Annotated in this window: 101 protein-coding genes and 2 tRNA genes (2 of these 103 running past the window's edge); 57 read left to right on the top strand and 46 right to left on the bottom strand. The window is 53.0% G+C overall.

The window, feature by feature from the left end:
* Nucleotides 1-564, top strand: the 3' portion of a protein-coding gene (gene chlG, locus H6F94_RS23525) for a chlorophyll synthase ChlG (RefSeq protein ID WP_190804647.1). It extends 516 nt beyond the left edge of the window; only the last 564 of its 1,080 coding nucleotides appear in the window; its start codon lies off the left edge, out of view; it ends in the stop codon at nt 562-564.
* Here chlG and rsmI read toward each other — a convergent pair.
* Nucleotides 561-1,415, bottom strand: a complete 855-nt coding sequence (gene rsmI / locus H6F94_RS23520; protein WP_190804646.1) for a 16S rRNA (cytidine(1402)-2'-O)-methyltransferase — start codon at nt 1,413-1,415, stop codon at nt 561-563. The two genes, chlG and rsmI, sit on opposite strands and share 4 nt — an antisense overlap.
* Before the next feature lie 63 nt (nt 1,416-1,478).
* Nucleotides 1,479-1,922 (bottom strand): RrF2 family transcriptional regulator, encoded by a 444-nt coding sequence (locus H6F94_RS23515; RefSeq protein WP_190804645.1) that lies wholly within the window; start codon nt 1,920-1,922, stop codon nt 1,479-1,481.
* A gap of 40 nt (nt 1,923-1,962) precedes the next feature.
* Here H6F94_RS23515 and H6F94_RS23510 point away from each other — a divergent pair.
* From H6F94_RS23510 to H6F94_RS23495, 4 genes are all read left to right on the top strand, one after another.
* Nucleotides 1,963-2,036 (top strand) — tRNA-Pro (locus H6F94_RS23510).
* 6 nt (nt 2,037-2,042) lie between these two features.
* Nucleotides 2,043-2,726, top strand: a complete 684-nt coding sequence (locus tag H6F94_RS23505) for an urease accessory protein UreF (RefSeq protein WP_190804644.1) — start codon at nt 2,043-2,045, stop codon at nt 2,724-2,726.
* 98 nt (nt 2,727-2,824) lie between these two features.
* Entirely contained in the window at nt 2,825-3,295 is a 471-nt protein-coding gene (locus H6F94_RS23500) for a hypothetical protein (protein WP_190804643.1), read from the top strand.
* A 173-nt stretch (nt 3,296-3,468) separates the two neighbouring features.
* A complete protein-coding gene (locus H6F94_RS23495) occupies nt 3,469-5,382 on the top strand; it encodes a GAF domain-containing hybrid sensor histidine kinase/response regulator (protein WP_242041346.1) in 1,914 nt (637 codons plus the stop codon).
* 37 nt (nt 5,383-5,419) lie between these two features.
* Here the strand turns inward: H6F94_RS23495 and H6F94_RS23490 are convergent, their stop codons facing one another.
* Nucleotides 5,420-5,965, bottom strand: a complete 546-nt coding sequence (locus H6F94_RS23490) for a sll1618 family protein (RefSeq protein WP_190804642.1) — start codon at nt 5,963-5,965, stop codon at nt 5,420-5,422.
* Nucleotides 5,966-6,488: 523 nt separating this feature from the next.
* Here H6F94_RS23490 and H6F94_RS23485 point away from each other — a divergent pair.
* Nucleotides 6,489-6,860: an STAS domain-containing protein gene (locus H6F94_RS23485; RefSeq protein ID WP_199320589.1), complete on the top strand. Its 372-nt coding sequence runs from the start codon at nt 6,489-6,491 to the stop codon at nt 6,858-6,860.
* Nucleotides 6,861-6,904: 44 nt separating this feature from the next.
* Here H6F94_RS23485 and H6F94_RS23480 read toward each other — a convergent pair whose 3' ends face one another.
* From H6F94_RS23480 to rpsF, 5 genes are all read right to left on the bottom strand, one after another.
* A complete protein-coding gene (locus H6F94_RS23480) occupies nt 6,905-7,792 on the bottom strand; it encodes an alpha/beta fold hydrolase (protein WP_190804641.1) in 888 nt (295 codons plus the stop codon).
* Complete coding sequence (locus H6F94_RS23475) at nt 7,789-8,349, bottom strand: hypothetical protein (RefSeq protein WP_190804640.1); 561 nt, start codon at nt 8,347-8,349, stop codon at nt 7,789-7,791. The genes H6F94_RS23480 and H6F94_RS23475 overlap by 4 nt, the downstream gene beginning before the upstream one ends.
* Before the next feature lie 17 nt (nt 8,350-8,366).
* Entirely contained in the window at nt 8,367-8,915 is a 549-nt protein-coding gene (locus H6F94_RS23470) for an Npun_F5560 family protein (RefSeq protein WP_190804639.1), read from the bottom strand.
* A gap of 33 nt (nt 8,916-8,948) precedes the next feature.
* Nucleotides 8,949-9,968, bottom strand: a complete 1,020-nt coding sequence (locus tag H6F94_RS23465; RefSeq protein ID WP_190804638.1) for an NAD(P)/FAD-dependent oxidoreductase — start codon at nt 9,966-9,968, stop codon at nt 8,949-8,951.
* Between the two features lie 84 nt (nt 9,969-10,052).
* Nucleotides 10,053-10,448 (bottom strand): 30S ribosomal protein S6, encoded by a 396-nt coding sequence (gene rpsF, locus H6F94_RS23460; protein WP_190804637.1) that lies wholly within the window; start codon nt 10,446-10,448, stop codon nt 10,053-10,055.
* A 140-nt stretch (nt 10,449-10,588) separates the two neighbouring features.
* On the opposite strand from rpsF, the gene H6F94_RS23455 reads away from it, so the two are divergent.
* Nucleotides 10,589-11,374: a fumarylacetoacetate hydrolase family protein gene (locus H6F94_RS23455; protein WP_190804636.1), complete on the top strand. Its 786-nt coding sequence runs from the start codon at nt 10,589-10,591 to the stop codon at nt 11,372-11,374.
* Between the two features lie 78 nt (nt 11,375-11,452).
* On the opposite strand, the gene H6F94_RS23450 is transcribed toward H6F94_RS23455, so the two are convergent.
* Entirely contained in the window at nt 11,453-11,878 is a 426-nt protein-coding gene (locus H6F94_RS23450) for a hypothetical protein (RefSeq protein ID WP_190804635.1), read from the bottom strand.
* Between the two features lie 163 nt (nt 11,879-12,041).
* On the opposite strand from H6F94_RS23450, the gene H6F94_RS23445 reads away from it, so the two are divergent.
* From H6F94_RS23445 to H6F94_RS23435, 3 genes are all read left to right on the top strand, one after another.
* A complete protein-coding gene (locus tag H6F94_RS23445; protein WP_190804634.1) occupies nt 12,042-12,734 on the top strand; it encodes a peptidase in 693 nt (230 codons plus the stop codon).
* A gap of 214 nt (nt 12,735-12,948) precedes the next feature.
* Nucleotides 12,949-14,187, top strand: a complete 1,239-nt coding sequence (locus H6F94_RS23440; protein WP_190804633.1) for a glycosyltransferase family protein — start codon at nt 12,949-12,951, stop codon at nt 14,185-14,187.
* A gap of 119 nt (nt 14,188-14,306) precedes the next feature.
* Nucleotides 14,307-15,227 carry an HAD-IIB family hydrolase gene (locus H6F94_RS23435; protein ID WP_190804632.1) on the top strand — a complete coding sequence of 307 codons (921 nt, stop codon included), beginning with the start codon at nt 14,307-14,309 and terminating at the stop codon, nt 15,225-15,227.
* Here the strand turns inward: H6F94_RS23435 and H6F94_RS23430 are convergent.
* A complete protein-coding gene (locus tag H6F94_RS23430; protein WP_190804631.1) occupies nt 15,169-15,657 on the bottom strand; it encodes a hypothetical protein in 489 nt (162 codons plus the stop codon). The genes H6F94_RS23435 and H6F94_RS23430 overlap by 59 nt on opposite strands.
* Nucleotides 15,647-16,426: an HAD family hydrolase gene (locus H6F94_RS23425; RefSeq protein WP_190804630.1), complete on the bottom strand. Its 780-nt coding sequence runs from the start codon at nt 16,424-16,426 to the stop codon at nt 15,647-15,649. The genes H6F94_RS23430 and H6F94_RS23425 overlap by 11 nt, the downstream gene beginning before the upstream one ends.
* 290 nt (nt 16,427-16,716) lie before the next feature.
* On the opposite strand from H6F94_RS23425, the gene H6F94_RS23420 reads away from it, so the two are divergent.
* On the top strand, nt 16,717-17,817 hold the full coding sequence (locus H6F94_RS23420) for a LapA family protein (protein ID WP_190804629.1): 1,101 nt from the start codon (nt 16,717-16,719) through the stop codon (nt 17,815-17,817).
* On the opposite strand, the gene H6F94_RS23415 is transcribed toward H6F94_RS23420, so the two are convergent.
* Nucleotides 17,814-18,227: a Fur family transcriptional regulator gene (locus tag H6F94_RS23415; RefSeq protein WP_190804628.1), complete on the bottom strand. Its 414-nt coding sequence runs from the start codon at nt 18,225-18,227 to the stop codon at nt 17,814-17,816. The two genes, H6F94_RS23420 and H6F94_RS23415, sit on opposite strands and share 4 nt — an antisense overlap.
* Nucleotides 18,228-18,391: 164 nt before the next feature.
* Nucleotides 18,392-18,574: a hypothetical protein gene (locus H6F94_RS23410; RefSeq protein ID WP_190804627.1), complete on the bottom strand. Its 183-nt coding sequence runs from the start codon at nt 18,572-18,574 to the stop codon at nt 18,392-18,394.
* 340 nt (nt 18,575-18,914) lie between these two features.
* Here H6F94_RS23410 and H6F94_RS23405 point away from each other — a divergent pair, with 340 nt between their 5' ends.
* Entirely contained in the window at nt 18,915-20,198 is a 1,284-nt protein-coding gene (locus tag H6F94_RS23405) for a BaiN/RdsA family NAD(P)/FAD-dependent oxidoreductase (protein WP_190804626.1), read from the top strand.
* On the opposite strand, the gene H6F94_RS23400 is transcribed toward H6F94_RS23405, so the two are convergent.
* Nucleotides 20,164-20,916: a HEAT repeat domain-containing protein gene (locus H6F94_RS23400; RefSeq protein ID WP_190804625.1), complete on the bottom strand. Its 753-nt coding sequence runs from the start codon at nt 20,914-20,916 to the stop codon at nt 20,164-20,166. The two genes, H6F94_RS23405 and H6F94_RS23400, sit on opposite strands and share 35 nt — an antisense overlap.
* Nucleotides 20,917-20,941: 25 nt before the next feature.
* A complete protein-coding gene (locus tag H6F94_RS23395) occupies nt 20,942-21,802 on the bottom strand; it encodes a carbohydrate ABC transporter permease (RefSeq protein ID WP_190804624.1) in 861 nt (286 codons plus the stop codon).
* 223 nt (nt 21,803-22,025) lie between these two features.
* Here H6F94_RS23395 and H6F94_RS23390 point away from each other — a divergent pair, with 223 nt between their 5' ends.
* The 10 genes from H6F94_RS23390 (at nt 22,026) to H6F94_RS23345 (ending at nt 34,525) form a co-directional block, all read left to right on the top strand.
* The gene (locus H6F94_RS23390; RefSeq protein WP_190804623.1) at nt 22,026-22,727 is read left to right on the top strand and encodes an aldehyde oxygenase (deformylating); all 702 of its coding nucleotides are present in this window, start codon (nt 22,026-22,028) and stop codon (nt 22,725-22,727) included.
* Between the two features lie 96 nt (nt 22,728-22,823).
* Nucleotides 22,824-23,873 carry a long-chain acyl-[acyl-carrier-protein] reductase gene (locus H6F94_RS23385; RefSeq protein WP_190804622.1) on the top strand — a complete coding sequence of 350 codons (1,050 nt, stop codon included), beginning with the start codon at nt 22,824-22,826 and terminating at the stop codon, nt 23,871-23,873.
* 55 nt (nt 23,874-23,928) lie between these two features.
* Complete coding sequence (locus H6F94_RS23380) at nt 23,929-24,900, top strand: acetyl-CoA carboxylase carboxyltransferase subunit alpha (RefSeq protein WP_190804621.1); 972 nt, start codon at nt 23,929-23,931, stop codon at nt 24,898-24,900.
* A gap of 151 nt (nt 24,901-25,051) precedes the next feature.
* Nucleotides 25,052-25,780, top strand: coding sequence for an SDR family oxidoreductase (locus H6F94_RS23375; protein ID WP_190804620.1), 729 nt, complete (start codon nt 25,052-25,054; stop codon nt 25,778-25,780).
* 125 nt (nt 25,781-25,905) lie between these two features.
* Entirely contained in the window at nt 25,906-26,604 is a 699-nt protein-coding gene (folE, locus tag H6F94_RS23370; RefSeq protein ID WP_190804619.1) for a GTP cyclohydrolase I FolE, read from the top strand.
* A 182-nt stretch (nt 26,605-26,786) separates the two neighbouring features.
* Nucleotides 26,787-27,434, top strand: coding sequence for a phosphate signaling complex protein PhoU (gene phoU, locus H6F94_RS23365; RefSeq protein ID WP_190804618.1), 648 nt, complete (start codon nt 26,787-26,789; stop codon nt 27,432-27,434).
* 2 nt (nt 27,435-27,436) lie between these two features.
* Nucleotides 27,437-29,773, top strand: coding sequence for a ribonuclease R family protein (locus H6F94_RS23360; RefSeq protein ID WP_242041345.1), 2,337 nt, complete (start codon nt 27,437-27,439; stop codon nt 29,771-29,773).
* A gap of 268 nt (nt 29,774-30,041) precedes the next feature.
* Nucleotides 30,042-31,895, top strand: coding sequence for a chloride channel protein (locus H6F94_RS23355; protein ID WP_190804617.1), 1,854 nt, complete (start codon nt 30,042-30,044; stop codon nt 31,893-31,895).
* Nucleotides 31,896-32,051: 156 nt separating this feature from the next.
* Complete coding sequence (hemF, locus tag H6F94_RS23350) at nt 32,052-33,074, top strand: oxygen-dependent coproporphyrinogen oxidase (RefSeq protein WP_190804616.1); 1,023 nt, start codon at nt 32,052-32,054, stop codon at nt 33,072-33,074.
* A 332-nt stretch (nt 33,075-33,406) separates the two neighbouring features.
* Complete coding sequence (locus H6F94_RS23345; RefSeq protein ID WP_190804615.1) at nt 33,407-34,525, top strand: site-2 protease family protein; 1,119 nt, start codon at nt 33,407-33,409, stop codon at nt 34,523-34,525.
* 198 nt (nt 34,526-34,723) lie between these two features.
* On the opposite strand, the gene H6F94_RS23340 is transcribed toward H6F94_RS23345, so the two are convergent.
* Both H6F94_RS23340 and H6F94_RS23335 read right to left on the bottom strand, forming a co-directional pair.
* Nucleotides 34,724-35,704 (bottom strand): L-lactate dehydrogenase, encoded by a 981-nt coding sequence (locus H6F94_RS23340; protein ID WP_190804614.1) that lies wholly within the window; start codon nt 35,702-35,704, stop codon nt 34,724-34,726.
* A gap of 228 nt (nt 35,705-35,932) precedes the next feature.
* The gene (locus H6F94_RS23335; RefSeq protein ID WP_190804613.1) at nt 35,933-36,403 is read right to left on the bottom strand and encodes a 2TM domain-containing protein; all 471 of its coding nucleotides are present in this window, start codon (nt 36,401-36,403) and stop codon (nt 35,933-35,935) included.
* A 137-nt stretch (nt 36,404-36,540) separates the two neighbouring features.
* Between H6F94_RS23335 and H6F94_RS23330 the strand changes: the two genes are divergently transcribed.
* Both H6F94_RS23330 and H6F94_RS23325 read left to right on the top strand, forming a co-directional pair.
* Nucleotides 36,541-38,754: an AAA family ATPase gene (locus H6F94_RS23330; RefSeq protein ID WP_190804612.1), complete on the top strand. Its 2,214-nt coding sequence runs from the start codon at nt 36,541-36,543 to the stop codon at nt 38,752-38,754.
* A 140-nt stretch (nt 38,755-38,894) separates the two neighbouring features.
* Nucleotides 38,895-39,836 carry a pentapeptide repeat-containing protein gene (locus H6F94_RS23325; RefSeq protein WP_190804611.1) on the top strand — a complete coding sequence of 314 codons (942 nt, stop codon included), beginning with the start codon at nt 38,895-38,897 and terminating at the stop codon, nt 39,834-39,836.
* A 113-nt stretch (nt 39,837-39,949) separates the two neighbouring features.
* On the opposite strand, the gene pcrA is transcribed toward H6F94_RS23325, so the two are convergent.
* Nucleotides 39,950-42,304, bottom strand: coding sequence for a DNA helicase PcrA (gene pcrA / locus H6F94_RS23320; protein WP_190804610.1), 2,355 nt, complete (start codon nt 42,302-42,304; stop codon nt 39,950-39,952).
* Between the two features lie 254 nt (nt 42,305-42,558).
* Here pcrA and H6F94_RS23315 point away from each other — a divergent pair, with 254 nt between their 5' ends.
* Together H6F94_RS23315 and H6F94_RS23310 are read left to right on the top strand one after the other, a co-directional pair.
* A complete protein-coding gene (locus H6F94_RS23315; RefSeq protein ID WP_190804609.1) occupies nt 42,559-42,951 on the top strand; it encodes a MerR family transcriptional regulator in 393 nt (130 codons plus the stop codon).
* A 16-nt stretch (nt 42,952-42,967) separates the two neighbouring features.
* On the top strand, nt 42,968-43,375 hold the full coding sequence (locus H6F94_RS23310) for a carboxymuconolactone decarboxylase family protein (protein WP_190804608.1): 408 nt from the start codon (nt 42,968-42,970) through the stop codon (nt 43,373-43,375).
* A 33-nt stretch (nt 43,376-43,408) separates the two neighbouring features.
* On the opposite strand, the gene H6F94_RS23305 is transcribed toward H6F94_RS23310, so the two are convergent.
* Both H6F94_RS23305 and H6F94_RS23300 read right to left on the bottom strand, forming a co-directional pair.
* Nucleotides 43,409-43,909 (bottom strand): 3'-5' exonuclease, encoded by a 501-nt coding sequence (locus H6F94_RS23305; protein ID WP_190804607.1) that lies wholly within the window; start codon nt 43,907-43,909, stop codon nt 43,409-43,411.
* 114 nt (nt 43,910-44,023) lie between these two features.
* Nucleotides 44,024-44,389, bottom strand: a complete 366-nt coding sequence (locus H6F94_RS23300) for a hypothetical protein (protein WP_190804606.1) — start codon at nt 44,387-44,389, stop codon at nt 44,024-44,026.
* Between the two features lie 274 nt (nt 44,390-44,663).
* Between H6F94_RS23300 and H6F94_RS23295 the strand changes: the two genes are divergently transcribed.
* The 5 genes from H6F94_RS23295 to H6F94_RS23275 all read left to right on the top strand — a co-directional run bounded on the left by H6F94_RS23295 (nt 44,664) and on the right by H6F94_RS23275 (nt 48,604).
* Complete coding sequence (locus H6F94_RS23295) at nt 44,664-44,927, top strand: hypothetical protein (protein WP_190804605.1); 264 nt, start codon at nt 44,664-44,666, stop codon at nt 44,925-44,927.
* A 427-nt stretch (nt 44,928-45,354) separates the two neighbouring features.
* Nucleotides 45,355-45,672 (top strand): DUF5340 domain-containing protein, encoded by a 318-nt coding sequence (locus tag H6F94_RS23290; RefSeq protein WP_190804604.1) that lies wholly within the window; start codon nt 45,355-45,357, stop codon nt 45,670-45,672.
* 97 nt (nt 45,673-45,769) lie between these two features.
* Nucleotides 45,770-46,561 (top strand): ParA family protein, encoded by a 792-nt coding sequence (locus tag H6F94_RS23285; protein WP_190804603.1) that lies wholly within the window; start codon nt 45,770-45,772, stop codon nt 46,559-46,561.
* The gene (locus H6F94_RS23280; RefSeq protein ID WP_190804602.1) at nt 46,554-48,284 is read left to right on the top strand and encodes a coiled-coil domain-containing protein; all 1,731 of its coding nucleotides are present in this window, start codon (nt 46,554-46,556) and stop codon (nt 48,282-48,284) included. The genes H6F94_RS23285 and H6F94_RS23280 overlap by 8 nt, the downstream gene beginning before the upstream one ends.
* Nucleotides 48,281-48,604: a TMEM14 family protein gene (locus H6F94_RS23275; protein ID WP_190804601.1), complete on the top strand. Its 324-nt coding sequence runs from the start codon at nt 48,281-48,283 to the stop codon at nt 48,602-48,604. Before H6F94_RS23280 ends, H6F94_RS23275 begins: the two co-directional genes overlap by 4 nt.
* 16 nt (nt 48,605-48,620) lie before the next feature.
* Here the strand turns inward: H6F94_RS23275 and H6F94_RS23270 are convergent, their stop codons facing one another.
* Complete coding sequence (locus H6F94_RS23270; protein ID WP_190804600.1) at nt 48,621-49,436, bottom strand: sensor histidine kinase; 816 nt, start codon at nt 49,434-49,436, stop codon at nt 48,621-48,623.
* Nucleotides 49,437-49,793: 357 nt separating this feature from the next.
* Nucleotides 49,794-50,351: a DNA-3-methyladenine glycosylase gene (locus tag H6F94_RS23265; RefSeq protein WP_190804599.1), complete on the bottom strand. Its 558-nt coding sequence runs from the start codon at nt 50,349-50,351 to the stop codon at nt 49,794-49,796.
* Nucleotides 50,352-50,393: 42 nt separating this feature from the next.
* On the opposite strand from H6F94_RS23265, the gene H6F94_RS33090 reads away from it, so the two are divergent.
* Both H6F94_RS33090 and H6F94_RS23260 read left to right on the top strand, forming a co-directional pair.
* A complete protein-coding gene (locus H6F94_RS33090) occupies nt 50,394-50,516 on the top strand; it encodes a DUF8629 family protein (RefSeq protein WP_277878147.1) in 123 nt (40 codons plus the stop codon).
* A gap of 281 nt (nt 50,517-50,797) precedes the next feature.
* Nucleotides 50,798-52,522 carry an MBL fold metallo-hydrolase gene (locus H6F94_RS23260; RefSeq protein WP_313949361.1) on the top strand — a complete coding sequence of 575 codons (1,725 nt, stop codon included), beginning with the start codon at nt 50,798-50,800 and terminating at the stop codon, nt 52,520-52,522.
* A 21-nt stretch (nt 52,523-52,543) separates the two neighbouring features.
* Here H6F94_RS23260 and H6F94_RS23255 read toward each other — a convergent pair whose 3' ends face one another.
* Nucleotides 52,544-53,035 carry a GNAT family N-acetyltransferase gene (locus H6F94_RS23255; RefSeq protein WP_190804598.1) on the bottom strand — a complete coding sequence of 164 codons (492 nt, stop codon included), beginning with the start codon at nt 53,033-53,035 and terminating at the stop codon, nt 52,544-52,546.
* A 271-nt stretch (nt 53,036-53,306) separates the two neighbouring features.
* Here H6F94_RS23255 and H6F94_RS23250 point away from each other — a divergent pair, with 271 nt between their 5' ends.
* Nucleotides 53,307-53,612 carry a WGxxGxxG family protein gene (locus H6F94_RS23250; RefSeq protein ID WP_190804597.1) on the top strand — a complete coding sequence of 102 codons (306 nt, stop codon included), beginning with the start codon at nt 53,307-53,309 and terminating at the stop codon, nt 53,610-53,612.
* A 197-nt stretch (nt 53,613-53,809) separates the two neighbouring features.
* Here the strand turns inward: H6F94_RS23250 and H6F94_RS23245 are convergent, their stop codons facing one another.
* From H6F94_RS23245 to H6F94_RS23205, 9 genes are all read right to left on the bottom strand, one after another.
* Entirely contained in the window at nt 53,810-55,729 is a 1,920-nt protein-coding gene (locus H6F94_RS23245) for a GTPase family protein (RefSeq protein ID WP_190804596.1), read from the bottom strand.
* 9 nt (nt 55,730-55,738) lie between these two features.
* A complete protein-coding gene (locus tag H6F94_RS23240) occupies nt 55,739-55,945 on the bottom strand; it encodes a hypothetical protein (RefSeq protein WP_190804595.1) in 207 nt (68 codons plus the stop codon).
* A gap of 143 nt (nt 55,946-56,088) precedes the next feature.
* Nucleotides 56,089-57,300 carry an ankyrin repeat domain-containing protein gene (locus H6F94_RS23235; protein ID WP_190804594.1) on the bottom strand — a complete coding sequence of 404 codons (1,212 nt, stop codon included), beginning with the start codon at nt 57,298-57,300 and terminating at the stop codon, nt 56,089-56,091.
* A gap of 229 nt (nt 57,301-57,529) precedes the next feature.
* Complete coding sequence (locus tag H6F94_RS23230; protein WP_313949360.1) at nt 57,530-58,714, bottom strand: histidine kinase; 1,185 nt, start codon at nt 58,712-58,714, stop codon at nt 57,530-57,532.
* Nucleotides 58,715-58,821: 107 nt separating this feature from the next.
* Nucleotides 58,822-60,825, bottom strand: a complete 2,004-nt coding sequence (gene ftsH, locus H6F94_RS23225) for an ATP-dependent zinc metalloprotease FtsH (protein ID WP_242041343.1) — start codon at nt 60,823-60,825, stop codon at nt 58,822-58,824.
* 68 nt (nt 60,826-60,893) lie between these two features.
* Nucleotides 60,894-62,171: an MDR family MFS transporter gene (locus H6F94_RS23220; RefSeq protein ID WP_190804593.1), complete on the bottom strand. Its 1,278-nt coding sequence runs from the start codon at nt 62,169-62,171 to the stop codon at nt 60,894-60,896.
* Between the two features lie 103 nt (nt 62,172-62,274).
* Complete coding sequence (locus tag H6F94_RS23215; RefSeq protein ID WP_190804592.1) at nt 62,275-63,093, bottom strand: ABC transporter ATP-binding protein; 819 nt, start codon at nt 63,091-63,093, stop codon at nt 62,275-62,277.
* Between the two features lie 225 nt (nt 63,094-63,318).
* On the bottom strand, nt 63,319-64,404 hold the full coding sequence (locus tag H6F94_RS23210) for an ABC transporter substrate-binding protein (RefSeq protein WP_190804591.1): 1,086 nt from the start codon (nt 64,402-64,404) through the stop codon (nt 63,319-63,321).
* Nucleotides 64,405-64,868: 464 nt separating this feature from the next.
* A complete protein-coding gene (locus tag H6F94_RS23205; RefSeq protein WP_190804590.1) occupies nt 64,869-66,365 on the bottom strand; it encodes a PTPA-CTERM sorting domain-containing protein in 1,497 nt (498 codons plus the stop codon).
* Between the two features lie 1,607 nt (nt 66,366-67,972).
* On the opposite strand from H6F94_RS23205, the gene H6F94_RS23200 reads away from it, so the two are divergent.
* From H6F94_RS23200 to H6F94_RS23170, 7 genes are all read left to right on the top strand, one after another.
* Nucleotides 67,973-69,394: a pre-peptidase C-terminal domain-containing protein gene (locus tag H6F94_RS23200; RefSeq protein ID WP_190804589.1), complete on the top strand. Its 1,422-nt coding sequence runs from the start codon at nt 67,973-67,975 to the stop codon at nt 69,392-69,394.
* A gap of 413 nt (nt 69,395-69,807) precedes the next feature.
* Nucleotides 69,808-72,030 (top strand): pre-peptidase C-terminal domain-containing protein, encoded by a 2,223-nt coding sequence (locus tag H6F94_RS23195; protein WP_190804588.1) that lies wholly within the window; start codon nt 69,808-69,810, stop codon nt 72,028-72,030.
* Nucleotides 72,031-72,354: 324 nt separating this feature from the next.
* Nucleotides 72,355-73,056, top strand: coding sequence for a peptidylprolyl isomerase (locus H6F94_RS23190; RefSeq protein ID WP_190804587.1), 702 nt, complete (start codon nt 72,355-72,357; stop codon nt 73,054-73,056).
* A gap of 328 nt (nt 73,057-73,384) precedes the next feature.
* Nucleotides 73,385-74,125 (top strand): hypothetical protein, encoded by a 741-nt coding sequence (locus H6F94_RS23185; RefSeq protein ID WP_190804586.1) that lies wholly within the window; start codon nt 73,385-73,387, stop codon nt 74,123-74,125.
* A gap of 67 nt (nt 74,126-74,192) precedes the next feature.
* A complete protein-coding gene (locus H6F94_RS23180; protein WP_313949359.1) occupies nt 74,193-74,822 on the top strand; it encodes a response regulator in 630 nt (209 codons plus the stop codon).
* A 37-nt stretch (nt 74,823-74,859) separates the two neighbouring features.
* Nucleotides 74,860-76,743, top strand: coding sequence for a CHASE2 domain-containing protein (locus tag H6F94_RS23175; protein WP_313949358.1), 1,884 nt, complete (start codon nt 74,860-74,862; stop codon nt 76,741-76,743).
* 168 nt (nt 76,744-76,911) lie between these two features.
* A complete protein-coding gene (locus tag H6F94_RS23170) occupies nt 76,912-77,694 on the top strand; it encodes a DUF928 domain-containing protein (protein ID WP_190804584.1) in 783 nt (260 codons plus the stop codon).
* Nucleotides 77,695-77,722: 28 nt separating this feature from the next.
* Here H6F94_RS23170 and H6F94_RS23165 read toward each other — a convergent pair whose 3' ends face one another.
* Nucleotides 77,723-80,434 carry a CHAT domain-containing protein gene (locus tag H6F94_RS23165; protein WP_190804583.1) on the bottom strand — a complete coding sequence of 904 codons (2,712 nt, stop codon included), beginning with the start codon at nt 80,432-80,434 and terminating at the stop codon, nt 77,723-77,725.
* 572 nt (nt 80,435-81,006) lie between these two features.
* Nucleotides 81,007-81,246 carry a hypothetical protein gene (locus H6F94_RS31790; RefSeq protein WP_199320588.1) on the bottom strand — a complete coding sequence of 80 codons (240 nt, stop codon included), beginning with the start codon at nt 81,244-81,246 and terminating at the stop codon, nt 81,007-81,009.
* On the opposite strand from H6F94_RS31790, the gene H6F94_RS23160 reads away from it, so the two are divergent.
* On the top strand, nt 81,240-82,739 hold the full coding sequence (locus H6F94_RS23160; protein ID WP_199320587.1) for a ShlB/FhaC/HecB family hemolysin secretion/activation protein: 1,500 nt from the start codon (nt 81,240-81,242) through the stop codon (nt 82,737-82,739). The two genes, H6F94_RS31790 and H6F94_RS23160, sit on opposite strands and share 7 nt — an antisense overlap.
* Before the next feature lie 216 nt (nt 82,740-82,955).
* Complete coding sequence (locus tag H6F94_RS23155; RefSeq protein WP_190804581.1) at nt 82,956-83,381, top strand: STAS domain-containing protein; 426 nt, start codon at nt 82,956-82,958, stop codon at nt 83,379-83,381.
* A gap of 117 nt (nt 83,382-83,498) precedes the next feature.
* On the opposite strand, the gene H6F94_RS23150 is transcribed toward H6F94_RS23155, so the two are convergent.
* From H6F94_RS23150 to H6F94_RS23140, 3 genes are all read right to left on the bottom strand, one after another.
* The gene (locus H6F94_RS23150; protein ID WP_190804580.1) at nt 83,499-85,499 is read right to left on the bottom strand and encodes a hydantoinase/oxoprolinase family protein; all 2,001 of its coding nucleotides are present in this window, start codon (nt 85,497-85,499) and stop codon (nt 83,499-83,501) included.
* Between the two features lie 170 nt (nt 85,500-85,669).
* Complete coding sequence (locus H6F94_RS23145; protein ID WP_190804579.1) at nt 85,670-86,209, bottom strand: hypothetical protein; 540 nt, start codon at nt 86,207-86,209, stop codon at nt 85,670-85,672.
* A gap of 471 nt (nt 86,210-86,680) precedes the next feature.
* Nucleotides 86,681-88,234, bottom strand: a complete 1,554-nt coding sequence (locus H6F94_RS23140) for an OmpA family protein (RefSeq protein ID WP_190804578.1) — start codon at nt 88,232-88,234, stop codon at nt 86,681-86,683.
* 178 nt (nt 88,235-88,412) lie between these two features.
* Here H6F94_RS23140 and H6F94_RS23135 point away from each other — a divergent pair, with 178 nt between their 5' ends.
* From H6F94_RS23135 to H6F94_RS23125, 3 genes are read left to right on the top strand one after another with little or no spacing between them, the layout of a single operon-like run.
* Entirely contained in the window at nt 88,413-88,610 is a 198-nt protein-coding gene (locus H6F94_RS23135) for a hypothetical protein (protein ID WP_190804577.1), read from the top strand.
* Nucleotides 88,610-89,413 carry an MBL fold metallo-hydrolase gene (locus tag H6F94_RS23130; RefSeq protein ID WP_190804576.1) on the top strand — a complete coding sequence of 268 codons (804 nt, stop codon included), beginning with the start codon at nt 88,610-88,612 and terminating at the stop codon, nt 89,411-89,413. The genes H6F94_RS23135 and H6F94_RS23130 overlap by 1 nt, the downstream gene beginning before the upstream one ends.
* 27 nt (nt 89,414-89,440) lie before the next feature.
* The gene (locus H6F94_RS23125; RefSeq protein WP_313949357.1) at nt 89,441-90,640 is read left to right on the top strand and encodes an aldo/keto reductase; all 1,200 of its coding nucleotides are present in this window, start codon (nt 89,441-89,443) and stop codon (nt 90,638-90,640) included.
* A 100-nt stretch (nt 90,641-90,740) separates the two neighbouring features.
* On the opposite strand, the gene H6F94_RS23120 is transcribed toward H6F94_RS23125, so the two are convergent.
* From H6F94_RS23120 to H6F94_RS23110, 3 genes are all read right to left on the bottom strand, one after another.
* On the bottom strand, nt 90,741-95,210 hold the full coding sequence (locus H6F94_RS23120; protein ID WP_190804575.1) for a PAS domain S-box protein: 4,470 nt from the start codon (nt 95,208-95,210) through the stop codon (nt 90,741-90,743).
* 101 nt (nt 95,211-95,311) lie between these two features.
* Nucleotides 95,312-96,625: an aminopeptidase P N-terminal domain-containing protein gene (locus H6F94_RS23115; protein WP_190804574.1), complete on the bottom strand. Its 1,314-nt coding sequence runs from the start codon at nt 96,623-96,625 to the stop codon at nt 95,312-95,314.
* Between the two features lie 81 nt (nt 96,626-96,706).
* A complete protein-coding gene (locus tag H6F94_RS23110; protein ID WP_190804573.1) occupies nt 96,707-97,483 on the bottom strand; it encodes an MBL fold metallo-hydrolase in 777 nt (258 codons plus the stop codon).
* A 523-nt stretch (nt 97,484-98,006) separates the two neighbouring features.
* On the opposite strand from H6F94_RS23110, the gene H6F94_RS23105 reads away from it, so the two are divergent.
* Nucleotides 98,007-99,059 (top strand): hypothetical protein, encoded by a 1,053-nt coding sequence (locus tag H6F94_RS23105; protein WP_190804572.1) that lies wholly within the window; start codon nt 98,007-98,009, stop codon nt 99,057-99,059.
* A 42-nt stretch (nt 99,060-99,101) separates the two neighbouring features.
* Here H6F94_RS23105 and H6F94_RS23100 read toward each other — a convergent pair whose 3' ends face one another.
* Nucleotides 99,102-100,637, bottom strand: a complete 1,536-nt coding sequence (locus H6F94_RS23100; protein ID WP_190804571.1) for a hypothetical protein — start codon at nt 100,635-100,637, stop codon at nt 99,102-99,104.
* Between the two features lie 489 nt (nt 100,638-101,126).
* Between H6F94_RS23100 and H6F94_RS23095 the strand changes: the two genes are divergently transcribed.
* Nucleotides 101,127-102,509 (top strand): TIGR03279 family radical SAM protein, encoded by a 1,383-nt coding sequence (locus H6F94_RS23095; protein ID WP_190804570.1) that lies wholly within the window; start codon nt 101,127-101,129, stop codon nt 102,507-102,509.
* Nucleotides 102,510-102,578: 69 nt separating this feature from the next.
* Nucleotides 102,579-102,651: transfer RNA gene (locus tag H6F94_RS23090), tRNA-Arg, on the top strand.
* 626 nt (nt 102,652-103,277) lie between these two features.
* Here the strand turns inward: H6F94_RS23090 and mraY are convergent.
* Complete coding sequence (gene mraY / locus H6F94_RS23085; protein ID WP_313949356.1) at nt 103,278-104,363, bottom strand: phospho-N-acetylmuramoyl-pentapeptide-transferase; 1,086 nt, start codon at nt 104,361-104,363, stop codon at nt 103,278-103,280.
* Between the two features lie 109 nt (nt 104,364-104,472).
* Complete coding sequence (locus H6F94_RS23080; protein ID WP_190804569.1) at nt 104,473-104,727, bottom strand: DUF3134 domain-containing protein; 255 nt, start codon at nt 104,725-104,727, stop codon at nt 104,473-104,475.
* Nucleotides 104,728-105,098: 371 nt separating this feature from the next.
* Between H6F94_RS23080 and H6F94_RS23075 the strand changes: the two genes are divergently transcribed.
* Complete coding sequence (locus H6F94_RS23075) at nt 105,099-106,748, top strand: TolB family protein (protein WP_190804568.1); 1,650 nt, start codon at nt 105,099-105,101, stop codon at nt 106,746-106,748.
* Here the strand turns inward: H6F94_RS23075 and H6F94_RS23070 are convergent.
* A complete protein-coding gene (locus H6F94_RS23070) occupies nt 106,651-107,913 on the bottom strand; it encodes a molybdopterin molybdotransferase MoeA (RefSeq protein ID WP_190804567.1) in 1,263 nt (420 codons plus the stop codon). The two genes, H6F94_RS23075 and H6F94_RS23070, sit on opposite strands and share 98 nt — an antisense overlap.
* A 75-nt stretch (nt 107,914-107,988) precedes the next feature.
* On the opposite strand from H6F94_RS23070, the gene H6F94_RS23065 reads away from it, so the two are divergent.
* The 5 genes from H6F94_RS23065 (at nt 107,989) to H6F94_RS23045 (ending at nt 111,533) form a co-directional block, all read left to right on the top strand.
* The gene (locus H6F94_RS23065) at nt 107,989-108,516 is read left to right on the top strand and encodes an RDD family protein (RefSeq protein WP_190804566.1); all 528 of its coding nucleotides are present in this window, start codon (nt 107,989-107,991) and stop codon (nt 108,514-108,516) included.
* A 73-nt stretch (nt 108,517-108,589) separates the two neighbouring features.
* Complete coding sequence (gene rpmG / locus H6F94_RS23060; protein WP_190804565.1) at nt 108,590-108,778, top strand: 50S ribosomal protein L33; 189 nt, start codon at nt 108,590-108,592, stop codon at nt 108,776-108,778.
* A 3-nt stretch (nt 108,779-108,781) separates the two neighbouring features.
* Nucleotides 108,782-108,997, top strand: coding sequence for a 30S ribosomal protein S18 (rpsR, locus tag H6F94_RS23055; protein ID WP_190804564.1), 216 nt, complete (start codon nt 108,782-108,784; stop codon nt 108,995-108,997).
* Nucleotides 108,998-109,108: 111 nt separating this feature from the next.
* Nucleotides 109,109-109,393 carry a hypothetical protein gene (locus H6F94_RS23050; protein ID WP_190804563.1) on the top strand — a complete coding sequence of 95 codons (285 nt, stop codon included), beginning with the start codon at nt 109,109-109,111 and terminating at the stop codon, nt 109,391-109,393.
* A 91-nt stretch (nt 109,394-109,484) separates the two neighbouring features.
* The gene (locus H6F94_RS23045) at nt 109,485-111,533 is read left to right on the top strand and encodes a ribonuclease catalytic domain-containing protein (protein WP_190804562.1); all 2,049 of its coding nucleotides are present in this window, start codon (nt 109,485-109,487) and stop codon (nt 111,531-111,533) included.
* Nucleotides 111,534-111,549: 16 nt separating this feature from the next.
* Here H6F94_RS23045 and H6F94_RS23040 read toward each other — a convergent pair whose 3' ends face one another.
* Nucleotides 111,550-113,211, bottom strand: a complete 1,662-nt coding sequence (locus tag H6F94_RS23040) for a DUF6930 domain-containing protein (RefSeq protein WP_190804561.1) — start codon at nt 113,209-113,211, stop codon at nt 111,550-111,552.
* 105 nt (nt 113,212-113,316) lie between these two features.
* Entirely contained in the window at nt 113,317-114,285 is a 969-nt protein-coding gene (locus tag H6F94_RS23035; RefSeq protein ID WP_190804560.1) for an RNA polymerase sigma factor, RpoD/SigA family, read from the bottom strand.
* A 385-nt stretch (nt 114,286-114,670) separates the two neighbouring features.
* Here H6F94_RS23035 and H6F94_RS23030 point away from each other — a divergent pair, with 385 nt between their 5' ends.
* A complete protein-coding gene (locus H6F94_RS23030) occupies nt 114,671-114,922 on the top strand; it encodes a helix-turn-helix domain-containing protein (RefSeq protein WP_190804559.1) in 252 nt (83 codons plus the stop codon).
* A 118-nt stretch (nt 114,923-115,040) separates the two neighbouring features.
* Nucleotides 115,041-115,343 carry the 5' portion of a response regulator gene (locus tag H6F94_RS23025; protein WP_190804558.1) on the top strand. 732 nt of this gene lie beyond the right edge of the window, so only the first 303 of its 1,035 coding nucleotides appear in the window; the start codon lies at nt 115,041-115,043; its stop codon lies off the right edge, out of view.

The raw sequence follows: 115,343 nt of genomic DNA, 5'->3' as shown, positions 1-115,343 counted from the left end.
GCCGGTCACTCGTTTCCCATCATGGTGGTGCTCACCCTGGGAGGCGCCTTCGTCGCCTACATCTACTCAGCACCCCCACTGAAACTGAAGCAAAACGGCTGGCTGGGTAACTATGCCTTGGGCGCTAGCTATATTGCTTTGCCTTGGTGGGCTGGACATGCCCTGTTTGGCACCCTTACCCCCACGATTATGGTGCTGACCCTGTTCTATAGCTTGGCAGGGCTGGGAATTGCTGTGGTGAATGATTTCAAGAGCGTGGAAGGCGACGCCCAACTGGGTCTCAAGTCGTTACCTGTGATGTTTGGCGTGCAACGAGCAGCTTGGATCTCGGCTTTTATGATCGATGCCTTCCAGATTGGGATTGCCCTGTATCTGGCCTACATTGGTCAAAATCTCTACGCTGCCATTCTGGGGCTGCTGGTCATTCCTCAGATCACCTTTCAAGACATGTACTTCCTGCGCGATCCGCTTAAGAATGACGTGAAGTACCAGGCCAGTGCTCAGCCTTTCCTAGTGCTCGGCATGTTGGTTGCAGGACTGGCGTTAGGACGGGCTGGAATCTAATGCTCATCCTCAAGTGAGAGCGCTAGTTGGTAGAGGTGGCGGCGCGGGAGCTGCGTGGTTTCAGCCAGTTGACGGCTAGCCTCTGAGCGAGAAAGGCCAGAGCCAATCAAGCTTTGCAGTTCGCGCCGCAACTCGCCATCCGAAGGTTTTGCCTGGGTGGGGAGGGCTCCAGCAACCACTAAGGTAAATTCACCTTGTGGCTCCCGGCTCTGGTAGTAGGTCAAGGCTTCCGCTAGGGTGCCACGCCAGATCTGCTCGTGCAGCTTAGTCAGTTCTCGGCCCAGGGCAATCGAGCGTTCCTGCCCCAATATAGCTGCCAGGTCTGCCAGAGTTTGCCGCAGCCTGTGGGGAGCTTCATAAAGCAGTAGTGTGCGAGGCTCGTAGCGCAATTGCTCTAGGTGCTCTCGGCGTTCAGCTCCCCGTAGGGGCAGAAAACCCTCAAAGGCAAACCGTGCTGTTGCTAGCCCAGAGGCACTGAGCGCTGTGATCACTGCGGTTGGTCCAGGGATTGGTACTACAGGAACTCCCGCCTCGGCACAAGCCTGCACAAGTTCTTCACCTGGGTCGGAGATGCCAGGCATGCCTGCATCAGTGACCAGAGCTATTGAACTGCCCTCTTGCAAGCGACTGACTAACTCGCTTGTGCGACTGCGCTGGTTGTGGCTGTGGTAGCTGGTTTGAGGCGTCTGAATCTGAAAGTGACGCAGCAACTTACCCGTGTGGCGTGTATCCTCAGCCGCAATTAGATCAACACTCTGCAACACACGCACTGCCCGGAAGGTCATATCTTCCAGGTTGCCAATTGGCGTACCAACTAAGTAGAGCGTACCGGCTGCTGTAGGAGAGTCCACGTCCTGATCTTAAGGCCATCTCGCTCCTCTCTCAGTCAAGCCCACAGCTCAAACTACAAAGCCTCAAACCACAAAGCCCGTGTCTTCTCCCTGCGACGCTTGCCAACTGCGGGCGTCGTAGTACAGGTCCTCCAAACTGATGCTGTCCAGAGCTTCCTTAAGCTTTTGATGCAGCCGTTGCCAAAGGGCGAAAGTAACCCAATCCCCAGCTTGTTGAGCGTCGGGCGCTAGCCGGGGTAGCGGCTCCACCGTTTCACCCACTGCAGCCAGGATTTCGGATAGTGAAATCTCACGAGGGCGGCGGCTGAGTTGATAACCCCCCTGTACGCCCCGCACTGAATGAACAATGCCTGCCTGACGCAATTCGATCAACAACTTTTCTAGGTAAGGGGCTGGCAATCCCTGCCGGCGGCTGATATCCCGCACGGGAACAGGTCCTTGAGTTCCACACATAACTAGATCTAGAAGCGCCCGTACGCTGTAATGTCCGCGTCGCGTGAGCTTCATGAGCGAAGAGAACAGGTTATACTATCTGGAGTCACGATCTCGGGATGTAGCGCAGCTTGGTAGCGCGCCTGCTTTGGGAGCAGGATGCCGCAGGTTCAAATCCTGTCATCCCGATTCTATATGTTTGACCCAGCCCTTCTGAAGTTACTTCAGCTCAGCGATTCGGCTCTGCCCATTGGCAGCTACTCCCACTCCTGGGGGTTAGAGACTTGGGTACAGCAAGGACAACTCAGCAGCAGCGACGAGCTGCTAGCTGTATTACGAACTCTCCTGGAGCAATCAATCGCCCCTGTCGATGGCTTAGCCTGTGCAATGGCATATCAGGCTTCTGCCAATCGCCTGGGTGGTCCCGACTTTATTCAACTCAACCAGATTTTGACTGCGACCAAGTGGGCTAAGGAGCCACAACGGGCCAGTTTAGATTTAGGACGACGGTTGGTCAGTCTGGCGCAGCGTTTGGACTGGTTGCAGGAACTTCCCCCCGGTCAATACTGGCACCACTGTACGGTTTTCGGCTGGCTAACCTATCAGCTGAATATCGCTATAGAACCGGCAGTGACAGCTTACCTGCTCAGCAATCTGATGAGTCTGACCTCAGCAGCTGTACGTTTGATTCCACTGGGACATTCTCAGGGTCAGCAGGTGCTGGCCGCTCTGCATACTCAGGTATTTGAGCAAGCTCGCTGGTGTTGTGCCACGGCTGGTAGGGCTGACCCCTTGACTCACCTAGGCAGTTTCACTCCTCAGCATGAACTGGCTTGCCAAGCTCACCAAAACCTCTATTCCCGCCTGTTTCAGTCCTAAAGTTTCAGCCCTCATTTGCGGTAACTAGAGATTAGGATGTCAGACTAGGCATCAACGCTGCTCCACCTCTACCTCCAGTCCCCCATCCTCAAGCTCCTATGTCCACTGCTACCCGCTACCCCACTGCTCCTGATCTCACCGGTACCGAATATTTGGTTCTAGGTTTAGCGACCTGTTTCACCAAGCAGGATGGTGAAGTTCAAAAGGTTCGCGTAGTTGAGCCAATACCCTCTGCTGCGCTTGAAGCTGTGCTTAAAGGCATTCCCACTTCCTATGAACTGGTGTATGCCACCACGCTAGGAGAGGTGCTGGAAGCTCAAACTGTCAGACTCAACCCTGACGTCTTTCCTGAAGATGTCAACCCCTGTCCTGAATTTGCCTTCCGGGCGCTTTCTGCTGCTCGCACTTACAGAGCTCGCCCTGCGGCTCAGCAGCACGTTAGTCTAGGCACTACCCGTAAGGAAGGCTTAAACTTCTCTCTAGATCGTAAAAGGGTTCTCAATTCTGAGCGGGTTGTCACCACGGAAGACAACATCAAGCAGCACCCCAACACGCACAAGGTGCTCTAAACGTGTTGGCGTGCGGTCTAAGCAGCATCTAACCCGAGCTTTGCCCCAGGCAATTCCAGGGCCCTTTGTGGGAATACTGGTAGCGCTGGGGCTATTAGCTGTGAATTTCAGACCTTCTCTGGGTGCTATCTCTGCTTCTGCGCCTTAGGCCAACTCTTCTAACGGTGCCTGTTATGTCTGCTGATCAGATTCGTAGTAGCGGTTCCGACCATCAGACCAAGCGGAGCACCAAGGGACGTGGCCTCCTCAAAGTGCGCCGAAGTCGATCCAATCTTTCCGATCTTTCGGGTATTGGCAGACCGATCACTCGGGCAAGCGAGGTGAGCATGGGTGAGATTGAAGTCTCAGATAAAAGCCTGGAAATTGTCTTCACTCATACTGCCGATGGCCTGCTGCTGTCTCTGTTTTGGCCAGGGGTTCCTCCGCTATCTCCAGCTGAAGTAACCGGCATACAGTTTGGCAACCGTTTCGGGCCTGTGAGCTTGTCGGTCTATCTGAGCCGAGTTCGCCGGGTCTTGGCGGAGCGGGTGTCGGAGCAGCTAAGTATGGCTTTCCATTGTGGTGAGCAAGTGAAGCTGCTCAACCTAACCCTCAGCCCCCTATTGAACCCTGATGGTACTGCTGCCCTTGTCGTTGTTCGGGCGCGGCCCATTGCTGACACCAACGGTTTGTTGGTCGATCCTGATTTAGCAGTTTTGGACCTGTTGGACTTGGCTACCGAGTCTGAGGAAGAACCTGCTCGACTGCCGCCCCATTGCTACCCTCTGTTTCTAAACCAGCTAGCTGTCGATATTCGGCAAAGCCGAGATCTGAACACGCTGCTCAATCAAACTGCGAGGCGGTTGGGAGAAGTTCTAGCTGTCAGCCGCTGCGTTGTTGGTACCTACGCCCGCGGTAGCCGTCTGGAATTACCAGGACGCACAGAGTGGTTTGGCTTAGAGCAGCGCTATACCGACCGGGTACGGGTGGTTGCTGAGTATTGTCGGTTGCCCTATCCCTCAATGCTCGATCTGGAGCTGGTCGTGCCCGATGATGCTCATCTGCGGGAGGTTTGGTTCAATTCTGGCTCCCTCGTCACTCAAACTGCTGAGCCTGGACCATTTCAGCAGCGCACTATGCTCTCAGTTGCCACTGGTTACCAAAGCCAGACTAACGGTTTGCTCAGTTTGCACCAATGTGATCGCGAGCGCCACTGGAGCCGCGAAGAAACCGAACTCGTACGCGAAGTGGCAGGACAATTAGGCAGTGCAATTGCCTACGCGACCCTGCAAGCCCGTCTGCAAACTCTGGAAATCCAGCTGCAGAAAATCAATGCTGACTTCAGCCAGCGCTACCGTGAGCTTGAAGAAGCGCGTAAGCAAGCCGAAGAAGCGTCCCGCTTGAAAAGTGAGTTTCTGGCCAACACCTCCCACGAACTGCGTACACCTCTCAACGGCATGATCGGCTTTCTGCGGCTGGTCTTGGACGGCATGACCGATGACCCTGAGGAGCAAAGCGAGTTCATTCAGGAAGCCCATAGCTCGGCGCTGCACTTGCTTCAAATCATTAACGATGTATTGGACATCGCCAAAATTGAAGCCGGTAAGATGCAAATTGATTTAACTCCCGTCAAGTTGGAAGAGCTACTGGGCGACGTTGAGGATTTGATGCGGCCTCAGATCCAACAGAAAGGGCTTTACTTCCGGATTCAACGGCCTCAGACTCGGGACGAATTGGTGCTTTATGGAAACTACACACGCCTGAAGCAAGTAGTTCTCAATTTAGTAGGCAATGCGGTGAAATTCACTCACGATGGCGGCGTTACAGTTAGTGCCGAGATTCTCAAGGACCAGAATACTGCTCGTATTCGTGTGGCAGATACTGGCATCGGTGTGCCTCTAGACAAGCAAGAGAAGCTATTTCAGTCGTTCTTTCAAGTTGACGGTTCGCGAACGCGGCAATATGGTGGCACCGGCTTGGGCCTAGCAATTAGTCAGAAGCTGGTGGAAACCATGGGTGGTGAAGTGAATTTCTACAGCATGGGAGAAGGGCTAGGCTCAACCGTCACCTTCACGATTCCCCTTTATCAAAAGCCAGTGATGATTTAACGGGGTTAGCAAGCAGTACGCCAGACTGAGCAGCAGCTTATGAAGCAGGCTGCTCAGTAGGCAAGAGCGCTGCCATCGCTGTAGCGATTGCTTGGCGCTGTTCAGTGTCATAGCGCCAGCGATTGAGAAACTCAGCGTAGTTTCCGCTGCCAGTTTGCGCTGATGTCTGCATAGCCCGAGCTAGAGGGACGACAACAGACGGGTGGAGCTGTTTGAGCAGGGCTATCGTTCGACGAGCCACTCGCTCAGAGTCTTGCTGCTGCTCAGTATCGCCATTGCGCTGGTGTGTCAGAGCCATTGCTGTGGGCATTGCCAGATTCTTGACTAGTAACTCAGCAACCGCCGGAGGGGCTGTTTGTAGGGCCGCCAAGAACTCTGGAGGAGGTTGGTCAGCTAGAGGAGAGTCACCAGTAAGAAAGGCCACGAAGAAGCCTCGAGCACCGTTTGCACTATCGAGTAGCTGACTGACTGCAGCTTGAGCCTCGGTAGTGGAGAGTTGGCCTTGCTCCCATTGGCTGAGCAATAGTTGGCTCTGCTCAATAGCCTCTTCAAAAGAGACAGAAGCAATTGGTCGGTCCGCCATAAAGGTAGGTTATCAGAGACGGCTAGCACCAGGATAAAAGAATTGAGCCATTCAACTCATGGATTTGCCACTCCGGGCAGCCTTGAGTAAAGCGGGCCTCCCGAAACGAAGAGGTAACTGGAAGACAACTGAGAGGCGAGACGACTGCTTAACAGCTCACCTCACAAACGTGGTTACCTTCAATACCTCTCAGCTGACCTGTTTTTCTCAATAAAGTTTTAAGCGGTGATTCACGACACAACTGGTAGCTTCTACCTATAGCAAGATCAAATCTTAATCAAAACTTGATAAATCTTGGGAGGCAAGTCCACTCTGCTTCTTCAGCCAAAGCCCTATGGTTGTGACCGCACAGCTACTTCAGGGAGATTCTAAAACTGACGATGGGGCTGTTCAGGTATTTAGGTATACCGAAGCTGCGAGTCCCAACACCGAAACTTCATACGAGTTCAGTGAAGTGATAAAGATTCGGCGAAAACCGAGCTTTCACGCAGACAGCAGCCATCAGCCCGACTATATTCGTTAGATGTCAAGCGTAAAACCACGTGAAGTTGTTCAGGCGAAAGTTATGGCTCCCACAATCGAAAAGAGGCTAGTGGTTCTTCAGCCAAAGGGTCGCATTGACACCACCAGTGCAACCGAGCTTCAGAAGCAGCTTGATGCCGTCGTCAGTGAGCGCGATGTGACGCTTTTAGTCGATATGGCTGAAGTGGAGTTCCTGGATAGCTCAGGGCTGGTGACGCTAGTCACTGGACTCAAGCAAGCCCGTCAAATGGGTAACCGTTTGGTGCTTTGCTCTCTGAAAGGCCCTGTCCGCCTCATTTTCGAGATCACCCAGATGGATCGGGTTTTTGAGATCTTCGAAAACTGCGAAGCGTTTAAAGCTTCTGCCGCTTGATCAAGCTTCTACAGAACGCCCAGCCATAGCTGGGCGTTCTGCATTTAGAGGGCTGTTGAGAGGCTTTGCAGCCAACGCTCGATTAGGTCATTCACCTGCTCAGGCACCTCATCGTGAGGACAGTGACCAGCCTTCAGGAAATGCTCGGTCAGCTGAGGATAGCAGTCGCGAAATCGGCTCGCCCGCTCCTGAGCGTTCATCCAGGGATCCGCTTCACCCCAGAGCATTAGTAGGGGAAGCTTGAAGTGTTTAAGTAGCTCATCCACAGTTCGTCCGCTGGGAGAGCTAAAGACTGAGGCGAAAACCTGAGGGGCCCCCGGATCACAGGAGGGGCGGTAGATGTCATCGACTAACTGGTCCGTAATAGCGCTGTGGTCCAGGTAAACGTTTTCTAAGATTTCTCGAATCTTGGAACGCTGGCGCATGTATTGGAACAGCAGAAAGCTAGCCCAAGGTTGGCGCAAGATACTCTGCCCCAACCCACTCACCAAGCGTTGGGCAAGCGGTGGCTGGTCCGGATTTGTGAAGGAGCCAGCAGAGTTAACCAGAACCACGCCACGTACTAGCTCAGGCGCGTCCACACCTAAGCTCAAAGAAACGTAGCCGCCCAAGGAGTTACCCGCTACAACCACTGCCCTCTGGACTACCTGCTCGATAAAGTCTTGCAATTGGCTCCGCCACAGATCGGTGTGATAGGTCCACTCCGGTTTAGCGGAGCGACCGAACCCCAGGAGGTCAATTGCCCAAACTTCACAGTGGTCTTGCAATCCTTCAATGTTTTTGCGCCAGTGGTCAGTGGAAGCACCAAAACCATGGATCAGCAGCAAGGGAGGTGCAGTGGGATTGTTGCCTGCCTTGACGTAGTAGATAGGTTGGCCCCGCCAGGTCCAGTAAGTTCCAGACCCAACGGATGTTGAAGCAGTGGCGGTCATAGAGAAGTCACACGGGGGTCAATAGTGAGATCCAGAATTGGCAGACCAGTTAGGCAGTACCAATGACAGGTAAACAGGTCTAGGCTCTGCACACCAATGCTGGCTAGGGCTGGCTCAGCTGGAAAAGGCCATATCTGTCCAAGCTGAACTTCAGTTCCGCTTAGGCTGAATTGCACGAGATAAACTCCAGGCGTGACTCTAGGCGTTTTCCCGGAGGAAGGGCTCTTGGCAGCTAATTCAAGCAGACAGTGCCGCGCCAAGGCGTACAAAACCTGACGCTGTTCATCCTTCAAGTGAATTGGCTGACGATAAGCGTCGCCTGCCCGACCAATCACTTCGGCATAGAGGGGTCCCTTTGCTGTCCAAACGACTGGCAACCATAGATCACCAGCAACCTTCCCGATGGTGACTGGGTGTGTAAATTCACACACCTGTCCATCTACGACGGTTGGCTCCCAACAAATCTGCACCGACTGGCCTGCTACCTGAAGAACTTGAGCAAATGCCTCAACTGCCTGATGCTGAGCAGCAGTTCCCACGATAACCCAGTCTTTCATTCTCTGCTTAGGAATACTTAACCTTGAGACGCTGTCGGCAGTTCAACACTGTCGCCCTGTTGTAGAAAGTTGGGGAGTTCGACTCGACCGGAGCGCCGTGAACGCACAGCAAGTCTATAGCTAACGCTCTGCAACTCGGCATATAGTTGCCGATTTTCTTTCTGAATTGCAGCTACCTTCTCCCGAACTGGAACCATCCGCTCAGCAAACTTGCGGCGATACACCTCGGGGAGATCTTGCACAACCTGCTCTAGCGTGCGACTACGGTCTGTCAATTCCTGAACAGAGCGTCGCAATGCTTGGATCTCTTCGTCTCGGTTGGCTATTTGGTTTTGGTAAAACTCTAGTTGCTCTTCAACCCGGGCTAACTGCTCTCGCAGGACTTTCATCTCAGCTAGGTGCTTTTCAGACACCTCCGGGCTGGGCAGAAAGCCAGTGTTGCCCTTTACCAAGCGGAACAGCTCTTGGCTGAGCTGTTGCACGAGCAGGTCCCTAGCTTGTAGCTCCTGCTTTAGGCCAGCAACCTCAGCTTGGAGGTTCTCAAAGGTAGGCGAATCCTGGCTCACGTGCTTGTCGCTCCCATCAAAATCAAGTAGTTCCTACGGAGTACGGACAGTTGCTGGGGCTTCTACTAAAGCGAGGTTTTCTTCCCAGCGTCGAGGGGGTGAAGCTCGTCGAATGTCGCGCCAGATAGCCGTTGCAGCTAATGTACCATCGGCTACCGCAATTGACACCTGATTCAGGCCGCGTTTGAGGTCGCCTAAAGCAAAGATACGAGGATGACTGGTCCGGCACATTTCATCTGTCACCAAATTTTCGCCGTCCCAGGACAGAGGCAAACCCTTAAGGTAATCATTGTAATAATGAGAACCCATCGCCACCAAGCCTGTATCTAGCTCAATGGTGGAGCCATCCGCAAATTGCACGCCAGTCATCGTATGGTCGTGGCCGAGTAAGCGGGCAATGGGCGTCTCAATCAGAGGATAGCCGTGCTCTTGCAGTTTTTGCCGCATGGCTTCACCCACCTGCACCGTGCCATTGGTAAGCACTGTGATGTACGGCGTAAACCAGTTGAGCACAAAGGCTGTATTGATCGCACCCTCACTGCCGACAAACAAGCCACAGCGTCCATCGCGTATTTCGTAGCCATCGCAGATCAAGCAGACATGCAGGTTATAGCCTGCATAGTCATAGACGTTCTGCATGTCGGCTAGCTGTGGCAGGTGATCAATAATACCGCTAGCTGCGATCACGTACTTAGCTCGGAAGACTGGGTAGATGCTATCTGCCTTGCCAACCTTGACCTTGATCGCAAAGCTATCGCCTTCATCAACCACATCTTCAACGAAGCCCCGCAAATGATCGGCGCCTAGTTCTTGAATGTACTGCTCACCCTGTTGCAGCAAGTCGCGCCCAGGCGTAGTGGGGTGCAGGCCCAGATAGTTACGTAACTCCTGCATCCAAAAGGAGCGGCCTCGCCCTTTCTCAATCACTAGGCAGGACAGGCGATAACGAGCCAAGTAGATCGCTGCTGACAACCCTGCGGCACCGCCACCAACAATGACGGCGTCATAAACATGATTGAGCCTCTGATCCAGGTTTTTCTTAGAGAGCTTCATAATGCTGGTCCCTGGGCAAACCTTCTCTCCATTGTGCCCCGCCTGCTCCTGCCTTAACGTGCTGTCTTCCAGACAGCTCTAGCTCTAGCGACGGCTCGTTTGCAGAGCAGCCGCGGAACTGGTTTCTGCTGGATCTGGGACACTGGCCTCTGCGTCAGGCTGCTCATCAGTAACTGCAGGGGCAGCTTTAGTTTCTGGACGGCGGATGGTTAAGTAACGAATGACTTCATCGCTTAGGCGCAGAGAGCGTTCTAGGGTGTCAATCATCACCTGTTCGCCCTGATAGTTCATCTGAATATAGATGCCATCACGGTGGTTATTAATCTCATAGGCTAGACGGCGGCGGCCTCGATGTTGAGTGTCAATCGTGGTTGCCCCCAATTCACCGAGTTGCTTTTGGTACTTATCAATTGCCTGGTCCATCTGCTCTTCAGACAGATCGGGCCGCAGAATGTACATCGTTTCGTAGGACTTAGTCATGGGAAATCTCTAAGGTTCCTTATGGACAGTAATGGCCTCCGCTCAAGTAACCCAACTGAGTTGGGTAGGAGGCAAGGAATGGCACATCTTCTCACCCTATACTACCCTGGGCACCGCTAACACTTGGGAGTAATCAACGAATGGCACCGCGCTATGTCCGGGTAAAAACGGCGGAAGGTCGGGCCTACTATGGATTACTGCAGTTAAACCGAGCCGTTCAGGTTCTAGATGCGCCGCCTTGGTTAGGTGGGCAAGCCATAGAGCTGGAGTTAGCACCTGATACCTATCAACTACTGGCTCCCTGTTCTCCTAGCAAAATTGTGGCAGTGGGCAAGAACTATGCAGCCCATGCCGCTGAAATGGCGTCGGAGGTGCCGTCGGAACCCCTACTCTTTTTCAAGCCTCCGTCAGCAGTGTTAGCGCCTGAAGGCGAAATTCTACTGCCACCTCAATCTCAACGGGTGGACTATGAAGGAGAACTGGCTTTGGTGATCGGTTCCCCCTGTTTCAACTGCACCCCTGAGGTCGCCCGCAGCAAGATCTGGGGCTACACCATTGCTAATGACGTAACTGCCCGTGATTTGCAACGCAGCGACAAGCAGTGGGCACGGGCCAAAGGTTTCGACACCTTCTGCCCCCTAGGGCCTTGGATTGTCCGAGAAGTCAGTGCTGGTGCACGCTTGCAAACCTTTGTAGGAGATGGGTCAGAGCCCGTGCAATCGGACAGCATTGAGCACATGGTCTACAGCCCGGAGGTATTGGTCGCTTACATCTCTCAAGTGATGACTCTGTTACCGGGTGATGTCATTTTGACCGGTACCCCAGAAGGGGTGGGTCCCTTGAAGGCAGGCGATCAGGTGCGGGTGGAGATCGAGAGCATTGGTTCGCTGCACAACTCTGTGGGGTTACGCCAACCGTTGCCTTAGCCCCGCGCAGCTTATGCCTTCAGGTTTCTCAGGGGCAGCAACTTCAAGAAGGAGCGTAAGGAGTGTGAGGCTAGACCTTCAGGAGCCGTAGCGACATCTGAGTTCTAGAGAGGCGCACCGACTCATGCGCTGGGTGTACTCGCCAATTGAAGGGTTTGGGTGCTCTGGATCCACGGTGCCTGTTGTCCGCTGCCAGAGACGAGTTGCGGGCAGGGAAACATTGTGTTTGCCTTCTGGTGAGCGGTAAACCGCCAGCCACATGCGCCCGTGTTGATAGCAGAAAAATTCTTCTAGCCAGAATTTACGATCAACGACTTGGCCTAACTGAGCGGTAAACGTAGCCTTCTTACGAGTCTGACCCGCTAGAGCCATGATTTCCTCAACCCCCTCCGCAAAGACATAGTGCCTTTGACTATTTAGCCGTCGCAGAGGCTCAGAGCAGCCTCGATGAGGACAGGTCGCGAGAATGGTGTGGGTTTTGAACCGACTACGCTTGCGAACCATGAAACACTCCTGCAAAAAGGGCTGGGAAGGAACTGCCGCCTGTGCGCTTCACACTGCCGCTCTGCACTGGATCAAGGCATTTGGTTGATGTAGACGGACTAACGAGATAGGTCTGAGGAGTTGGGCTGTTATCTTCTCAGAAGGTAGGGCTTAAGGGCAGAACATGAGTCGCAAAGCGAACAGCGGAATATACGGAGGGGCATTCTTTTTAGTCGTGCTTTTGGCACTAGTATCCGGAACTTTTGCTCAAAGTTTGCCGCCTGCCCGTCTACATGCTCTGCCTGCGGCCCTATCAGCCTGGCAAGATCCGAGCAACAGGGGTGATTATTTTGACCAAATCCAGCCTTCTCAAGCTGGCTATTTGCGCTGGACTCGCTTCCCTGTGACCATTGCTATTGATGCGAAGTCAGAGGATAGACAAGCTTTGGCTTGGGCCACTGCGGTACGACAGGCAGTGCAAGAGTGGAGTGCCTACATTCCCCTCCAGGAGATGGCTGCTAGCGTTACTGAAATTGCTGACATCACGGTGAGGCGAGAGCCACCGATAACTGGCAATCGAGCTCGCTCAGGGCTGACCCAGGTTCAGTTCTACAGCAGGGCCGACACCCTAGCGCAGCGCGTTACGGTCCAGTTGCGCCCATCGCAGACCCTCCCTTACACCCTAGCCTCGGCCCGACATGAAATAGGACATGCTTTAGGCCTTTGGGGCCATAGTCCTATCGAAACCGACGTTTTGTACTTTGCTCAGGTTCGCAACCCCCCTCTGATCTCGCCTCGGGACCTCAATACGCTTAAGCGAGTCTATGAGCAACCCACTCGTATCGGTGAACCCCTAGTGATTCAGGGAGACCAGTAGGCTTGGGGCAAACGTAATTAGGCAACTGATTCAGCACAGATAGTCTAGCCCCAAAAATCCTAAATCTGTGCCTAAGTTTAGGATGCAAAAGCTGGTATCTAGCATTCTGCGCAACAGTCAGAAGACACAACCTGTGCCTATACTCCATCAGGCATAGAGCCTAGGCCAGTTAAGGAAAACCTGCTGACCTACCAAATCAGGGAGTAGTGTGCAGATGGACTATAAGCAGGAACTTATCACCACAGTTCATGACTTTGGACGCAACCTAGAGCCGCTTTCTGAACGATTGACCGAGCTTAGCCAACGGGAGCCCACCGCCCTGATTATTCCAGCCCTTTATGCAGAGTTGGAACGACCGGCCCTCACCAACATCCGTAACCATCTACAGAATTGCCCGTTTATTAGTCGGGTGATCATTTCGCTCTACGCTGACAATGCTGAGCAATATGCCAGTGCTGTACGTTTTTTTGCTCCTCTACCTCAGCAAACGCTGGTGCTGTGGGAGAACGGCGCCGGTGTTGCTGGCATTCTCGAAGAACTCAAGGACCGCAACCTGGATTTAACGGCCTATCGAGGTAAGGGGCGAGCCGTCTGGCTAGCGCTGGGCATCGCTACGTTGGAAGCTCGTGCCATCGCTTTACATGATGCTGACATCGTGACCTACGATGCATCCTATCCGCTGAAGCTACTCTATCCCTTGCTAGAGCCAGGCTTCGGCCTAGCTTTTGTCAAGGCCTACTATGCTCGTATTGGCTCCGAGAGCCGTTGTCTTTATGGTCGGGTGGCCCGACTGTTTCTGACTCCGGTTCTAGATGCGCTGATCGAGCTATTTGGCTCGCTGCCCTACCTGCGTTATCTTAGTGCCTACCGCTATCCTCTCTCTGGAGAGTTTGCTTTAAACAGTGATTTAGCCCTGAACATGCGCTTCCCTGGCAACTGGGGTCTGGAGGTTGGCATGCTGGCGGAGGTCTACCGCAATGTCGCCACTAAACGAGTGGCGCAAATTGACCTCGGCGTGTTTGATCACAAACATCAGGCTCTGGGCAACTCCTCGCAACAGGGGTTGCAGAAGATGTGCCGCGACATTCTGCAATCGATTCTGCAAACCCTGACCGAGATGGAGCGAGTGACTCTTTCTTACGAGGATTTGCGGGCGCTACGGGTCAAGTACTGCCGAGAAGCACAAGACTTTATTCGCCAGTATTTTGTTGATGCCAGTTTTAATGGCCTGATTTACGACCGTCACCAGGAAGAACTCACCGTCGATCTGTTTGAGCAGGTTGTATTAGAGGCAGGTACCGATTACTTAGAGGCACCAATCCGTAGCCAAATTCCCGATTGGACAAGAGCACTGGCTGCCCTACCCACTCTGCGAGAGTCGCTGCTAGAGGTGACCCAAGCCGAGATGGCAGGTGCTGTGCGACAGGGGGTAGAAGCGAGTCACAGTGCCTGAATCGAGATAGCCAGTACAATGAGTCCAGTTACAAGCCAGTTGCTGAGCCTGCCAGGTGTTCCCCTTAACTGGTATCGGTTGCTCAAGTTGTCTGCTTTCCCCTCTCGTTTCGATGCTCCATGAGGATCGTCTTTACTGACCTGGATGGCACCCTGCTGGATCACGAAACCTACCGCTACAGTGCTGCTTTGCCAGCCTTGAGCGCTCTGTGTCGTCGTGATGTTCCTCTGATCCTGGTCAGCAGTAAAACGCGGGCTGAGCTTGAGCTGCTAGCCCAGCAACTCAAGCTCAATCACCCGCTGATTCCAGAGAATGGCTCAGCTGTCTTTATCCCTCACGATTACTTTCCTGCTAAGTTGTTGGGCTCGGAGTGGCTGTGGCGGGGCCGCTACCGGGTTCTGGAGCTAGGGGTTCCCTATGACCAAGTCCGGGCTGCTCTACATCAGGTGAGGGCAGCCCTCAAAGAGGTTTCAATCGAGGGTTTTGGCGATTGGAGTGTGGAGCAGGTTGCCGCAGCTACTGGTTTGCCCCTAGAAGATGCTGCGCGAGCCCACAAGCGTGAATACACCGAGCCGTTTCTGTGTGAGGCAATCCAGCCCGATTTGTTGCAGGGCGTGGTGGCCGCTGTGAGTCACTCACGACTGGCCGCCGGGCTCAGCCGCGTCCCTTTGAACCTGCAACGGGGTGGGCGCTTCTGGTCGTTGACAGGACCCGCAGACAAAGGGCAAGCAGTGAGGATTTTGTTGTCTTGCTATCGTCGCCAATATGGGCCAGTAACTTGTTTAGGGCTGGGCGATAGCCCCAATGATCTGCCCCTGTTACAGGCCGTGGATCGGGCCGTAGTCATTCCAGGACGGCGCTCGGCTGATGTGTGGTCACAGCGCGGCAATGGTTGGACTTTGGCTCCAGCGGCAGGACCTGAAGGTTGGAATGAGGCAGTTTTGGCCTGGTTAGAGCAGGAGCATGACCTTTCTGAAGGGCTTAGGGGCGTGGCTGACCTTGAACCTGGTTCCATAACTGGGCCTGCTGCGTCCGGTTGAGAACCTCCTGGACATCTAGCCAAGCACGCAGTTGCAGCAGGCCAATTTCCCGTTGCAACTGCTCAGTTTCAAACCAAAGATCCCGAATCTGGGCAGCGGACTGGCTAGGGTCAGCAGCCTCAATTTTGAGGCGTGCCTGACGCAAGGTGAGGAGGGTCTGCATGGGTTCTAGTTGCTGCGCCCACTTCTGCAAGATCTGGGTACATTTCTGCTCTTGGCTCGGGCTGAAGTTTAGGTAGCTGAGCTGTTCCCAAGCCAGGCCGGAGCCCTGACGCACCCGGTCTGGCACAGTTAACGCTTTGGCTATGCTTGGGCCAAGCAGACTCGAAAACACCAAGGCTATGGTCAAAACTAAGGTCGAAACCAAAGGTTGCAGAAGCATGGGGTAGCTAGCAGAGGACTCAAAACGGACCACCAAGTTAATGCTCACGCCAGGCAGCAAAGTCCTGACAGAAGCGTGCTAACGACAGGCTGACTAACTGCGGATCCCGACGCGCTAAGTTCCGGTTCTCAGAGGTTGTATATCCCCACTCTGCCAGGAAGAGATGTAGCCCCTGTAGATCTGGTTGATGTTGCACTGTCTGCAGGGTTTTCAGCCGGTCCTCCACAAACCAAATCTCGTCCGCAGGAATTTCGTAGGTTTGTTGGACAGCGCGTAAACTCTGGGTTTTGGGTTGGTTATATTCCTTGCCAATCACCTGATGGTGCGGGAGTTGAATCCCCTGCTGTTGCAAAAGCTGCTGGGTGAAGCGACCTTCTTTGGTGGTGATAATCACGACTGGCAAACCGCAATCGAGCAGCGAATGTAGCCGTTGAACCACACCTGGATAGAACCGCTGCAATCCCAGCCAACTTGCCAGATCTTGGCGGATCCATTGATCTCTAACCTGGTCAAGCGCGGCCGCTAGATGAGTAGGTGTAGCTTCCGGTGCATCTTGAGCTTGAGTTCGCCAATGATCGCCGCTCAGAATCTCTGTCTCCGGAATACCTAGCAATACGGCTCGCAATAGCACAGGCATCTCCCAACCCGTTTCGACTACTGGGCGCAAGCGGCTGAAGGCTGCCTCAAGACCAAGAGGGGGTTCTGGCGACGATTGCCATACTTGCTGATAAACCCGCCAAGCTGTCTGAAAATATTCGCGCAAGCCATCGCAGAGAACACCATCAAAATCTAAGGCTAGGACTGAAGGGCTGACCATTGCAGTAGCTCAAGCAGGTATGATTACGATTCCTAAAATCAAGAAGCAATTCCAGCCAGGGCTCTAGCGATCAATTAATAATTCGTTAACTGTGCGCTAACTGTGGGGCTGTGTCCCTAAAACAGGAACGGGGAATGCTGAGCAGCAGTGGAATTGAGGCCATTCGCTAGAATTTGGCATCTGCTAAACACCGTAATCCTTTGTATTTTCCTATCTCTGAATGCATCGTTTGTGACACGCAACCCCTAGACTAGGCGTTAAAACGGTAGCATCTGCCCCTGCTAGATCGTATGCGCTCTACCTCCTCTTCCCTGATCACGGTCCAGGCCCAGCCTGAGGCGCCCGTTTGGTCCAAGTCTGTTATCAATCGCGACATCTTTCACGATCCCTACCTTGGCTCGATTGTTGGTGGTCTGTTGATAGCCGTTCTGCTGTCATTGGGCCGCAACGTGTTCCTGCTACGGGCTAATCACCGGGCGAACCGTAAGATCAGCAAGCTGGAGAGCCAGATCAGCAATCTGGAGGCGACGCTTCAGGAAACTTTGCGGGAAGTCAACCACTGGATTGACGTCAATCTAGAGGTACGGCGTCAGGAGGAAACGGCTTACTTGATCCTGAAGAAGGTGCGTCAAGCCGTCAATGCGCTGGATCAGAAATTGTCAACTATGGAGCAGTCTCGGCAGGGGACAGAAGCTCTAGCAACCCCAACTCCAGTTCGCCCTCTTTCGGCTGCCCCAACCAACGGGCACGAGAGAAAAATGCGGCCTCGGCCCGGTGGCTCTCTGCCACCCGTACCTCCCAGCAATTTGCCACCGAACAACTTGCCGGTCGATTACATCAGCGAGATCTTCAAGGTTTACCAGGATCTCACGCGCATTGTCTTCACCTTTGAGCGTCGGGTTGCAGCTAGTCAACGCTCTGCTCAGGAAGTTGTGCAGATGCGCCGTCAGATGAGTAAGCTGCAAACTCGCTACCAGCAAACGGTTGATGAAACCCTGAGCAGTTGTTCAGAAGTCTTTGTCGCTAAATTGCTAACTGTATTGCGGGCTTCAAGCACTCGCTTTGAAACCTACGGTCAGCGCAAAAACTTCTGTCAAATCACCTTTCTGGGCCTAGACCTAGAGCTAGTCTTCCAGGATGTACAGAGTGTTCAGTCCTTCATTAATGTCCTGGATTTTTGCCTAGAGCGAGGCGCCGAATTCATTCAAGTTTTTGTGCAACCCGAACGCTTTGCCAACCGAACCACCAGCTACTACACGCCCAGTGGCAGCCGGATCGTTAAGCTCAACGTGCGCTCGTCCGGTTACTTCCACGGCCGTAACTGTTACCGAATTGGCGTTGCTCTAGAGCAAGCAGACCTGGATTGGCTTCGCGGCTGGAACGTCCGCTAAACCGGTTGACAATCTGTGCACAGACCGAAAAACTCTAGGGTGTGATAGTAGATTTTGAAACGCTGATTTTGGCTGAGACGCGTTTCCAATTCGTGTACAGGACAATCATCGATAGGAACTGAAACACCACACTGTAAGCAAGTCAGGTGGTGTTCGTCTCGATGGGGTAGATCATAAAGTGCCTCACCGGAGGTTAAGGTTCGGCTTTGAATTTCGCCTTCAAGCTTGAGTGCCTCTAATGCTCGATAAACCGTTGCTAAACCGATGCGTTGGCCTTCTTGACGCAACTCCAGGTAAATCTCCTGGGCGGAGAGCGAGCGCTTAAAGTCCTTCAGCAGCGAGAGAATGCGCTTCTGACTCCGAGTCCGCTCAGGATGACGAGAAGAAGAGGCGTTAGGCGGTGTACTCATGCTTCTCATTTTAGGTTCAGGCGACAGCTACCCTTCTAGCCTTTGTCAACCCATCTGCCGACATCAAAAGCCGGTGTGATTTTCCATCACACCGGCTCGTCAGAAATTATTGAACAGACAAACTAAGCTGACAACCTAGTTCACAAAATCTAAACTCAGCAGACCTAGCCGAATGAACGCATGACGTAAACTGCCATCGCTGCGAAGTACACGAAGTAGCACGCGAAAGGCACTAACAGCAGCAAGCCACGATCCTTGCCCCGTGTTAGGTCCATCGCTCTGGAAACCACTGACTGGGAAGGGGCTTGCTCTACAACCTGAACTTCAACATCAGCAGCAGACTTCATAGGGTTCTCCGTATGGGTGTGAGGGTCTAGCACAAGGTCAGCAGAAAATCTGTATCTGAAAATACTTAGTCTTGCGGCTTAACTTGCTGCTCATCCTATGAGGAAGCTCAGATAAGATCAATAAAAAGATATACAACTTAATGATTTGCTCAGGCAGCTCAGGATAAGGCTATCCGAACTCTAGCTTTAAGAACTGATAATCGAACCTACGGCAGAGGCCACTGGGTGATTTCAGGGCTTACAGCTTACTTTTGACTGAGTCTGTAAAACATTAGACAGAAATATATTTCTTGATTATCGTGAGGGGTATTAGACAGTATTCACAGAACCGATATTCATAATGAGGCCGCAGGCACTGGTAATTGGGGGCGGAGCGGGCGGTTTCTTTGGTGCGATTGCCTGTGCTCAAACTAACCCTGCTGTTCGAGTCACGCTCCTGGAGGCATCGCCTCAACCACTAGGCAAGGTCAAAATTTCGGGGGGTGGTCGTTGCAATGTCACTCACCATTGCTTCGATCCGGTTGCCTTGAGCCAAAATTATCCGCGTGGTAGCAAAGCGCTGCGCGGCGTTTTCACCCGCTTTCAGCCTCAAGACACGATTACCTGGTTCGCCCAACATGGTGTCAAGCTGAAAACGGAGGCCGATGGCCGTATGTTTCCGGTGACTGATGACTCACAGACCATTATTGATTGCCTGATCGAGACGGCTAAGCAGGTTGGTGTACAGCTACGCACTCAAGCTCCCGTGCAGCAAATCAACCACCTAACCGACGGCTTCCGAGTCACACTCAAATCAGGCGAAGTTCTAATCGCTCAGTCGCTGCTCCTGGCAACAGGCAGTAATCCTCAAGGCTATCGTTGGGCAGCTGAACTCGGCCATACGGTACTGCCGCCAGTGCCGTCCCTATTTACCTTTAACCTACAAGATCCCCGCTTGTTGGGTCTTGAGGGTATCTCGCTCGAGAAGGTTCAGCTGACCTTAGCTTTGAGTAACGTTGAAGCCAAAGGCAAAAAGCCCCTCAAGCTAAGCCAGACCGGCCCTTTACTGATTACTCACTGGGGGCTCAGTGGGCCAGCAGTGCTCAAACTTTCTGCTTGGGGCGCCCGGGGGTTGCAGGCCCACCAGTATCGAGCGCCCCTGATTATCAATTGGCTTGGTGGCATGGAGCGGGAAGCGGCCCAGGCAGATCTCTTGGCTTATCGGCAAACCAACTCCCGTAAATCCGTTGGGCGTGTTAGCCCTTTTGACAATGTGCCGCGCCGCCTTTGGGAGCGACTGCTAGAAGCTGCCGACCTGTCTTTAGAAACCCAGTGGGCACAAGTCACCAAACAGGGCCTCAATGCATTGCTGCAAGAACTTTGTGCAGGTCAGTACACAGTTGCAGGCAAAGGTAAGTTCAAAGAGGAGTTCGTCACTTGTGGCGGCGTTGACTTGAAAGACGTAGATTTTCGCACGCTAGAAAGCCGCCGCTGTCCCAGACTCTACTTCGCCGGGGAAGTCCTAGACATTGACGGCGTGACAGGCGGCTTTAACTTTCAAAGCGCCTGGAGCACGGGCTGGTTGGCAGGACAGGCGATGGCTGAAGCGCTCAAAGCAAGCCCTCCCCTTCCAGTTCCTCAATGACCTGAAGACCTCGCGAGTCCCCAAGTTTGAGTAGAGCTGTACGGGCGTCATCTCGAACCCCCAGATCCCGGACGTCTTCTAAAGCTTGAATCAGGGCGTCCACGCCAAAAGTATAGGTAGGTCCAGCGGGCAACTCCCGGCAAATTTGACCAATCGCCCAAGCACAGTTACCACCAACGACCGTCGCTGGATCTTGGTTCAGAGCACTGGCTAAGGCTCGAATAGCTGCGTTGCTAAGGTCAGAACAAGCCACACCGACCTGAGCTAGACTGCTCGCTGCCCATAGACGCACAGCGGTAATGTCAGTTTGTAGCGCGTTGACTAGTGGTGAGAGCGCCTCACGCGCCAGACTATTGCCCAAAGCCCACACCACTCCCTTACGGACATAACCGTTCCAATCTTGCTCAAGCTGGGCAATCAGAGGCGCAACCGCTTTAGGGGAAGGGTTGCGGCCCAAGGCGTAAGCGGCGCTGACTCGGACCAAGGGGCAGGGATCGGCCAGTAAGCGGATCAGTGGCTCAACTGCACGCTCATCTACCAGCTCGCAGAAGGCTCGTGCTGCTTGCATGCGCTGGCCAGGGTCTGGAAGCTCCAGCAAGGCCAGCATGGCTTCTGGATCTGGACCTGGCACATCGGTCTCAGCATCTAGATCTTCTAGATGATCGAGAGGGCTATCAGGTTGTGTGATGTCCAGAAGGGACAGATCTTCATCATCCATAGGCTCACTTTACCAAACCGGGTCTTCAGCCCTTGATCCCAGCTGTTGCAATGCCTCGAATGAACTGACGCTGCCCCACTAGAAACAGCAGGACGACCGGTAAAGTGGCGAGCACAACCGCTGCCATTAAAAGAGGCCAGTCAGCAGTGAATTGCTCCTGAAAACTGGCAAGAGCCAATTGCACCGTAATCAGTTCTGGACGGGTCGTAAAGACCAGAGGCTTAAACAGGTCATTCCATTCTCCAATAAAAGTGAAGAGAAACAGCGTGACCAGTGCCGGACGACAGAGCGGCAGTAGCACCTGCGTTAACACTTGTAACCGAGTTGCCCCATCTAGGAGTGCGGCTTCTTCCAGCTCCACAGGAATGCTACGAATGAACTGCCGCAGTAGAAAAATACCAAAGCCATTGGCAGCTGTTGGTAAGATCAACGCGCCGTAGGTATTGACTAGATGGCCCCACTTCAGCACCAAAAATACTGGAATGACTAGCACTTGAAAGGGAATGATCAAGGTAGCGAGAACTGCTAGCAGTAGACCTTGCCGTCCCCAAAAGTTGAGCCGAGCCAGAGCATAACCGGCCAAAGCCGAAGTCAGAATTTGGCAAGCACTAACTCCCAAAGCCACCAAGGTGGAGTTGGCAAACGCTAGCAAAAAATTGGCGCCATTCCAAGCACGCTGGTAACTGTCTAGAGCCCAGTGTCGCGGCCACAAGCCAGCCCCAAGCACGTAGTCTGCGGGTTGGAACGAAGTCAGCAACACGATTAACAGCGGCAGCAGAACCAGCAGAGCCCCCAGTCTAAGTAGTAGCCCTAATGCCCAACGACCGCCAGAAAACGAATAGTCCTGAACTGATTCGGCTAGAAACGTGGGCAGGGCAAATTTCATGGAACCTCCACAGGCCGGAAACCATCTGCAACTTAATGTAGAAGCTAGCTCTGGATCTAGTAGCTTAAACTCTGAAATCTAGAGCGCCAGAGTGAGTCCAGGCGGAAATCTCTGCAACCGTTTGTGGTTTGAAGAAAGCGGTAGAATACACAGAGAATTCCGCCTAAAGCCCAAGATCGTCAAATTTGCTAAGGTTTGCAAGACTAGAGGAGACCGGATCCGTATGCCGCAGCTTGAAGCAACTCCAGAGGCCAGTTCACTGGATTTCCAAAGTGAGATCTACCGGGATGCTTACAGCCGCATCAATGCCATTGTGATCGAGGGTGAGCAGGAAGCCCACGAGAATTACCTTAGATTGGCAGAATTATTGCCTGACTCAGCTGCGGACTTAAAGTCTTTAGCCAAGATGGAAAATCGGCACCGAAAAGGCTTTGAAGCCTGTGGGCGCAACTTAAGCGTGACTCCAGATATGGATTACGCTCGCGAGTTCTTTTCTCGGCTTCATGGCAATTTTCAGACTGCAGCAGCAGAAGGCGATTTAGCAGCCTGTCTGGTCATTCAATCCTTGATTATTGAATGTTTTGCGATTGCTGCCTACAACATTTACATTCCAGTTGCGGATGATTTCGCTCGCAAAATTACTGAAGGCGTTGTCAAAGATGAGTACAGCCACCTGAACTTTGGTGAAGAATGGCTGAAAGCTCGCTTCGAGCAAATGAAAGCAGGAATTGAAGCAGCAAATCGCCAAAACCTGCCAATCGTTTGGCAAATGTTGAATCAAGTCGAGAATGATGCCCACATTCTGGGTATGGAAAAAGAAGCCTTAGTTGAGGACTTCATGATCCAATACGGCGAAGCGCTGAGCAATATTGGCTTCAATACCCGTGACATTATGAAAATGTCAGCCATGGGTTTAGCGGCTTAATTCTTCAACTGCCGCTGTTCTTGACAGTTTTCATTGGGTGCCTCGGTCTTCTAGTTTGTCTTTAGTCTGTTTCTCCTTACCCTTAGCTAGGCATCAATGTTTGGTCTCATTGGACATCTGACCAGCCTTGTCCATGCGCAGTCAGTCGCAAAAGAATTGGGTTACGAAGAGTACGCTGACCAAGGTTTAGATTTTTGGTGCATGGCACCACCTCAAATCGTGGATGACATCACCGTCACCAGCGTCACGGGTCAAAAAATTTACGGCAAGTATGTTGAGTCCTGTTTCTTGCCAGAAATGCTGGCAACGAAACGCTTCAAGGCAGCCACGCGCAAGATTGTTAATGCTATGGCTCACGCTCAGAAGCAGGGCATTGACATTACTGCTTTGGGCGGTTTTTCGTCAATTATTTTCGAGAACTTCAACCTCGCTCAAATTCAGCAAGTCCGCAATGTACGGCTAGAGTTGCAGCGGTTCACTACAGGCAACACGCACACTGCCTACATCATCTGCCGTCAGGTAGAACAGGGAGCCCAACTGTACGGCATTGACCTTAAGCAAGCAACCGTTGCGGTTTGCGGAGCCACTGGAGACATTGGCAGTGCCGTTTGTCGTTGGCTGGATTCCCGTTCAGACGTTGCTGAACTGCTACTGGTAGCCCGTAACCCAGAACGGTTGCAGGATCTGCAAGCTGAATTGGGTCGTGGCAAAGTCATGACCATTGACGAAGCCCTACCCCAAGCAGACATCATCGTCTGGGTCGCCAGCATGGCCAAGGGCATGGAAATCGATCCACAAGTGCTCAAGCGCCCTTGCTTAGTTGTGGATGGGGGCTATCCCAAGAATATGATCTTGAGTATCCAGGAGCCTGGAATTCATGTCATTGACGGAGGCATTGTTGAGCACTCCCTCGATATTGATTGGCGGATTCTTCAAATTGTCAATCGCACCTCGCAATTGTTCCGTATGACTCAACCGGCTCGGCAATTGTTTGCCTGCTTTGCAGAGTCAATGCTCCTGGAGTTTGAAGGCTTGCATACCAATTTCTCCTGGGGGCGCAATCAAATCACGGTCGAAAAGATGGATGAAATTGGCCGCGTTTCAGTGAAGCACGGTTTCCGTCCCGTCTTGGCTAGTCCAGCTTAGCTCGAGCTAGCGCAGCTCGAACCATCTCTACGCTCTACCTCCCCTAACACGTTGCATGGCTGACAACAAACCGCTGCTGTTGGACTTTGAGAAACCCCTAGCGGAACTCGAAGACCGCATCGAACAAATCCGAAGCCTAGCTGAAGAGAATGGTGTGGATGTGTCTGAGCAGATCGAAGCCCTTGAAGCCCGAGCCGCCCAACTTCAGCGCGAGATCTTCTCAACCCTCACACCTTCCCAGCGTTTGCAACTGGCGCGTCATCCCCGTCGTCCCAGCACCCTAGATTACATTCAGGCGATCACCGATGAGTGGATCGAACTGCACGGTGACCGGCGGGGCAACGACGATCCAGCATTGATTGGCGGTTTGGCCCGGTTAGCAGGTCGGCCAGTAGTGATTTTAGGACACCAGAAGGGCCGTGATACCAAGGATAATGTCGCTCGTAACTTTGGTATGGCTTCTCCCGGTGGTTATCGTAAGGCCCTGCGCCTCATGGAGCATGCTAATCGCTTTGGCATGCCGATCGTTACCTTCATTGACACGCCCGGAGCCTATCCTGGTCTGGTTGCCGAGGAGCAAGGTCAAGGCGAGGCGATTGCGGTCAATCTCCGCGAGATGTTTCGCTTTGAAGTGCCAATTTTGTGCACCGTCATCGGTGAAGGGGGGTCTGGTGGCGCGCTCGGTTTGGGCGTGGGGGATCGCTTGCTGATGCTAGAGCACTCGGTCTATTTCGTTGCGACTCCAGAGGCTTGTGCGGCCATACTTTGGCGAGACGCACAGAAAGCACCCGAAGCTGCTGTAGCGCTCAAGATTACTGCTCCTGACCTCAAGCAACTGGGCATTATCGACCAAATCTTACCAGAGCCTTTGGGGGGCGCTCATCGCCGCCCTCTAGAGGCTGCAGCTAATCTCAAACAGGCTCTGCTTAGCAATCTGGATGATCTAGAGTCACTCAGCGGTCGTCAGCGGCGGGAACTACGCTACCAAAAATTCCGTCAAATGGGCGTATTTCAGGAAGCTAGTTAAGCAGTGTTAAAATTAGTGTAGGTCCGAGCCTAGCTTAGTGAGGACCTACTGCTAAGCGCTACAACGGGGGCTATTGCTAATAACGGATATTTATGAATGGGGGACTGCCAAGACTGACCCCTTGCTCTGCTGTTTTGAGGGCCAAAGCTGAATGCATAAACACCTTGCTGGACAGCGAGCCCTAATTACTGGGGCAAGCAGCGGAATTGGCCAGGCAACAGCTCTGGCCTTGGCCGCAGCTGGAGTTCATGTGGCACTCGTCAGCCGTCGCCAAGATCCACTTATGGCTGTGGCCGCTGAAGCTCAGCAGTTGGGGGTTGAGGCGAAGGCATATCCCTTGGATTTGGCTCAAGTTGAACAGATTGCGCCCCATCTGCAATCACTAGCCCAAGATTTTGGGGGCATTGACATCTTGATCAACAACGCTGGCATAGGCTACACAGCCAATTTGCTGGATACGCCTTTGCAGGATTGGCAGCAGGTGATCAACCTCAATCTGACCAGCGTTTTTGCCTGTACCCAAGCGCTGTTACCGGAACTCCGTCGTAACCGTCGCGGCGCTATTGTCAACGTAGTCTCAATCGGCGGGCGACAAGCCTTTCCGGGTTGGGGTGCTTACTGCGCTAGCAAGTTCGGTGTCATGGGGTTCTCTAAAGCTTTAGCTGCTGAGGAGCGGACTCATGGTATTCGCGTAATTGCTCTGTGTCCGGGCTCAGTAAACACCCCTCTGTGGGACACCGAGACGGTTCATGCTGATTTTGAGCGGTCTGCGATGCTGACCCCTGAGGTCGTTGCCCGCTCAATCTTAGATACCTTAAGCCTGCCTCCAGAAGCAGTGATTGAAGAATTGGTTTTAATGCCAGCCGGTGGGGCTTTCTAAAAGTAGTTAAGCTCCCCCTTAAATCAGCTGGACAAACCGAAGTGTTGACTTGCTGTGTCTGTTTTGCCCTGTTCGCTTGATTTGACCGCCTATCCATTGCACTTGCAAGAGGTTATTCCAACGTTATGACTATTGCTGATCGCCGCTCGAAAAAACAGCCCACCGATTTGTCTTTGCCCCTTCAAAATGGGCGTCTAGATGTGCCCAGCGATGAAGAACTCAAAGAGCAAAGACCAGATCTTGAGCAAGACGAAGCCTTCCGCGAAGAGATGATGGGAGCCGTTCGCACCTTAATTGAAGGAGTTGGCGAAGACCCAGAGCGCGAAGGACTGCTCAAGACTCCCAAGCGAGTGGCGGAAGCGATGCAGTTCTTGACCTCTGGCTATACACAGTCGCTAGAGAAATTGCTGAATGGAGCGATTTTTGACGAGGGCCATAACGAAATGGTTCTGGTTCGCGACATCGATCTATTTAGCCTGTGCGAACATCACATGTTGCCCTTCATGGGCAGAGCTCACGTTGCTTACATCCCCAATCAAAAAGTTGTAGGTCTAAGCAAATTAGCTCGAATCGTGGAGATGTATGCTCGCCGGTTGCAAGTGCAAGAGCGGTTGACCCGTCAGGTTGCTGAGGCCATTCAACAGGTGCTGGAACCAAAAGGCGTGGCCGTTGTCGTTGAAGCAACTCACATGTGCATGGTCATGCGGGGTGTGCAGAAGCCAGGTTCTTGGACTGTCACCAGTTCAATGGTGGGTGTGTTCCAAGACGATCACAAAACCCGCGAGGAGTTTCTGAACCTCATTCGCCACAAACCTGGCTTCTAGAGATTTTCGTTTGTTAGGGGGAGACTAAGATGGTCTTTCCCTAACAGATTGACTTATAGAGACCCAGCGATTGCATACAAAGCTGAATTAATTGAGCTAGACTCAAGATCGTTGCGCAACCGCGCCGATAAATCCGGTTGTGGCCTGTGTTCGCCAAGTGTGCTGGAGGCAGGGCGAGGTCCATGGGCACCACGCGAACCCACTTTGAACGACAGCTCCGCAAGGTCCAGCAGGATGTCTTGCGCATGGGCGCTTTGGTTGAAAATTCCTGTTGGTTAGCTCATCAAGCTCTGTTCGGGCACAATCTCGAAGCTGCCGGTCAAATCGCGATTCAGGACAAGAAAATCGACCAGTTTTACCGCCAGATTGAGCTGGACTGCATCAACCTAATTGCCCTTCAGTCTCCAGTCGCTCAAGATCTGCGCTTAGTCAGTGCAGTGATGCAGTTGGTGCGGGATCTAGAACGAATTGGGGACTACGCTAAAGACTTGGGCGAAATTGCGGTGCGTCTATGCCCCTATCCTGCCCTTACCTGCATGCCGCGGGTTCAGGAAATGGCTGACCGATGTCGGACGATGCTAGCTCATGCGTTAGCCGCTTTATCAGATTTGAATGCGGAAACGGGCTTGCATGTCAAGATTGAAGATGATGCAGTGGATGAGGATTACGAAGTTCTCTACCGCTTTCTTGCCGGTCAGAGCAATTTATCCGGTACGCTGGAGCCCGTGTTGCTGCTTGTTCTGGTGATTCGCCATCTGGAGCGGATGGCAGATCACGCTACTAATATCGGCCAGCGCGTTGCTTACATTGTTACGGGACAGCGACATTAGCCTTGATTGACACCAGACCTTACTCAACCGAAGAACGCTTCATGGACTTCTCGATTTCCGAACTGCTAGAAAGCTTCTCTGACAGCAAGCTGGTAGCACCCAAAGTTCTGGAGAAGCGATTTGGCGAGGATCAAAGTAGTATTCGCAAACTTCAAATCGTTCTAGACACGCTAGAGAAAGTTGGCATTCTTGAAAAAGAGAAAGGCCGCTATCGCCGCGTAACCGATGACGATGTAATTGAAGGGCGGCTACGTTGCTCTAGCAAAGGATTCTGCTTCGCGATTCAAGACGGCGAGGAAGTTGAAGATGTTTACGTGCGCGAAAGCCACCTAAGCAACGCTTGGAACGGTGACCGGGTGTTAGTACGGGTCACGAAGGAAGGCAAGGGGCGTCGTAGCCCGGAAGGGGAGGTGCGTCTGATTCTGGAGCGAGCAAACTCTAGCCTGCTTGCTCGGGTTAAGAAGACCGACCAGGGTTACCGAGCGATTCCGCTCGATGACCGACTGCCGTGTGAGATTGAGCTACTCGATGAAGGCACGCCGCTGCCTGAAGGCTTAGCCGATAACAGTGACCAGCTCGTGCACATCGAAGTGATGCGCTATCCCCTAGGGGCTTACTTACCCGTAGGACGCATCGCGCGCGTGTTGGGGCGGGATCCCCAGGTGGCCCCAGACATTGAGCTGGTTTGCTGTAAGTATGAGCTGCCTCGGGAGTTCTCAGAAACCGTCTTGGAGGCCGCAGCTGACTTACCTGATCAGCCGTACAAGGCAGATCTCAAGGGTCGAGTGGACTTGCGTAAGCTGTTCACGCTCACCATTGCTCGTCCTGATGCCAAAGCTTTTGAGGATGCGATCTCTCTGGAAGTGCTAGAGGATGGCAAGTGGCGCTTGGGCGTGCACATTGCTGATGTTGCCTACTATGTGCCGCTCAATTCAACCCTTGATCTCGAAGCTCGTAGACGGGCCACCTCGGTCTTTCTCGGTGAAACAGTTCTGCCCCTGCTGCCTGAGGCCCTTTCCCACCATCTGTGTTCCCTGCTGCCTGGAGAGAACCGTCTGGCGATCTCGGTGCTCTTGACCCTAGATGCTGCGGGTGAGGTTCTGGAATACGAACTGCAGCCTTCAATAATCACGGTTGATCTGAGTCTGACTGATCAGCAAGTCCAGCAGATCTTAGAGGATCGTACGGACGAGTCTGTGCAGGCATTTGCTCCAGCATTCGAGCTGCTCGATGCCATGCTGCGCTTGAGCTTGCTCCTAAAGGCCAACCGCCAAGAGCGAGGTGCCCTAGAACTCAGTCTGCCCGATGCCAAGTTCCACTACAATGACGAAGGGGAACTTGGCGCCCTTGTCGTTTCCCCCTCGCTGCGTGCCCAGTCGATCGTCAAGGAGTTTATGCTCCTCGCTAACGAGACGGTGGCCGAGCATCTGCAAGCTCTAGATTTGCCAGGCATCTATCGTATTCACCCAGCCTCGGATCTCAGCAGTGCCCAAGAGTTGCTCAAGCTGCTGACCAATATGGGCTTGGAACTTAGCCTGGAACAGGAAGATGTCGTAACCAGCCGCGACTACCAGGCCTTCATCCACAAGTTTGCTGACTCGGATGTTCAGACCGTGCTGACCTATTTGCTGCTGGGAACCCTCAAACCTCCCGCCTACAGCACTGAACCTGGTACTCACTTTGGTCTGGCCCTGAGTGAAGGCTACAGTCACTTCACTTCACCCCTACGACGCTACGCTGATTTGGTAGTTCAGCGGGTATTGCAGGCGTTGTTTGATGAGGGGCGCGACCGTCGTTCCACCCGTGTCAAAGAACGGGTGAAGCTGCGCCACAGCAGTGTTCTGGACAGCGACGTAAACTGGAACGTTCTGCCTCCTGATATCCAGAAGGAAATTGAAACCGACCTGGAAGCAATCGTCACCCATCTCAATGAGCGCGAACGGTTGGCACAGAAGGCTGAGCAAGACCTTGAAGCGTTGCGCAAGGCCGAGTTTATGCGGGCGCGTACGGGTGAGATCTTCCGAGGCTTAATTACAGGGGTTCAGTCTTACGGCTTCTTCGTGGAGATCGAGGACCTACTGGTAGAAGGCTTAGTCCATGTCAGCTCCCTTAAAGATGACTGGTATGAATATCGCTCCCGCCATCAAACTCTAGTAGGGCGCAAGAACCGCAAGCAGTATCGTTTGGGCGATCGGGTTGAGGTCCAGGTTAAGAACGTAGATTACTACCGTCAGCAGATTGACTTGGTGGCCGTTGGCGGTGGCTCTCAGGCGGCAGACGATGACAATGAGGAAGCGCCAACCGACACCACGCAACGGGCAACTAGCGAAGAAGAGTGACCCTGGTTTGAGGGCGTAGCAAACCCTCAAAAAAATTAGCCAGATTCACGCTTCTAGCCCTTGCGGTCAAGTATTATGTGCCGCAAGATAAACATAGTTGAACTTCTTTACAACGAGATTCTAAGAAGTCGGCAGGGCAACTGCCTCCTTGTTGCTGCGCCGATGACTTAGAGAAGTGGATACTCACTGCAGCTGGCTAGACCGGCGGCTTCGGGTAGCTGTTAGTTCTGACTATCTACTAATTTCTATATGACTGCATGGCCCGGCGATGCGTACTTCTCCGCGACTCGTTGCCCTACTCAACCGGCTCCAGCCCTCGGCTGAGACTGTACTCCTCATCCTGGCAGTAATGCTGGGGTTGACCTGCGGTGTTGCTGTAGTGGCATTCCACTGGCTGATCGAAACCTCTCACCGGCTGCTCCTCGAAGACTTGATGGGTCTGATTGGACCTCTAGGCAGCTGGACCCTAGCCTTGGTGCCTGTAACTGGGGCCTTGCTAGTGGCTGGTCTATTGACTTTACATCGACGCGCGAACAACCTATTGCAGATTCCACTGAAGCTGGCCGCAGCTGCGGTTTCTTTAGGCTCAGGAGCCTCGCTAGGGCCAGAAGGACCCAGTGTGGAATTGGGTGCCAGTGTAGGAGCTTTGTTTGGTCAGGGTCTCAAGTTTTCGCAGGAACGCGTTCAAGTCCTGTTGGGAGCGGGGTCTGCTGCTGCTTTAGCTGCTGGCTTTAATGCCCCGATTGCCGGTGTGTTTCTGGCGCTAGAAGTTGTCTTGAGAGCCCCGTTTACAACTTCAGCCGCCAGTGTGGTTGTGTTAGCGGCGGTTGTGTCAGCCTTGGTGGCGCAAGTTGGGCTAGGTTCCCAGCCTGCTTTTACCCTGCCTGCTTACGAGGTGCGCAGCCTTTGGGAACTGCCTCTATACCTGGGCTTGGGCGTGCTGGCAAGCGGGGTCGCTGTGGCTTATACCTGCTTAGTGAGTTGGAGCAGGCGTGTAGCCAAGGGGGAGATTGCTAAGCTAGAGCGCTTCTCTCGGCTGCCCTTGCCAGTGCGCCTGGTCATTGGGGGCAGCATTTTGGGGGTTGTGACTCTGGTTCTGCCCCAAACCTTGGGCATTGGTTATGAGACCATCGAAGCGCTGCTGCAAGATGTGCCCTTGCCTCTGACTGCTCTGGGTGCCCTCTTGATCGCAAAACTGATGCTTTCGGCGGTGAGCTTAGGAACCGGCTTTGTGGGGGGTATCTACGCTCCCTCGCTGTTTCTAGGTGCTGTCCTAGGCAGTGCTTACGCTCAGATTCTGGCGATTACGCTGCCGCTCAGCATTCCTCTAGCTGCACCTCCCGCTTACGCAATGGTCGGTATGGCTGCGGTGCTGGGAGCCAGTGTGCGAGCACCCTTAACGGCAGTGTTGTTGCTATTTGAGCTGACTCAGGACTACCGGATTGTGCTGCCTCTGATGGCAGCAGTCGGCCTCAGCGTCTGGCTGACCGACCGCTTTAAGCCTCGCCTGCCAGTTCAAGCTGCAGCCGCCCCTACTGACGAGCCACCAGCCGCAGACCCACTAGCAGATTACGTTGTCGAGGCTGCAATGGGGCCTCTGCCTCCTGCGCTACCTGGTACTGCAGCCTTGGCCGAGGCCGCTGAGCTGATGACTCATCTGCGCTATCGCAGCTTGTTGGTGCAGGGCAACGACGAGCACCTTGCCGGTATTGTGACCTTGCAGGATGTGGAACGAGCCTTGAGCCTTGCTGATTGGCACATGCTGAAGGTGAAAGATATCTGCACAGCGGATGTGCTGAGCGTTTTTCCCGATGAATCTCTGAGTGTGGCTCTTAAGCGCATGGGTTCACGGGGCTTACACCAATTGCCTGTGGTCAGCCGTGAGGAGCCGAGCCAAGTGGTAGGGCTGTTGAGCCGGGAAGATATTCTGCTGACGCAAAGTTTGGCGCTCACCCGTCTGGCTTTGATGCGGCGTATACCGGTTACTCTGCCTGAGTCTGTGCTTGAAACTGTGCCTGAGTCTGTGCCCACGCCCCTGATTCCTGTGGCTGGTTCAACCGCTGCTTCCACCGCCGTCGCTGCTTCGGAAACCTCGGTGCAACAGTCGGTTAGCCTGACTTGAGCTGGTCTAACGTGACCCCTTGGCATGTTGCGAAGCCTGTAACAGTCCTTAAGAACTTGTAGCACTGCGATGGCTAAAGAGACCTTCCCTTAAAGTAGGCTAAGGCTTATGCGGTCTGACGAGTAACGCCGCCTGTAGACCTAAAACCCTTTTGATATGACAGCGATTGACACTCAGCAGCTTGCGGCTCCCGCAAAAGTCAGCACCCGGCAGGTGCGGGTCAGCCAGTTCATGCGCAGTCTCCAAGACAGCATTTGTGAAGCCCTTGCCACTGTCGATGGCGGTGCAGGCTTCCGAGAAGATTCTTGGGTGCGGGAAGAAGGCGGCGGCGGTCGCTCCCGGGTGCTAACTGAAGGGGCGCTATTCGAGCGAGCCGGGGTGAATTTTTCGGAGGTGTTTGGCAAGGGCTTACCGCCATCGATTTTGCAGCAGCGCCCAGAAGCGAAAGGCCACGGCTTCTATGCGACTGGCACTTCGTTGGTGATACATCCTCGCAGCCCTTATATTCCTACCGTTCACCTCAACTATCGCTACTTTGAGGCGGGACCTGTGTGGTGGTTTGGTGGTGGTGCTGACCTGACGCCCTACTACGGCTTTCGGGAAGATGCAGAGCACTTCCATCGCACCTTTAAAACCGCCTGCGACACTCACCATCCGTCCTACTACCCAGTGTTCAAGAACTGGTGCGATGAATATTTCTTCCTGGCTCATCGTAATGAAACGCGGGGCGTAGGTGGCATCTTCTTTGACTACCAGGATGGTGAGGGCGAGCTGTATCGTGGGCCTGATCCTGATGGACCAGCCGCGCTAATCAGCGCAAGGTTGGGTGAGCCACCTCGTCGCTCTTGGGAAGACCTGTTTGCGTTGGTACAGGGCTGTGGCAATGCCTTTTTAGATGCCTACCTGCCTATTGTGGAGCGGCGACGCAACACTGAATACAGCGATCGGCAGCGTCAGTTTCAGCTCTATCGTCGAGGTCGCTATGTAGAGTTCAACTTGGTTTACGACCGTGGCACGATCTTCGGTTTGCAAACTAAGGGCCGGACCGAATCGATTCTGATGTCCCTGCCTCCTCTGGTGCGCTGGGAGTACGATTTCCACCCGGAAGCAGGCAGCCCGGAAGCAGAACTCTACGAGCAATTCCTCAAGCCCCAAAACTGGCTGCAAACTCAGCAGTGAGGTTAGCTCTTATCGCTCTTTTTGGTTATGAGCTGACGCCCGCTTGACGGGATCTTGACTTGAATACCTAGAACCAGCCCACTCTCGCCTTTTGAGGCAGCCCTTTGAAGGTGAGAGTGGGCTGGTCCAGTATTTAGCCCTGTATTCCCCTATCAATATTTTCCATACCAGACTGCTACCGACCCAAAACCGGCCAGAAAAGGACGGCTTTCGCTCCATACTGAGCCATCTTTCTGCTTTTACATTTCTTTACGATAGGGATATGAGAACGGCTGAACCCTTCAGACCTCAGATTCAGAGCATGAGGGGGGTCAGATCATGAGGTTGCCGCTATGAATGGCACATTTCGCGTCGGCAGTTTGTTTGGAATTCCCTTTTATATTCATTCGTCCTGGTTCTTGGTTCTGGGGCTAGTGACTTGGAGCTATGGCAGTGGGCTGGCTGCTCAGTTTCCAGGACTAGTTGCGCCATTTCCCTGGCTAGTAGGGCTGTTCGCAGCACTGCTGTTGTTTACCTCTGTGGTTGCCCATGAGTTAGGGCATAGCCTAGTGGCTCTACGGCAGGGCATTGATGTCAAGTCGATCACGCTATTTCTGTTTGGGGGAGTGGCTCGTCTAGAGCAAGAATCGAAAACTCCAGCCGAAGCCTTCTGGGTGGCGATTGCCGGACCCCTGGTGAGTCTATTGCTATTCGGTGCGCTCACTCTGCTTGGCATAGCCACTGCTAATTCGGGAGCATTTGCTGCAATCGTAGGCTTGCTGGCTTCAGTAAACCTGGCTCTGGCCCTGTTTAACCTGATTCCAGGTCTGCCTCTAGATGGCGGCAACATCCTAAAAGCACTGGTCTGGAAGCTGACAGGCAACCGCTACAAAGGTGTCGCGTTCGCCAGCCGTGCCGGTCAAGTTTTAGGTTGGCTAGCGATTGCTTCTGGATTGCTGCCCTTAGTATTGTTCGGCAGTTTAGGCAATTTTTGGAACCTGCTGATCGGTTGGTTCCTGCTGCAAAATGCGGGGCAGATTGCGCAATCTGCCAAAGTGGAATCGAAGCTGAGCCAGTTCACCGCAGCTGATGCCGTCAGTCCTGAGAGACCCATTGTTTCGGCTGCCATGTCTCTGAGGCAATTTGCTGACGAGCAAATCATGAAACCCTGTAGTGGACATCTGGTTGTAGATGCTGCAGGACAGCTGCTCGGCAAGATTGACCTCGAAGATTTGCGTTCTGTGCCAACGGCCTACTGGTCAGAGACGCAAGTGGGTGACGTGGCCAAACCTGTAGAATCAAGCGCTACCGTTCAGGCTGACCAACCGTTGCTGGATGTGGTTAAGTTGCTAGAGCAGCGCAAACTCAGCCAACTGTTTGTTGTGGGTGCCAATGGTGTATTGGTGGGGTTACTGGAGAAGGCTTCTATTCTTCGCCTCATGCAGAGCGGCCCAGCGGTGCGTCCTGCTTGATTTCCGACATTTTAAAGCCTTGGGTCTTTAGAAATTAGCCTTGAGCAATCAGGGTGAGAAAGGGCAGCTTCGGTTGAGGCTGCCCTTTGGTGTTAGGCAGCTCTTCCTCAGGAGATTGACAGCAAAGCCAGGAATCCGTTTTTCGGTCTTAACCTCCTTCGCTAGCTTCATTCCTAAAGAGACTCCCTTCAAATACATTCAGGAGGCAGGAGCCATCACTGAGCGAATGGCCTCCTGCAAAGTTTGAGCCGAGGTTTGTAGAGCACTTTGCTCAGCCTCACTGAGATTGGGTTGCAAGACACACTCAACGCCTCTACGACTAACGATGGTTGGTAGGCTCAGGCAAACATCCTGCAAGCCCATTTGACCTTGTAACAAGCTTGAAACTGTGAGCACTGAGTTTTCGTTACGCACAATTGATTCAACGATTTTCACCAGGGCTAGACCCACTGCAAAGTTCGTGTAACCCTTGCGTTGAATTATTTCGTAGCCTGCGTTTTTGACCTGGTTATAAATTTCATCTAGAGACAGATTCAACTGCCGCTGCTGGGCGAATTCAGCAAGGGGAATACCGGCGATATTGGCAATGCTCCAAGCTGGTAATTCAGTATCACCATGTTCGCCAATGATGTAAGCGTGGATATTGCGTGGGTCTACTTGACAACGCTGAGCCAGCAGATCCCGTAGCCGTCCGCTGTCAAGCACGGTACCAGAGCCAATCACTCGCTCCGGCGGAAAACCAGAATATTGCCAAGCTAGGTAGGTGAGTGCGTCTACCGGATTGCTCACAATCAGCAGAATTGTGTCTGGACAATGACGAGCAATTTCTGGGATCAGCTCGCTGAAAATGCGAGCGTTCTTCGCAATGAGATCCAGCCGAGTTTCCCCCGGTTTTTGGGCTGCTCCTGCAGTGACCACTACGACTTGTGCACCCGCGCAATCGGCAATACTGCCTGAGCGCACCTGTGCCGGGCGTCCAAAGGGCACAGCGTTCTGAAGGTCCATCGCTTCACCCTCAGCTTTGGCTGCATTCACATCGCTCAGCACAATTTCTTCAGCAAGGCCATCAATTAGCAAGGCATAGGCAAAGGTGACGCCAACCTGCCCGCAACCAATGACAGCAATTTTGTCTAATGTGTTGAGTGCTGGAGACAGTTCTGGAGACAATTTTGAAGACATAGGGGCACCGCCAAACGCGACACCCCCAATGATAAAGATGAAGGCTGAAAAGGCAAGCCGAGCGGTTCTGCTGGTTGTGTTAAGCCATCAGTCTTGGCAGTCTTCGCCAGTAAGTCCTAGTAGTCAAGAAGCTTTGGTAAGAAGTTCTCAGCTCAGGACTGGTCTAATCGCTCTGCCAACCCTTAACTGAGCCTTTAGCTAAGTCTTTGTTCGCTAAGTCTTTGTTCGCTAAGCCTTGAGCAAGCGATCGAGCACAGTGTTCAGCGTTTGCTTGAACTGATGCTTGCGTCGCCACCGCTGGAAGGACTTTTCGTACTCCTCGCCCTCGGTTTGATAGGTCTTCCAGGTATTTAAGGCTAGCCCTAAACCCCAAACTAGAACGATCATCAGAGACCAGGACGGCTCTCCGGTCATGACTATGTTCAATGACACTAAAAAAGTATTAATAATGCCAAATTTCACCACGTTCTCTCGCAGCTGGTAGCGACGGTAGTTATTAAAAGTCTGCTGTTGCTGCAAAGCTTGCCGTTGGCCTACCCACTCCTGCTCGGCAGCTCTGAGATCCTGAGACGAAATCCCCATCTCTGAGGCAATCTCGACTAGCTGTTCGTGAGAGAGTTCATCGCCATCTTGGACCTGCCGTCGGATGGCCAAATGGAGAATCTGCTGGACGTCTTCTTGGCTATAAGAATCGGTCATCTTAGTAGTTTGATTAACCATTTGCATAACACCGAATAGTGGCAGGATAGCTGCGGTTAGGGGTTCGACCTGAGGCTCTACATTTACCCTAACACTGAGAGACTAAAGCGTGGGTGAGACCGCAGAGGGACTCCAGCATGGACCTATTTGAGCAGCATCGCCAGCAATTAACCGAGACGGAAGCGCCCTTGGCTGCCCGTATGCGCCCTCGTACCCTGGATGAGTTTGTGGGACAAGCCGCACTGATTGGGCCTGGGCGCTTGCTGCGCCGTGCCATCCAAGCCGATCAGCTCTCGTCCTTGATTTTCTATGGTCCGCCTGGGACGGGCAAAACGACCCTGGCGCGCATTATTGCTAACACCACCCAAGCCCATTTCATCGCGATTAATGCGGTTCTTTCTGGGGTGAAAGAAATTCGCGCCGCCATTGAAACAGCCCAGGAAAAGCGTGGCCTTTACGGTCAGCGCACCATCCTGTTCGTCGATGAGGTGCATCGTTTTAACAAAGCGCAACAAGATGCTCTATTGCCCTGGGTGGAAAATGGGACCGTGATTCTGATCGGCGCTACCACCGAGAACCCCTACTTTGAGGTCAACAAAGCCTTAGTCAGCCGATCACGGCTATTTCAACTCAGGCCCTTAGAAGCAGAGGATCTGCGCGGTATTGTGCAGCAGGCCTTAACTGACCCATCGCGGGGTTATGGCCAGCGCTCGATTCTGGTTGCGCCAGAGGCAGTTGAACACTTGGTTAACATCGCCAATGGCGACGCTCGCGCTCTGCTTAACGCCCTTGAACTAGCCGTTGAAACTACGCCGCCCGATGCCACTGGCACGACTCAAATCAGTCTGGAGGTGGCAGAGGAATCGATCCAGCATCGTGCTGTTCTTTATGACAAAGAAGGCGATGCTCACTTCGATACGATTAGCGCTTTTATCAAAAGTCTGCGCGGCTCCGATCCCGATGCAGCCCTCTATTGGCTAGCTCGCATGGTCTATGCCGGGGAAGATCCGCGCTTTATCTTTCGCCGCATGCTGATTCTGACCAGTGAAGATATTGGTCTGGCCGATCCCCAGGCCATTGGTGTGGTCAATGCTTGTGCCCAAGCCTTTGACCGGGTCGGACTGCCAGAGGGACGCTACCCCCTGGCTCAAGCCGCTCTCTACCTGGCAAATGCCCCAAAATCTAATAGCGTCATGGGCTTTTTCGATGCCCTGGCTGCTGTGGAGCGCGAGCGGGAGACAGACGTGCCCAATCACCTAAAAGACGGCAATCGTGACCAACAGGGCTTTGGGCATGGCACAGGCTACCTGTATCCCCACAGCTATCGAGAACATTGGGTGGCTCAGCAGTATTTGCCGACTTCGCTGCAAGGTCAAGTCTTCTACCAGCCCTCCGATCAGGGCTTCGAAGCCGCGGTTCAGACCCAGGTGGCACGTCAACGGGAAGCCCAGCTAGCCGCTCTAGTCGAGCGTTCAGGTCCAAGCTTAGAGGGCTTAACCTATGGCCCAGCAGATGCAGCTCAAGAACGCTGGCTCCAGAGAACCTTAAGCCAGTTCGGTCAGCAACTCGGTCAGGTCCGGGACCGCCTGTTTATGCTTGCTGAGCCTCAACGCCATCAGGTCATCCTGGATTTGAATGCAGGCAGTGGTTTGCTGACCTGGGAGGCATTGCGCAGCGTGCCGGAGGGCGGAGTTTATGCCTGTGCCTATACCGCTACCGATGCGCAGGCTCTACAGGAACAGGCAGCGGCTCTGCCAGAACTGAGCCGCCCAATCGTGCTGTCCTCTAGCTTGGCTGACTTGACCCAGACCTTGACGGCCCAGTCCCCTGACCTGCGATTTGACCGGATCATCGGGCGCAATGCCCTGATGCGGGAGCCTGATAAGCAGAAGGCCGCTCAGCAGCTTCAGGCTTGGCTACAGCCTGGAGGACGGCTGGTTCTGGCAGAAACGGTCGCTCGCCGTACGCAACGGCTCTACCAACTGCTTGATCCAGTCTGGCTTGACCCTGAGCTGTATGAGCGCTGGCTGGTCGCCGAAGAAGCCATCTACACCGATACCTCAGACCCGATGGTGAACTGGGATGCTGAAGATCTGAGCACAATTTTCGCGGGGCTGGGGGCATCAGTCACAACGCAGGTCGAGCCCTTTAGTACAGAACTACGGGTCACTCCGGCACTGCTTGAGCGTTGGTTTGCCACTTCAGGGCCGCAGCCTAGCTATGCCGAGCGGTTAGCTCGTTGCTTAAGCCAAGCTGAGATCAGCTTAATTCGTGACTTGTTTACAACCCGTTTACGCAATCAGACTGTTCTTTGGAAAAGTATCACTGTCTTTGTTCAGGTTATTTACTGAAAAGTTACTCAGTGAATTATTTTTTTGCTTTAAGAATCTTCAGATGTTATCTAATCTAATTGGGTTGTTGGTTGTAACAGCATTTGGGTATGTTAGAAGCATTCAGTCGGCTTAAATAGCGATACTGGAGCTGGGTCAACATGGAAGTCAGTGAGCTGCTGAAGCGTTATGACATGGGGCAGAGGGACTTCACTGGAGTCGATTTACAGGGCGCCGATCTCAGCGGCAAAGCTTTGATCGCCGTTAAGCTCACAGACGCTAACTTGATTGGGGTTAATCTTAGTCGAGCTTTCTTAACTAAGTCTGACTTTAGTGGGGCGTTTCTCAACAGAGCGAACTTAAGTTTTGTCAAGTTAAGTGAAGGAACTCTGGCTGGCGCTGATTTGACCAAGGTGAACCTTCAAGGCGCCTTTCTCGTCAAAACTGAATTGACCCGTGCAAAGTTGAGTGGCAGTAATCTCAAACACGCAAATCTGCGCGGTGCCAATCTCCAGCGTGCTAATTTGTGTGGCGCTAGACTCCAAGAGAGCAATTTTCGCGGGGCTAATCTTCAGGGTGCCAATCTAAATTGGGCCAATTTGCAAGGCGCAAGATTGAGCGGTGCAACCCTACAAGACGCATTTCTAAATGGCGTCAAGTTGCAGGGCGCATTTCTGAATGGAGTTGATTTAAAAGGGCTAGATTTAGCCGGTGTAGATCTCAGTGAAGCCAAGTTAAGTGGCGCTAATCTCGAAGAGACCAATTTAGAGGCCACTAACTTAAGTGCTGCGCAATTACGCGGCGTGAATTTAACGGGAGCTAACTTGAGCGGTGCTAATTTAAGCGGTGCCCTTCTAAACAAAGCAGAGCTGAACTGGACTAATTTGAGCAAAGCAGATTTAAGCGGCTCGGATTTGAGCGAGGCTAATTTGCTGGGAGCGAAAATTGATGGTGCAGAATTTAGCAATGTCACCCTCCCGGAGATGACTCGGTCTTATCTGCGCCTGTTGGCCAGTGGCACCCCACCTTGGGCGCAACGCACCACCCGGGAAACGCTCGATTACCTCTCCAGGGGTGGCGGCTCATCTAGTTCCAAAAGCTAGCTGGAGACGCAAGCCTGCGTAGAGGACACAATCCTATGGTGAATCCTGGGGAACCTGGATGCTTAGACTTGTTGCTAATTCGAGGTCTTTTTGGGTCAGGCCCTAGGTCCCAGCTAAGATTCGACCCGCTGCAAGGCAGTAATTTTGGGGTCAATAATCTTTTGACCGAGACCTGGAAACTTAACAGCTAAACAAATTTTGTCCCCAGCCCCAAAGATGCGGGTCACCTCACCCGCGCCAAAGGCTTGATGCATCAGTTTGTCCCCTACTGACCAGTTGCCAATTGTGCCGCTCATTGGCCCTGATTTCGCCCTAATTGCACTTTGCAAGTTGCCCTTCGAGCCAGAGGAAGTTGTGAACTGAATAGAAGGGCCAGTCAGCAACTCGCCGGGCAATTCCTCTAGAAAACGAGATTTAACCGCTGCTTCGCGAGAGCCATAGAGGCGACGTTCGCGGGCATGGCTCAAGTAGAGACGTTCGCGGGCACGGGTGATGCCGACGTAGCAGAGACGACGCTCTTCCTCCAACGCTGCTGGGTCATCCAGGGAACGCCCGTGGGGAAACAAGCCTTCCTCTAGTCCCACTAGAAACACCACCGGAAACTCCAAGCCTTTGGCTGCATGCAGCGTCATCAGCGTGACTCGGTCAGTGTTTTCCTTCTGGTCGTCTAAATCAGAGGCCAGAGAAGCATTAGCTAGAAATTCTCGCAAGGTCGCTTCGCCCTCATTTTCCTCCTCAAATTGCTGAACGGCGTTGTACAGTTCGTTGAGGTTTTGAATGCGGTCTAGGGCTTCGTCCGTGCCTTCGGTATGCAAGTCGCGGACATAGCCTGTCTCGTCCAGAATGCCTTGCACAATCTGACTGGGGCTGGCTGTGTCTAGCTGCTCCTGCCAACGACTGAGCAGTTGAGCAAAGGCAACCACGGGTTTAGCAGAGCGCCCAGCCAAAGTTTGCACCGAAGTCTCATCGCTGAGAATCTCCCACAACGGCACGTTTAATTCTTCGGCAGCGACTTTGAGCCGATCAATAGTGGTCTTGCCAATGCCACGGCGAGGAGTGTTAATCACCCGCTGCAAACTGACTGTGTCAGCCGGGTTCACGATGGCCCTTAGATAGGCCAGGATATCTTTAATTTCCTTGCGGTCGTAGAAGCGTAGCCCCCCCACAACTGTATAGGGGATGCCCCAACGTAGCATCACGTCCTCAAAGGGGCGCGACTGAGCATTGGTGCGGAACAAAATTGCAAAACTGCCCCAATTCCAGTCTGGCTGTTGACGCTCTAGCTTACGAATTTCGTCGATGACAAATTGGGCTTCATCCTGCTCATTGTCAGCTCGATGACTATAAATCAGCTCACCTGGTTCGCGGGTTGCCCGCAGGATCTTGTCAATTTTTTCGGTGTTATTCTCAATCAGGCAATTGGCTGCACTGAGAATATTAGCTGTGGAGCGATAGTTCTCCTCCAGCTTGACCATTGTGCGTGTTGTGGTATCCACAAGGCCATCGCCAAAGGAATCTTGAAACTCCAGAATAATCGTGAAGTCAGCCCCTCGGAAACGATAAATTGACTGGAAATCATCGCCCACTACGAAAATCGAGCGATGCTCCCAATCCATATCCTGCGGCTCTGCGTCATTCGTTGCCAACAAGCGGATCAGATCATACTGGGTGCGATTGGTATCCTGATATTCATCCACCAAAATATGGCGAAAACGGCTGTGCCAATAGGCCAGTACCTGCTCATTCTGCTTCAGGAGCTGTACTGGAATGCCAATCAAATCGTCAAAATCAAGGGCGTTGTTGGCAGATAGCGCGTCCTGATATTTTTCATAAACTTCAGCAATGACGCGGCTCTTGTAACCGGGCTCTTGAACCTCTAGATCTTGCGGTGACCAACCCTGGTTCTTCGCGCTACTAATTGCGTAGCGAACCGAGCGAGGATTGAACTTGCGCTCATCAAGATTGAGCTGCGTGATCACAATATCTTTGACCAGACTTTGCACATCTGATTCATCAAAGATAGAAAAGCTACGGTCCCACTTGCGGCCTTTATAGTCCGTAAACTTCTCAATATCAAAGCGCAAAATCCGAGCGCACAAGCTGTGAAAAGTGCCAATCCACAAAGGCTTGATCAGACGCTGATAAATTTGCGAGCGGATGCGGGTCTGCTCGTAGGGCTGCAAATCAGAGAGAGGTTTGCCGAAGCGCTCTTTGGCATGCTCTTCCGCAAACAGCCGTTCGATGCGCTCCTTCATCTCCCGTGCTGCTTTGTTGGTGAAGGTCACCGCCAGAATATTCTCAGGACTGACCCGGTGCGTCTCAATCAGGCTGAAAATGCGATAGGTCAGCGCTCGCGTTTTGCCTGAGCCAGCCCCTGCCACCACCAGCAGAGGCCCAGCGTAGTGCTCTACGGCTTGCCGCTGAGATGGGTTTAGCGTACTCAAAAAGGCAGGAGTTACCTGGGTCATTGCAAGGGGATAGAGTCGGAGAATCAGGCTGCAAGCAGCATGTGCTGACCATCGTACACCTTATCTTCAGGGGCCAGAGTAGTGCTCTCAAGCCTCGGGCAGTAGGGAATGTACTGCTTTTAAGGCCCTTTTTGAGGTCCGGTCGGGGGCTTCCGATCAGAACATTACTAGGAGATTTAAGCGTTGAGACGAGATCGAGGGCCTTGACTTCGAGTGCGCTCGAAGTTGCACACTAATTTGTGTACCGAAGCTTTATGGAAAACCAACCCACAATTCAATTCACAAATCAACTCACAATTCGACAAGTTGCGGCGCTCACACAACTGAGTGTGCATACGCTGCGCTACTACGAGCGAGTGGGCTTGCTAGATCCCGTAAGCCGTGCAAGCAGTGGCCATCGCCGTTACGCCCAAAGTGATATTGCTTGGCTTGAATTTCTAACTCGGCTACGGGCTACCGGAATGCCCATTCGGCAAATGCAGCAGTTTGCAGAACTGAGACGCCAGGGCAGCAAAACGGTGCATGAACGGCGGCAACTGCTTGAGGTACACCAACAACAAGTTAAAACGCAGTTAGAAGAACTCAGCCGTAATTTGTTAGTGATTGAATCGAAGATTCGGCACTACGAAGCAATAGAGACAAACTAGCAATAGAAGTAAAAACATGACCCAGCCTAATCAAACTCCGGTTAACGCTCAAACTCAAACCCGATACGAGCGTGGATTGAAGAAGCTTGCCGAAGTCGATGGCAAGATCGGAGAGGAAGTTGTGTCGCGCTTGGGTGATTTAGGTCGATATATCGTGGAATTCGCCTTTGGTGATATCTATAACCGAGAGGGCTTGAACCTACGTGAGCGTGAGATTGCCACCATTGCCATGCTGACAGCGATGGGCGGACGCGAGCCTCAATTGCGGGTTCATATTGGTGCAGGGCTCCATGTCGGCTTGGCCCCCGAAGAAATTGAGGAAATCATTCTTCAGACTGTTCCCTATGCTGGCTTTCCAACTGCAATTAATGCTCTGCATATTTTGCAAGATATTGTGCAAGAGGTTACACAGAACTCTCAATGAAGGCTGAAATAGAGACTGCCCAAAACTCTACTTCTAAATCTTTTTGGCATGGTGATTAGCGGCTATAACAATGCGAGCACAGGCTTCGGCATCAGAGAGTGCTTGGTGATGCTCCAAGTTGATCTCTAAGTGCCTGCAAACATCAGGTAATTTAGTAGGATAAATCCTAAAGGCTCGGCGTGCCAGTTGCACTGTGCAGATAAAATTGTGCTCTGGTCTAGCGATGTTATGAGCATCACAGCAGGCATAGAGCACTCTTTTATCAAAAGAGGCATTGTGAGCTGCTATAAAGTCAATGTCCTCAAATAGGTGGCTAAACTGAGGCCATACTTGGCTAAAGTCAGCTGCTAAGGCAACATCCTCCCAGGTGATGCCATGAATGTGCGTAAACAAAAAACTGTCCCTTGGCGGACGGATTAGGAAGTAACTCCTTTGCACAATTTTATTTTGCTCGACCCGAACCAGCCCAATGGCACAGGCACTATCTGCTCCGTTATCCGCAGTCTCAAAATCTAAAGCAAGGAATTTAGTCATACTTAGTTCATGTACTGGTTCTACTAATTGGACTTTGGCTTCTAACCCCCTAGACTCACTGAGACTTGAAGCTTATGCCTAGTCTTATACCGTCATAGTGACTACCGGCCAGACTTACTCCGTCTGGTCTGCCCAACCACATTCCAAACAGTCCCAGTACACATCGGGATGCATGACAGGTGAGAACTCATAGCCGCAGTCTGGACATTGCCCCGTAAACATTGGATGACTGTTCAGCCGCTCTAGCTTCTGGACCTGAGCCCAGTGGTCTTCGCAGCCCATCAACTCCCCCTCGTCTTGCTCCTCTTCAAATTTTCCACTCCCGGGTTCAACAGGTAGGCCGGGATCTGGGCGAAAGTCAAGGCAAGTGTTCTCCGTCAGCCCTTGCGGGTGAACAGAGCAGAACAGAAAGGGGTTGCCTGTGTTGAATAGGCAGAGGGCACATTCGGGCAACCGACGCTGGATTCTCGGCTTAATCATGACTTTTAGGAGCCACCCAGTTTGGTCTGATCTCCCAGAGCATAAGCCAGTCTTGCCCTCTACTCCACACTCTCGCTTTGACCTGGATTAACTAAACAAATCTGAGGCACTTATCCTGCGTCTAGCTCAGCCCTGTCGCCTGGGCTGCTCTAGCTTGCAAGGGGGAATGTCAGGACATCTTAATCCATCTTCTTTGGACTGTTGACACTCAAACTGTCTGAGTCTACATTAAAGACATCGAAGGTTTAAATTCAAACAGTCTGAGATCAAGGTAATGAAAAGCTCTCTTAAAAACGCCCCTCTGGTTGCTCTCTTCACGCTTGGTTTAGCTTCCGTTGCTCAAGCTGCCAACATTCCTGCCCAATCCCGGAACCACATGCTCACCGCTTCGGCGAGTGTGATTGGTCCTTCTGATGCTCAGTACGGGGTTCGCAATTTGCAAGCAGCTGTGCCCGGCCAGGTTGTCGACCACATCCTTGCTGCTTCCGCTAGCCCCGAAGCTAATGGTTACTACACGGGTCTGATTCAGCAAGCCTAAGAGCCGCCTCTGGCAGGTCTGGGCTTGTATGGTCCGCCATTAGCCTAGCTCTTGAGCTGGGACTTGGACACCTGCCACGGCTCAACCTGAATATTGAAGGTTGTCCTTGAGACCTACGAAACCCCATCTACTGCGATGGGGTTTTTGATTGGCTAGCCTCCGAAGTCGTTAACCAGCAACTAATCAGTAACCCAATCTGCTTGACGCTCCCGTTCATCCTGTGTTTGTTGCCTCGAGTGCAGAATCTAGCTGCATCCTCTGCATGGGGTTCTGAATGACATATTTAAGCGAGATTTCATGCTGCCTTGATTAGGACTGATAGGATATCCCTTACCCCAACCATTCGTTTCCACAGCAGGCTGCATTCGCTTGCCGGTGGCTGACCTAGTCACACCCCGTCTCGTTTGAGTCCCTGTTTGGATCCTGAATGCAATCTATTCCTATTCCCTCGCACGTTCACTACGAGCTGCTGCTGCGTCTCCTAGAACGTCAAACTTTGCCCGCCGCTGCGCGCGACGATGCTTCCCTTAGAGAGCAAGTTCAGCAACTGATCATCACTCTGCGCAAGGCAGCGGCGCAGCAGAAACAGATTGAAGCCAACTGCCAGCAACGTGGGCTAGAGCTGGATTATCGCTGGTCCTTAAACGGGGCAATAGGCGTTAACGGTTCTCTAAAGGAGGGCATCTCACCAGTTAATGGCTTAACAGAGACCGTTGCCTCACCAGAAATGCCGGGTTCCATATAGAGAAAAATTCCGAACCTTAAAGTGATTGTGATACCGTTGCTGGTGTAAGCAGGGTGGCTTTTAAAAGTCAGAGATCCGGAGCTAGGGTACTCAGCGCATGGCAAAGGTCATCGCGTTTACGAATAATAAGGGTGGTACAGGTAAGTCCACCATTTGCTGTAGCACTGCTCACTTAGTAGCCTGTCGAGGCGTGCGAGTGCTAGTGATCGATATGACTTCGCAAACGACTGCGAGTAGCCTGTTCCTGGGCAACCTGGAAGCTCTAGACGAGAACGACACCGTACTGACGTTTCTCAAGAAACGCCCTGAACGCAATATTGAGGACGTAATCTTCGAGAGTCAGAAGGGACTGGATATCGTCCCTTCTCACGTTTCTATGGCAGAAGCCGTTACCCAACTGGCATCGATCCAGATGGGCAAGGAAATGGTGCTCAAGAAGCAAATCGAGCGGGTCTCAGAACACTACGACTACATCTTTATCGATAGCCCCGGTGACCTGAACGAGCTGACTGCTAATGCCCTTGTTCCTGCTGATAAAGTTCTGCTACCAACCCGCCTGAACCGCACTGATTTTCAGTGCACTGAGACTACAATCCGGTTTATACAGGAAGCGGAAAGCTACATCGGTCCCCGGAAATTTCGAGTTGTGGTGAACATGCTCGACGACCGCTATCTACCCGGGGGAATCTGGGCCGCCTCCCACACAGGACAGCTCTACCAGCACGCTCGTGAAATGTTTGGCGATATCCTATGCCCAGTGACTGTGCCCGATAGTGCTGACATTCGCACGGCATTTGATCGGGGACTAACGATACTCGAACATAAGCCCGAGTCAGAAGCGACCCGTCGGCTTGAGGAATTGGTCCAATTGGAGGTCTTCGGTGTCTGAACGCAACCTCGCCCGTAGCCTATTCTCTGCCAGTGATGGCCAACCTTTACAGAAGAAAAAGCTGCTGGGTAAGACCAGCCGAGCCAATCCTGCTCAGCCGCTCTCTCCTCCAGAACCCGCTTCACCTGATACCAGCCTCGAAGCTGTAGAAGCTGCGCTGACGTTTGAGGAGCCTCCTGCTCCAGAAGACTTTACAGCAGTTGATTTCGAAACGGCTGTGCAACAGCGAGTGCTCCAAGTCTTGCAACAGGTTGAACAACAGGCTCAGCAGGAGAGGCAGGCACTAGCTTCAGAGCTGGAGCGGCTTCAGACCCTAACTCGTGACCGCGAGGAGCGCATTCGACAATTGGAGCAGGCTCTCGATCAGTCACAGGCTTCTGTGGCCGAGCTGAAGCTACAAATTGGCGACCAGCATGCTTTAGAAACCCACCTAGCGGCGACCCAAGAAATTGCGCATATTCAGCAGCAGGCGATTGCGGAGCTGAAGGTACAACTGGTGCGCCAACAGCAAGCTTTGGATCATCAGACCGCTGAAACTCAGGAGACCAATCGGATTCAGCGCAGCAAAATCACGCAACTGGAGAGCCAACTGGCGGAGCAGCACAGCCGAGCCCAGGAGCAGTCCCGTGCTCTAGAAGAGTTGCTGAGCGAAGCCCAGGAGTTTACGAACCGCCATCAACGCACGATTGCTGCTTTGGAGGCTGAACTTACAGAAGCCAGAGGTACACTTCACCAAGCACAGGAATCCGCAGAGCGCTCTGTCCATCACACTGCTCAACTAGAAGCCCAACTGCAAGCCCTCTGCAATCAGCTCAAAGACCAGCAGACCCTTAATCATCAGCAGGCTCAGCAGTTGACCGAACTGCAACAAGCACTTGACCTTCAAAGCCAGCACAATCAGGCGCTGCAGACAGAGCTGGAAGCTCAGCACCAGGCCAACAGTGGCGAACAGGCTACCTTGAATGCCCTCCTCACCGAAGCTCAACTTCTGAGTGAGCAGCAGGGCGAACAGATCCGGGCTTTGGAGAAGACCCTAACCGAGGTCCGAGCTCATAACCGAACTTTAGAAGCCCGCCTCAGCGAATTTGAGCAGTGGCAAGAGCAGCAGCAGGAACTCCAAGCCGCTTTGCTAGCTGCTCAGAACCAGACTGATCAGAGTCGTAAGGCGCAAGTAGAACTCGAGGCTCAGCTGCACCAAACCCGGATCCGTCGGGATGAGCTCGAAGTGCAACACGCTCGTCAACTGCTACTGCAAGCCCGCCTGCAACATTCGCTGCGGGAACTGGAGGTGGAGCATGGCACCAGCCGCCAACGGACAGAAGCCCTGGAAAAACAGGTGGCTGAGTTGCAGGAGCAAGTTTTGATGCAAGCGCAGCAGGCCAGTGAACAGGTCGCCGCAGTCCAACACTGGAAGGATCGCTCTCTAGTTAGTCAACGCCATGGGCTGCAGTTGAAAACGGCCCTAGAGCGTGTGCTAGAGGATCGCCTCAACCGTCAGCTTGAAGTCGTCTTGACAGCCACAGGCATGAATTTGGTCGAGCTTCCCCAGCGAGAGGAGGCTTCACGACCAGCTGCCACTAAAGATAAACCAGATAAACCCGCTCCGGATAAGCCCGTTCCAGATAAGGCAGAGACGCCTGCGCCCACGCCTGCTCCTGCTCAACCCTCGGCAGCGTCTCCCGTCAAAGTTGATCTGCCTGCTTTCTTAACTCGCCGCCGATGATCATTTCTAGTTGGGTTGCAGCTATTTACGGCCTACTGTCACTCGTAGGCGGTATCGTGGGCTATCGCAAGAGTGCTAGCCGAGCCTCTTTAATTGCAGGGAGTATCAGCGGCGGACTGTTGCTACTGGCTGCCTGGCTGATGCAAGCCGCTGCCTCGGAACTAGCCTTTTGGGGCGCTCTTGTCGTGATGTTGTTCCTGGCGGTATTCTTCGCACTTCGACTTCAGAAAACGCGTAAGTTCATGCCTGCTGGACTGATGGCTGGCCTGGGTTTATTGAGCGCTATTCTGCTGGGGCTAGATCGGGCTGGCCTTTTCTAGACTAACTGGTTCTAAACTAACGAGATTTGCCAGCAGCTCTGGTGCCTGGCGCAGGCAGATGCAATGCGAATTTGCTACCACGGCCTAGCTCTGACTCAACTGTAATGTGACCGCCCAGAAGTTGGGCCAAGCGGGCACTTAGGGCTAGACCGATACCTAAACCACCAGTTCGTCTGGTCAAGCTAGGTTCTACTTGATGAAAACCCCGGAACAAAGTTTGAATTTGTTCAGGTGGAATGCCAATACCTGTGTCGATGACGCTGATTGTGATTTCATCCGCTGAAGTGTGTTTTAGCTCTAGGGTTATCGCCCCACCCATCGGCGTAAATTTCAAGGCATTGGTCAGTAGTTGATTAAGAATTTGCCCCAATCGAGCTGGATCAGTGCTCAAATAATCGTCTTCGAGTTTGCATTGACAAGACAAGGCAATATTTTGGCATTCTGCCCAGGATTGCACCGTGTATAGGCTGCTCTGGCAGAGAGAGGATAGAGAAACGCGACAGGGTTTAACCGCAATTTCGCCTGCTTCCAAAGCGGCTAAATCTAGCAGGTTATTGATCACTGTCAGCATTTTCATGCCCTGCTCTTGAATAATGCCGACGTATTGGTTCTGCTTGTCTCCAAGTGGTCCTGCAACCCCTTCTAATAAGAGTTTTGATAGCCCCAAAACGCTGGTGAGCGGCGTGCGCAGTTCATGGCTCAAATTGCTCAAAAACTGCTCTTTGGCAACAGCTAACTTCAGCCATTCCTGCTCTAAGTTGGCTGCTTGTCGAGAAGAATTCGTATCTGCAACGCTGCGAACACTGCTAGGATCACAACTGTTTCCATCCATGATTTGCCAAAAGCCTAGCGAAAGTATATTCGCGTGAGATGTATAACTCGACTATGTTAAGGTTCTTGACTACTCGAAAAAAGCCTGGTCAAGCAGCCGATTTGAACAAGCATCCAAAGACTGACAATTGAGAATACCTTTGGCTGTTGGAACTCTATCAGGTTCAATTTGGCAAAGGTCAAGCGGCCCCTGGCGACAGGAGTTGAAGCTTGCTAATCCAATTGTCTCCCCCCTTACTTTATAGTTCTGTTATAGAACTTTTAAAGGCTACTTATAGGTTTTCTTAAAGTTCAGCAATATCACCCTATCGATTGGGCTTTAGGCCGGAACCTCCAGGGTTTAGTTTGCTTGGTAAGCCTAGAACTTTGAAACAGCAGGATGAGCTTTGATGTACCAACGCCACGGTATTTCAACTCCCTGGCTCAAACCGATTCTTGTGGTTTGTATCAGGTCTAGCGCCTCGGTTTCCAGACGGTGTTCCAACCAGAGCTCTGAAGCCGCAGTTAGGGGGATACCACTCAAACTCGTCTCTAACTCCAAGGCTAGACAGAGCTTGCCGGGCCCTGCGGCTGCGCGCATAGGCTGGCCTGGTAGGGCTAGGGCGCGAATCAGCACTGCACTGGCACGGCCATCAACATCAGTCACCACGTTGAAACAATGGTAGATGCCGTAAATGCGGTAGATGTAGGCAAAACCTGGCGGGCCGAACATGACTGCATTGCGCTGGGTCTTGCGTCGGTAGGCATGGCAGGCAGGGTCATCTGGCGCATAGGCTTCCGTTTCCACAATCAGACCTCTAACCAGCTGACCGTTGGGCAATTGCCGAACCACCCAGCAACCTAATAGGTCAGGGGCAACCTCGGGGGATGGGCGCGATAGCCAAGCAGCTTCTATAATCTGGGCGGAAGCACTCATTCAGAAACGCTCAAAACAGGTAAAGCAATAAGGAAAACACCAATGGATACCAAACTCGTGCTGTTAAGCTTACTGATTCCGTTTGTGGTGAGTTGCCTCTTCTTTGGCACCCGCAACGGCTTCTACGATACCGACAACTACCACGGCAACGGCTCAGCCCACTAGTTCCATGCCCCCCGCCCCTGCCCCTGCCTAAACCATAAAGCTCCAGATTCGAAGCCCTCGGGTTTCCTGAGCGATTGTGGAGGCAGTTGTGGGGCGTGACTCACTCAGCTAGACACTGCTAGCTGGACGGGTGAGCCAGGCTCAGTTCGGACCTGCCCCGGCAGGTCACTCTCTAGGCAAGTTCAGAAAACTCAGACCTAATCCATCAAAGATGGATCAAAGGGCCGACTCTGCCATACTCTGAGTACACAGTCTGAGTATGGCAAACGACCGGCTTCCCTGTGTTGGAATTAGCGTGTTTACCTCTAGCTGTTGGTCATGCAGACCAGGGGATCTGCCTTCAGGTGCGGTTGGGCCCCCACCGAGTATTGCTAGATTGCGGTTTGCGAGATCTGAGCTTGCTTGACGAGGTCATGGCAGACCTGGTTCTAGTGAGCCATGCGCACCCTGACCATGCGCGGGGGGTGCTAGCCCTGCATCAAGCTCGTCCCAAGCTGCCGATTTATGCCAGTGAGGTTACGACCCACCTATTGCCTCTGAATTGGTCTGGTGCCGACTCAGAGGCAAGTAGAGTGGGTCTGTGTCAGGCTCTACCCTGGCAAACGCCGGTCGAAGTTCGACCAGGTCTGACCGTGGCACTTTTGCCTGCAGGGCACCTACCCGGCGCTGCCTGCATCTTGTTGAATTACGATGCCGGACCGCAGACCTACTCGGTACTTTACACCGGCGACTTTTTCCTTTCCAATACTCGTCTGGTCGAGGGATTGCCGCTTGAGAATTTGCGCACCCTATCGCCAAACGTGCTGATCCTCGAAGGCAGTTACGGCACGGCTCGTCATCCGCACCGTCGCGTGCAGGAGAATCAGCTAGCGGAACGGGTGCATCAGGCAATTAATGCGGGTCAGTCTGTGCTCCTGCCTTTACCCACTCTAGGACCTGGGCAAGAAGTGTTGATGTTGCTGCGGAGCCACCATTACTTCACAGGCCGGGAGCTAGATATCTGGGTGGATGGCCAGGTGGCCGAGGCTTGCGATTCCTATCTGGCAATCCTGTCTCACCTGCCTGCCTCGGTGCAGAATTTTGCTCAGCATCAACCGTTGTTCTGGGATGAGCGTATTAAGCCGAGGGTCCGCCGGGTAAACAGCCCCCAAGAGCGGTCCCGCCTTGGCTGTTCCCCTTGTGTAGTCCTCACCGACTTGTACACAGATTTGGGTGATTATCTGCCCACCGCAGGCCAGTGTGAGGGGCCTGGACAGTCTTGGCGCGTGTTGCTCCCTCAACTGCCCAACGGACGGGCAGATGGACGGGAGGTAGGTGGGCGAGCGACCATCGGTCAGCATAATCTGCCTGCCGGTTGGGAAGCATGGTTGCAAGCTTCTCGCTCGGGCAGTGGCACGACCGATACGCCGATTAGCGTGGAAACTTACTTGCTTGGTGACCACTGTGACGGGTCTAGCACGACCCAACTGATCCACAATCTACGTCCTCAGCATGTCGTGTTTGTGCATGGCTCGGAGACCTATCTCAGTGATCTGGCCAACCTAGATGAGCTGCGTAACCGTTATCAAATTCATACCCCCAATCCTGGGCTTCTAGTGGAACTGCCGATCGGCGAGAGTTTTTATGCAGCAACGCCTGCCGCTCAGGCTCTGCCTGAAGTTCGCTATGAGGGTGAAGTAACCGAACTAGATGAGCTGGTTTCTTTGGACCTACCAGGGGAAATCAAGCAAGATCCCCGCTGGCGAATGTTTGCTGACACTGGCTTAATTGAAGCTCGTTGGCAAGGTGAGGAGTTAGTGCTACGTGGGCTGACCCCCCGAGAGTTGCTGAGTGCCTCAAGCGAGACCGAACCGAGCCCAGGCTCAGGTCGTTCCTGTGGCAGTTGCCGCTTTTTCCGGGGTCAGCGCTGCTGGAATCCTGAGTCGCCGCTGTCTAGCTTCAAGGTCAGCCCTGAGGGCTACTGCCCCGCCTACGAAGCTTTAGAAGCGTGGCGCGTTGGGGAGTGATTCCTCGAATCAGGTTAGGGCTCAGACTGCGCTATTGACGAGCAGCATGGTTGTACTGGAATTGACCGTAAAGCCGATGCGCTCATAGAACGCCTGCTGATGAGTGGTCATCAGGTAAATCCGTTCGACCCGAGCAACGTGCGGGTGGGCCAAAACGGTCTGCACTAACTTACGCCCTAAGCCAGAGCCTTGATAGTTGGGGTGAATTACAACATCCCAGATTGTGGCTCGATATATTCCATCAGATGTTGCGCGTGCGAACCCAATTAGTTGATCCCCATCCCAGACAGTCACAACTGGATTACTGTGCGTTAACGCAAGGACTAAATCTTCTGCCTTGCGGTCTTGCGCCCAAAAGGCAGCTACTTTAAACAGAGACTGTAGCTGAGTAATCTCTAAGCGTTGGGGATCAGTGCAAAACTGAATATGACGATGGTCAGCGCTGCTTGTCTCACCTGAGTATTGGCCTGAATATTGGCTCTCAAGGTGGGAGGCTGTGGAAGCGGGATCCATATTAGAAGCAGTGTTTTACCCCAAAGAGCCTAACAAAAAAACAGGTTGTTTCTAACTGTTTTTACAGCTTTGACCTGGGTTTTTGTCTATCTCCAGAGTAAGAGCCTTGAGGAGACTAGGTTTCTGGCTGAGGATGGATACCTAGGGCAAGAGCAACCGATAAGCTAGGCAGTGTTCGTTGATTTAACTGGCTGAATTGATAGCGCTTTCAGGTAGCCTAACCTGAGTGTTTTCTGAGTTGCCAAATAAGGAAAAAAGAGGAAAATTTGTCATGAAACTTTCTGATGTCTCTAAGCTGGTCGGCGTTGGCGCTCTTAGCTTAAGCTTGTCGGTTCTGCCTTCAACCCTGCCTGTTTCTGCTCAAACCAACAACACCACGACTGACCCCAACAGTCCCACCCTGGATTCCACTCCTCTGCAAGAAACTGATCCCGTTGAAGGCGATCGCGACTTTGACTGGGGCTGGCTTGGCCTGCTCGGTTTGGCCGGCTTGGCTGGTCTAGCTCGTAAGAAGGAAGAGCCAGTGCGCTACCGTGAGCCTGATGTTGTAGGCCGTTCTTCTGGCAATATCCGCTAGGCCCTTGCGCTTAGTTGTTGAGCTTTTTAGATAACTGGAAGAGCCTCTGACGGAAGTCAGGGGCTCTTGCTTGTCTTTTCTAGCTTCAAGTTAGTGGCGAACAAGCGACTCGCGAACCCTATTCTGAACCTTTGCGTTTAAGTTCAGTTTATGCATTGTTGAGTCTCTCAGGTTCTCCTAATCAATTTTTCCAATCTCTAGCGGGTTTGAGCTTGCTGAACTGGTAGTTGCTGCGACAGATAGTATTGAAAACGCTCCGGCAGTTTATCCACGCTGTAGGACTGGGTCCAATGTTCCACTAAAGTTTGACCAAAGGCTCGGGCATTAACTTCAGCGGGTTCTGGATTATTCAGGAGTAGGGGCCAAATAGCTAGGAGATCAAAATTGGCGGCAGTGGCTGGAGCTAGCAGCGCCCAAAGTTCGTAGGCCATTTGCAGTTTGCTGACAACGGCAGGCGATTGTTCGACCGGAATTTTAGTAGTCAGCAATTCTGCCAATAAGCTAGAGCCTGTAGTGAGACGCGAGACAAAATGTAGCACTGGGCTTTTGACTAAAGAAGTGATTCCCTGAGCCGTGCGCATTTGAAACACGTAGCGGTCAATAATCTGTCCTGCCGAGCGGGAGCGAGCATTTAAATCACGTAGAAAGCGTCCTAGACGATACTGCCGGGCTGGATCTATCGCTAACATCAGCCCCAAGGAAAGGGCTTCCGTGCCCCAAGCTAACCGTTGCTTAGTAGCATCTTGAGTAACCAAGGGCAAAATCGAGCGGCACTCTTCCCCTAGCAATTCTGCCCGGTACTCGACTGCTTCCCGAATCGAGTGCTCCTTAGGGCGATCCCCGTGCTGCCAGTCATAGGGTGGCTGCCATTCACGTAGCGGGCGCAAACGGTCAACTTGGGTAACAACAGCAATCACAGGTAGCTCTGCCCCGGTTGTGCTGTGGACCTGCTTCAGAAAGTCGAGGTCCATCTGTAGAGCTGGATCCAGGGCTGGTGTGACTAAGAGCAGCAAATCGATGGCGCTGGCCTGGTCCAGGACTTGCTCGGTCAGTTCAGCCCCATTCACCTGCTCGTAGCCCGGTGTATCCCATAGAATCAGCGATTCCTCAGCTTCGACCTGAAAGTGGTAATCCTGTAGGCGGTCGGTGCTGGGCAAGACATCGACCTGGGCACGTTCGCAATCAAAGAGCGTATTGATCAGACTGCTCTTACCAGCCCCAGTGCGCCCGACCAACATCACCTGAACTGGACGGGTTTCACGCTCAGGATCAGCTTGGGCTAAAATCTCGCGCAGGGTCTGAGTTTGAGCAGTCGGCGCACTGATCGTAATCGGACTGGCAGCTTTGCCCCCGTAGAGTTCAATCGCACGGGTGCCCAGGTTCTTGAACACTTCGGCTCGCAGAATGTCGGCAAAGTGGATCAACAGTTGGCGATGGGCTTGGTCCGTTTGACCCCGGGTGGCGGTTCGAGCCAGAGCAGCGGCTGGATTCAACACCCACTGCGCCCAATCCCAAACTTGAAGAGCAGTTCGGGCTGCGGGTTCAAAGCGCTGGTAAGTGCGGTAGGCCTGGTAGGCTTGCCCGACGGTAACTTGGTTCAGCACCGGCGCCAACTGCTGCATCCACCGCTCCACATCATTGGTGGTGCCCTGCATCAGAGCATAAGCCTGAGGCACGTAGATATTCAGCAGCGGATGCTTTGTATTGGGATAGTAGATGCGGGCGATGCCCTCGACCAACTCGCGGCTACGCTGAAAAAATATGCTCCAGTCTTCCCAAGGCGCTGGGTCAGTGCGGGCTTGCTCAAGCGTGGCTTGAATAACCTGCTGAGCCTTCACAGCTGGGTCGTTCGTATTTGCAGCGCTTGGATCAAGGGCCGTTAGAGGTTCTGATGATTCTGCGGCTTCTAGAGCCTGCTCTAACTCCACAACCACGGGTGAGCGCAGCCAGTACACCAACAGCCAGCGCCAGCCTGCCAGCACCAGCACTACCACAGCCCAAATCCAGCTCACTCCCCAGTGCTGAATCTGAACGCCAGCAGCTACCAGCAAGAAAGCCGCTACCGAAGCTAGGGGCAGTGCCAACACGATCCATTGCCAGAGCTTGAGACGTACCATAAGTCCGCATTACCGCCGCATCTGTGTTTGGCTTGGCTGAGGCGACTGGGATGAGGGCTGCAACAGTCGCCAGCCAACATACCCGAGCAACCCAAGCACTAACCAGTTGCCCACAAAAACGACGCTCCAAACCAGCGCTGCCATGGCCGTCAGTAAAGGTTGGCCTGGGGTCTGGTGTGCCTGGTTTGATCCAGAATGATCAGAGGCAGGTGACATCGAATGGGGTGACTGGTTGCCTCAAGTCTAACCAGGTCACCCTGGCCTGAATCTCTAGAGCTTCTCCAAACTGTCCATTGCTGTCTGAGTTATCTTCTAAGCCATCTACTGACCATCTATTGAATAGTGTCAGCTGAGAGGGCTTACTGAACTGCCCCCTTTTGCTTCAGCAGACGGATGAGGCGATAACGGTTGGAGTGGATGGCGTAACCGAGAGGCGTCACACCCTGCTGGTCCCGTGCATTGACCGCCGCACCGCGAGCCAGCAGCAGCTCTGGAACTCCCTTCTGGCCATACTCCGCCCGCGAGCGAACAGCAACATGCAGAGGCGTTAAGCCGTGGTTATCTCTGGCGTTAATTGAGGCACCTTGAGCAATCAGCAACGCAGCGACGTTACGTTGTCCATAACGGGCTGCCTGATGTAAAGGCGTCAGCCCTTGAGGGTCTTTGGCCTCAAGCTGAGCGCCGTGGTCAATCAGTAAGGCGGCTAGCTGCTTCTGACCGCTCCAGCCAGTTGCCGCTGCCAAGTGTAAAGGGGTTAGACCCCGCTTGTCTTGAGCGTTGACGTCAGCCCCTTGCTTCAGGAGCAGAGTGGCTACTGCCAGACTGCTGCTCTCGGCAGCGGTATGCAGAGGTGTGATCGCCTGCCCATTATGACTATTGACCTGCGCCCCTCGTTGCAGCAGCAAGGCAGCAACGGCTTCCTGGTCAAAGCGGGCTGCGATGTTGAGCGGGGTATTCCCTTTGCGGTCAGTGGTATTAACTTGAGCTCCTCGCTGGAGCAGCAGAGCGACGAAGTCTGCATTGCCCTGCTCAGCAGCGAGGTGCAAGGGTGTGAGGCCCTGGCGATCTGTAGCCTCAACCTGAGCACCGTGATTAAGCAAAAACGCTGCAACCCCTGTTTGTCGATGGCGGATTGCCAGATGCAGGGGCGTATTGCCCTGATGATCTCTGGCGTTGACCTGGGCTCCCTCAGCAATCAGTTGAGCGACCAATAGCCGCGCGCCTTGGGTAGTTGCCAGATGCAGGGGCATATCGCCTTCCGCATCGCGAGCGTTGACCTCCGCACCGCGGGCTACTAAGGGAGCAACTCGTTGATCAATGTTGAAGAGAACGGCCCAATGCAACGGTGTATTCCCCTCGTCGTCCCGGGCTTTGACATTCACCTGTTCTAGATAGCTTTCAACTGCTGCTAAACCTCCCCAGTCGTAGAGCACTGGTACAGAGGGAGCTAAGCCTAGAGAAGTCAGGAGCGGATACTTACAGACATTGATCAACGCAGCGGCAGAAGCCAGCGAGATCATTGCCAAGCCAGCCAGATGCCGCGAGGCAGAGAATTGGGCTCGAGACGTCATAACTCGCTGCCTCTCCAAATGGATCCGAACATTCACCAGAGCACAGAAATTTCTGCCTCAGTGACATGGTATATCCACGTAGAAAGGGAAATTATGCAGACTTGAGAAGTCTTGAATTGATCTGGAAACAGATCCCGAAGCAGGTTTGCCTATGTATATGGTGTACGTAGTTGCCTAGCTATTAACGCATTTGCCTGGCCATTAACGCGATAGCCAGGGTTGGGGCAACCTACTGGGTAGAGCGTTTCTGATCAAAGACAGGCAGAGTGAAGTGGAAGGAGCTCCCGCAGCCTGGCACCGAGTCAACCCAAATCTGGCCATAGTGCGCGCGGATAATGCGGCGGCACAGCGACAAGCCAATGCCGTACCCATCCTGGGCCTCATCGCGTTTGAGGCGGAATTGGTCTTCAAAAATTCGCTCTCGGTTTTCCTCTGGAATGCCAGGACCGTTGTCTCCCACACTGATTTGCACTTTCTGAGTGGTTCGATGCATGGCTCGCATCTGAATAGTGCCACCGGCTGGGGTGTACTTGCTGGCGTTGTCGAGCAGATTGATCAGAACTTGCCGAATACGCTCCGTGTCGGCGTAAACCAGGGGCAGATCGGTGGGTAGATCCTCTTCGATGGTTTGCTGCTTACTATCGAAGCGGTTGCGCAGGTGCAATAAAACTTCTTTGCATAAGTGTGTAATGTCAAATTGGCAGGCCGCGATCGTAAACTCTGCACTGGTGCCACGCGCCGCCTGCAAAATATCGGTGATCATGCGGTTCATGGCCTTGGTTTGGGTGCGAGCGTGGCGCACCATCTGGGCCATCAATTGAGGGGTGAGGCGATCACCGCTCAGTTCAATGGTTTCTAGGGCAATCGAAGCGGCGGTCAGAGGATTGCGCAGGTCATGGGCCAGCATCGCCAGGATGCGATCCTTAAAAGCCAACTGCTGCTGCAACTCTTCTTTCTCCTGCTGCAGCCGAAACAACTCATCGGATAGACGCAGAACCTGAGCCGAAGCCGCCAGCGAATCAGCCTCGCGTTTGCCTTGGTCGAGGCTCGCGCCATCGGAGCTGGCTTCAACCAGCTCTTGTTGCCAACGAGGCCACCAGTGCTCAATCTGGTAAACCAGATTATTGCCAGCTAGGGTCTGGCGGGGTGACGGATTGATTTTGACCAGGGCAGGGGTTGCAACTAGCTTGAAGTGTTCGACTAGGTAGGGCTGCTCACAAATGTCGACAACTTCCAATTCCATTTGCAAGCCAGAGCCCAAACGCTCCAACAGTGAGCGGGCTTGCCGGATCAGTTCTTGTGCACCTGGGCGCCGATCAACAAACAGCAGCAACTTCAAGACAGAGTCGGGCTGCTGTCCCACTGCGGATAGCTCTTGCACGCCTGGAGGCAAGGGGAAGGGCGGTTGCGTCAAGGTCTGCCTGGGAGGACGGGATGTCGACAGAAAGGGTAGAAATACTCCTAGAGTAGCTTGTCATCCAGTCAGTTGTTAAGGAAGTCTGAAGCTTTTCTTACAGTCCTTCAGCTGTTGGCAGCGGGTAGGGGCACGGAACGCTTGAGATAGCCCAGCAGATCGGGCCCATCCAGGATTTCCCGCTCCAACAGGTGTTCCGCCATCTCGACTAGCAGGGCTTGGTTTTCACGCAGGGTTGCCACTGCTCGCTGGTGGCAGGCGTCGATGATCTGGCTGACTTCCTGGTCAATGGCCTGAGCAGTTTTCTCACTGACCATGCGGCGCTTTTGCGAGGCTTCGAGAAAGCCCCCTTGGTCCTGCTCGTAGTTCACCGGCCCCAGCTTGCTCATGCCAAATTGGGTGACCATCAAGATGGCAGTCTGAGTTGCCCGCTCAATATCATTGCTGGCCCCAGAGGTGATGCGCCCAAAGGTGACTTCCTCGGCAGCGCGGCCGCCCAGCAGAGTAGTGATGCGCCCCAGCAGTTCTTCCCGTTCCATCAGGAAGCGATCTTCGGTGGGTAACTGTAGGGTGTAGCCCAAGGCGGATGCACCTCGTGGGATGATCGAAATCTTGGTGACAGGATCCGCTCCTGGCATCAGGGCGCCAACAATGGCATGGCCGACTTCGTGGTAAGCCACCACTACCTTCTCGTTAGAGTTCAGTACCCGGCTCTTACGCTCTAAGCCTGCGATTACCCGCTCAATCGCTTCTTCAAAGTCAGTCATCATCACGCCTGAGCGTTGGTTGCGCCCGGCCAGCAAAGTGGCTTCGTTCACCAGGTTGGCTAGATCTGCACCAGCAAAACCGGGGGTGCGAGCCGCAATCTTGGCTAGATCCACGCCCTCTGCTAACTTGACCTCGCGCACATGGACCTTGAGAATCGCCTCCCGCCCCGAGACATCTGGGCGGTCAACCAAGACCTGTCGGTCGAAGCGACCAGCGCGCCGCAGAGCCGGATCCAGGCTCTCAGGGCGGTTGGTAGCTGCCAGCAAAATAATGCCGCTATTGCTGGCGAAGCCATCCATCTGCACCAAGAGTTGGTTCAGGGTTTGCTCGCGCTCTTCATTGCTGCCCAGAGGATTGCCACCCCGGGAGCGACCCAGAGCATCCAGTTCATCAATAAAAACAATGCAGGGTGCTTGTTTTTGCGCCTGAGCAAATAGGTCGCGGACCCGCGCTGAGCCTACGCCGACAAACATCTCGACAAAGTCGGAGCCAGACAGCGCAAAGAAGGGCACTCCCGCCTCACCGGCCACCGCTTTGGCCAGTAGCGTTTTGCCGGTACCAGGGGGGCCAATCAACAACACACCCTTGGGCACTTTGCCGCCGAGCTGGCTGTATCGCTCAGGAAACTTGAGAAAATCAACGACTTCCTGAAGTTCGGCCTTGGCCTCATCTACCCCGGCCACGTCAGAAAAGCGAGTGCGCTGGGCATCGTCTGCTGCATAGAGGCGGGCTTTGCTCTTGCCAATGCTCATCACCCCTGTGCCCCGTCCCTGAGCATTGGTCAGTAGCCAGAAGCCGCCGATCAATAGCAAGGGTGGCACCAGCCAGTTGAGCAGAACCCCAAACCAGTTAACTTCTGGCGGCAACACCCGATATTCCACGTTGTGCTGATCTAGCAGGGCGGGCAAACGCGGGTCCTCAAGGGGCACCGTAACGAAATCTGGCGGTTGGCGACGCTCAGCCCGCAGTGGGTTTGGAGCGGCTGTTGGGGTCGGGACTGGGGTTAATGCTGAGCTTGGCTCTGGGCTAGGCTCTGCGGATGGTGCTGGCCCTGGGCCTGACGTCCCAGAGGGAGCTGTCGCCTGATCATTGGCTGACGTGGTAGGCGAAGCCGAGTCTCTGAAATAGCCTCGGATCAAGCCGTCGGTGATCTCAGTTTCTCGAACCTTGTTGTCCTTGACAGCCTCAATGAACTGGCTGTAGGGAATTGATTTGACTTGAGTGCGTTGGAAGTCACTCAAGCTGTTCACAAATAGGGCAGTTGCCACGCCAAACAGCAGCCAGGAGATCATGGGTGGGCGCTTTTTGGGGGTCTTCGGGCGCGGGGGGGGCGTGGCAGTCATCGCAACAAGAGGCTGGAAAGAACGACTCGCTTCAGCGAGACCTCCAGCCTATCTCAGCAGAACCGGCATCAGGGACGTGTAGAAGAGTAGCCCCGATTCATCGCTTCAGGCAGAATCCGCTGTAATTCCTGCAACCCAAGTAAACCCGCAACCGCGCTCAGCGCCAGTCCCAACCACAACAGATTGGGCCAAGGCTGAGGCCGGTCCAATACAACACCGCCGACAAAGGGCCCCACGGCATAGCCTGCTGCCCAGCACAGGGAATTGATCGACAAGTACACACCACGCAGTTGAGCCGGGGCCAAATCGGCCACCAGCGCTGATGCCGAGGGGTTGTAAGTTACCATGCCGAACGAAGCGAGAACCAGTGCCAGAACGGCCAGGAGCAGCTCGGCAGAGGGCAAGAGCGCACTGACCCAAACTAGACTGAACCCAGCTGCCCACAACAGCAGAGATAACGACAGGGCATCGGTACGGCTCAGGCGATTGAGACGTCGAGCCACGGGGAGTTGAACTACAGCGGCTAGGGCGATGTGCCCGGTAAATAGCAAGCTGATAATCTCTGGCGGAAACTCGATGAAGTTATTGAAATAGAGCGGCAGGCTGCTGCTAATTTGGGCCAGGTAGGTAGTGAATAGGACATTGATCGCGGCAAAGACTAGCAAACTACGATCCTGCAAGGCCACAATCCAGCCTCGTTGACCTGGAGCGGACTCAGACTTCTTGCGGGTCTCCGTGATCGCAAAGTAAACCACGGCGAAGAACACCACAAAGGAAACAGCATCGACCACAAATAGAGTGCGGTAAACCTGATTGAGCGAGCCGCCTGCTCGATGGGCCGCTGACGACATCACTAAGCCGCTAAGGGCCACCCCAATTCCCAGGCCTAAGTTGTCCGCCAGACGCGTGAGGGCGTAGGCTTCATTGCGCTGCTGACGGGTGGTGATATCGGCAATGGCTGCTTCCCCTGCTGGCCAAAATAGTCCTTGCCCGATGCCTGCAATTAGATTGGCAAATACAAAGCTGACAAAGCCGTTGGCGCAGGCAAACAGCAAGGCTCCCGCAGCAGAGATCGCTGTGGACCACAACAAGGTTGGCCGTCTGCCCCAGCGTGGGGAGTCAGCCATTGAGCCACCAACGATGCGACCGCCAACCCCTGACACCGACATTGCCGCTAAACCAACGCCAACCTCGGTGGGGGTCAGTCCAACTTGATTGACAAAGAATATCGCGGCATAAAACAAGGTAAAGCCAGTGCCAGTCTGCGATACCAGTCGCCCAACAAACAAAATCCAAACACGGACATCGAGCTGGGGTAGCCAGCGAAACCACCGGGAGAAGCGCATGCTGCGGCTAACCAACTTGAGAAATCTTGGGCACTCTTGGGCAATTCAGGCAAAAATCCAAAATGCCCTTTAGAGTCTACCGCGCTGGTTCTTTGGGCCTGGTTCAGGACTGGGCGACATCTCGTGAATGGCGAGTGGTTCCACTCGGTAATGGATCTTCCCATACCCCTGCTAAGGAGGCAGAAACCTGTCGGCAATATTGGTTGAACTGCAATGAAGTTCGAAACTCTTCGGTGCGCGGATAGGCCGCCTCAATCGGAATATCTGCTGTGATCCGACCGGGGTGAGCCGCCATTACCACCACTCGATTCGACAAATACACAGCTTCGTAGACATTGTGGGTGACGAACACAATCGTCCAGCGCTTCTGCTGCCACAGTTCTAGTAAGTCGCTATTGAGGCGGCTACGGGTCATCTCGTCAAGGGCGCCGAAGGGCTCGTCCATGAGCAGGGTTGTGGGCCGAGTCACTAGGGCACGGGCAATCGAAACGCGCATTTTCATTCCCCCCGATAACTCCCGAGGATAGGCCCGCTCGAAGCCGCTTAAACCAACCAGCCCAATCGCTTCGCGTACAGCCGTATTCGCAGCCCGACGAGGCACTCGGGCGAGTTCTAGGGGCAAGCGGATATTATCGGCTACTGATGCCCAGGGCATTAGGGCGGCTTCTTGAAAGACGAAGGCCAATTCATGCAATGACGGCTCTGTTACATCCTCTGGCTGCCAACGCTGAATATCGCCTGCGCTCTTCTGCCCCAGCCCGGCAATCAAACGCAAGATCGTGCTTTTGCCGCAACCTGAAGGGCCAACCAGGCTGACAAATTGAGAGCGCCCAATCGTCAAGTTCACGCCCCGAAGCGCAACAGTACCGTTGGCATAGACCTTATCAACGTCACTGAGCTGAATGGCGGGACGTGTATTCATGCGTGAACCTTCAGGCGTTAACCGTAACTGAGAACGACTGAGACCATCTTGGCACTGACTCGCTTGCAGGGCTGATGCGGAGGTTGGCTCAGAAGTCGGTCTCCAGAGCGAGTTCAGGATCCGGCTCGCTCAATGCTTAACCCTTGGGTGACTACCGATTAAGTGCCTACTGAGCCCCTCTTCATTTCGCATCATTTCGTAAGGGCAAGTGGCAAGTTTACGGGCTCAAGATTTGTAGGCGTTTGGTCCCTTATTGATGAAGTCCAGCGTGAAGGCTTGGCGGTAATCCGTTGTAGGTTTGTACACTCCGGCTTGCACCATCGTCTCGAAGAATGACTTCCAGCGCTCTTCGGTCATGGCACCGATTCCCAGCTTTTCGGCATCGCCAGAGCCAACAATGCCGTACTCCTTCAGTTTTTGAAGGCTATAGGCCAATTGCTCATCAGTCATTTCAGGGTTGTCTTTTTTGATTAGCTCATTGCCCGGCGCTGGGTCATTTAGATAGCTGTACCAACCCTTGATTGAAGCATCAACAAATCGCTGTACCAAATCGGAGTTTTTCTCGACTAGATCTTTGCGAGTTTCGATTGTTGTTGCGTAGGGAGTGTAGCCACTATCTGCTAGCAATAGAACTACAGGCTTGAAGCCCCCTTCCTTTTCGACGGCAAAAGGCTCGGATGTGAGGTAACCCTGCTGAACGGAATTCTTATCGACCAGAAAAGGCCCAAGGTTGAAGTTATAAGGACGTTTCTGAGTATCGCTAAAACCGTACTTCACTTTTAAGAAAGGCCAGTAGGTTGTGTTAGCGGCTGAGGAAATCAAAATTGGTTTGCCCTTGAGTTTGGCCAACGTGTCGTTGCCAACTTCGGGATGGGCAATTAAAACCTGAGGGTCTTTTTGAAAAGCTGCGGCAACTGTGACTTTGGGAATGCCTTCTTCAACTGCCTTGATCGCATCGGCTGGATAGCCCATGAAGAAGTCAGTCACACCTCCCATCAACAATTGAGTGCCATTGACCTGAGGGCCCCCCATTTTGATCGTGACTTCCATGCCATGATCTTTGTAAATCCCTGTTGCTACGGCTTGATAAAAGCCTCCGTGCTCAGCTTGGGCATACCAATTCGTGCCAAAACTTACTTTGTCGGGAATGGCCGATGGAGTTGCTGCTGTGCCTGTGCCTGTGGTAGTGGCTGTATTGCCATTAGAACAAGCTGCCAAGAGACCACTACCCAGAGCAAGGGATCCGAATTGGATAAATTTGCGGCGCTTAATACTACCTAGCCGGTGCAAGAGGTGATGAGATTCCTTCATTTAGCTCCCCTGAAATCGGCTGATGGTGAACTGGGATTCACCCCTACGAACATGCTTGATCAACTGGGACACGACTGTAGCTGGTGCTACTGAATCCAGACGCTCACTGTATCAGTTCCAGTTTGACCTTAGATTGAGAATCAAACCTACAGTTAACCAAACGCAGATTACTCTATCAATTTCTACAGCATCTTACAAGCGTTTCTACAGGGACTAAAACCTCTAGGCTCTTTTGTGTTCAACTCTTTTGTACTTGTAAGCATAAGCACGCGACTAGCCTCGGTTGAGAGAGTTGTAGAAATGAAGTCTTAATGCTGGTTTACAAAATTAAGCTGTAGTGCGGATGTCGTGCCCAATAGGGAAAGATGCGCGGACGACCTGAATTACAGCAATTGGCGCGACTCGATTGCTGTCGCGCCAATTGCTCAACTGAGATGCACTAGCTGTCAATCAATTGCTAAGAGCTAGCCAAACGCCACATTGCTCACTGAATTCTCAGCCAGAATCTCATCAGAAGAGCCACGCTTGCGCATAATCCGCCAGCTCAAACCAATGAGGCCAGGTAGTAATGCGGGGGCAGGAATTTCAGTTGCACCTTGTGGATCAGTAGGCACATCAGGTGTTGGGACAGGAGATTGTACGGGCTTGGAAACGATGTCTTTGATCCAGCCTGGAATGAGTTCAAGAACCAGGGGATGATCGCCCACACTGAGATTAATCTCCTGGGGATTTTTGTATGCGGTGATGGGATTAGAGGAGCTGAAAGGTTCGTAGGCAATAGCCTGACCGATCAGACTGTTGAGTGTCAGGGTTACCAATTTGTCCTGAACCAGAAGGTCAGTACCAACCTGCGGCTCCCGGCTGAACGGTGTGTAGCTGGCTACCTCTTGCCAAAGAATTAAGTAGAAGTTGCCATTGCGTTTCTGCAGGAGAGTTTGACTGATGTCGGTGGTATCCCCACCAAGCACATAATCCAAGGATTGCAAGGCAAATTCATCGCCAGGGTCACTGAGTAACTGAATTAGATTCTTGATCGCGTTGAATGCCGGTTTGGGTGAACCATCATTGCGTAGGATCCCGAAATTAGCCTCGCGGTCATTAGGCTTAGACCATTGATCGAGCAATTCATAAGCAAAGGTTCGCTCGATCCCTCGATTAAAGTGCTCAAGGAATAGCCGAGGTAGATATTTGCCCTGTGCCGTTTCAGAAATGGGTCGATCGGAATCAGGGCCGCCCGTGTGGTAACCAGCTTCCGTCGCAATCATCGGTTTGCCTTTGAAGGGTTGCGAGCGCCTTGTAATCTCGTTGTTGAGATGCCCTCCCGATCCTGGGTGGTCAGGGTAGTTGTACGGGTGAAAGTTGCCGTAGTCCACCCAGGGACTCAGGTCGCCGACCAACTCGCTAGCCTCTCCGCCAACAAAGGAAGGGCCAAGAATAGGAATATTGGCTGTGGCTGAGTCGCTTTTGAAGGCGTTGTGCAATTGTTGAGTGTAGTTTCGAACCGTAGGTACCCAGTATGCCGGATCTCGGTTGTCTCGGTTGTTGTCGTACTCGTTAGGCCCCTCAACAGCGGCTTGAGCACTGCCCAATTGTTTGGCAATCGCAACCGTTTGTTGTGGGTCAATATCGGTTCCAGAAATCAATGTGGAGCGAATGCCGATGCTACCTAAATCTTTTAGCCTTTCGTAGTAATCCATGCGCTCGGGCACAACGCCGTCACGAATATGACGGATACCCAATTCCTGCAAACGGGGCCTGACAACCTCGCTGTAGTCCTGAACATAGGGCGTGTTGGTGTAGGTGAAGTGAGTGTTGAAACCGATGGAATCAACAAAGGAATCAGCGCTGCGTGCGCTGATAAGTTCCGCGGCCTGCCCAGGAGTCGCATGCGCCACATAGAGTAGGTTCAAAGTAAGGCCCAGAGTGTAGTTCCGGGTCCGACGTGCGGCTGAATTGTGCATGACAAGCTGCTTCTCGAAGTTCAATTACCTGATCGACTGACGGCACTCGAACCGGCCTGCCCAAGATGTAGCAGCAGGCAGCCGTTTGCTCAGTGTCCGAAGCCAGAGGGACTGAGATTGAGCCTGATATTTTGTTGCCGATGCGATTGACTGTACTCGCTCTTTATCCCCCCTGACCTGCCCGATGAACACCCGAAACAGGGAACACAACACAGGGTACACAGACTGTCAAAACTCCCTCGAAACTCAACCTCGTTGCCAAGCTGCCCATTCTGTTTGAATCAGTTGCTTAAGCGGTTGAGCCTGCGGTAAAGGCACTGGAGTGCTAGTCACAGATGCCGTAACTCTCAGTGGAGAAGTAGCCATAGGAGTGATTTTCTATACCGCAGTTCGTGATAATGACAACTTCCTCCAGCAGGCTATACGAGCACGAGGTATCGGATCCGGACGATTCTTGAATTTGCTTGAACTTTTCAGGATTTGTGAAAAATTAATAGAAAGTCCTGTTTTGCCCTTTGCCCTATTTTGGCTAGTCAGGGTGGTTGCTCGGTGTGTTGGCTCAAAAGCGGCTTTGTTGCTCAAGGTTTATTGATAGTTAAATCAATTGGTTGGTCTGATTAATTACTTTGGATTGGTTGTAGAGTACTATCCAAATCAATTAGATCTTCTGCCTTTGCATCTGCCAGTTTCACTCAAGATAAAAGTGATTTAGACGAAGTTGTTTGGGGCGAGAGCTTTTTGTGTTGGAAATCACACTTTCATATTAATTAAATCTTGGTTTTCCCCTGTTTTGCAGATGAGCCGAGAGTAATGAGTAGCGGTTCGAGTAAACTTCTCAGCTTGAGTGCGAGCAGATTGATGATTAAAGTTATGACTCTCGAACGAGGTCATTGATCATGATTCAGGCCACAACTGAAGAATGGACGGTCTCAATTGCAACTGATGACCCTCCAAGCCAGCCCCAGCGCACTGGAACCAGCTAGACTAAGCACCCATGCAAGCTTACAGCCTTTCTCAACTTTTCTACACCAGTCTCAATTGTTCCCTCAAAAGTCTCTTGAGCCCTTGCCAATGGAGCCTTTCGGGTCTTCCTCCCAAGTTAGTGATTGTCTGCCCGACACAGCATACATACCGTCAACTTTGCAAGCGAGCCCAAGACTTACACGACTGCTTGAATCGAGTCTTTATGTCTAGCAGCTTGGATATTCGCGTTGCGCCCGAGGCTCAGGCGGAGCGCCCTTTACTATGTCCAAGCACAGCAAATCTCAAGAGGTTGCTGGAGCGGGCACAGCGGCGACACCAGGCTCTTTAGTCTTTTATTTCAAGCCTGCCTTAACGCTCTTGTTGTCATTTTAGTAGCTAAGTAATCACTAAAGGTTTGCCCATATGGGCAAACCTCTAGCTTTACAGGTTTAATTGATGAATCTATTACTCCTTCTTGTAATTAGTTGAGTTGTTGTCTGTAAGAGAGATGGCTGTTTTCGGCAAAGCAGTTGGCTGGAAAACTGGCTGCTTTTAGAAGGTGCTGAACCTTATTGTTGAACACAAGCAAGTCAACTAATGACTCGCCGCCCACCAAAAGCTTAGAGTGTTAAAGGGATAGGACGATGACGGATACATATTACAACGCTGGCTCACTCGCTTCTCAGCCCTACTCTAACTCCACCTTTGTTAGTCCGACTTTTAACAGAGATTTCTACCGGTTTAGCGTTGGTACCGCTGGCGGTTTTAATCTCTCTCTAACAGGTATGAGTGCCGATGCTGATATTAGCCTCTATCGCGACAGCAATAATAATGGGGTGTTTGATTCATCGGACACTTATGTCTTAGGCTCCTCAAGGTTCAACAACGCTGACGAATCAATTAACCTCAGCTCTTTGGAAACTGGCAACTATCTAGCAATGGTTTCCCGCTACAGTGGTGATACTAGCAACAACTACACGCTGCGGTTGTCTAACTCTAACCCTAGCAACTTACTACCCACTGAGGTTAATGTAGGCGCGTTGAGTGGCACTCGCACCTTCGCTGATTCTGTTGGCAGTTCCGATACAGCTGATACCTACCGCTTCAGCCTCGGCACCAGCAGCAACTTCAATCTGTCGATGCGCGGTTTGAGCGCTGATGCTGATGTTCGCTTGATCCGGGATGGCAACAGCAATGGCATCATCGATTCTGGCGAGGAAGTGATTCGTGCTGCTCGGGGTGGCAGTGCTGATGAGTCGATTAACCTGCGCTCCTTGACCGCAGGCAGCTACATTGCTCAGGTCTATCAATACAGTGGCAACACGAATTACTCGCTGGACATGTCTACGACGGCAGCCTATACACCCAGCAATTTGGTCTCGACAGAGGTGAATGTTGGGGCGCTAAGCAGCACCCAGACCTTCTCCGACTTGGTTAATGGCAATGACACTGCTGATACCTATCGTTTCAGTCTTGGAGCCTCCAGCAGTTTCAACCTGTCCTTGACAGGAATGAGTGCTGATGCTGATGTCCGCCTGATCCGGGACGGGAACAACAATGGCATCGTTGATTCTGGTGAGGAGCTTGCTCGCTCAGCCCGTGGCGGTGCTGCTGACGACTCAATCAACTTGCGCTCCCTAGCTGCGGGCAGCTATATCGCTCAGGTTTACCAACACAGTGGTGACACCAGCTACAGCTTGAAGATGTCCACCACGTCTCCGAGTAATCTGCTGCCGACTGAGGTGAATGTGGGCGCGCTAAGCGGCACTCGCACTTTCGCCGACGCCGTCAACAACAGCGACACCATCGATACCTATCGCTTTAGCCTGAGTTCTGGTCGCAACGTCAACTTCTCCCTAAGTGGCTTGAGCGCAGATGCGGATATTCGCTTGGTTCGGGACGGCAACAACAATGGCATTCTCGATTCGGGTGAAGTCTTGGGTCAGTCTGCCCGGGCAGGCAGTGTTGCAGAGTCGATCAATACCTTCTTGTCATCGGGCAACTATATTGCTGAGGTCTATCAATTTAGCGGCGATACCAACTACACGCTCAGCCTGTCTGCCTAGCAATCTACGCCAGATTGCTTCTCTCTAAATCCTCTCTGATTAACTTGTGGCGCTTGGGTTAGTTTTTCTAGCTCAAGCGCCTTTTTTGATCAGGTCAGTTTTGATCGGGTCAGTTTTGATTGGGTCAGTGACGACGCTCACACTATTGCTGAGCTTATCTGCGTAGTTATCTAAGCCAAACTTATCTGCGTAGTTGTCTAAGCCAAGTCGCTGTAGTTATCTACGCCAGGCTTGTGTGCGTAGTTGTTTAGGCCAAGTCGCTCTTCTAACTTAGATGCTTTCCCCAGTAGATTAAGGCTTAGGAAGAACGGTTGGTTCGCAGCAAAGACTTACCAAACAAGTTCATCCAAGTTAATTAAACCGTGGGCTCATCCCAAGCAAAAACGGCTCAGTGTTAGAGGAGAGGCAGGCAAATGTTAAACGAATTGCACACACAAGATTCTAATAACGGACTTAACGCAACTCTTAATTTGTCTCCTCTCCAGACCGGGATCTCTGGGCTCGATAGTAACTCAGCGACAGAATTAGGCTTGTTCTCTTCCCAGCGCGCCAGTACAAGAGACGCTGTAGGCTTTAGCTCCATTAGCCTGCTCGATCAAAATGTTGACAACGCTGAGCTAATCAATTCCAACTTAGCTGGTCAGTCCTGGGACAGCTTAACCAATGGCTACGCTAGCCAAACTGCTAGCCTGTCTACCTCGGGAGCTAACAGAGATGGCCTGACCGGTCTTAGCTCTGAAGCGACGATTGTCGGTGATGCAGCGCAAGGTTTACGCGCTGAGCCTAGCCTGACTGTTGGCGCTGCCTCAGCCTTAAGCGACGGCAATGACAGCTTGGCGACGGCCCTTAACTTTGGTAAGCAGAGCCATGGCGCTACTAAAAACCGGAACGACTTGGTCGATAGCAGTGACCCGATCGACTATTACCGGTTTCGCCTGACTCGTGCTAGCGGTATCAAAATCTCTCTCAAGGGCTTAACGGCAGACGCTGACCTGCACCTGATCAATGGTAGCGGTGTAGAAATTGCCCGGTCGGTTCGGGGTGGAACACTGGCTGAAGCAATTGGCCACCGTGGCTTAGAAGCAGGCACCTACTACATTCAAGTCAATGCCTGCGCTGATGCTCAGACCGGTTACCAGTTGAACCTGCAAACTAGCGCTCCTGATGCCGGTAATCATCGGGGCTCTGCTTCACACTTTGGTTCCTTCTCTAGCCACAATCGTGTTTGGAATGAGTCCATCGGTAGCAAAGACGTTAATGATTTCTACCGCTTCGACCTACTACAACGCGGTAGCGTTAATCTTGCGCTCACCAAGCTGAGGGCAGATGCGGATCTGCGTCTGCTTGGCAGCAACGGTGGCGAGATAGCCCGCTCAGTTAAGGGTGGCTCCTTAGCTGAGTCAATCAACCGCAATCTGGATGCCGGTACCTACTACATCCGGGTGAACTCTTTCGGTAGCACCAAAACGGGTTACAACATCAGGCTCGCTACGAATGCCTCGGCTGCAAATGTTTCAGCTACGAGTGCTCCAACTGATGATTGGTTTAGCCAGAACCTGCTAGACACAGGCGTTATCAATCAGACCCGGACCTTAGCCTCAGATGGTCAGCTCAATCGCAATGACATGCTGGCTCTGTTTCGCAACATAGAAGACGGCTCAGTTATTGATGCCAACGAGCGAACTGACTTACAAACTCTGGTCAACAACAGCGCTCGCTTCAATCTGACTGAGCCAGTGCGTTGGCTCACTAACCAAGTGGCTGTAGGCACCAGTGCCAATATGTCAGCTAACCAGTTCGAGTCTAATTTAGTCGGACGCTGGTTCTTGGGCACAGTAGCACCGACCGCTCAGTTTAATCAGACAGCACTGATCTATAGCCACGTTCAGGGCAGTTTGTTCGGCAGTGCAGGTCAGGCGCAAATCGGCGATATCGACCAGGGACAGTTGGGCGATTGTGCCTTCCTCGCGGCTCTGGCAGCAACCTTCACGCCTGCCAATGCTGGCGGTAACAGCGTGAGTGCTGTGATCAACAACATGATCACAGACAACGGAGACAGCACCTACACCATGCGCTTCTTCTCTAATGGCAGCGCTGAGTATACAACGGTCGATCGCCGCCTAGCGACTCTCAACGGCAACCTGTTCGGCGCTAGCGCGAACGGGAGCGTGAATCCTAACTATGTGGCCAACGTACTTTGGGCTCCCTTGGTAGAACGCGCCTATGCTCAGTGGCGGGAATGGCACGAAGGCCAACCGGGTTATAACTTGATTGGCAATGGTGATCACCCCTTCAACTCCCTGAGCTACGTTACTGGTCGCCCAACTGCCCAGTTTGGTGCCCAAGGGTCAGCTGGCAGCTTTGAGAGTGTCTCATTCAACCAAATTGCGATGGCGCTTCAGTCTAACCAAGCCGTAGAACTGGGCCGTTACAACCCTAATTCGACGACCAGCATTATGGGTGGCCACGCCTATACACTGACCAATGCCTACAGCAGCAACGGTCAACAACGAATCGTTGTTCGCAATCCCTGGGGCACCGATGGCCGAGCTGCCAGTGGTGATGCTAATGATGGTTATATTGACCTGTCGTTCGCTGAATTTAGAAGCAGCTTCGACTCCATTACCTTTGCTTAATTTGAAGGAATAACCTGAGCCTGAGCTAAAGCCTTCCCTTCCTGCAAAACCGCACCCGCTCGAAAGGTTGTCAATTCGAGCGGGTTTTCTAAATGAGGGCTTGAATGGATTGCTTGGGGGTGTATTGCTTGGGCATACATTTTTTGGACGTGCATTTCTCGGTCATGGCGCTTACTCTTTTCGGCTAAACCTGTGTTCGGTTTTGGCAATTAAGTTGACAGAAAGAGTCCCTGCGCTCATTGGGCTTCTCTCCTAAGATTTGGATCATCAAACAAAGTTTGCTGGCGCTGAAGTCAACACAGCGTAACTAGGAGAGCCTGTACCATGACTGCTGTTCTACAAGTCAAAGATCAAGTTGTAACCTCCGAGCAAATTGTTGGTTTACTCGATCGCTATCAATTATTACCCCGCTTACTGCGCGAACTTGTGATTGATCAGGCTATTGCTTCGATTGAATGTACGTCTGAGGAAATTGGGCTCGCTTGTCAACGGGTGCGAGAGCAACACCAGCGTAACCAGCCCCCCGTTGAACCGTCTGGAAATCTGGATGCTTTAGTGACGCGGGATCTAAAAATTCAGAAGCTGAAGCAGATTGTTGGTGGCAACAAGCTAGAGTCATACTTCCTTAAGCGCAAGAGTCAGTTGGATCAAGTTATTTATTCGCTCATCCGCACTCAAGATGTAGGGGTTGCAGATGAGCTTTACTTCCGCATCCAGGCTGGTGAACAATCTTTTGCCGAGCTAGCCCGAGAGTATTCGCAAGGACCAGAGGCTAAAACCAGAGGTCTAGTGGGGCCAGTTGAGCTGGGAGGCTATCATCCGACCCTGGCTCGGTTGCTAACTGTGGGACGACCCGGTCAGCTGTGGCCACCCACTGCGGTGGGCAATTGGCTTGTGATCGTGCGTTTAGAGCAACGGCTTCCCGCTCAACTGGATGAGGCCACGAGGCAACGCCTACTAGATGAATTATTAGAGAGCTGGCTACAGGAGCAGTTAAGCGAGCTGGGAACGGTGACTACTGGGTGAAGCCTGCAACCGATACTCTTGTAGTGTTTGGCATAGTACTTGGCAATCATCAGGGCAAGTTTGTGCCACCACCTTAGGTTCGCGCCAGTTCTGAGATACGAGGTGGGGTTATAGCGTACAGGCGCAAAATTCCATTGCAGTTTTCGGCAAGGAAAATGGCGTAATAGTACAGAGAGCTCGTCTGCTTTTGGCAAATAGGCTGTCATAAACCAGAAGCTAGGACCTGATAGGGGTAAGCTAGCGTAGAAGAGAATCTTAGACTGCTCGATGCTCTAGCAGCAGAGCGATTCAGGCGCCTCTTTGAGTCTTGACCTCTTTTAGTTTTCCTGTGCTTTCCCTTCTTCGTCCGGCAGTCATCGCTTCAGTGGTTGGCATTATGGGCTCGCTGTGGCTGATCTGGTCATATTTTCAAACTCAACATGCTGTCAAATGGTGGTCTCGGAAGCAGTCGAGCCAGTTATTCCATGAGGCAGAAAAAATCCGGGATGGGTTGTTGCAGGAAACCTTCACCATGCGACGACGTTTAGAACTGTCTCTAGTAGATGAAACGGGCATCTCAGCGAGCCATCAGCAGAATTGGTTGACCAAGCTGGACGATTGGCACAGCTATCTCAGAAAGCTTAGCGATCATTTATCTCCCGCTTATATTGAGGATAGTTTGCCGCTGGCGATTCATAGTCTAATAGAGCCCTGGCAAGCGAGTTATCCTCAGCTTAATTTCACATCAGAGTTGCCGCCTAGTTGGCATCCTGAGTCAGCTGATTTAAGTATTGTAGTTTTAAGAATGTTGGATGAACTGCTACAACTCAATGCCGTAGAAGCTAGCTTGGTTCATATTGGCTTGCAAGCGCAGCGTTCACTTTGGAACCAGGCAATCAGTGAGCTGAGTGTACAGTTTGTTTATCCGGATGCTGCCGCTCTCATTTCCTGTTATGCTTCCAGGGACAGGGAGTATCTTGGTCGCGCTTTTCGCTTCTTAGCGTCAGGACAGTGCTACCACCACAAAAAGAATCTCACGGTGGTTTGGTACTTCCGTTGGTCACCGCAAACAGATGGATCCCAAAAATAGGTTAGAAGCTGTAGGGATATCGATGATGAGTCAAGCATTATCAGAGCCAGGGACACGAAAGATCCTTGTGGTCGACGATCACGAATCGGTCCTCAGTGGTACTTTAGACGTGCTTCGACGCCACTACCCAGAAGCAGATATTTTAACTGCCCAAACTGCTCAAGAGGCTCAGAATCAAGCAGAAAAATTCCAGCCTGGGTTGGTCGTTATGGATCTTTCCATGCCAGAGCTTGCGGGTGGTTCTGCACGCACTGATACGGGCATTCAACTATTAAGAACGTTGATGAAGAATTACCCAGCGCTCAACATTGTGGTGCAAAGTGCCCACATTCGTTCGTTGGTGCGTTTGCGGCCTCTGATTGATGCCCATGAAGGTGGCTTTACTGTTGCTGATAAAAGTCTGCCCATTAAGGAAATGCTCACTCGAGTTGATTGGGCTTTGCAAGGTTTAATCTATACGCCAAAGGAAATGCGAACAGGCGTAGAAGTGAAGCCTGAGTGGCTGGAAGTGCTCAATCTAGCCTTTCGCGAGGGTTTACAGGACAAGACCATAGCCGAACGCATGTGTGTTTCAGAGCGCACTGTACGCCACTACTGGACAAAAATCCAGGATGTGTTGGATGTTTATCCTGATGCTGGCAAAAACATTCGCATCCAGACAGAAATGCGGGCTAGAGAAGAGGGGTTGATCGACTAAGGCCGCTTGAACGCAAGGTGCAGAGAGATTGACGGCCGTGAGATTAGCAGCGGCGATTCGGCGAGAGCTAACCATCTGGCGAGTAGGTGCTTTACCCGGTTTGATTGTGATCGGGCTAGTGATGGTTAGCCGTTTTACTGGAGCCCTAGAAACCTCAGAATGGAACACATTAGACGCGTTTCTCCGCCTTCGCCCCTCTGAGCCCACTGACGAGCGAATTCTGATCGTCGGGGTAAATGAAACTGATATTCGTCGCTTCGGTTACCCTGTCCCTGATCGTGATCTAGCTCTCCTGTTCAGAACTCTACAAAGTTATCAGCCTAGAGCAATTGGCCTGGATATTTTTAGAGATTTGCCAGTCGGTTCTGGTCGCTCAGAACTGGCTGCTATCTTTCAACAAAATAAGAATTTAATTGTGATTGAACGGGCTTTGAAAGGAGCCGGTAACTCTACTGTCAATCCCCCTCCAGAGTTGCCTGCTCAGCAGGCTGGTTTCGCTGATGTTCTATTAGACTCCGATGGCCGTCTACGGCGTAGCTTATTAGGAATTAATACAGAACAGGGATACAAGTTTTCACTGGCTCTCCGCTTAACAGAGCAGTATTTAAGAACTGAAGTCAGTAATGGAATTCGTGACAAAAATGCCATGCGTCTGGGTAAAACAGAGCTACCCCGATTCTCCGTTAACTTCGGTGGCTACATCGGTGAATCGGTTGGCACAACCAGTCAACTGCTGCTGAACTTTCGTGGTGGTCTAGCCCCTTTTCGTAGGGTTTCCTTCAGTCAAATTATTGATGGGCAAGTCAAGCCTGACTGGATCCGCAACCGGGTCGTCATCATTGGCATGACGGCCGACAGTGTCAAAGACAGCGTGAATACAACAGCCGTGGCTGGCGATGGTCAGAAGCGCGGTTTAGTCGATGGTGTTGAGATCCAGGCCCATGCAGTGAGTCAGATAATCAGTGCCGTCCTCGATCAGCGGCCACTGCTGAACGCTTGGCGTGAGCCGTGGGAATACCTCTGGGTCACGGTTTGGGGCCTAGTCGGCATTGGCTTGAGCCGGTTTGTTCATTCTCCGCTTAGAGTTTTTCTGGGTTTAATGCTGGCCAGCCTGATCTTGGTGACTGCCGCTTATTTGCTGCTGCTCCTGGGCTGGTGGATTCCTGTGGTTCCTGCGCTGCTGGTCTTGGGTCTCAATGGGGCTGGACTCACGCCTTTTTATCAATACAACCGTTACCTAAGGGCGCAAATTGAGCAGCGACAATTAGTCATTGATCAGACTTTCGATGCCATTCACAATGGCCCATTACAGATTTTGGCGCGACTGCTCCGCCAAGCCCGAGAACAAGATGAGCCCTCAAGTCGCCTTTTACTAGAACTAGAGCATCTCAATCAAGAATTACGCTCAGTCTACGAATCAGTGCGCCGTGAAAGCCTGACGCAAAACGACAGCCTGTACCTCGGCGAGGGACAGGAGCTTGACTTACAAGCGCCTCTACACGAAATTCTCTACGAGGTCTACTCTGACACTCTGCTACGCGACTTTCCCTGCTTCAAAAGCATCAGAATTAAAATACGCCAATTTGACCCGATTGATGATCGCAGCCTCACTGCCGATCACAAGCGCAGTCTCTGTCGCTTTCTGGAAGAAGCCTTGTGCAATGTTGGTAAATACGCTACTGCCGCGACTCGGCTCAGCGTCATTTGCACTCAGGAAAAGAATACCTATGTGCTGCGTATCACTGATAACGGTGCCGGTTTAACCACAAACTCTAAAGGCCGGGGAACGCAACAGGCTGAGAATTTAGCTCGTCAACTAGGCGGCAAATTCCAGCGACTTCCTCAAAGCCCTAAAGGTACCGTCTGTCTTTTGAGCTGGCCAGTGATTAAGAAACGTTTCTGGCAACGCCACTCGAGTTAAATGTCCGGTTGGCTACTCTAGTCTGTGCCAATTTCAGCCATTAGCTTTGCAGTAATCAACATGGGATTTGCCATTGGTTGCAGGTTAACTGTCGCAAAAGACGGCTGTCGGCTTTAACACCTTCTTGTATGGTGTGAGTGAGCTAAATGAGCCAGTGGTCCATTCGATATGATGATTCAAATGTTAATACTCAGCTTTAGCCGTTATGGCAACCACAAATTGCTCTTGAGTGCTATTCTCGGCCTCTCGCTTGCCTTGCCGTCAACTGCCCTCGCTCAATACATACCGCCTGGAGGGCCACCGGATAATCCTGGCCCCTCTGGGACTGCTGGTACCCGAGGCGGCTGTCGAGGTGAAGCTGGACCTGCACTCACGCTATTGGCTCCCCTAGAACCAGCTGGGCAAACCAGTTCGACTCGGCCAACCTTTGCCTGGTTTGCACCCGGCAGTGAGGCTAAACCACTCCAGTTCAAACTTTACGAATATAACGCCAACAACCAGCTCAATCCTCAACCAGTGCAAACTCTAGAGTTGCAAAGTTCGCCCGGCATGATGCAAGTATCCTTGCCGACTAACCAACCGGGCCTGAGTGTTGGACGAACTTACCTCTGGCAAGTGGTTATGGTTTGCAACCCCAATCATCCGTCTGGTGATTTGATTGCCAGAAGCCAAATTCGTGTGGTTGAGCCATCGCCTAGCCTGGCCCGAGCTTTAGCGGCAACGCCTGATCGCCTAATGCGATCTCAGCTCTATGCAAGGGCCGGTTTTTGGTACGACGCTTTAGGAGAAGCCCTAGCTGCTGCCAGTGACCCCAAATCGCGGGATCTTGTCTCTAGTCTCTTGGAAGATCTGGCCCGCTTGGAAGAGTCAGGACCTGGCCCTAGCGCGAGGCGAAGTGCTTCCCTGCGGCAGATTGCTGCCTTGCAGCGTCAGGCGTCAGCTCGGCGCTAGACGCACTCAAGAAAGAGATCAGCAATCCCTAGAGCCAGTTGCCGATCAGAGTAAAAGGGGCCCAGTAAGCAGGATGGGCAGAAAAGCCACCCTTGTTAATCACTGCCTGCTGGGCTGCTCGCAAGGCCTCAGCTTTGCTCAGCTTGGCATCGCGCAAACCATCGTAGAACTGAGTTACTAACTCAGCTGTAACCGCGTCGTCAATGTACCAAAGGGACGCTAGGGCGCTTTTGACCCCTGCCTGGATGGCCACACCTGCCAAGCCAAGCGCTGCCCGGTCATCTCCAGCAGCCGTTTGACAAGCTGTAAGGGTTAATAACTCGACTGGCCCTATCTTGCGATTGACACTCCGAATCACAGCATCCAAGTCATTGATCGTGAGCTTGTCGTTATTGCCCATTACCAAAAAGGTATTTTCTGGTTCTGAACCAAACTCGCCATGAGTGGCAATATGTAGAATTGGATAGCTGGTTGTGGTCAGTTCCTGCCGCAGTCTCTCTCGCGTAAATTCCTGGTTTAAGAGTTGCTTGCTGCCTGGCAATTCAGTCTCGACTTGATCAATTTCTAGCCCAACATTAGATAGGGCTGGGAAGGTGCGACCATCAACTGCGGATTCCTCAGTCAACCCCAGCGCTAGAGCCCGAAGACCTTGCCGGTCCAAGGCTTTGGCGTCAGTAAGGGTAAGGCTGGCAGTTGTGGCGACAGCGTATTTTTGAATCAAAAATTGCTGGCCATCGTGAAGGGCAGCCATGGGTACACTGCGCAGAATGCCGTCCTGCACAAATACCAGGGTTGTTGTTTGGGTGCGAGCTAAATCTTCAGCAAACGGACGGATAATCCAGTCATAGACTTGCCGTGACAAGGTGGGATCGTAAATCAAATCAGCCCGTCGTTCTAAAATTCTGCGGAACTCATTAATTGTTTGTCTCAGTCGTTCATTATCGATATTGAGCCAGTGCAGTTTTTTCTCGCCATCAGGCAGGCTCACTAAAATAGCAGTTCGATCGCGGAAAATAATCGAATTTATAATCGCAGTAGCACTGCCTATACTGTCCTGATTCAATGGCTGTGGCCCCACTGCAAGTACACAGTCATTGCCGAAATAGTTTTGCAGTTCAGCTAACTTCAGTGAATCAATCGTGTTTAGCACCGAGCTTAATTCCTGCGTGCGGTCTTTAGCCGATACCGATGGAAGGAGTGCTCGGCTCAATCTCAATTCGGCGAGGTCACGATAGATAGGATCAACAGTGTCGCGAAAATCAAACTGTAAATCTCGACTGGCAATCAGAATGTCCCCGCGAATTGTCTCTAAGGTATTCACAGCTTGCTCGTAGGCTTGGATAGCTTCCGGTTGCCGATTTTGAGCTTTGAAAATTCGACCAGCTTGCCATTCCCATAGATAAAGACTGTCTTTAGCCAGCAAATTTTGATCGGCAGCCCATTGAGCCTGCCGAGTTAATTCCAATGCCTTGGTATAGTCTTGGCGACATTCGTAAATGTGCCCCAACTTGCCCAGGGCAAAAGACTCTGAGCGGCGATCCTGAATGCGTTGAGCAATGGCGGTTGCTTTGCTGAGCAATTCAATCGCTTGGGGTTCTGTCCGAGATTGCAAGCACTGGGGTCCTGCCAAACTTAGATTGAGCGCCAAGGCTGGTTGCAGCAAGCTGGCTAAATCAACAGCAGCATAGACTTTCTCCCGGTCGTCGGGCAGACGGTCGAGCAAGGCCACGGCCTGTTGCAGACTCTCAGCCGCTCGATCTGAATCGTTGCTGCGGTGATAGGTGGGTACCAGGTTGAGCAGGGCCCGTAATTGGGCGGACTGATCCTTCTGGCTGCGTGCCAATTGCAGGCTTTCTTGGAAATATTGCAGGGCTTGGCTGTCTTGGTTGCGCCCTTGAGTTCGCAGTTGACTGGCTTCGTTGCTACCACCTCGTTGCTCCGCTGAACTAGCCTGACGGTACTGGCTTTGAGCAAGACTGGCATGAGCATTGCCCAAGTCATTTAAGGCAGCAATTGTGTACGTCGTTTGGTTCAGCTCACGGGCCAATTGCAGCCCTGCGTTCAGGTACTCGATCGCCTGCCCATACTCACCACTCAGCCGGTAAGCATTGCCCAAGCTGCCCAAGGCTGCTGCCTCGGTTGGACGGTCCTGCTGACTACGCGCTAGTTGCAAGGCGCTAGCCTCAGCGCAATTGTGCGCTTCGCCGTAAGCACCACATAGCAGGGCGATAGCCTGTCGGTGCTGGCCTAAACTGCTGTAAGACTGGGCTTGCTCAGTTAGTAATCTGGCAACCTGCCGAGAGTCGCCGAGCTGACGAGAGGTAGCAATCGCCTGCTCCCAGTGGCTAATCGAGCGGTCAATCTGCCCCAGTTGTTGGTAAGCCCTCGCCAAATTTTCCAGTACAATCGCTGTTTCGGTCGGGCGATTAGCGTTGCGGTAAGCGACCAAGGCCGGTTGCCAACGCTCAACTGCTCCCTGGAAATCTCCAGCCTGATAACGTTCAACGCCTTGCTGCACCTGTTGATGTTGGCTATCCGCTTGAGCCGTAGTAGCGGCTTGTGCTTGGGCTTTTACCTGCGCTTTTACCTGGGGCATTACCTGGGCGGTTGCCATACTGCCCAATTTGGGACGCCCGTTCTGCCAAACTACCGGACCCAACCACAGGCAGAGAGCCAAACTACTAAAAAATAGAATGCCCAAAATTTGATAAGGTCTGGTTCGATAGCGTTGGCGGAACATAGCAGAACTCCAACGGAAAACTGAACTGAATTTGTGCTCTTAAACCTACCAAAAAGCGAGCAGTTATAAACAGCTTTAGCAATTTCTCCGTGAATGCTTCAATCAAGCAATGAACCTACTTCTGGCTAGCAGAGCCCCTAAACACGCTTAAGTGACGTGTTTAGGGTTCTCGCTAATTTTTGTAGCGGCTATGCCTTTAATGCTTCGTTACATTCTATACTACGGGGTCCTGCTGGACAGATTGAGAACTCCTATAGCTTTTGGCCTAAGGGAGTCTGTCACCTGGTAGACGCGAGCTTGTTGGTAGCGTTTGTCACCTCACACTGTATTATTGCTTATGCTCTGTTATTCCCGAACAGCAGTATCCTAAGTAGCGGTTGGCTGAAGGGTCTTAAGAAGCAATCGAGATTCATCCAGGTCAATGTGGGGCGTGTCAACGAGAGGGAGAAACGATCCGTCGATGCTGTTTTGTTCTCAGAAGCATGATCAGCTGAACAACTTTTCGCTCAGCCCACTTTTAAAGGCTTGTTTAATCTCAGGTCTCAGTATTGCAACCGTAGCGAGTCTTGCAACTAAAAGTTCTGCTCAGAGTCCGCCTGCTGGATCAGAACTTGAATTGGGCTCGCTTCTGCTCGATTTCGCTCCGGGTGCGGTTGCTCAAGCCCCGACTCAGCCCCGACCACCTCAGCTGCCGGACAATGCCCCCGATCCTGGTCAGCTGTTACCCCGGCCACCGGAGCCACCCCGTCCCTCTCTGCCTGAAGAACCAGCACCACTGCCAGAGCCCAATCTTGAGCTGCCAACAGTGCCATCTGTGCCAGAGCGTTCTGCTCCTGATAGCGAACGTTTTTTGGTGCAGGAAATAGAAGTGTTGGGTAGCACAGTTTTGCAAGCAGAAATTGCAGCCCTCACCCAACCCCTAGAAAATAGCGAACTCACATTTGAGGACCTAATTAAACTTCGCTCTGATATTACTCAGCTCTACATCAACAACGGCTATATCACTTCCGGTGCGTTCTTACTGAACAACCAGAATCTCAGTAGCGGTGTGGTTCAAATTCAAGTCATTGAAGGACAACTTGAGCGAGTTGATCTCAGCGGTTTAACCCACTTACAGGAAGGCTATGTGCGCAGCCGCATTGCTGTAGCAACCGGTCGCCCACTGAATCAGCGACGGCTCGAACAAGCCTTGCAATTATTGCAACTAGATCCCTTACTAGACCAAGTTAATGCAGAGTTGACTGCTGGCAGTGCTCCTGGTCGTAACGTCTTGCAGATTCGCCTGCGCGAAGCTCCTCCGTTTCATGCTGGTATTTCAGTTGCCAATCGTCAATCGCCCAGTGTGGGTTCCGTGGAGGGCAATGTATTTGCAGTGCATGACAATCTGTTTGGCTTTGGCGATCGTCTCAGTGCTAGTTATGGTTTGACAGAAGGACTGGATACCTATAGCGTCAGTTATTCTGTGCCTCTGAATCCACTAGATGGCACGCTCAGCTTGAGCTATAACAACGGCGACAGTGATGTCGTTGAAGCACCCTTTCAAAATTCAGGTATTAGAAGTGATACGCGAACCCTCTCATTGAGTTTTCGCCAACCGATCTTGCGCTCACCGGAACGCGAAGTTGCTTTGGGTCTAGCTCTCGATCTTCGGCGCAGCCAAACTTTCTTGCTAGACGAGCCTTTTCCCTTCGGCGAGGGTCCTGATGAGCAGGGACGTTCCAAAGTAACCGTGCTGCGTTTTTTTCAAGATTGGGTCGATCGTCAACCTCGACGGGTATTGGCAGCTAGATCACAATTTAGTCTTGGCCTAGATGCCTTTGATGCAACCGTGAATGAGGCAGGACCAGACGGGCGGTTTTTTGCTTGGTTAGGGCAGTTTCAATGGGTGCAGCAATTAACTTCAAGAATCGTAAGTTTGGTCCGAATTAATGCACAATTAACTCCTGATTCGCTGCTGTCCTTAGAGCGTTTCAGCCTGGGGGGAATTGACACCGTACGTGGCTATCGCCAGAACCAATTAGTGTCTGACAATGCGGTTTCAGCCTCCCTGGAAGTGCGCATTCCCGTAACTGGGGATCCGAATGTGCTGCAACTAGCTCCGTTTTTCGACTTTGGTACGGGTTGGAATCGGGGCGGCGCGGAAACCACAACCATTGCCAGCGTGGGTTTGGGTGTGCGCTGGTTGGTGCTTCCGGGTCTATCGGTGCAAATCGATTACGGCATTCCTCTGGTCACGATTAGTGATCAGGGCAACTCCTTGCAAGACAAGGGGCTCCATTTCGAGTTGCGCTACCAGCCGTTTTGAGAGGGCCGCTTTGAGAGTGCCCCTTTGGGCGGGCCGCTTTGAGAGTGCCAGTTTAAGGGCATCTTTCAATGCTTTGCCAGTTTCGGCAAGTGGTGAGTCCTAAGCTGGCAGTGGGGTTGGCCCAGAAGGGAATGCACCGCCGAGTGGAAACCGATACCTTGAGAACAAGCAGCGCAAAAGCCTCGTTCTCTAGCCGGTTCGCTGTAGGAGGAACTGATGTTGACCACCCCTCAATCCCTCGCCAACTTCCTCCGCACCGCTTGCCCCAGTTTTGAATCTATTGGCATCCACCCAGAAATCGCTGAGCTCTGGACTACCCCAGTCGCTCGGGTATCTCTGCCTGTTCGCGCCGACATCACGGTTGTGCGAGACATCCGTCAGCAGCTCAAGCAGGCCCTTGAGCCGGGAGCACACGACCTGCTGATCGATTGCAGTCAGGTTCGCTTCATCGACAGCTCCTGCATTGCAGCGATCATGAAGGTTGTCGAGTGCTGCGAAGAGTCACAGGGCAAGGTGGTCCTGTTTGGTGCTAATGCCCATGTACAGTACGTGCTTTATGTTCTGGGGCTGAGCGAGGTGCTGCCAAACTTTGCTGACGAAGCTACTGCCCTGAGTGCCCTTCAGACTCCGTCCTATAACTAAACCCTGAAATTCTAAACCCTGAGACTGGATCCTAGAATCAAGCCCTGAAATTTGGCCCTGGAATTTAGCTGTTGAACTGGGCATTGCTAATTCAGATCAACCAGCTCTTAGATTGCGTCATGTGTTGCGCAGAACCAGGGTTCCATAAGTGTCAATCTCCGCTTGCCAGCCCGGAGCGATGACTGCAGTACTTTCAGGCATCTGTACAATGGCAGGTCCACTGAAGCAGTCTCCCTGCCCCAGTTGGGTGCGATCGTAAACGGCAATCTCTTGAAATTGGCCCTCAAACCAAACCGGGCGTTGGCCGATTGGCTTAGCTCCCGTTCCCGCTGGTTCCACTAAGGTTGGCTTGGGCACCTTCAGCACCGCGCTCAGACGAAAATTCACGAACTCAACCGGCTGGTCTGGCTCACTGTGGTGGCGACGGAGTTGATGCAGCTGATGGAAGGCGGCAGCAATTTGGCCTGGCGTCCAATCAACCTCAATGGGCACTGTCAGCTCGTGGCTTTGCCCCAGATAGCGCATGTCTAAGCTGAATTCGTATTGGCGCTGGTCCGGTTGCCCTAAGCTGGCGCGACTTGCGAGCTCTGCATAAATGCGTTCGATCTCTTCGGCCTGAATTTGGTCGCTGCGGTACAGCCGCGAGTACACCAAGTCCTGACGCTGATCAGCAATTGCCATCCCCAGCGCCGACAGCACCCCGGCCCAACGCGGCACTAGCACCGTAGTCATGCCCAGTTCTGTTGCGACGGCACAAGCGGATAGTGCGCCCGCACCGCCGAAAGCTAGCAGTGCCAGTTCTCTAGGGTCGATGCCGCGCTGAATCGAGATCAGGCGTAAAGCCTGACAAATATCCTCAATATTGATGCGCAGGATGCCACCTGCCGTTGCCACCCAATCCAGCCCTAAAGGTTCACCCAATTGGCTAATGGCTTGTTCTGCAGCTTGCCGGTTCAAGCGAATTTGCCCTTGAGTGCCCAAACTGGCATCAGCCGCTAGATAACCCAAAACCAAACTGGCATCAGTCACCGTGGCTGCTGTGCCACCTCGACCATAGCAGATCGGTCCTGGCACAGCACCCGCGCTCTGGGGACCCACCTGGAGTAAGCCCCCACTATCGAGGTAAGCGATAGAGCCGCCGCCAGCTGCCACTGTGTGAATATCGATCTGCGGGGCTCGAATCGGGCAGCCGGCGACCGTCGCTTCTGTCCGAGTGGCTAGCCTACCGTCTAGCACCAACGAGCAATCGGTGCTGGTGCCGCCCACGTCGTAGGCCAGAATATTGGCAAAACCCGAAAGTCTAGCAATGTAAGCCGCACCTACTGCGCCGCCTGCCGGCCCCGATAGAACTGTGCGCACCGCAAAGGACCGCACTAGCGGCACAGTTGCCAACCCACCATTAGATTGGTTGATCAAAGGAGCTGGTAACCCCTGCGCCTGAGCTTGCTGGTCTAGTCTGTCCAAATAGGCGGCGACACAAGGATTGAGGTAGGCATTGACTGCAACCGTGCTACAGCGCTCGTACTCGCGGAACTCACTTTGTACTTCACAGCTCAGTGAGACTTCGATGTCTGGTAGCCCCGCTCGCAGGGCTGCTCCCAACTGTTGCTCATGCACTGGGTTGCGATAGCTGTGCAAGAGGCAGACCGCCACTGCTTGCGGTGCAATTTGCCGCAGCTGCTCCACGACAGTAACCACGGCCTCTTCAGTCAGGGGTAGTAGAACCTCACCCTTCGGCCCAATCCGCTCTGCCACCGGCACCACCCGTTCTAAGGGCACGAGTGGCGGAACTCGCTGCGCACTTAAATCATAGAGAGCTGGTCGGTTCTGGCGGCCGATCTCCAGCAACCCGGTAAAGCCAGCCGTGACGACTAACGCTGTCTTGGCCCCGGTTCGCGTTAGGAGCGCATTGGTGCCGACGGTCATCCCGTGGGCAAAAGTCTGAATCTGGGTAGAGGCACCGCTGACTGCAACTGCCTGAAGCACGCCAATTGCTGGGTCTTGGGGAGTGGTCGGCACCTTGGCGGTGTGCACTTGTCCGTTGTCGATGGCAACCAGATCGGTGAAGGTTCCGCCTGTATCTGTTGCCAGAATGACCGAGCCTTGCGATGAGTTCATGGCTTCAGTGGGATAGGCTCACGTGCTGGCAAATCACCTATCCACTCAGCCTAGGGTATTGGCGTCCGCTATCGCTATTGAATCGCTATTGAAATATAGGAAACTCAGCCCAATTGTTTGACCCGATTATCTGGCCCAATTGCTTGATCTGTAGCAGAAATCGGACGGGTCTACCGCGCGGGGACTTTAGAATCGAGCCAGCGAATCCCTGTAGCAATATCCTCCTCAGACAGCTCCGACACGCCCACCTCTACGCTGGGCTGTTTGCGCCGGACGTAATCTTGCAGGCGTGCGATCTTCTCGCCTCTTTCTAGATCGCTCAGGCTCTGCTTAGTATGGGTAGATTGTAGCTGTTTGTTGTTAATGTACTGTTTGAACCGTTCCTGTAGGTTCAGCTCCACAGGCAACTCGGTCTGATCGCCAAACTCGTCTATCAAACTCTCCAAATTGGAAACGGTTAGGCTTTGACGTTGTTGCACGGGGGCTTGGTGCTGGATCCAAAGGCTATAGGTCTCATTGGTTTTAACCAACACAGAGACTTGACCTTGGTCTAGAGAAGCGCGGCAGGCTCGTACTGCACCCGCAGTGTCATGCGCAGGAAAACGGTTGACATAACGGTAGAGTTGATGGCGGTAATAAAAACCTAATTGCTCAACCTCACCCATTCGGATGCGGCAAGGTTTCACATCAGCTCCGGTTAGGATTAACATACGGTCGTCCTGGGAAGAAACTAGTGGGTGTGGGCACTTAATCCCCTTGGCTATAAGTATTGACTAAATTGAGCTGAATTCACTAGAGCCATGTGGCCTATTTAAGAGGCTTAAACAACAGACGGCTTTAATAGGAGTATCAGGAGCATCGATGGCTCTAAGTAATCTTACGCTGAAAGCTTGAAAATCCTTCTGCACTCTGCTTTGTGCCTGAGCTTTAGGCCTGAGCTTTGGGTATAGGCTTTGAGCTTAGGCTTAGAACCAATGAGGGTCGGAAACAGCCTCGATTTAATAGCTAAACCAAGTGTTTAAATCTACTACGTCATTTCTAGAGTTTTTCTGCGGAGTCTTTCACTTTGTTAATTCTACTGAGGCGGATATTTGCTAAAGGCTTGTACTGTGTGCAGACGCTTTAGGGTAGTTGATATTACGGATATCGTCTCTATCCTTTTGCTAGCCCGAGATGACCTCTTAATTGACCCGAATCAGACGGATTTCCGTGCGTTGATTTCTGGGATCATTAGGGGCAAGGCTAGGTAGGGGTTGGCTGAAGCCCTTACCCTCAGCCGTGATGTTGTGCTTAAGGCCCCGGTTGCGCAGGTAGGCGGCCACAACCTGGGCACGCTGTTGGCTAATCGCCTGATTGGTTGCTGCAATGCCTGAGTGCGAGGTGTGACCAATAACCCGAACAGCAACGGTCTGGGCGTTAAATTCAGCAATTTCCTGGGCTAATTGGTTCAACGTCTGTTTGCCCTGAGTTGTGAGCTGGGTCGAGCCTACGGCGAAGCTGACTGCTCCTCGCACCCGCAGATTGCCAATGTCGGGCGCATTCTGGAGCTGGGCTAGACTGCGAGGGACAGCAGCAGTCACACTCTTACCTATCAAACGGTCTGCTAACTCCGGGTTATCGGCCCGTACAAGGTCGATCAAAGTCTGGCTGGCGGTGGCCGCTTGGCTAATGAACTGGGCAGTGAACAGGGAGGTCGTGTCTTGAGGCACTTGGTTGAGGTGCCCAGCTAATACCAATACCCCTGCAGTTGAGCCAATTCGGCGCTGTAGAGTGCCGTTGGTTAGCCAGCCTTGAGCCTCAAGGGCTGTAAAAAAATCGATTCCCTGTAATACGGTTGCGGCACTGTTGGTCGAGAGCTGGCTGTCCTCAGCAATCTGAGCTTGTAACTGAGAAGTATTGCGGATGCCTGCATCAATGTGCTGGTAGTAAGTCTCAACGAACTTAGACACAGTGCTGGGTTGAGATTGCACCAGCCGCTTAGATGCCACCAACACATCAACGATGGCCCCTGGTACATCTTTACTCGATAGGACAACGGTATAGCCCTGTTGCCGTGCTTGAGTGACGAACGGTTCCCACAGGACGGCAATGGCCACGTTGCTGTTGGGATCTTGCAGGAGCTGCCAGGCATCGGAAGCATCCGCAACTTTACTGATCTGAAAGTCGGCCAGGTTGAAGGCTTCAAACTTGGTATCGAGCAGTAGCGCCAAATACTCGCTTGGTGTATCACCAGCGAAGGCCATGCGTAGCGATTGACCTTGAGGACGAGCCTGCGCAACCAACTGTTGCAGATTGAGCAGCGATTTGAGATTAGGGTATTTTTTCGTATTTAGGACAACGGCATCAGCACCAGCGGTTCGGTCGATGAGAGCGACAATTTGGCCCTCGGGTCGCTGTTTCAAAAACTGATCCAGTGTGGTGGCTAATAAATCTGATTGCCCTTGATTTAGCAGTTCTGCCCGCTTGGTCTGATTGAACTCATCGGCATAGCGCAAGTCCACACCTACGCCTTTGAGAGCCTTCTGAAAGCTGGGGCTGCGAAAGGTGCTGTAGCCGCTAAAAGTGTCACCGAGCAGGGCTAAGGACTGCCCTGCCGGTACCGATTGGCTGACCGAGGGCTCTGCATTGGGCAACCAGCGTGGCACTAACCCGCCCAACACCCAGAGACCTGCGGCTGTGACCCCAGCGATAATGGCAAGGGTCTTCATCAACGCTGGTTCAATCTGCTTGCTCATCTGCCTCAAACCTCAGCTTGTAGGAGATCTCAACTCACGTTTGCTGCAACTAGACCTATATGTCTCTCTACTAGTTACAGCGAACTGTATTGTTAGCTACCGTAGGCTACTAGGGCAGCCTACGCCGAAGCGCTGACCGGCTTCTATAATTGTTAAGCAAAGTAAAAGCCTTTTTGTAATGCCTAAAAGTTCTCTTTTCCTTGGTAGCTCTACCGTCAGTGCCATTGCCGCAGTAGGTTGTGTCTTTGAACTGCTTTACGGTCAGCCTCGCTTTGGAGTGGTTGCCACCAGCATCATTTTGTTGGTGAGTGTGCCGCTCACCGCAGCGCTGTTTTATTGGGCAGTGCAATCTGGGCGCAAAGAACAGGAGAGTTGATGCAACTGACCCGGATCGACCTCAATTCCTGGTTGCTACGTCTCGCTGACAAAACGGTACTGATTGACCCCTGGCTGGTTGAGCCAATGGTGATCTACCACCCCTGGCTGTTTGAACTGCGCCGTCAACAGGCAGCACCCTTCACCCCAGCCACATTACCCCCAGTGGATCTAATTCTGCTATCGCAGGATCTGGATGATCACAGCCATCGGCCCACGTTGGCGCAACTCGACCGTAGTATCCCCGTCGTTGCCACACCGGAAGCGGCTCGCATCGCCCGCTCCCTGGGCTACAACTCAGTCACCCCGCTCACCAATTGGCAAACTCATCAGTTGGGAAGCCTCCGAATCACAGCTGTCCCAGGTGCCAAGATCCAAGGCGTCCAGGAAAACGGCTACCTTCTCCAGAGCGCTTCGCAGGGTGATGATTGCACGCTCTACTATGAGCCCCATACCGTTGCCCCTGCAATGCAACGGCAGCTAGCCCAGCAAGTGGGCCGGGTCGATGTGCTAGTCGTGCCAGTCGTCGGTCAAGTCTTTCCCGTTCTCGGACAGGTGATCATGGGACCGGAAGAAGCGCTGGCCGTTGTGCAGGCAGTACAACCCCGGGCTGTTGTGCCAACCGCGCTCGTGTCAGACAGTATGCAAGTTAGTGGCTTGTTGCCTAAGTTGATCCGTAGTCTAGGCAGTGTGGCTGAGTTTCAGGACCGCCTAAAGGCGTCGGGTCTGGCCACGCAGCTTTACACGCCCGGACCGGGTGAAACAGTAGAATTTGCTGCCATTCCTTCTACTTTCAGCCCTTAATGCCCTTAATTGAGAACTGAGTTGGTCATGAAGTCCACAGTTGCAATGGTACGGCGGCGTTTTGGTCGCACCAATCTTCAGATGCCGGTATTCTCTTGTGGGGGAATGCGCTATCAGCACAAGTGGCAGGATATCCAGCCCCGTGAGGTTCCGGCGGACGGCCAAGCCAACTTAGAGGCAACGATTCATAGAGCCTTAGAGCTGGGCATCAATCACATCGAGACGGCACGGGGCTATGGCTCCTCGGAAATGCAATTGGGCTGGGTGCTGCCTAAATTGCCGCGCGAGTCGCTAATCGTGCAAACCAAAGTTTCCCCAGTGGCCAATGCCCAAGAATTTCGGCGCACGTTTGAGCAATCTCTGGCTTATCTGAAGCTGGATTATGTTGACTTGCTAGGCCTTCACGGCATCAACACGCCACAACTGCTGGAATGGACGGTGCGCAAGGGCGGTTGCTTGGATGTGGTGCGTTCACTGCAACGCGAGGGAAAGGTGCGCTTTGTCGGTTTTTCGACCCACGGTCCCACCGATGTGATTGTGCAGGCGATTAACACGGGCGAGTTTGATTATGTCAATCTGCACTGGTACTACATCAATCAGCTCAACTGGCCTGCCATTGAAGCTGCCACTCGACAGGATGTGGGGGTTTTCATTATTAGCCCCACAAACAAAGGGGGCTTGCTCGATCGGCCGCCGCAAAAGCTGGTGGACCTGTGTTCACCATTGAGCCCGATTGTCTTCAATAACTTGTTTTGTCTATCTCACCCTCAGGTGCATACGCTTTCGCTAGGGGCAGCGCGGCCTCAGGATTTTGATGAACACCTGAAGACTCTAGAGGTGCTCGACCGTACCCAAGAACTGTTGCCGCCGATTATAGGCAGTCTGGAACAAGCCCTCGTCGATCGCCTCGGGGCTAATTGGGTTGAAACCTGGCAGCAGGGGTTGCCCAAGCCGGAGGAGACGCCGCACGGCATCAATATTCCGATGATCCTCTGGCTGCGTAATCTGGCTCTCGCCTATGACCTGGTTGAGTATGGCCGCATGCGCTACAACCTCTTGGGCAGCGGCGGACACTGGTTTCCAGGCCAGAGTGCTGCCCGACTCAATCGCCGTGAGTTGCAGAAGTGTTTACTAGCCAGCCCCCACCGCGACATTATTCCTGATTTACTAGCCGAGGCGCATGAGATCTTGGGTGGGGAGGCGGTGAAACGGCTCTCGCGGAGCTGAGGCAGGCTGAGGCCCTAATTATTGCTGAGGCAGGCTGAGGCCCTAGTTATTTACTTTGACTCGGTGTCTTAGGTACTGCTAGATAAGCTCTTGTTGCGCTCTACAGGCTTCGGGAGACAGGGGTTTGGGGCAAGAGCACGGTGAAGACCGTCTGCTTGGCTTGGCTCTGCACACTGATTTTTCCCTGCAAATGTTCCGCCAGCTTTTGCACCAGGGCCAGACCCAAGCCGGTGCCCCCCTGTCGCCAGGGATCGGCATTGGGAATACGGTAGAACTTGTCGAAGACACGGGTCAATTCGGCCTGAGGCAGTTCTTCACTGTTGCAAACGGCGATCGCAATCATGGGGACTGGACCGACGATGGCTTGAGCTTTGAGCGTAATCGTGCCATTCGGTCGGGTGTACTTACAGGCGTTGTTGAGCAGCTCTGAGAGAATGCGGCTCAGTTCCTTCCGGCCTGAGATCAAGGGCGGTAGATCAGAGGCAAGCTCGACCCGAAACGTTTGCTGCCGTTCAAGGATCCGCGATTGGAACGGTTCAATCAGGTCAGGAATCCAATCTTGCAGTTGTAAAGATTCTGCTTCTATAGGAGCTAGACCGGTTTCTAAACGCTGTAGATCTAGTAAGTCGTTAATCAGTTCAATCTCACGGGCACACTCCGTTTGCAGAATTTCTAAATATCGTTCACCATTTTTGGCCCCAGCCGTTGTTTTTAACATGTGAATTGCCATACGCATGTTGGAGAGTGGGGTTCGCAATTCATGGGAGACAGTGCTCAGAAAATCATCTTTGAGCCGATTCAAATGCTCAAGGGCAACGACTTGAGATTGTGATGCTTGGTAAAGACGAGCCTGTCGGATAGCAATAGCGCACTGGTTGACCACCTGCTGGGTCAATCGCACTTCCATTTCGTCAAAGGCACTCTCTGACTGCTTAAATAACCACAGACCGCCAATAACCCCTTGCTCATCAAAAATAGGGCAGGCTAAGGTTACTGCTCTAGGCCGACCGGGCAATGGAAATAACTCACAAAACTGAAGGTATTTTCCCTGAAAGAGATAGTCGTAAATTTCAGAGAGCTCGGCAACTTCAAAAACTTGGTCTTGTAGGGAGGGCCAATCCTTGAGACCATATTCGTGCTCGATGACTAGATGGTCGAGCTTGCCCGTATCGGAGTTGATAACGTAGGCAGCGGTATTGCAATAGTCCACGTTCAGAGCGAGGACTAACTCTCGCACAGCAGTGCGCAAAATTTGCTGCTCATCCAAGCTATCTCGCACCTTATCGGTTACTCGCTTGAGCACTGCTTCAAATTCGAGTGCTTGCTGCAATTGGGCAGTGCGTTCCTGTACCTGATGTTCAAGCTGGCTGTTAAGTGCTTGCACCTGTTGATAGAGCTGAGCTTGTTGAATGGCCATCGAGAGCTGATCGGCAACAGCACAAGCTAGATCCACTTCGGAGTTTTGCCAGCTATGGCTAGAGTTCACCATTGATAGACTCAGGCAACCCCACAGGGAACGCTGAAAGTGGAGAGGCACTAACAGCCAGGCGCCAGGAAAGGCTTGAGCAAGGTTCTGATTGACTTCGCCTTGTTCAGTGTTGGTCGTGTCGTCAATCTGAACAATCTCTAGCTGCTTCAGGCGAAGACTCACTAGATTATTTGTGGATGGAATCTCTAAGCCTAAGGTCACAGGCAAATCATCTCGTTGACGATAATCAGCGACTCTCAGCCAAACTTGCCGTTCAGATACATATTGAAAGATGCCAGAACGATCGACTTGCAGCAGCTTGCCAATCTCCTCTACTGCCGTTGTAAAAATAGTGTTTAAATCGAGCGAACTGCGAATCACTTGTGTAACTCGGTTAAGCGCTTGGGCTCGTTGCGCCTGATGTTGAGTTTGTTTGTAGAGTTCGGCCTGCTGAATAGCAATAGCTAGCTGATCTGCTAATCGTTCTAGTAGTTCGATTTCAAAGGGCTGCCAATAGCGGGAACCAGAACATTGGTGAGCAGTTAGAACCCCCAGAAAATGAGCACCTTGAATTACAGGAACAGCTAGGGATGATTTAACTTGATATTGCTGAATAAACTCGTCAACTTTTGCGGGAAATGAAAGCTGCTGAAAATCGGGCATCACACTAATGTTACCCTGCTGAAAATGGGTAAGGCGCTGCTTGGCCCAGGCCTCGTGAAGTTCAGTTGAAATCTCGCCAATCAGGTTGAGACCTGGGCCTACTGACTGAGCCAAAACAAGGCTAGTTTCGATGCTAAAGCGGAACAGGACCATGCGATCGGCTTTTAACAACTGGCGGATTTCTGCAACCGCAGTCGAAAAAATCGTGTCTAGATCGAGTGAGTTGCGAATCGTTTGTGTGATTCGGTTTAATGCCTGTTCCTGTTGGGCTTGGAGTTGGGTCTGTTCATAAAGTTGGGCCTGTTGAATCGCAATAGAAACCTGGGTTGATAATTGCTTCAGCAGATCAATCTCAAAACTTTGCCAGCTACGGGGCCCAGAACATTGGTGAACAATCAACAGTCCCCACAATTGATGATCTTGTGGGATGGGAACTACCAAGTCGCCTCTGACCTGAAATTGGGCGACTAAATCAAGGTGATATTGATCGATCTCTGCAACGTGAATATCCTCTATTGCTATGACTTGTCCCTGAGACAAAGATTGAATATAGCTTTCTCCTAAAGGGTTAGTAATCTTCATGCCAACCATCGGTGTCCAGCCGATGCCAACAGACTCCACAACAACAACCCCGGTCCAATCCGGTTGAAAGCGGTAAATAACGACCCGGTCGGCCTGGATAAGTTGCCGAACTCCTGTCACGGTTGCATTGAGGATCTCATTAAGATCTAACGATTGCCGAATCCGTAGAGCAATGGTTGAGAGCAGTTGCTCCCGCTCAGCAGTTCGCTTACGCTCAGTAATATCGTGCCCTACCGATTGCACTTCAATTAATTGGCCTTGCTCATCCAGGATGGCACGGTCGATCCACTGCATCCAGCGAATTTCGCCATTGCCCGCTACTTCTCGATGCTCAATAATGGCGACAGGATTATCGCGGTTCAGCGTAGCCAAATGTTGTTCTAATTGTGCTCGGTCCTGCTCCAATACAAAAGGCTTATAGTTTTGACCAATTAACGTCTCGCGGGGTTGATTGACGTGGCGACAGTAGGCTTCATTGACAAAAGTTAGGGTGCCATCGGGCCGTGAACGGCTAATTAGTTCCGTTTGGTCCTCAACAATGGCGCGGTAGTAAGCTTCACTTCTACGTAATGCCTCTTCCGCTTGCTTTCGCTCTGTGATATCTTGCCCAATCGCTTGAATTTCAACTAGACGGCCCTGCTCATCGAAAATGGCTCGGTCAGTCCACAGTTGATAGCGTAATTGCCCGCTTTGATTGATGAAATACTCTTCAATACTGGCGACAGGGTTTTCTGCACTAAGACTGGCAATATGCTGAGCGACTTGGTCACGATCAATATTTGGATTCGAGGCCCAAAAGGGATTGCCGATCAGCTCTTTCTGGTTGCGCCCATAGTAGCGACAGAAAGAGTCATTGGCGAAGGTTAAAGTCCCATCAGGCAAAAAACGACATAGCAGTTCAATCTGGTCCTCAACAATAGCTCGGTAGCGCGCTTCGCTCTGCTGAAGTATGGCCTCAGCCTGCTGACGTTCTGCTTCCAGTTGCTTGCTTACGGTAATGTCTTCAATCGTGCCTACATGACCCATTAACTCTCCCTGGTCAGAGAGCCGTGGTGATGTGCGAACTCGGACCCAGCATATGCTCCCATCCTGCCTCAGAAAGCGGTATTCCTGGAAGCATTTCTGGCCCGCACGCGCTGCGAGTGACCACTCAGCAAACACCCACTCGCGATCCTCTGGATGAACAGCCTTTGCCCAGCCTTCACCCAGGCTTTCCTCCAGCGTCAAACCGCAGATCGCTTGACACTGAGGGTTCGTGTACAAGCACCGGCCTTCAGTGTCTGCCAGAAAGATGCCAACCGGGGAGCAGGCGCTCAGGGACCGGAACAACTCTTCGCTCTGGCGTAGGGCGGCCTCTGCCCGTTTGCGCTCGGTGATATCTTGACCGGAGCCAATAATGCGCCAGACTCGACCATTAGCATCCCGAACGGCTGAAAGAGTCGTCAACAATTGGCGGGGTGGCTCTGTTACAGAACCCTCACCAACAGAGGAGCCAGCAATGGGTTGAGCATCAGGTCTAGCCAGCCAGTTTGGCGGGCGATCGAATGATTCCTCATAACTAATTGGCTCAGCGTGCTCTAGACAACGCCTGTAGTTGGCACAAACTCTGTCAGCAATTTCTGGAGGCAGGCATTCATGGGGGCGAAAGCCAGCAATCGCCTGATTAGAAAGTCCAGTCATCCGTTCGTCGGCTGGATTACAGCCCACGTAACGAAAGGCAATCACCTCTGCGCCGCTTTCGTCCTGAATGGTTTCCACATCCACGATGAAAATGCCGTCAGAGATATGTTCAAAAACATTACTCAGTGCGGCTTCATCGTGCAGCCAAGATTTTTGAGCGGGAGGTTGCCCTGACATATATTTAACCTGTACCTCAATCTGAAAGCCTGTCAGGTTGTCCTGATCAGGCTATGGCTTCGAAGGTTAATGTCTGGCGGCTGAACTTGATGCCTCCCAATCTACATTGCCCATTCCAGATCGGCGATGGCTTTAGGAACCTCGCGGGTCAAAATTTCGTGTCCCGTTGCGGTGACTAATACGTCATCCTCAATGCGAATACCAATGCCATGCCAGCGCTCTGGTACGGGGGGCTGATCTTCTGCCAGCTTGATATCTGGTGCAATGTAGATTCCAGGCTCAACTGTGAGCACATTGCCAGGTTGAAGACTGTGCCAGGTGTCGCCATATTTGTAGACACCCACATCGTGCACATCAAGTCCCAGCCAGTGCCCCGTGCGATGCATGTAGAAAGGCTTGTACTTCTCTTCTTCAATCAGCTTGTCTATTTCCCCAACCAGCAGCCCTAGCTCGACTAAACCCTCGGTCAAGACTCGCACAGCAGCGTCGTGAAAGGCACCGTAGGGCTCACCGGGCTGGACTGCCTCAATGGCTGCTAATTGCGCCTTCAGCACCAGTTCATAGAGCGTTTTCTGCTCCGGGGTAAATCGGCCTGCTACAGGAAAGGTGCGAGTGATATCGGCGTTGTAGTAGCTGTAGCAGCAGCCCGCATCGATCAGCAGCAAATCGCCGTCCTGTATTTGGCGATCATTCTCGATATAGTGCAGCACACAGGCTCCCGGCCCAGAAGCCACAATCGAGGGGTAAGCCGGTCCCAGGCCACCATGCTTTTTGAAGAGGTACTCTAGCTCGGCCTGGACTTCGTACTCGTAACGACCGGGTCGAGCCAGCTCCCGCGCTGCGTTGTGTGCCTCCACACTAATCGCCACTGCTTTGCGGATCAGGGCTAGCTCCGCCTCGCTCTTAACCAGACGCAAGGGATGCAGCAGCACGCGAGCATCTTCCAAGGCGGTGGGACCTTGACCGCGTTTGGCATAGGTAGCAAGCTGCTGTTGCCAGTGCTTGAGAACGGTCTGATTAAAAGTTTGATCGCGGCCCAGACTGTAGTAAATGCGGTCAGCCTTTTCGAGATATTGGGGCAGCTTCTCGTCTAGCTCGGCAATGGGGTAAGCTTCATCAGCTCCGTAGCGTTCTTTGGCCCCCTCCACTCCAGAGCGATAGCCGTGCCAGGTTTCTTTCTCCGGATCCCGAGGCCTGACAAACAGCACAAACCGGTGCTCGTCATGATGAGGCGCTAAGACTGCCACCGCCTCAGGTTCATTAAAACCAGTTAGATAGTAGAAATCACTTTCCTGACGGTAGGGATATTCAACATCGCTGTGATTGACCTGCGGCGGTGCACTGTGGAAAATGGCTGTGCCATTACCCAGTTTGTCGAGGAGCTGCTGACGTCGCTGTGCGAATTCCGAGTGCATATTCTGAGCGCCCGCAAATGACTTTCTTGCAGTTTATCAAGCGGCTCAGAATCTCAACTCAGATCTAAAACAGGCAACGTTCTAGAACCGGTAGGCGAAGGTTTGCACGACTGGGCCTTTATCCGGCAATCGTCCTGGGGTTAGGGTTAGAGAATCCCCGTTGCCCCGGCGAATCGTACTGCCCTGCATCAAGCTCAAGAACTCATCGACCGAGCTTAGATCACAACTGCCCTCTGCTAAGTTAGGAGCCCGGTACTGGGTGGGCACCACGATTTTAGGGTTGAGTGCCTTCACTGCCTCTGCCGCCTGCTGAGCATTGTAGGACTTGGCTCCCCCGCCTACTGGCACAAACAGGATGTCGGGGCTACCAGTCAGAATGCGCTGTTCTAGGGTCAGAGGCGCTGCGGCACCGCCTAAATGCAGGATGGTAATGCCTGCCTGCGCCCAACGCCAAGCCACGTTATCGCCAAAGCGCCGTCCCTCCCGCAAATCATGGGGAGAACGGATGCCCTGAACAGTTAAGCCCTGGACGTTGTAAGCTCCTGGCTCAAACAAGATTTGGGGATTACCTGGTAGAACATCAATGGCTCCCTCATCGAGTAGCCGCGAGCTGATCAAGACTAGATCAGCTGATACTGCTGGCACTCGGTAACGCTGAGTACAGCCCAAGGCCCGGAAAGGATTGACCAGAACCCGCTTACCCGCTCCCGAAAACAGAAAGCACATGTGGCCGAGGTATTGAATGCGTAGCTGCTGTGCCCCTTGGGCCACTGCCTGCCTCGCCCAGGTTGTACCTGCTAACCCCAGACCGAACAGTGCTCCAGAACGTGCCAACTCTAGTAACTGCCGCCGCCGCATCTTCAAACTCTGAGCCCCACACGCAACAGTACCCAGGCATTAACCTGGACAGTCTCTAACAATACCGGAAAGTTGGGACGCAGCATGTAGCCAAAAAGCTCCCGCAGGCTGGAATGTGAAGCCCAGCGATGAAGAAGACTAGAGCTTTAAAAGCGGCATCAGCTGCTTAACTAGAGCCTTACCCAGACCAAAGATTTGGATAGCATTGGGGAGACTTGCTTACCCATAGAGGCATGTCAATAAAAACCTCTCATTTCATGTGCTTTCAGCACTTCTAGCTGAAATCCTGAGCAGTTCAATTAAGTTCAATTAAATAGTGTGGATTTAAAGAAAACCTGAAACTGCTGGTTGCTAACCCACCAGATGACCTTGGGATGAGAGATTAGCTTGGGTATTCCCCCGAAGAGAACAAACTCTGCATCGTCGCTGATGTGCCAGTAATGATGTGCCAGTGGGGTCAGGGCCCTAGACCCAGAAGCGCCTGGATTTCGCTAGACCTAGTATTTCACTAGAATGTTTAACCATGGTTTCTGAAGCAATTAGTGGACGGCCTGAAGCCCAGTGGGATGGCTGTCAAGTTTTCTATCCCCAGGCCCTTCCCACCGGACGTCCCAAACGCCTACTGCACGTCAATGGCGTCACTAGCCCCTACGCTAACCAGCTACGCGACCTAGAAGTCCTCGTGTGGCAAACGGTGGAGCACCCCTTTGATATTGTCGGTATCCACAACAGCACTGCTGGCTTCCAGGCCGATTTTCTAGAGTGTCTGCTACAACGAGCCGAACTAGCGCAGTTTTTGCAGCCTGATGAAGCGGCGCGGACTCGCCTCAAGGGCTATGCCGCGATGCTTACCAGCTTGAGCCAAACAGACTTAGATCCCAACGCCGACATTCTTAAGGAAGTTCAATCCCGACGATCTGGCTCCCTAGCTCCTACAACTTCGCTCGACCCTGAATTCATTCGCAGCTTACCCTTCCTGCAGAAAATGGATTTGGCAGAGCTGAGTTCGTATTTCTATCAGGATTATCCTGCCGGTGCGCCTCGCCCAACCCTACGCCTTGCCTACGAGATCATCAAAGCACTGCGGGATGGGGCTGAGGTTTTTGTGCTGGCCCACAGTCAAGGCACGCTGATTGCAGCTGTCGTGTTTCACATCCTGACTCAATTTTTTGGTGACTACGAGCGCTGGACTCTGCCGATTCGTTTCATTGGCTATGGGCCGGTCATTTTATTTGAGGAGCTGCCCACGGCGATCCGCAGGCAGACGGTGCTGATCCAGAACCGTAATGACCCCGTAGCTGAGTCGTTCAGCAACCTGCGCAATGTCTCAGCCTGGTCTAACCTGCAGGCACAGGTGCGCCGAGTTTTAGAACGGGCCGAAGAACTGACCCGTTTAATTAACACAGAGAGCCATCACAGCTCTAGCTTTTATCTGGGGTTGACCGGTCATGCCTACAGCGACCGTAGCCTCAAGTTAATTCAGACTTTGCTGTGTGAGGACTGGCAGCACAGTTCACTCTTGCAAGCACTCAAAGCGACCCGGGTCACTCTAGAAGATAGCGGTGCTGGAGGCTAAGTCATTCCACCACCGCTGACTAGACTAACCCGGTGACCGCTTCTAGGCTAAGGGGTGCAAGGCGGTGATGTAGGTAATATCAGGGTCAAAATCACCTGTGAATGGGCTGGGGGCAAAAGTCCCAGGACCCAGAGGACCCGTGCTAAGGGGTGAGCCATTAACGCGCACAATGCCCTGGCCAGCTTCACTGACTCGACTAGTGCTGAGCAGGGTTTGGATGCGAATGGCATCGATCGCACTGCCCGGTTCGATGCCGAAGCTACTGAGGTCAAAGGCAGTCGCAAATACCCCGGCGTTGCCCTCCAAGGCCTGGAAGGAATCAGCAAACTCATAGCGATACCGGGTAAAGCCGGTTTCTCCGGTCCGTCGTACAGAGACCGCAAAGGCTTCTGGGTTGCCTCGGTCGCCAGACTCGTAAATCACAAAATCATCGCCGGGTCGGTTACGCAAATTGCGTCCGCCCCAACTCGACTGCAGGATAGTGGGTTGGCGACCAGGGGCTAAGCCCGCTGCAACGGCAAAGTTAGGCTGCGAGGTGTTACCCAGGAGTTGCCCGGTTGTCCCACTGAAGTTGAAGTTGCTGATGCCCTGACCGAAAGCATTGAAGAAGGATTCCCGAACGCTGCCTCGGACAAGACTAGCTGTCGTGGTTGTGTTGCCCTGATTGAAATTGAAGCCCGCGACTCGGAACAGAACGTTGCCCAGGCCCGCAACATAAGTGATGTCAGCGTCTAGATAGGCTGTTGTGTAGGTCCCGCTCGGTCCCTTGGGGCCTCCAGCCCCTAAAGGTCCTACCCTAAGGGGAGAGCCTATCTCGTAGTTGGGTTGGCCGAGCGAGACGACCTGCCCCTGTCCCTGTTGTTTCCCGATGCCCAAAATCCGGTCAGCGCCCAATGGCCCACCATTAGAGACACTGCGGATGCGGATTGCGTCAATTGATTCATCGAGTTTCAAGCCAAAACTCGATAGGTCAAAACTGGTGGCAAAAGTGCCGAAGCCTGTGCCCGGCTCCAACACCTCAAACGAGTCAGCAAACTCGTAGCGGAAGGGCGTGAAATTTTGTTGGCCAGCCCGACGCACAGAGACAGCAAAGGCCTCTGGCCGTGACTGGTTGCCAGCTTCGTAAACTACGAAGTCCCGGCCAATATTATTGGCTAGAACGCGGCTTTGGCCCCAGGTCAGCTCTAGTGTCGTTCTTGAGACGTTAGGGGTTGGTCGACCGGGAGTTGCTTCATCTGGCAGAGCTGCCGAAACCGCGAATTGCGCTTGGTCTGGATTGTTGGTGGTGTAGCCCAGTAGCCTGCCGACTGTAGCCCCAAATTCAAATACAGCACCATCGGTTGACTGGGCAAAAGCGCTCAGGAAAAAGCTATCAACCGAGCCTCCCACCACCCGAGCAGTGTTCGCCGAGTTGATCTGGCGCCAGGTAAAGTTCGCAATTGTGACCAGTCGATTGAGCTGGTCAGGGGCCAGGCTAAGTAGCGGGTCGGTGCTAAAACTGCCCACCAATGGTTCAGCAGCCAGTGAGCCCGTCAATGAGTCTGTTGTAGATACCGGAAGTAGTTCAGCCCTATCCATCTCGAAGCTCCTTATCTCCTCACTGAGTAGATCGGGCTTTTTGACGCTCTTGACCTGAACTTCTAGGGATATCCGGGTATTCAGTTCAGAGCGAAGCCAGATGCCACATTCGTTCTGATCCAGAAGACTTTACTAGTGGGGGAATACTAGCTGATTCTGATCTGTGATACCGCAAATTTAAGGTAATCCTGAGAATTAATATACCTCTATCCCTGTATAAACTCTGCCCAGGCTACTGTTTTTTGATCGCGGAAATTTCTGATAAGTTGGCTAGAAAGGCATAAAAGCTCTGACTTTCCTTTGAGACTCAGCCATTAGACAGCAGCTAGAGACTCTTGTGGAAGCCTGGTGCACCGTAGCTTTTTACACTTCAGCCTTAAGCAGTAATTGAATAAGCAGTATTGGGCCTAACCTGGGACGAATGGCCCGGGCCCTGAGTCAGAAGCTAGACCAGTAAGATCGATTAGTAGTTGGTTCAAGCAGGGTCCCGTGAGCACGATTGCCATTCGTCCAGCCCTAATCACCCGGGTTTTACCCGACTCTATCGCTGAAGAAATTGGGTTTGAACCTGGAGATCGGCTGGTGGCAATCAATGGCCAACGCCCCCGCGATCTGATCGACTATCAATTTCTGTGTGCCGATGAAGACTTAGTCCTGGATGTGCTCGATGCCAGTGGCAAGCCTCATCAAGTTGAGATCGAAAAGGACTACGACAGTGATCTGGGCCTGGAGTTTGAGACCGCTTTGTTCGACGGGCTGATCCAATGCAACAACCGCTGTCCCTTTTGCTTCATCGATCAACAGCCGGAAGGCATGCGGCAGACTCTTTACCTCAAAGACGATGATTATCGGCTGAGTTTTCTCTACGGTAGCTACCTGACCCTGACCAATCTGCCTAAGGCGGAATGGGAGCGCATCGCTAATCTACGCCTCTCACCGCTCTACGTTTCGATTCATGCCACTGAGCCGGAAGTGCGGACTCGCTTGCTCAAGAACTCCCGGGCGGGTCAGATTTTGGAGCAGTTGCACTGGTTTGAGGCGAACCGTTTGCAAATTCACGCACAAGTGGTGCTGTGTCCTGGAATCAATGATGCTGAGCACCTGAGCCGAACCCTGCGGGATTTAGCGGAGTTTCATCGCGGTGAGGTGCCCACGGTCGCCTCCGTTGCGGTCGTGCCTTTGGGGCTAACCCGCTTTCGTCCTGATCCTGATGAACTCATACCAGTCACGCCTGCTAAGGCTCAGGAAGTGATTGCTCAGGTACAAGCATTTCAGGCTGAGTTCTGCTCATCTCTGGGCTCTACCTTTGTCTGGTTAGCCGATGAGTGGTTTCTCATTGCAGGTCAAGAGCTACCACCCACTGAGCACTACGAGGACTACCCGCAGATCGGTAATGGTGTCGGCTCAATTCGGCTTTTCCTCCAACAGTTTGAGCAAGCTGCCCAGCAGTTACCTCAACGGCTTGCCAGCCCCCGGCACCTATTGTGGGTAGTGGGCAATGCGGTAGAGCAAGCTTTCGCCCCTGTAGTAGCCAGATTGAATCAGGTAGCAGGCCTCAAAGTTGAGATGGTACCGTTGGCCAGCGAGTTTTGGGGGCAAACCTTAAGCGTCACGGGGTTGCTAACCGGGCAGGACATTTACCAGACCCTCCATGACCGTTTTCTGGGAGATGGCTTGCTGTTGCCCGAACTGATGCTCAAGGACGGTGAGCAGCGTTTCCTTGATGATTGGACGGTCACAGATTTACAAACCAAGTTAGGGGTGCCGGTGATCAAGGTGCCTGGTCGACCAGAGGATCTAATTGCCTGTTGCCTCAACCTGCCAGCTGACTGCCGACGAGAGTTTACTCCAAGTAGCAGCAGGCCCAAATAAACGGGCTTGCCTTTGGCAAAGCCCACATTTCAAGTTATCTTAGTTAGAAGTGTCTGCAAAGACATCTCAGGGCATGTAGCTCAGTGGATAGAGCACCAGATTCCGGTTCTGGGTGTCGGGGGTTCGAGTCCCTCCATGCTCGCTTTTCAAACTCCCAATCTTATAACTCCCAACCTTGTCGCTCTAGTTCGCCTAGTCGTGCGCTAGGCAGGGGCCGTTGACAATCAGCCTGTGGACCAGGCTGAGCAGGGCAATTGTAATTAAGTAAGAGGGCTCGAACAACAGTGTGTTCTTCGAGGTTTGGTGCCTGGGGACAATATTTTCAAAAGGTCGGGGCAACTGGCTCCGACCCGGCCTTGACCAACTGTACAGCGCCATTTTCTGGATCCAATGAGCTTGAGGACAAGCTCTGTTCTCAGAAGACCGTAGCTCACTCCAAACAGGTAGCCAACTGCGTGGGCGCTACGGTCCACCGCTAAAGCTCTGTCTGTGCTAGAGCGCTCGTGGCGGAGAATCTGTTGCTCCTGCTGATTGCGCTCACGGCTGACTTCCAGCTTGGAAGCTCAAGTTGAGAGAGGACGAAGACTGAGCCCTGGCTGAGGCTCCCTAGTCCCCTGTTGAGGAGGCTGGGCAGGTCGGTCTGGGTCAGAGTAGGTCATAACAGAAGCACTGAAAACAGCTAACCCCAGCTCAGGCAGCCGGGGCTAGTAAGTAGTTCTATCAAAGGGGAAGACGTTACAGCTGCCTAAAGGCCCAATCGACGAGGAACTAAGCCAGCAAAATCGCCAACAGAACCAAGCCTGCACTGACCAGATAGAACGTACTGACTACCTGAGTCTCTGACCAGCCTTCTAGCTCTAAGTGGTGGTGGAAAGGCGCCATACGGAACAAGCGCTTGCCCACACCATCTGGTCCCTTAGTCGCTTTGTAGTAAGTGACTTGGGCAATGACTGAGACTGCCTCCAGTACATAAATCCCACTGAGCAGCAGTAGACCCCACAGATTGCCGCCCAAGATTGCTGTAGCAGCCAGCGCGCCTCCCATTGCCAGAGAGCCAGTGTCGCCCATGAAGACCCGCGCTGGATTACGGTTGTGAACCAGAAAGCCTAAGGCTGCACCACTGAAGGCTGCACAGAAAACCGCTAGGTCAGGATGGGCCGTTCCCATCAAAGCTCCTAGACCCAGGAAGGCCAGAGCCCCTGTACCTGCCGCTAGCCCATCTAGCCCATCAGTCAGGTTTACAGCGTTGCTCTCAGCCACCATCACAAAACCTGCCAGGGGCCAGAACAGTAAGCCTAGGGGTAAGCTCAGACCCAAAGGTAAAGCCAGCGTTGTCAAATCGGCGTTAGTGAACTTCAGCCAACCACAGAAGAGAACGGCAACTGCAATCTGAAGCGCTAGTTTGGTTGACGGCGAAATGCCCCGGTTGGACTTCTTGCGGATGACTTGCCAGTCATCAATCCAGCCGATGGCTGCGTAGGCCAGAGTAACGACACTGACCAGCAGTGCGCCTGGGGCAAATCCCGTCCACAAAAGGGCTACGACCACTGCAACTGGAACCCAAAAGATGCCCCCCATTGTCGGTGTGCCCGCCTTCTTAAGGTGGGCCCGTGGGCCATCCTCTCGGATGAATTGCCCGGCCTTAAGAGCTTGCAGCCAGGGAATTGCTACCTGTCCCGCAAGTGCACTTAAGACCAGTGATAGCAACAGGGGTAGAGTCAGCAAGAGCTGTGATTGCCACAGGTCGAGCCCTAAGGCAGTTAAGCTAACAACGCCGATCAAAGTCAGTGAGCTACGCACCCCTTCAGACGTCAGCTGACCTCTGATTAGACCGGTTTCTTCAGCGTCAATCACCCTCACCACACCACACTCACCGTTTTGAGAAGTATCAATTGAATTGCCGTCTCTGAATCAAAGGTTGGCCTTAGGTTCTGCACTTACTGGGCAGAACCTCCAACGTGCCTTAGTCCTCTAGATCAGCGTCATCCGAATCGTCATCAAGGTAACCACCATCGTCGCCTGCCATCAGGTCGTTCAGTTCCTCTTCATCGTCGCGATAATCAGCACCAGCCAAGCTTCGCTCGTCTGGTTCGCGGGCCATCAACCGCCCTGATTTCTCTAGCCAGTCCAAGATCGAGGAGTCCCGGTTAGAGGGAATCACCTCAGCTCGTTGGCGACGGGGTTCTTCGCGTAGGGAAGGATTGTTTAGCGTGCTCATCGGTCAAGGATCTCTCAACAAATATTTGAAACAGATTCAATCCTATCGAGTCGAGCGCTAGGCTCTATCCGGAACTTCCTCGAACTTGATCCTTAATATTGAGCAAGAGGCTTGATTCCGATACCTATCTGATGGCTAGTGCGAGCTAGTCCTAACGCTAAGTCAATTGGACTTAGCAGGAAAATCTTGCACTGTGCGTTTTCTAACACTGCTTGATCAGACCATTCTTCCCCACGCAGGGGGAACTCTCAGATGAAGGGCTACGTCTGTTAATACAGGCCGGTTCCAGAGCTGTGACTAGAACCGAGACTGGGGTGGTGGAGAGAGGCTAAAACCAATTTGTTTAGATGGGATAGCAACTTCAGCCAGATATGAACTCACCTACCTCACTGTCTAGAGCATTCGGTTTAACCGCCAGCCTGCTAAGCCTGTTGAGTTCGATCCCCCTCTCTCTAGGGGTGGCAGCACCGACTGCTCAGGCTCAGGCAGCACGGGTCGAGCCCGGAATCAATGTAGTTCAGTCTTACTTTGCCGCCGCAGCAACGGGAAACTATGCGATGGCCCTAACCCGCATGGTGCCCTTGCTCCGCACACCGAGCTCGACCGAGGCGCTTCAATCTCTCCGCGTCGAGCGTCTAGTGGAAGTTCGTCCCTATCAGCAAGAGCGCTGGACCCCAGATTGGCAACAGTACGCTGTCACCTTGGATTTGCGTACTGGAGAAGAAGTTCAGGCCTTAGGTGCCAACATCCGCTACTTGTCCCTAGTCCGGTCCGCAATCGGGGGACGCTGGCTCATTGGTGGTGTTGGCCCAACGCCCAGCACCTCGCCACCCGGTACCGATACTCAAGTGGCTGTGGTCAGCCGACCTCGTCGGGTCGCGCTCCAGTCCTCTAGCTTTGTATGGCAATCTCGCGCGGCAGTAACCTATGTCGGTCTAGATGACCGAGATCCGGTTCTAAGACAAACTCCGGTCATCGCTGCTGCTAACCCCGACCAGAACACACTCGCCCAGAAGCAGTTGTCGGAAGCTGAAGCTGCTCTTGAGCAAGCAGGCTCACTACTCAAGCTACAACCGGGCGATTTGATCCGAGGCATGAGCCTGTCCAAAGATGGTCAGCGCTTGGTGTTGGCTTTACAACGGGCGGGACAAACGGGCGGTTTGTGGCTGGCGGATCTAGCTCAGGGAACGCTGCAGCCGTTGGTCAGACCTACTGATGGCCGCATCCTGATCACTGACCCTGTGTGGGGACCCGACGAGCAAAGTGTGCTGTTTACCCAGCACCAACCCCCAGGCAAGGATGGGACTGCCCTCCCGCCTCAGCTCCAGGTTCTGTCCTTGACCACTGCCAATGCTCAACCCTATGTTCTGACCCAGGGCGAGGCCGCCGCTTGGAGTCCAGATGGTCGCCAGCTTGCCTTTACGCGGACGGGTAGCCGAACTGACGTTGCCACTCCTACGGGGGCCCTAGGAGCGCCAGGACATATTTGGGTCGCTAAGGTTCAAGTGTCAGGCGCGCTCGACAGCCGCCGCTACCAACTAGAAACTCCAACTGAACTGACAACTGGCCATCAGCCAGCTTGGTCGCCAGATGGTCGTTACTTGGTGGTGTCAGATGTCCGCAATGACAGTCGCCCTTTTCGGTCTGGGGTCGTGCGACACCGAGTTCAAGAACTGTGGCAGGTCGAAGTGGCTAATGGTCAACGCACCCAGCTAACCAACCACAGTTTTACTGAGAGCGACTGGCAGCAGGCATTTCAGCGTGCAGATAACCTCGGTCCTGGCCAAGTCTATGCCCTGCGTAATACTCCTGATGATGCTTGGCCTCAATGGTCCCCAGACGGTCGCAGTATTGCCTTTTTACGGGAAGACCTACGCCAGCGTTGCCTGAGCCTTTGGGTGCTGACAACTCCTAGCAATCCTGCTACCACTCCCGCAGCAACATCACCGACACCGGTTCGCCCGCCTCAACCGTCTGCCCCACAGACAACACCGCCAGCGCGTTTGCGCCAGCCAAGCTAATCAAGTCGCCGGAGTTATGGCTGCTACCAAGGGGCGCAAACTGCAAGTTCCCCTGGTTTGGGCTTAGCTTGCCCCAAAGATAGGATTCGCGCTGCCCAGCAGCTTTGAGTTGAGTGGTGGCTATAGCCTGCACAAACTGTGGTTGCCAGGGACCGAGGCGCCCTGAGAGCTTTCGCAAAGCTGGCTGCACAAACCGCCAAAAACTGACCATGGAGGAGACAGGATTGCCTGGCAGGCCAAAGTACAATTTGCGGCCCTCTGGACGCTCCACAGTGGCGACGGTCAGTGGCTTACCGGGCTTGATCGCAACGGCCCGAATGTGCAGAGTTGCCCCTAAATCTGTAAGCATTTGGTCGACGTAGTCGTAATCCCCGACTGAGACACCCCCGGAGGAAATTACAACATCTGCGCTAGCTAGCGCCTGGAGCATGGTGGTCTTCAGGGCGGTGGGATCGTCGCGCACGATACCGAGAGACAGAGGCTCTGCCCCCAACTGCTGCACCAAGGCGACTAAGCCCAGGTAATTTGAGTCGATGATCTGCCCTGGAAGCAGTGGTTGCTCTTGCGGTAGCTCTTGCAACGCGACTAGCTCGTCGCCAGTGGAAAACACGGCAACTCGCAGCCGCCGATAGACCGAAACTGGCGTACAGCGAGCTGCTGCTAGAGCCGCGAGTTCAGGGCCTGCCAATTCAGTCCCTGCTTCAAGCAAGCGAGCGCCTGCCCGATAAAAGGCAGCCTGCTTACGGATGTTCTGACCCAACTGAGCTGGCTTGAGAATAGAAACCTGATCGCCCTGACGCTGAGTATTCTCCTGCATCACAACGGTATCGGCACCTGAGGGCAACATGGAGCCCGTAAGAATGCGGGCTGTTTGTCCCGGCCCAACTGTTTTCTGAGGTGCCGTCCCTGCTGGAATCTCTTCGACCAGAGCCAATTGAACAGGCCGCTCGTCACTGCTACCTTTAATGTCCGCGTAGCGAACTGCATAACCATCCATTGAGGAATTATCCCAATGAGGAAAGTCCAGGTTTGCCTGGACTGGCAGGGCCAGGACGCGACCCAGAGCGGCTTCTAGAGGCACGGTCTCTATGGCAGCGGCAGAATTGGGGTCGGGGGGACGGACCAGCTCTAGTACAAGCGCTTCGGCTTGGGCAACACTCAGCATGCAGGTTCAGTCCTTAGCGGAGAGCGCTGAAATTATACTGAAAGGATCGTTCAAGCTTATGGGCAGGAGTCGGCCATGCGTTCAGAATCAGCATCCTCTGGTCGCAAGCGGCCCCCCATCGCTGAACTTTGGACCCGAGGTATTGCCCTGGCTATTGATTTTGTTTTGTGCTGGTTGGGCAGCAGCATAGTCTCGTTTGGCACAGTCCAGTTTGTAATCTTTGCAATTCTGTGGTTTGGTCTGCGGGTTGCTCTGGTAGCTCGTAATCAGGGACAAAGCCCCGGCCATTGGGCGATGAGCCTCAAAACCTTGGAGCAACGCACAGGCAGAGTGCCTGGTCTATTGGAGCTGAGCAAGCGGGAAGGAATTTCCCTACTGGGCGCTTGGGGGCTCTTAGCGGCACTGGTCAACCCAACAGCGCTGTTTCTCCTAGCGTTACTGCCTCTCGCCGACCTTGGTTTTGCGGTCAATGACACCGACCGACGTCAAGCTCTCCATGACCGCCTTGGTCAGACCCTGGTCGTGAATAGTCGTCGCGGCCTTTCACTAGACCGTAAAATTCGCCTGTGGGTTGCTCAAGTGAGTACGCGTGTGAAACAATAGGGGTTTGTGCACGCAACCGCTCGGGCTGGTTGGGCGCTGCTGTTTAACCGTTGCGCATGCGTAACTTAAATCCATGGCCAAGGGCGTCCGTCTGATCATCACCCTCGAATGTACCGAGTGCCGGACCAACACTGACAAGAGGTCCCCTGGCGTCTCGCGCTACACCACGACCAAGAACCGTCGTAATACCACTGCTCGTTTAGAACTGAAAAAGTTCTGTCGTCACTGCAACCGCCACACCCCCCACAAGGAGATCAAGTAATCAATGGCCTACTATCGCAAGCGTGTTTCTCCTCTCAAGCCAGACGAGCCTATTGATTACAAGGACGTCGATCTCCTACGTAAATTCATCACGGAGCGAGGCAAAATTCTGCCCCGTCGCATTACTGGCCTGACCGCCAAGCAGCAGCGTGACCTAACGCAATCGATCAAGCGTGCCCGGATCATTGCTTTGCTGCCCTTCGTTAATAAGGAAGGCTAGACCAGACCAAGCGCTAGTTAATTTGCTTAGAACTTCCGTTAATTTGCGCAGGAAGCCAGCCAGTGGCGTGCAATAGACTAAGCCATAGCATTCACTGGCCTGGTTATGGTTATGCAGCAGTTGCCAGAAGTCAGCCGTCTTCTCAAAAGCAAATTTGCTCTTGACAGCCAAAGCGTGCGGGCTGAATTTAAAAACGGCTGCCTCTACGTCTTCTGTGAGGCTCATACCCCACCTGAGAAAAGCATCACCATGGCAGCTGTGCGCGGTGCTTTAGTAGGTTTAAACGCACCTGGTATCTACGATATCCAGGTGCTCGGCTGTGCAATGGGGCACCATGAACCAGTCTGGACTGGCCATATTGATCCAAAGCTGCTCCAGGTTCCCAGACAGCGTTGAAGCTGCAGCTGTGCTTAGCTAAAAGCCCAGGGAAGGGAACTTGCCCTGATATCATGGGCGGGTAGGAATCTCAACCAGTTGCAAACCAGCCGTGGAGAAAGGGACACTCGTCGAGTTTCGGGACGGGCGCGACTACCGCCTGGGCGTTGTCGAGCGTCCAGAGGGTAAGAAGCACTGGCAAGTTTTGGATGAAGTGGGACAGGCACATATCCTGCACCCTCGTCAGATTGCTTATACCGTCACGGGTCAGCCATATACTCATCGGGAAATTGCTGCCTTTAAGCAGACAGTCCAGCCCTACCTCGATCCAGAAAGCCTGGAGGTGGCCTGGGAATTTCTGATGGAGGAAGGCCGCTCGACGCCCATTGGCTCGGCTGAAATGGCGCAAATTCTTTTTACAGAGCAGAGCCCGCCCACCTGCTACGCTGCTCATCGGCTGTTAACTGACGACCGACTATACTTTAAGCAGAAGGGGGATCTCTATGAACCCCGCTCTGGTAGTCAGGTCGCTGAACTGAAGCACCAGCTAGAAGTAGAAACCCAGCGAGCTCAGGAATGGCTGGGTTTCGTTGAGCGTGTGCAGCAGCAGCTAAGCGGTGTGACAGTAGAGTGGTCGTCAGCCGCTCGGCTACGGATTGAGGCTCTAGAGCGCTACGCGACTTGGGGTGAAGAAGCCTCAGACCGGTTAGTAGCTCATGAAGTTCTCAATGCCGTTCAGTATCCCAGCACTGAGCAGGGTGCCTTCACCCTACTTGTCAATCTAGGCTTGTGGAGTGTTCACGAGAACTTATCTATTCGAAAGGCTCAATTGCCGACGCGCTTTAGTGCGGAGGTTCTGCGCTTGACTCAAGAATATCTTGCTCAACCCATTGCTGACCCTGATGCCGAGAGTCGGCTAGACCTAACTCATCTCAAAACCTACACAATCGACGATGAGAGCACACGCGAAATCGATGATGGCCTCAGCGTTGAGACCTTAGCAGATGGTCGCCAGCGGCTTTGGATTCACATTGCTGACCCAACTCGCTGGATTCAGTTAGGCGATGGTTTGGAGCGGGAAGCCCGTCGTCGTGCCACCAGCGTTTACTTACCGACGGGTAGCCTGCCTATGTTTCCAATCGAATTGGCGGCAGGACCCATGAGCTTGGTTCAGGGCAGGGCCTGTGAAGCGCTCAGCTTTGGCGTGGACCTGTCGGTTGATGGCGCAATCGAGTCATATCGTATTTGCGCGAGTCGTGTGCAGCCTACCTATCGACTCACCTATAGCGACGTTGACGAAATGTTGCAGTTAGGAATTAGTGCTGAGCCCGAGATTGCGATTCTCAACCATTGGGCCACCGTTCGCTACAATTGGCGGCGGGCTCAAGGCGCAATCCCTATCACTCTGCCAGAGACGGTCATCAAGGTGAGTGGCAGACCCAACGCTGAGCCAGACGTCAACCTTGAAGTTTTGGAAGACTCTGTTTCCCGCCAGCTGGTTGCTGAAATGATGATCCTGGCAGGCGAAGTTGGTGCTCGCTTTGCCCAAGACCACCAGATACCGGTGCCCTTCCGCTCACAGGCTCAGCCTGAACTGCCTCCTGATGAAGTGCTGTTGCAACTGCCGCCAGGACCAGTCCGCGAGTTTGCGATTTGCCGTTGTATGACTCGGAGCGAGGTGGGAACTGTTCCCTATCGCCACGCGGGTCTTGGCTTAGCAGCTTATACCCAAGTCACTTCCCCAATTCGCCGCTATAGCGATTTGGTCGCCCATTTTCAGCTCAAGGCCTATCTACGCGGTGAGACTCTGCCCTTCACCACCGATGAGCTTAAGCAGGTGATCGCCTCCGTTGACGTCGCAACCTATGATGCAACCCAGGTTGAGCGGCAGACCAATCGCTACTGGGAATTGGAGTTTTTACGTCGCCAGAAAAATGAGACTTGGCAAGCACTAATGCTGGTCTGGCTGCGCGAGCACGAAGGCCTAGCCCTGATTTTGCTAGAAGATTTAGGACTAAAGCTGCCTATGCGCATGCAGCGAAATATTGCTCTGGGCGAGATGCTGAGTGTCCAGGTGAGCGACGTTGATCCGCGGCGCGACCTGATCCAGTTCCGAGAGGTGCAACGCCAGGACTTAATGCCTCAAGAGCAACTCGTCTAAATGCTTGTTGTCTGACTTATTCCGGCTCCACCCAGGGAAGCGCCTGCAGAACTCCTAGTCCCAATTCTGTTGCGGGCAGAGCTTGCGCATCAAAAAAAGCCAGCAGATGACGGGGTTGGGGATTGCCTCGTGACTGGCCTGTTGCTCCCATGGCAACAACTAAGCCACAGTAACCGCTGGTTTTTTGACAGGTTTTCTCCCACCGGCGCTTGGCTTTTGTGTAGCTTCGGTCCTGATTCTCGAACTCTCCGAACAGGTGCAAGTTGCCGTCGTTGGTTTGAATGACCCCCAACTCATAGACATCACCCAGTAGAGACTCACCTGGGTTAAAGGCGATTGCCTTCAGTCCTCCAGCCTCTTTAATCTGAGTGATTAGGTCTAGAGCTTTGGGGCGAGACGTCTGAACCAGCAGCACTGGTAATTGATCACCCTCAATCACCGGGTTTGAGGCAGTGCCTGAATCCACAGGCCTATCTTGTCGTAGGCTCTCTACCAGGATGCGGGGCAGTGTGTCCAGCTTAATCAGTGCATCTTCGGGGAGTAAGTCCTCCCGCAGCACTAGCATCTCGCTTTCTAGATCCGGTTCTGATAGGTTCACCAGGCTGTCTGCCAAGTTGGGCAGGGTTTCGACCGCTACAGTAACCAGCTCACCCGCCTGTCTAAGCTCCCTCTCCACAAGCTGAGGACCATTGGGTCCCGGCTCGCGCCAGACAGGGGACGGAATTCGACACTGGCTTTGCAGCTTTGGGAAGTCTCCTGTCTCTAGCTGGCGAGTATGCTGCTTGAGAAAACGAGTCAAGGCAGTCAGAGCAACCTGCAGTACCGACGCCTCTTCGTCGTAAAGAAAAGGCCGACCCCCCTCAAGCGGATGCAGGCTACCAAAAACTGGATAAACCTCAGAGATTTGCCAACCGGAAGCTTTGGCGAAGCTAATATCAGCTTCCTCAACCTCATCTACCTGGTCAAAGAGTAGAAATAGGCAGTCTTGGCTTAAAAACACCGCCTCGGTATCGTGATCATCGTCCTCTTGGTCAACAATCTGCTGTCGGAAGCGCAATAGAGAGTCACGAGAGCGGTAGAAGATTACCCCGCGCTCCATCCCTAGTCGTCCCATTACTGTGGCGTAGAGAGGTTCAGTATCCCAGGACTGAATTTCTACGCTGATCACCTCGTGGTCCCACAGAAATTCCCAAGGAGCTCGCCGCCAAAGTTGCTCAGCCAAGTTGAATAGGGGTTGGGCGGCTGCGGGCGGCAAAGTTGGGGTTGATGCACTACTCTGCTGCGCTAAACCATCAAAAATCTCGTCAATGAAAGGCAGCTCTGGTGCATAGTCAACCGTGATGCCCAGATCCTGGAGCACCCCTCGCAGAAAGAATTGTAGTTCGCGGTTGCGGACCAGCAGCCGTTTTGGGCGAGCTGGTAAGGCTGGGCTCTGAGGCGTTTCAATTGCTCTCAGGAGCGTGCGGACTACGACTTCGGGTCCAGCACCGAGCTCGACCATATCCATAGCTCGCACAGCACTTTGGGCTACATCTACCCACAGCACGCATTGCAGCCCTTCCTCAGCTCCGCCCAGTGCAACCTGGGAAGGCAGAGGCCGTTGATCCCCTTCCCAGATTGCAGAGATCTGCTTAAGCCGCTGAAGACGCCGCTGGGTGGCTCGATTGAGTACGCTCATGCCGCCGCTTCAGCCCGTATCGGGCCGTGAAACATTACCTCTGCAGGTGGCGCAGAGGTAACTTGATCTTACGTTCTATCCTGAAGCGGTTGACCGGAAGCTGAGCTAGGAACGAATGTACTGCTGGAGCGACTGTTGCTGCTGAGAGCGGCGAAGTTTATGCAGGGCTACTTTCTCCAACTGCCGAACTCGTTCACGTGTTAAGTTAAGTTGCTCACCAATCTCCTGAAGGGTTAGGCAAGCATTGCTGTTTAGCCCGAAACGCAGAGACAAAATTTCCCGCTCAAGCGGTTTTAAGTCCGCCAGGGCCTGCTCCAGCTCTTGACGCATTGTGTAAACGTGCAACTCTTTGAACGGTTGCTGGGCCTGGCTGTCTTCTAGTAGCTCGCCCAAGCTGGTATCGCCTTCAGCCCCCACCGGCATATCTAAAGAGACGGGGGTCTGGGCAACTTGCTGAATCAGACGCAGTTTTTTCAGCTTGAGACCCATAGCGTCGGCTAATTCTGTCTCGGTGGGACGGCGGCCGTGAGTCAAACTCAGGTTCCTCAGAGTCCGCTTCAGCTTTCGGACTTTATCAACCATGTGTAGGGGGAGTCGGACAGTACGAGCCTGATTGGTTACAGCTCGGGTAATACCCTGGCGAATCCACCAGTGAGAGTAGGTACTGAAGCGATAGCCTTTCTCTGGGTCAAACTTCTCTGTGGCTCGCATCAGACCAATGTTGCCTTCCTGAATCAGGTCTAGAAAAGGCACTCCCTGACCGACGTAGCGCTTAGCCACACTAACGACCAGTCGCAAATTAGCTCGAATCAAACGCTGCTGGGCCTGACTGCCCAGCCATAGTGTGCGCCGGATCTCATAAGGCTCTTGACCGAGATGCTCCGCCAGTTGATCAAGGCTTGGCCTCACGCCTGAGGCTACAGCCAGTTGTTCCCGGGCTGCCTCAATCGCTACCTTGGCTCTAACTTGGCGTGATAGGGCAATTTCCTCCTCATAATTCACCCGAGGAACCCGACCAATCTCGTTTAGATAGCAGTCTACAGAGTCTCTGACAGCAACGGGAGCTAGGTCCATAGGAAGTACCTCAAACAACTGCAAGCCTCTACTCCGGAAAAGTAAATGCTCAAATTTGACATGAGACCTGGCAAGAACTAACCGATTAATGGAAATCGATCACGCTTTGCTTAGCCAGGCAATCTAAAGCAGCAACCTAAATCAAGAGTACGGCATATTCATAAATATGTAAATATCCAAATACACGAATATTTAGATTTTCCCTGTTTCTCGGCACACCGGCACTTATCGCTGGGGCGCACCGCTAAAACTGGTTCTTGGCTGGCAACTTGGCGAGGGTCTCAAGGGGCTAATCTGGTTTAATATCTCTTGATCGGTTTTCGATCGACGACCAATAAAGACGATTGAGCCCATTTAAAATGAACCAGGCGGATAATTAGGAGCTATGCAACGCCAGAGTTCTCAACCCGCTAACTTGATCGGGGTTCGTGTCCGCTGGATGCGAGAGCGTCTTCAGCTCACCCAGGAAGAACTCGCTAGTCGTCTGGGTCGACACGGTGTTCAGCTGGACTACGTCAAGATCGGTCAGATCGAGAACGGCAAGCGCCGAGTTGTCGACTGGGAACTCGTGGGTTTTGCTAAAGCCCTAGGTGTTTCTTTGAATTGGCTACTCAGTGGTGATGAGGGGAGTTTCTGAACCCTAGCCGGAGAGTCGCTGGAATCTTCAGTGGAAAACCTGATTTCAGGCGTGTTAGCCCTCAAGGATACTGGGCTTTAAAGCAAGAACTGCAATTCAGTGGCGCAGGCAGTACTCTATGGCCCTCTCCTCCTATCAGGTTCCCAGCCTTCAGCTTGTCCCCTCTCGTGCCGAGAGCACTATTGAGGCAGGGGCGCCTCGCATTCTGGTTGTTGATGATCACCAACCTAGCCGCTTGACTGCGGTTGCTCTGCTGATGGCAGAGGGTTATGACGTCATTGAGGCAGAAAGTGGTCCTGTTGCCCTCAGCTGTATTGTTGAGGCGAATCCAGACCTTGTCCTGTTAGATGTCATGATGCCAGGCATGGATGGCTTTGAGGTCTGTCGTCGCCTCAAGCAAGACGAGCAAACCCGCTTAATT

The organism is Leptolyngbya sp. FACHB-261 (assembly GCF_014696065.1).
Lineage (GTDB): Bacteria > Cyanobacteriota > Cyanobacteriia > FACHB-261 > FACHB-261 > FACHB-261.
This window is presented reverse-complemented; position numbering and strand designations above follow the sequence as displayed.

Excerpts from the sequence above, each read along its gene's own strand:
- H6F94_RS23515 (WP_190804645.1), bottom strand. The coding sequence starts at position 1,922 with ATGAAGCTCACGCGACGCGGACATTACAGCGTACGGGCGCTTCTAGAT.
- H6F94_RS23505 (WP_190804644.1), top strand. The coding sequence starts at position 2,043 with ATGTTTGACCCAGCCCTTCTGAAGTTACTTCAGCTCAGCGATTCGGCT.
- H6F94_RS23500 (WP_190804643.1), top strand. The coding sequence starts at position 2,825 with ATGTCCACTGCTACCCGCTACCCCACTGCTCCTGATCTCACCGGTACC.
- H6F94_RS23495 (WP_242041346.1), top strand. The coding sequence starts at position 3,469 with ATGTCTGCTGATCAGATTCGTAGTAGCGGTTCCGACCATCAGACCAAG.
- H6F94_RS23490 (WP_190804642.1), bottom strand. The coding sequence starts at position 5,965 with ATGGCGGACCGACCAATTGCTTCTGTCTCTTTTGAAGAGGCTATTGAG.
- H6F94_RS23485 (WP_199320589.1), top strand. The coding sequence starts at position 6,489 with ATGTCAAGCGTAAAACCACGTGAAGTTGTTCAGGCGAAAGTTATGGCT.
- H6F94_RS23480 (WP_190804641.1), bottom strand. The coding sequence starts at position 7,792 with ATGACCGCCACTGCTTCAACATCCGTTGGGTCTGGAACTTACTGGACC.
- H6F94_RS23475 (WP_190804640.1), bottom strand. The coding sequence starts at position 8,349 with ATGAAAGACTGGGTTATCGTGGGAACTGCTGCTCAGCATCAGGCAGTT.
- H6F94_RS23465 (WP_190804638.1), bottom strand. The coding sequence starts at position 9,968 with ATGAAGCTCTCTAAGAAAAACCTGGATCAGAGGCTCAATCATGTTTAT.
- rpsF (WP_190804637.1), bottom strand. The coding sequence starts at position 10,448 with ATGACTAAGTCCTACGAAACGATGTACATTCTGCGGCCCGATCTGTCT.
- H6F94_RS23455 (WP_190804636.1), top strand. The coding sequence starts at position 10,589 with ATGGCACCGCGCTATGTCCGGGTAAAAACGGCGGAAGGTCGGGCCTAC.
- H6F94_RS23450 (WP_190804635.1), bottom strand. The coding sequence starts at position 11,878 with ATGGTTCGCAAGCGTAGTCGGTTCAAAACCCACACCATTCTCGCGACC.
- H6F94_RS23445 (WP_190804634.1), top strand. The coding sequence starts at position 12,042 with ATGAGTCGCAAAGCGAACAGCGGAATATACGGAGGGGCATTCTTTTTA.
- H6F94_RS23440 (WP_190804633.1), top strand. The coding sequence starts at position 12,949 with ATGGACTATAAGCAGGAACTTATCACCACAGTTCATGACTTTGGACGC.
- H6F94_RS23435 (WP_190804632.1), top strand. The coding sequence starts at position 14,307 with ATGAGGATCGTCTTTACTGACCTGGATGGCACCCTGCTGGATCACGAA.
- H6F94_RS23425 (WP_190804630.1), bottom strand. The coding sequence starts at position 16,426 with ATGGTCAGCCCTTCAGTCCTAGCCTTAGATTTTGATGGTGTTCTCTGC.
- H6F94_RS23420 (WP_190804629.1), top strand. The coding sequence starts at position 16,717 with ATGCGCTCTACCTCCTCTTCCCTGATCACGGTCCAGGCCCAGCCTGAG.
- H6F94_RS23415 (WP_190804628.1), bottom strand. The coding sequence starts at position 18,227 with ATGAGTACACCGCCTAACGCCTCTTCTTCTCGTCATCCTGAGCGGACT.
- H6F94_RS23410 (WP_190804627.1), bottom strand. The coding sequence starts at position 18,574 with ATGAAGTCTGCTGCTGATGTTGAAGTTCAGGTTGTAGAGCAAGCCCCT.
- H6F94_RS23405 (WP_190804626.1), top strand. The coding sequence starts at position 18,915 with ATGAGGCCGCAGGCACTGGTAATTGGGGGCGGAGCGGGCGGTTTCTTT.
- H6F94_RS23400 (WP_190804625.1), bottom strand. The coding sequence starts at position 20,916 with ATGGATGATGAAGATCTGTCCCTTCTGGACATCACACAACCTGATAGC.
- H6F94_RS23395 (WP_190804624.1), bottom strand. The coding sequence starts at position 21,802 with ATGAAATTTGCCCTGCCCACGTTTCTAGCCGAATCAGTTCAGGACTAT.
- H6F94_RS23390 (WP_190804623.1), top strand. The coding sequence starts at position 22,026 with ATGCCGCAGCTTGAAGCAACTCCAGAGGCCAGTTCACTGGATTTCCAA.
- H6F94_RS23385 (WP_190804622.1), top strand. The coding sequence starts at position 22,824 with ATGTTTGGTCTCATTGGACATCTGACCAGCCTTGTCCATGCGCAGTCA.
- H6F94_RS23380 (WP_190804621.1), top strand. The coding sequence starts at position 23,929 with ATGGCTGACAACAAACCGCTGCTGTTGGACTTTGAGAAACCCCTAGCG.
- H6F94_RS23375 (WP_190804620.1), top strand. The coding sequence starts at position 25,052 with ATGCATAAACACCTTGCTGGACAGCGAGCCCTAATTACTGGGGCAAGC.
- folE (WP_190804619.1), top strand. The coding sequence starts at position 25,906 with ATGACTATTGCTGATCGCCGCTCGAAAAAACAGCCCACCGATTTGTCT.
- phoU (WP_190804618.1), top strand. The coding sequence starts at position 26,787 with ATGGGCACCACGCGAACCCACTTTGAACGACAGCTCCGCAAGGTCCAG.
- H6F94_RS23355 (WP_190804617.1), top strand. The coding sequence starts at position 30,042 with ATGCGTACTTCTCCGCGACTCGTTGCCCTACTCAACCGGCTCCAGCCC.
- hemF (WP_190804616.1), top strand. The coding sequence starts at position 32,052 with ATGACAGCGATTGACACTCAGCAGCTTGCGGCTCCCGCAAAAGTCAGC.
- H6F94_RS23345 (WP_190804615.1), top strand. The coding sequence starts at position 33,407 with ATGAATGGCACATTTCGCGTCGGCAGTTTGTTTGGAATTCCCTTTTAT.
- H6F94_RS23340 (WP_190804614.1), bottom strand. The coding sequence starts at position 35,704 with ATGTCTTCAAAATTGTCTCCAGAACTGTCTCCAGCACTCAACACATTA.
- H6F94_RS23335 (WP_190804613.1), bottom strand. The coding sequence starts at position 36,403 with ATGACCGATTCTTATAGCCAAGAAGACGTCCAGCAGATTCTCCATTTG.
- H6F94_RS23330 (WP_190804612.1), top strand. The coding sequence starts at position 36,541 with ATGGACCTATTTGAGCAGCATCGCCAGCAATTAACCGAGACGGAAGCG.
- H6F94_RS23325 (WP_190804611.1), top strand. The coding sequence starts at position 38,895 with ATGGAAGTCAGTGAGCTGCTGAAGCGTTATGACATGGGGCAGAGGGAC.
- pcrA (WP_190804610.1), bottom strand. The coding sequence starts at position 42,304 with ATGACCCAGGTAACTCCTGCCTTTTTGAGTACGCTAAACCCATCTCAG.
- H6F94_RS23315 (WP_190804609.1), top strand. The coding sequence starts at position 42,559 with ATGGAAAACCAACCCACAATTCAATTCACAAATCAACTCACAATTCGA.
- H6F94_RS23310 (WP_190804608.1), top strand. The coding sequence starts at position 42,968 with ATGACCCAGCCTAATCAAACTCCGGTTAACGCTCAAACTCAAACCCGA.
- H6F94_RS23305 (WP_190804607.1), bottom strand. The coding sequence starts at position 43,909 with ATGACTAAATTCCTTGCTTTAGATTTTGAGACTGCGGATAACGGAGCA.
- H6F94_RS23300 (WP_190804606.1), bottom strand. The coding sequence starts at position 44,389 with ATGATTAAGCCGAGAATCCAGCGTCGGTTGCCCGAATGTGCCCTCTGC.
- H6F94_RS23295 (WP_190804605.1), top strand. The coding sequence starts at position 44,664 with ATGAAAAGCTCTCTTAAAAACGCCCCTCTGGTTGCTCTCTTCACGCTT.
- H6F94_RS23290 (WP_190804604.1), top strand. The coding sequence starts at position 45,355 with ATGCAATCTATTCCTATTCCCTCGCACGTTCACTACGAGCTGCTGCTG.
- H6F94_RS23285 (WP_190804603.1), top strand. The coding sequence starts at position 45,770 with ATGGCAAAGGTCATCGCGTTTACGAATAATAAGGGTGGTACAGGTAAG.
- H6F94_RS23275 (WP_190804601.1), top strand. The coding sequence starts at position 48,281 with ATGATCATTTCTAGTTGGGTTGCAGCTATTTACGGCCTACTGTCACTC.
- H6F94_RS23270 (WP_190804600.1), bottom strand. The coding sequence starts at position 49,436 with ATGGATGGAAACAGTTGTGATCCTAGCAGTGTTCGCAGCGTTGCAGAT.
- H6F94_RS23265 (WP_190804599.1), bottom strand. The coding sequence starts at position 50,351 with ATGAGTGCTTCCGCCCAGATTATAGAAGCTGCTTGGCTATCGCGCCCA.
- H6F94_RS33090 (WP_277878147.1), top strand. The coding sequence starts at position 50,394 with ATGGATACCAAACTCGTGCTGTTAAGCTTACTGATTCCGTTTGTGGTG.
- H6F94_RS23255 (WP_190804598.1), bottom strand. The coding sequence starts at position 53,035 with ATGGATCCCGCTTCCACAGCCTCCCACCTTGAGAGCCAATATTCAGGC.
- H6F94_RS23250 (WP_190804597.1), top strand. The coding sequence starts at position 53,307 with ATGAAACTTTCTGATGTCTCTAAGCTGGTCGGCGTTGGCGCTCTTAGC.
- H6F94_RS23245 (WP_190804596.1), bottom strand. The coding sequence starts at position 55,729 with ATGGTACGTCTCAAGCTCTGGCAATGGATCGTGTTGGCACTGCCCCTA.
- H6F94_RS23240 (WP_190804595.1), bottom strand. The coding sequence starts at position 55,945 with ATGTCACCTGCCTCTGATCATTCTGGATCAAACCAGGCACACCAGACC.
- H6F94_RS23235 (WP_190804594.1), bottom strand. The coding sequence starts at position 57,300 with ATGACGTCTCGAGCCCAATTCTCTGCCTCGCGGCATCTGGCTGGCTTG.
- ftsH (WP_242041343.1), bottom strand. The coding sequence starts at position 60,825 with ATGACTGCCACGCCCCCCCCGCGCCCGAAGACCCCCAAAAAGCGCCCA.
- H6F94_RS23220 (WP_190804593.1), bottom strand. The coding sequence starts at position 62,171 with ATGCGCTTCTCCCGGTGGTTTCGCTGGCTACCCCAGCTCGATGTCCGT.
- H6F94_RS23215 (WP_190804592.1), bottom strand. The coding sequence starts at position 63,093 with ATGAATACACGTCCCGCCATTCAGCTCAGTGACGTTGATAAGGTCTAT.
- H6F94_RS23210 (WP_190804591.1), bottom strand. The coding sequence starts at position 64,404 with ATGAAGGAATCTCATCACCTCTTGCACCGGCTAGGTAGTATTAAGCGC.
- H6F94_RS23205 (WP_190804590.1), bottom strand. The coding sequence starts at position 66,365 with ATGCACAATTCAGCCGCACGTCGGACCCGGAACTACACTCTGGGCCTT.
- H6F94_RS23200 (WP_190804589.1), top strand. The coding sequence starts at position 67,973 with ATGACGGATACATATTACAACGCTGGCTCACTCGCTTCTCAGCCCTAC.
- H6F94_RS23195 (WP_190804588.1), top strand. The coding sequence starts at position 69,808 with ATGTTAAACGAATTGCACACACAAGATTCTAATAACGGACTTAACGCA.
- H6F94_RS23190 (WP_190804587.1), top strand. The coding sequence starts at position 72,355 with ATGACTGCTGTTCTACAAGTCAAAGATCAAGTTGTAACCTCCGAGCAA.
- H6F94_RS23170 (WP_190804584.1), top strand. The coding sequence starts at position 76,912 with ATGATGATTCAAATGTTAATACTCAGCTTTAGCCGTTATGGCAACCAC.
- H6F94_RS23165 (WP_190804583.1), bottom strand. The coding sequence starts at position 80,434 with ATGTTCCGCCAACGCTATCGAACCAGACCTTATCAAATTTTGGGCATT.
- H6F94_RS31790 (WP_199320588.1), bottom strand. The coding sequence starts at position 81,246 with ATGGCACTGTTGGCAGCTCAAGATTGGGCTCTGGCAGTGGTGCTGGTT.
- H6F94_RS23155 (WP_190804581.1), top strand. The coding sequence starts at position 82,956 with ATGTTGACCACCCCTCAATCCCTCGCCAACTTCCTCCGCACCGCTTGC.
- H6F94_RS23150 (WP_190804580.1), bottom strand. The coding sequence starts at position 85,499 with ATGAACTCATCGCAAGGCTCGGTCATTCTGGCAACAGATACAGGCGGA.
- H6F94_RS23145 (WP_190804579.1), bottom strand. The coding sequence starts at position 86,209 with ATGTTAATCCTAACCGGAGCTGATGTGAAACCTTGCCGCATCCGAATG.
- H6F94_RS23140 (WP_190804578.1), bottom strand. The coding sequence starts at position 88,234 with ATGAGCAAGCAGATTGAACCAGCGTTGATGAAGACCCTTGCCATTATC.
- H6F94_RS23135 (WP_190804577.1), top strand. The coding sequence starts at position 88,413 with ATGCCTAAAAGTTCTCTTTTCCTTGGTAGCTCTACCGTCAGTGCCATT.
- H6F94_RS23130 (WP_190804576.1), top strand. The coding sequence starts at position 88,610 with ATGCAACTGACCCGGATCGACCTCAATTCCTGGTTGCTACGTCTCGCT.
- H6F94_RS23125 (WP_313949357.1), top strand. The coding sequence starts at position 89,441 with ATGAAGTCCACAGTTGCAATGGTACGGCGGCGTTTTGGTCGCACCAAT.
- H6F94_RS23120 (WP_190804575.1), bottom strand. The coding sequence starts at position 95,210 with ATGTCAGGGCAACCTCCCGCTCAAAAATCTTGGCTGCACGATGAAGCC.
- H6F94_RS23115 (WP_190804574.1), bottom strand. The coding sequence starts at position 96,625 with ATGCACTCGGAATTCGCACAGCGACGTCAGCAGCTCCTCGACAAACTG.
- H6F94_RS23110 (WP_190804573.1), bottom strand. The coding sequence starts at position 97,483 with ATGCGGCGGCGGCAGTTACTAGAGTTGGCACGTTCTGGAGCACTGTTC.
- H6F94_RS23105 (WP_190804572.1), top strand. The coding sequence starts at position 98,007 with ATGGTTTCTGAAGCAATTAGTGGACGGCCTGAAGCCCAGTGGGATGGC.
- H6F94_RS23100 (WP_190804571.1), bottom strand. The coding sequence starts at position 100,637 with ATGGATAGGGCTGAACTACTTCCGGTATCTACAACAGACTCATTGACG.
- H6F94_RS23080 (WP_190804569.1), bottom strand. The coding sequence starts at position 104,727 with ATGAGCACGCTAAACAATCCTTCCCTACGCGAAGAACCCCGTCGCCAA.
- H6F94_RS23075 (WP_190804568.1), top strand. The coding sequence starts at position 105,099 with ATGAACTCACCTACCTCACTGTCTAGAGCATTCGGTTTAACCGCCAGC.
- H6F94_RS23070 (WP_190804567.1), bottom strand. The coding sequence starts at position 107,913 with ATGCTGAGTGTTGCCCAAGCCGAAGCGCTTGTACTAGAGCTGGTCCGT.
- H6F94_RS23065 (WP_190804566.1), top strand. The coding sequence starts at position 107,989 with ATGCGTTCAGAATCAGCATCCTCTGGTCGCAAGCGGCCCCCCATCGCT.
- rpmG (WP_190804565.1), top strand. The coding sequence starts at position 108,590 with ATGGCCAAGGGCGTCCGTCTGATCATCACCCTCGAATGTACCGAGTGC.
- rpsR (WP_190804564.1), top strand. The coding sequence starts at position 108,782 with ATGGCCTACTATCGCAAGCGTGTTTCTCCTCTCAAGCCAGACGAGCCT.
- H6F94_RS23050 (WP_190804563.1), top strand. The coding sequence starts at position 109,109 with ATGCAGCAGTTGCCAGAAGTCAGCCGTCTTCTCAAAAGCAAATTTGCT.
- H6F94_RS23040 (WP_190804561.1), bottom strand. The coding sequence starts at position 113,211 with ATGAGCGTACTCAATCGAGCCACCCAGCGGCGTCTTCAGCGGCTTAAG.
- H6F94_RS23035 (WP_190804560.1), bottom strand. The coding sequence starts at position 114,285 with ATGGACCTAGCTCCCGTTGCTGTCAGAGACTCTGTAGACTGCTATCTA.
- H6F94_RS23030 (WP_190804559.1), top strand. The coding sequence starts at position 114,671 with ATGCAACGCCAGAGTTCTCAACCCGCTAACTTGATCGGGGTTCGTGTC.